At 65.8% G+C, this 115,343-nt stretch carries 95 protein-coding genes and 8 tRNA genes (1 of these 103 cut by a window edge); 34 read left to right on the forward strand and 69 right to left on the reverse strand.

The genetic code is table 11. From position 1 onward, the window contains the following. Nucleotides 1-1,243: the 5' portion of a phosphoenolpyruvate synthase gene (gene ppsA, locus C7402_RS16785; RefSeq protein WP_112172792.1), read on the reverse strand. It extends 1,157 nt beyond the left edge of the window; the window shows 1,243 of its 2,400 coding nt (coding positions 1-1,243); it begins with the start codon at nt 1,241-1,243; its stop codon lies beyond the left edge, outside the window. A gap of 398 nt (nt 1,244-1,641) precedes the next feature. Between ppsA and ppsR the strand changes: the two genes are divergently transcribed. Continuing rightward, the gene (gene ppsR / locus C7402_RS16790; RefSeq protein WP_112172793.1) at nt 1,642-2,457 is read left to right on the forward strand and encodes a posphoenolpyruvate synthetase regulatory kinase/phosphorylase PpsR; all 816 of its coding nucleotides are present in this window, start codon (nt 1,642-1,644) and stop codon (nt 2,455-2,457) included. An 88-nt stretch (nt 2,458-2,545) separates the two neighbouring features. On the opposite strand, the gene C7402_RS16795 is transcribed toward ppsR, so the two are convergent. From C7402_RS16795 to rpsB, 16 genes are all read right to left on the reverse strand, one after another. After that, entirely contained in the window at nt 2,546-3,331 is a 786-nt protein-coding gene (locus tag C7402_RS16795; protein WP_112172794.1) for a TrmH family RNA methyltransferase, read from the reverse strand. Between the two features lie 114 nt (nt 3,332-3,445). Continuing rightward, nucleotides 3,446-4,183: a ribonuclease HII gene (gene rnhB / locus C7402_RS16800; protein ID WP_112172931.1), complete on the reverse strand. Its 738-nt coding sequence runs from the start codon at nt 4,181-4,183 to the stop codon at nt 3,446-3,448. Nucleotides 4,184-4,218: 35 nt separating this feature from the next. After that, the gene (gene lpxB / locus C7402_RS16805) at nt 4,219-5,388 is read right to left on the reverse strand and encodes a lipid-A-disaccharide synthase (RefSeq protein ID WP_116611373.1); all 1,170 of its coding nucleotides are present in this window, start codon (nt 5,386-5,388) and stop codon (nt 4,219-4,221) included. Between the two features lie 3 nt (nt 5,389-5,391). Next, nucleotides 5,392-6,180, reverse strand: a complete 789-nt coding sequence (gene lpxA, locus C7402_RS16810) for an acyl-ACP--UDP-N-acetylglucosamine O-acyltransferase (RefSeq protein ID WP_112172796.1) — start codon at nt 6,178-6,180, stop codon at nt 5,392-5,394. An 81-nt stretch (nt 6,181-6,261) separates the two neighbouring features. Further along, complete coding sequence (fabZ, locus tag C7402_RS16815) at nt 6,262-6,726, reverse strand: 3-hydroxyacyl-ACP dehydratase FabZ (RefSeq protein WP_112172932.1); 465 nt, start codon at nt 6,724-6,726, stop codon at nt 6,262-6,264. Between the two features lie 338 nt (nt 6,727-7,064). After that, nucleotides 7,065-8,141, reverse strand: a complete 1,077-nt coding sequence (gene lpxD, locus C7402_RS16820; protein ID WP_116611374.1) for a UDP-3-O-(3-hydroxymyristoyl)glucosamine N-acyltransferase — start codon at nt 8,139-8,141, stop codon at nt 7,065-7,067. 18 nt (nt 8,142-8,159) lie between these two features. Beyond that, entirely contained in the window at nt 8,160-8,705 is a 546-nt protein-coding gene (locus C7402_RS16825) for an OmpH/Skp family outer membrane protein (RefSeq protein WP_181565612.1), read from the reverse strand. Between the two features lie 61 nt (nt 8,706-8,766). Beyond that, the gene (gene bamA / locus C7402_RS16830) at nt 8,767-11,073 is read right to left on the reverse strand and encodes an outer membrane protein assembly factor BamA (protein ID WP_112172799.1); all 2,307 of its coding nucleotides are present in this window, start codon (nt 11,071-11,073) and stop codon (nt 8,767-8,769) included. A gap of 68 nt (nt 11,074-11,141) precedes the next feature. Continuing rightward, a complete protein-coding gene (rseP, locus tag C7402_RS16835; protein ID WP_116611375.1) occupies nt 11,142-12,530 on the reverse strand; it encodes an RIP metalloprotease RseP in 1,389 nt (462 codons plus the stop codon). Nucleotides 12,531-12,642: 112 nt separating this feature from the next. Continuing rightward, on the reverse strand, nt 12,643-13,833 hold the full coding sequence (locus C7402_RS16840; RefSeq protein ID WP_116611376.1) for a 1-deoxy-D-xylulose-5-phosphate reductoisomerase: 1,191 nt from the start codon (nt 13,831-13,833) through the stop codon (nt 12,643-12,645). A 25-nt stretch (nt 13,834-13,858) separates the two neighbouring features. Beyond that, nucleotides 13,859-14,668 carry a phosphatidate cytidylyltransferase gene (locus tag C7402_RS16845; protein WP_116611377.1) on the reverse strand — a complete coding sequence of 270 codons (810 nt, stop codon included), beginning with the start codon at nt 14,666-14,668 and terminating at the stop codon, nt 13,859-13,861. After that, nucleotides 14,662-15,438, reverse strand: coding sequence for an isoprenyl transferase (locus C7402_RS16850; protein ID WP_112172803.1), 777 nt, complete (start codon nt 15,436-15,438; stop codon nt 14,662-14,664). Before C7402_RS16850 ends, C7402_RS16845 begins: the two co-directional genes overlap by 7 nt. Before the next feature lie 72 nt (nt 15,439-15,510). Then, complete coding sequence (gene frr, locus C7402_RS16855; RefSeq protein ID WP_112172804.1) at nt 15,511-16,071, reverse strand: ribosome recycling factor; 561 nt, start codon at nt 16,069-16,071, stop codon at nt 15,511-15,513. Between the two features lie 92 nt (nt 16,072-16,163). Then, nucleotides 16,164-16,880: a UMP kinase gene (gene pyrH, locus C7402_RS16860; RefSeq protein WP_112172805.1), complete on the reverse strand. Its 717-nt coding sequence runs from the start codon at nt 16,878-16,880 to the stop codon at nt 16,164-16,166. A gap of 251 nt (nt 16,881-17,131) precedes the next feature. Further along, nucleotides 17,132-18,013, reverse strand: coding sequence for a translation elongation factor Ts (gene tsf / locus C7402_RS16865; RefSeq protein WP_112172806.1), 882 nt, complete (start codon nt 18,011-18,013; stop codon nt 17,132-17,134). Between the two features lie 211 nt (nt 18,014-18,224). After that, nucleotides 18,225-18,980 (reverse strand): 30S ribosomal protein S2, encoded by a 756-nt coding sequence (rpsB, locus tag C7402_RS16870; protein ID WP_112172807.1) that lies wholly within the window; start codon nt 18,978-18,980, stop codon nt 18,225-18,227. Between the two features lie 440 nt (nt 18,981-19,420). Here rpsB and map point away from each other — a divergent pair, with 440 nt between their 5' ends. The 4 genes from map (at nt 19,421) to C7402_RS48420 (ending at nt 25,196) form a co-directional block, all read left to right on the forward strand. Continuing rightward, nucleotides 19,421-20,242: a type I methionyl aminopeptidase gene (gene map, locus C7402_RS16875; RefSeq protein WP_116611378.1), complete on the forward strand. Its 822-nt coding sequence runs from the start codon at nt 19,421-19,423 to the stop codon at nt 20,240-20,242. A gap of 240 nt (nt 20,243-20,482) precedes the next feature. After that, a complete protein-coding gene (locus C7402_RS16880; RefSeq protein ID WP_112172809.1) occupies nt 20,483-23,062 on the forward strand; it encodes a [protein-PII] uridylyltransferase in 2,580 nt (859 codons plus the stop codon). Between the two features lie 263 nt (nt 23,063-23,325). Beyond that, nucleotides 23,326-24,300 (forward strand): hypothetical protein, encoded by a 975-nt coding sequence (locus C7402_RS48415; protein ID WP_341869247.1) that lies wholly within the window; start codon nt 23,326-23,328, stop codon nt 24,298-24,300. Then, on the forward strand, nt 24,297-25,196 hold the full coding sequence (locus tag C7402_RS48420; RefSeq protein WP_341869248.1) for a pseudouridine synthase: 900 nt from the start codon (nt 24,297-24,299) through the stop codon (nt 25,194-25,196). The genes C7402_RS48415 and C7402_RS48420 overlap by 4 nt, the downstream gene beginning before the upstream one ends. 71 nt (nt 25,197-25,267) lie before the next feature. Here the strand turns inward: C7402_RS48420 and def are convergent, their stop codons facing one another. The 5 genes from def to C7402_RS16910 all read right to left on the reverse strand — a co-directional run bounded on the left by def (nt 25,268) and on the right by C7402_RS16910 (nt 34,460). Next, complete coding sequence (gene def, locus C7402_RS16890; RefSeq protein WP_112172811.1) at nt 25,268-25,801, reverse strand: peptide deformylase; 534 nt, start codon at nt 25,799-25,801, stop codon at nt 25,268-25,270. Then, the gene (gene ligA / locus C7402_RS16895) at nt 25,798-27,858 is read right to left on the reverse strand and encodes an NAD-dependent DNA ligase LigA (protein ID WP_116611380.1); all 2,061 of its coding nucleotides are present in this window, start codon (nt 27,856-27,858) and stop codon (nt 25,798-25,800) included. The genes def and ligA overlap by 4 nt, the downstream gene beginning before the upstream one ends. Nucleotides 27,859-28,187: 329 nt before the next feature. Next, nucleotides 28,188-29,501 carry a cell division protein ZipA C-terminal FtsZ-binding domain-containing protein gene (locus C7402_RS16900; RefSeq protein WP_116611381.1) on the reverse strand — a complete coding sequence of 438 codons (1,314 nt, stop codon included), beginning with the start codon at nt 29,499-29,501 and terminating at the stop codon, nt 28,188-28,190. Nucleotides 29,502-29,644: 143 nt separating this feature from the next. Then, nucleotides 29,645-33,163 (reverse strand): chromosome segregation protein SMC, encoded by a 3,519-nt coding sequence (gene smc, locus C7402_RS16905; protein WP_116611447.1) that lies wholly within the window; start codon nt 33,161-33,163, stop codon nt 29,645-29,647. A 169-nt stretch (nt 33,164-33,332) separates the two neighbouring features. After that, nucleotides 33,333-34,460, reverse strand: coding sequence for a DMT family transporter (locus C7402_RS16910; protein ID WP_116611382.1), 1,128 nt, complete (start codon nt 34,458-34,460; stop codon nt 33,333-33,335). 316 nt (nt 34,461-34,776) lie between these two features. Here C7402_RS16910 and dapC point away from each other — a divergent pair, with 316 nt between their 5' ends. The 6 genes from dapC to cls all read left to right on the forward strand — a co-directional run bounded on the left by dapC (nt 34,777) and on the right by cls (nt 41,106). Further along, nucleotides 34,777-36,000, forward strand: coding sequence for a succinyldiaminopimelate transaminase (gene dapC / locus C7402_RS16915; RefSeq protein ID WP_116611448.1), 1,224 nt, complete (start codon nt 34,777-34,779; stop codon nt 35,998-36,000). An 81-nt stretch (nt 36,001-36,081) separates the two neighbouring features. Further along, on the forward strand, nt 36,082-36,909 hold the full coding sequence (gene dapD / locus C7402_RS16920; protein ID WP_112172816.1) for a 2,3,4,5-tetrahydropyridine-2,6-dicarboxylate N-succinyltransferase: 828 nt from the start codon (nt 36,082-36,084) through the stop codon (nt 36,907-36,909). After that, nucleotides 36,909-37,274: an ArsC family reductase gene (locus C7402_RS16925; RefSeq protein ID WP_116611383.1), complete on the forward strand. Its 366-nt coding sequence runs from the start codon at nt 36,909-36,911 to the stop codon at nt 37,272-37,274. The genes dapD and C7402_RS16925 overlap by 1 nt, the downstream gene beginning before the upstream one ends. Nucleotides 37,275-37,399: 125 nt before the next feature. Continuing rightward, nucleotides 37,400-38,539: a succinyl-diaminopimelate desuccinylase gene (gene dapE / locus C7402_RS16930; RefSeq protein ID WP_116611384.1), complete on the forward strand. Its 1,140-nt coding sequence runs from the start codon at nt 37,400-37,402 to the stop codon at nt 38,537-38,539. 33 nt (nt 38,540-38,572) lie between these two features. Continuing rightward, nucleotides 38,573-39,469 carry a 50S ribosomal protein L3 N(5)-glutamine methyltransferase gene (prmB, locus tag C7402_RS16935; protein WP_112172819.1) on the forward strand — a complete coding sequence of 299 codons (897 nt, stop codon included), beginning with the start codon at nt 38,573-38,575 and terminating at the stop codon, nt 39,467-39,469. Between the two features lie 194 nt (nt 39,470-39,663). Beyond that, nucleotides 39,664-41,106, forward strand: coding sequence for a cardiolipin synthase (gene cls / locus C7402_RS16940; protein ID WP_112172820.1), 1,443 nt, complete (start codon nt 39,664-39,666; stop codon nt 41,104-41,106). A gap of 22 nt (nt 41,107-41,128) precedes the next feature. On the opposite strand, the gene C7402_RS16945 is transcribed toward cls, so the two are convergent. After that, nucleotides 41,129-41,611 carry a glutathione peroxidase gene (locus tag C7402_RS16945; protein ID WP_112172821.1) on the reverse strand — a complete coding sequence of 161 codons (483 nt, stop codon included), beginning with the start codon at nt 41,609-41,611 and terminating at the stop codon, nt 41,129-41,131. Nucleotides 41,612-41,759: 148 nt separating this feature from the next. On the opposite strand from C7402_RS16945, the gene C7402_RS16950 reads away from it, so the two are divergent. Next, a complete protein-coding gene (locus tag C7402_RS16950) occupies nt 41,760-43,709 on the forward strand; it encodes an ATP-binding cassette domain-containing protein (RefSeq protein WP_116611385.1) in 1,950 nt (649 codons plus the stop codon). A 73-nt stretch (nt 43,710-43,782) separates the two neighbouring features. Then, on the forward strand, nt 43,783-45,051 hold the full coding sequence (locus tag C7402_RS16955; protein WP_372460434.1) for a CoA transferase: 1,269 nt from the start codon (nt 43,783-43,785) through the stop codon (nt 45,049-45,051). A gap of 64 nt (nt 45,052-45,115) precedes the next feature. Here the strand turns inward: C7402_RS16955 and C7402_RS16960 are convergent, their stop codons facing one another. The 3 genes from C7402_RS16960 to alr form a co-directional block, all read right to left on the reverse strand. Beyond that, on the reverse strand, nt 45,116-45,379 hold the full coding sequence (locus C7402_RS16960; RefSeq protein WP_181565608.1) for a DUF2866 domain-containing protein: 264 nt from the start codon (nt 45,377-45,379) through the stop codon (nt 45,116-45,118). A 144-nt stretch (nt 45,380-45,523) separates the two neighbouring features. Continuing rightward, on the reverse strand, nt 45,524-46,900 hold the full coding sequence (gene radA / locus C7402_RS16965) for a DNA repair protein RadA (RefSeq protein ID WP_116611386.1): 1,377 nt from the start codon (nt 46,898-46,900) through the stop codon (nt 45,524-45,526). A gap of 16 nt (nt 46,901-46,916) precedes the next feature. Continuing rightward, entirely contained in the window at nt 46,917-47,987 is a 1,071-nt protein-coding gene (gene alr, locus C7402_RS16970) for an alanine racemase (RefSeq protein WP_116611387.1), read from the reverse strand. Between the two features lie 220 nt (nt 47,988-48,207). Between alr and lplT (C7402_RS16975) the strand changes: the two genes are divergently transcribed. Next, a complete protein-coding gene (lplT, locus tag C7402_RS16975) occupies nt 48,208-49,518 on the forward strand; it encodes a lysophospholipid transporter LplT (RefSeq protein WP_112172827.1) in 1,311 nt (436 codons plus the stop codon). 142 nt (nt 49,519-49,660) lie between these two features. Then, complete coding sequence (thiD, locus tag C7402_RS16980; protein ID WP_116611388.1) at nt 49,661-50,467, forward strand: bifunctional hydroxymethylpyrimidine kinase/phosphomethylpyrimidine kinase; 807 nt, start codon at nt 49,661-49,663, stop codon at nt 50,465-50,467. Nucleotides 50,468-50,519: 52 nt separating this feature from the next. Here thiD and C7402_RS16985 read toward each other — a convergent pair whose 3' ends face one another. The 4 genes from C7402_RS16985 to tsaB are packed head-to-tail and all read right to left on the reverse strand — an operon-like array spanning nt 50,520 to nt 53,908. Continuing rightward, nucleotides 50,520-51,596 (reverse strand): DUF1853 family protein, encoded by a 1,077-nt coding sequence (locus C7402_RS16985; RefSeq protein WP_116611449.1) that lies wholly within the window; start codon nt 51,594-51,596, stop codon nt 50,520-50,522. Next, complete coding sequence (locus C7402_RS16990) at nt 51,596-52,606, reverse strand: uracil-DNA glycosylase (protein ID WP_116611389.1); 1,011 nt, start codon at nt 52,604-52,606, stop codon at nt 51,596-51,598. Before C7402_RS16990 ends, C7402_RS16985 begins: the two co-directional genes overlap by 1 nt. Beyond that, entirely contained in the window at nt 52,593-53,087 is a 495-nt protein-coding gene (rimI, locus tag C7402_RS16995) for a ribosomal protein S18-alanine N-acetyltransferase (RefSeq protein ID WP_116611390.1), read from the reverse strand. The genes C7402_RS16990 and rimI overlap by 14 nt, the downstream gene beginning before the upstream one ends. Continuing rightward, nucleotides 53,084-53,908, reverse strand: coding sequence for a tRNA (adenosine(37)-N6)-threonylcarbamoyltransferase complex dimerization subunit type 1 TsaB (gene tsaB / locus C7402_RS17000; protein WP_116611391.1), 825 nt, complete (start codon nt 53,906-53,908; stop codon nt 53,084-53,086). The genes rimI and tsaB overlap by 4 nt, the downstream gene beginning before the upstream one ends. Nucleotides 53,909-54,097: 189 nt before the next feature. On the opposite strand from tsaB, the gene C7402_RS17005 reads away from it, so the two are divergent. From C7402_RS17005 to aceA, 3 genes are all read left to right on the forward strand, one after another. Then, on the forward strand, nt 54,098-54,367 hold the full coding sequence (locus tag C7402_RS17005; RefSeq protein WP_112172832.1) for an acyl-CoA-binding protein: 270 nt from the start codon (nt 54,098-54,100) through the stop codon (nt 54,365-54,367). A gap of 435 nt (nt 54,368-54,802) precedes the next feature. Next, nucleotides 54,803-56,515, forward strand: coding sequence for a DEAD/DEAH box helicase (locus C7402_RS17010; protein WP_116611392.1), 1,713 nt, complete (start codon nt 54,803-54,805; stop codon nt 56,513-56,515). Nucleotides 56,516-56,936: 421 nt separating this feature from the next. Next, entirely contained in the window at nt 56,937-58,244 is a 1,308-nt protein-coding gene (gene aceA / locus C7402_RS17015; protein WP_116611393.1) for an isocitrate lyase, read from the forward strand. A 299-nt stretch (nt 58,245-58,543) separates the two neighbouring features. Here the strand turns inward: aceA and C7402_RS17020 are convergent, their stop codons facing one another. Next, on the reverse strand, nt 58,544-58,978 hold the full coding sequence (locus C7402_RS17020) for a universal stress protein (protein WP_112172835.1): 435 nt from the start codon (nt 58,976-58,978) through the stop codon (nt 58,544-58,546). A gap of 153 nt (nt 58,979-59,131) precedes the next feature. Then, on the reverse strand, nt 59,132-60,034 hold the full coding sequence (locus C7402_RS17025; RefSeq protein ID WP_112172836.1) for a LysR family transcriptional regulator: 903 nt from the start codon (nt 60,032-60,034) through the stop codon (nt 59,132-59,134). A 165-nt stretch (nt 60,035-60,199) separates the two neighbouring features. Between C7402_RS17025 and C7402_RS17030 the strand changes: the two genes are divergently transcribed. Further along, nucleotides 60,200-60,979: a haloacid dehalogenase type II gene (locus C7402_RS17030; RefSeq protein ID WP_116611394.1), complete on the forward strand. Its 780-nt coding sequence runs from the start codon at nt 60,200-60,202 to the stop codon at nt 60,977-60,979. A 69-nt stretch (nt 60,980-61,048) separates the two neighbouring features. Beyond that, entirely contained in the window at nt 61,049-62,641 is a 1,593-nt protein-coding gene (gene aceB, locus C7402_RS17035) for a malate synthase A (RefSeq protein ID WP_112172838.1), read from the forward strand. A 98-nt stretch (nt 62,642-62,739) separates the two neighbouring features. On the opposite strand, the gene C7402_RS17040 is transcribed toward aceB, so the two are convergent. Continuing rightward, nucleotides 62,740-63,147 carry a gamma-glutamylcyclotransferase family protein gene (locus tag C7402_RS17040; protein ID WP_116611395.1) on the reverse strand — a complete coding sequence of 136 codons (408 nt, stop codon included), beginning with the start codon at nt 63,145-63,147 and terminating at the stop codon, nt 62,740-62,742. A 167-nt stretch (nt 63,148-63,314) separates the two neighbouring features. Between C7402_RS17040 and C7402_RS17045 the strand changes: the two genes are divergently transcribed. Continuing rightward, nucleotides 63,315-64,178, forward strand: coding sequence for an AraC family transcriptional regulator (locus tag C7402_RS17045; protein WP_116611396.1), 864 nt, complete (start codon nt 63,315-63,317; stop codon nt 64,176-64,178). A gap of 2 nt (nt 64,179-64,180) precedes the next feature. On the opposite strand, the gene C7402_RS17050 is transcribed toward C7402_RS17045, so the two are convergent. The 9 genes from C7402_RS17050 to gltX all read right to left on the reverse strand — a co-directional run bounded on the left by C7402_RS17050 (nt 64,181) and on the right by gltX (nt 67,444). After that, nucleotides 64,181-64,645: a GNAT family N-acetyltransferase gene (locus tag C7402_RS17050; RefSeq protein WP_112172935.1), complete on the reverse strand. Its 465-nt coding sequence runs from the start codon at nt 64,643-64,645 to the stop codon at nt 64,181-64,183. A 189-nt stretch (nt 64,646-64,834) separates the two neighbouring features. Then, nucleotides 64,835-64,911, reverse strand: a tRNA-Asp gene (locus C7402_RS17055). 82 nt (nt 64,912-64,993) lie between these two features. Continuing rightward, nucleotides 64,994-65,069: transfer RNA gene (locus C7402_RS17060), tRNA-Glu, on the reverse strand. A gap of 58 nt (nt 65,070-65,127) precedes the next feature. Next, a tRNA-Asp gene (locus C7402_RS17065) sits at nt 65,128-65,204 on the reverse strand. 79 nt (nt 65,205-65,283) lie between these two features. After that, nucleotides 65,284-65,359: transfer RNA gene (locus C7402_RS17070), tRNA-Glu, on the reverse strand. Between the two features lie 71 nt (nt 65,360-65,430). Then, nucleotides 65,431-65,507: transfer RNA gene (locus C7402_RS17075), tRNA-Asp, on the reverse strand. 75 nt (nt 65,508-65,582) lie between these two features. Continuing rightward, nucleotides 65,583-65,658: transfer RNA gene (locus C7402_RS17080), tRNA-Glu, on the reverse strand. Between the two features lie 65 nt (nt 65,659-65,723). Next, nucleotides 65,724-65,799 (reverse strand) — tRNA-Ala (locus C7402_RS17085). A gap of 223 nt (nt 65,800-66,022) precedes the next feature. Next, a complete protein-coding gene (gltX, locus tag C7402_RS17090; protein ID WP_116611397.1) occupies nt 66,023-67,444 on the reverse strand; it encodes a glutamate--tRNA ligase in 1,422 nt (473 codons plus the stop codon). Between the two features lie 516 nt (nt 67,445-67,960). Here gltX and C7402_RS17095 point away from each other — a divergent pair. Then, entirely contained in the window at nt 67,961-68,905 is a 945-nt protein-coding gene (locus tag C7402_RS17095) for a patatin-like phospholipase family protein (protein ID WP_116611398.1), read from the forward strand. 119 nt (nt 68,906-69,024) lie between these two features. On the opposite strand, the gene C7402_RS17100 is transcribed toward C7402_RS17095, so the two are convergent. From C7402_RS17100 to C7402_RS17120, 5 genes are all read right to left on the reverse strand, one after another. Continuing rightward, a complete protein-coding gene (locus C7402_RS17100; RefSeq protein WP_112172842.1) occupies nt 69,025-69,738 on the reverse strand; it encodes a C40 family peptidase in 714 nt (237 codons plus the stop codon). 160 nt (nt 69,739-69,898) lie between these two features. Continuing rightward, nucleotides 69,899-71,509 carry an ABC transporter ATP-binding protein gene (locus C7402_RS17105; RefSeq protein ID WP_116611399.1) on the reverse strand — a complete coding sequence of 537 codons (1,611 nt, stop codon included), beginning with the start codon at nt 71,507-71,509 and terminating at the stop codon, nt 69,899-69,901. 5 nt (nt 71,510-71,514) lie between these two features. Further along, on the reverse strand, nt 71,515-72,588 hold the full coding sequence (locus C7402_RS17110) for an ABC transporter permease (RefSeq protein WP_372460562.1): 1,074 nt from the start codon (nt 72,586-72,588) through the stop codon (nt 71,515-71,517). 34 nt (nt 72,589-72,622) lie between these two features. Next, the gene (locus C7402_RS17115; protein ID WP_112172845.1) at nt 72,623-73,660 is read right to left on the reverse strand and encodes a microcin C ABC transporter permease YejB; all 1,038 of its coding nucleotides are present in this window, start codon (nt 73,658-73,660) and stop codon (nt 72,623-72,625) included. A gap of 27 nt (nt 73,661-73,687) precedes the next feature. Further along, nucleotides 73,688-75,634: an extracellular solute-binding protein gene (locus C7402_RS17120; RefSeq protein WP_116611400.1), complete on the reverse strand. Its 1,947-nt coding sequence runs from the start codon at nt 75,632-75,634 to the stop codon at nt 73,688-73,690. Nucleotides 75,635-75,743: 109 nt separating this feature from the next. On the opposite strand from C7402_RS17120, the gene fabI reads away from it, so the two are divergent. Further along, nucleotides 75,744-76,532, forward strand: a complete 789-nt coding sequence (gene fabI, locus C7402_RS17125) for an enoyl-ACP reductase FabI (protein WP_112172847.1) — start codon at nt 75,744-75,746, stop codon at nt 76,530-76,532. A 136-nt stretch (nt 76,533-76,668) separates the two neighbouring features. Here fabI and C7402_RS17130 read toward each other — a convergent pair whose 3' ends face one another. The 7 genes from C7402_RS17130 to cysS all read right to left on the reverse strand — a co-directional run bounded on the left by C7402_RS17130 (nt 76,669) and on the right by cysS (nt 84,616). Continuing rightward, nucleotides 76,669-77,025 carry a hypothetical protein gene (locus C7402_RS17130; RefSeq protein WP_112172848.1) on the reverse strand — a complete coding sequence of 119 codons (357 nt, stop codon included), beginning with the start codon at nt 77,023-77,025 and terminating at the stop codon, nt 76,669-76,671. A gap of 571 nt (nt 77,026-77,596) precedes the next feature. Next, nucleotides 77,597-77,690 (reverse strand) — tRNA-Ser (locus C7402_RS17135). A 203-nt stretch (nt 77,691-77,893) separates the two neighbouring features. After that, nucleotides 77,894-79,144, reverse strand: a complete 1,251-nt coding sequence (locus tag C7402_RS17140) for an aspartate kinase (RefSeq protein WP_112172849.1) — start codon at nt 79,142-79,144, stop codon at nt 77,894-77,896. A gap of 456 nt (nt 79,145-79,600) precedes the next feature. After that, the gene (gene tilS / locus C7402_RS17145) at nt 79,601-81,037 is read right to left on the reverse strand and encodes a tRNA lysidine(34) synthetase TilS (protein ID WP_116611401.1); all 1,437 of its coding nucleotides are present in this window, start codon (nt 81,035-81,037) and stop codon (nt 79,601-79,603) included. A gap of 41 nt (nt 81,038-81,078) precedes the next feature. Beyond that, on the reverse strand, nt 81,079-82,050 hold the full coding sequence (locus tag C7402_RS17150) for an acetyl-CoA carboxylase carboxyltransferase subunit alpha (protein WP_112172851.1): 972 nt from the start codon (nt 82,048-82,050) through the stop codon (nt 81,079-81,081). Between the two features lie 185 nt (nt 82,051-82,235). Further along, nucleotides 82,236-83,171 carry a DNA-3-methyladenine glycosylase family protein gene (locus C7402_RS17155; protein WP_116611402.1) on the reverse strand — a complete coding sequence of 312 codons (936 nt, stop codon included), beginning with the start codon at nt 83,169-83,171 and terminating at the stop codon, nt 82,236-82,238. A gap of 47 nt (nt 83,172-83,218) precedes the next feature. Further along, complete coding sequence (gene cysS, locus C7402_RS17160) at nt 83,219-84,616, reverse strand: cysteine--tRNA ligase (protein ID WP_112172853.1); 1,398 nt, start codon at nt 84,614-84,616, stop codon at nt 83,219-83,221. A 278-nt stretch (nt 84,617-84,894) separates the two neighbouring features. On the opposite strand from cysS, the gene C7402_RS17165 reads away from it, so the two are divergent. The 4 genes from C7402_RS17165 (at nt 84,895) to C7402_RS17180 (ending at nt 87,779) form a co-directional block, all read left to right on the forward strand. After that, complete coding sequence (locus C7402_RS17165; protein ID WP_112172854.1) at nt 84,895-85,608, forward strand: tetratricopeptide repeat protein; 714 nt, start codon at nt 84,895-84,897, stop codon at nt 85,606-85,608. Nucleotides 85,609-85,669: 61 nt separating this feature from the next. Next, a complete protein-coding gene (locus C7402_RS17170) occupies nt 85,670-86,254 on the forward strand; it encodes a peptidylprolyl isomerase (RefSeq protein WP_116611403.1) in 585 nt (194 codons plus the stop codon). A gap of 199 nt (nt 86,255-86,453) precedes the next feature. Continuing rightward, nucleotides 86,454-86,948 carry a peptidylprolyl isomerase gene (locus tag C7402_RS17175; protein WP_116611404.1) on the forward strand — a complete coding sequence of 165 codons (495 nt, stop codon included), beginning with the start codon at nt 86,454-86,456 and terminating at the stop codon, nt 86,946-86,948. 33 nt (nt 86,949-86,981) lie between these two features. Then, nucleotides 86,982-87,779 (forward strand): UDP-2,3-diacylglucosamine diphosphatase, encoded by a 798-nt coding sequence (locus C7402_RS17180; RefSeq protein ID WP_112172857.1) that lies wholly within the window; start codon nt 86,982-86,984, stop codon nt 87,777-87,779. A gap of 73 nt (nt 87,780-87,852) precedes the next feature. On the opposite strand, the gene cysE is transcribed toward C7402_RS17180, so the two are convergent. Together cysE and C7402_RS17190 are read right to left on the reverse strand one after the other, a co-directional pair. Next, nucleotides 87,853-88,674 carry a serine O-acetyltransferase gene (gene cysE / locus C7402_RS17185; RefSeq protein ID WP_116611405.1) on the reverse strand — a complete coding sequence of 274 codons (822 nt, stop codon included), beginning with the start codon at nt 88,672-88,674 and terminating at the stop codon, nt 87,853-87,855. Nucleotides 88,675-88,894: 220 nt separating this feature from the next. Further along, a complete protein-coding gene (locus C7402_RS17190; RefSeq protein ID WP_372460561.1) occupies nt 88,895-89,755 on the reverse strand; it encodes an RNA methyltransferase in 861 nt (286 codons plus the stop codon). Nucleotides 89,756-90,187: 432 nt separating this feature from the next. Here C7402_RS17190 and C7402_RS17195 point away from each other — a divergent pair, with 432 nt between their 5' ends. From C7402_RS17195 to C7402_RS17210, 4 genes are all read left to right on the forward strand, one after another. Next, nucleotides 90,188-90,988 (forward strand): inositol monophosphatase family protein, encoded by an 801-nt coding sequence (locus C7402_RS17195; protein ID WP_112172860.1) that lies wholly within the window; start codon nt 90,188-90,190, stop codon nt 90,986-90,988. A 155-nt stretch (nt 90,989-91,143) separates the two neighbouring features. Beyond that, nucleotides 91,144-92,442, forward strand: a complete 1,299-nt coding sequence (gene lplT / locus C7402_RS17200) for a lysophospholipid transporter LplT (RefSeq protein WP_116611406.1) — start codon at nt 91,144-91,146, stop codon at nt 92,440-92,442. A 98-nt stretch (nt 92,443-92,540) separates the two neighbouring features. Continuing rightward, nucleotides 92,541-95,237, forward strand: a complete 2,697-nt coding sequence (mutS, locus tag C7402_RS17205) for a DNA mismatch repair protein MutS (RefSeq protein WP_116611407.1) — start codon at nt 92,541-92,543, stop codon at nt 95,235-95,237. Nucleotides 95,238-95,313: 76 nt separating this feature from the next. Next, entirely contained in the window at nt 95,314-96,660 is a 1,347-nt protein-coding gene (locus C7402_RS17210; RefSeq protein ID WP_208948949.1) for a hypothetical protein, read from the forward strand. A gap of 10 nt (nt 96,661-96,670) precedes the next feature. On the opposite strand, the gene C7402_RS17215 is transcribed toward C7402_RS17210, so the two are convergent. Beyond that, nucleotides 96,671-97,216 (reverse strand): FKBP-type peptidyl-prolyl cis-trans isomerase, encoded by a 546-nt coding sequence (locus tag C7402_RS17215; protein ID WP_116611408.1) that lies wholly within the window; start codon nt 97,214-97,216, stop codon nt 96,671-96,673. Between the two features lie 32 nt (nt 97,217-97,248). On the opposite strand from C7402_RS17215, the gene C7402_RS17220 reads away from it, so the two are divergent. Continuing rightward, on the forward strand, nt 97,249-98,481 hold the full coding sequence (locus C7402_RS17220) for a cupin domain-containing protein (protein ID WP_112172864.1): 1,233 nt from the start codon (nt 97,249-97,251) through the stop codon (nt 98,479-98,481). A 231-nt stretch (nt 98,482-98,712) separates the two neighbouring features. Next, on the forward strand, nt 98,713-98,988 hold the full coding sequence (locus C7402_RS48320; protein WP_112172866.1) for a hypothetical protein: 276 nt from the start codon (nt 98,713-98,715) through the stop codon (nt 98,986-98,988). A gap of 180 nt (nt 98,989-99,168) precedes the next feature. On the opposite strand, the gene yoaA is transcribed toward C7402_RS48320, so the two are convergent. The 3 genes from yoaA to C7402_RS46970 all read right to left on the reverse strand — a co-directional run bounded on the left by yoaA (nt 99,169) and on the right by C7402_RS46970 (nt 102,880). After that, complete coding sequence (yoaA, locus tag C7402_RS17235) at nt 99,169-101,457, reverse strand: DNA repair helicase YoaA (protein ID WP_116611409.1); 2,289 nt, start codon at nt 101,455-101,457, stop codon at nt 99,169-99,171. A 76-nt stretch (nt 101,458-101,533) separates the two neighbouring features. Beyond that, entirely contained in the window at nt 101,534-101,767 is a 234-nt protein-coding gene (locus tag C7402_RS17240) for a DUF465 domain-containing protein (RefSeq protein WP_112172868.1), read from the reverse strand. Nucleotides 101,768-101,854: 87 nt separating this feature from the next. Continuing rightward, nucleotides 101,855-102,880 (reverse strand): hypothetical protein, encoded by a 1,026-nt coding sequence (locus C7402_RS46970; RefSeq protein ID WP_372460491.1) that lies wholly within the window; start codon nt 102,878-102,880, stop codon nt 101,855-101,857. 220 nt (nt 102,881-103,100) lie between these two features. Between C7402_RS46970 and C7402_RS17250 the strand changes: the two genes are divergently transcribed. Further along, nucleotides 103,101-105,455, forward strand: coding sequence for a Tex family protein (locus tag C7402_RS17250; protein WP_112172870.1), 2,355 nt, complete (start codon nt 103,101-103,103; stop codon nt 105,453-105,455). A 104-nt stretch (nt 105,456-105,559) separates the two neighbouring features. Here C7402_RS17250 and C7402_RS17255 read toward each other — a convergent pair whose 3' ends face one another. The 9 genes from C7402_RS17255 to hfq all read right to left on the reverse strand — a co-directional run bounded on the left by C7402_RS17255 (nt 105,560) and on the right by hfq (nt 115,314). Continuing rightward, nucleotides 105,560-107,446 (reverse strand): potassium transporter Kup, encoded by a 1,887-nt coding sequence (locus tag C7402_RS17255; protein ID WP_112172871.1) that lies wholly within the window; start codon nt 107,444-107,446, stop codon nt 105,560-105,562. A 290-nt stretch (nt 107,447-107,736) separates the two neighbouring features. Continuing rightward, nucleotides 107,737-108,306, reverse strand: coding sequence for a phosphoribosyltransferase (locus C7402_RS17260; protein WP_112172872.1), 570 nt, complete (start codon nt 108,304-108,306; stop codon nt 107,737-107,739). 23 nt (nt 108,307-108,329) lie between these two features. Next, entirely contained in the window at nt 108,330-109,676 is a 1,347-nt protein-coding gene (locus C7402_RS17265; RefSeq protein WP_112172873.1) for an adenylosuccinate synthase, read from the reverse strand. Nucleotides 109,677-109,856: 180 nt separating this feature from the next. Continuing rightward, complete coding sequence (locus tag C7402_RS17270) at nt 109,857-111,008, reverse strand: ATP phosphoribosyltransferase regulatory subunit (RefSeq protein WP_116611410.1); 1,152 nt, start codon at nt 111,006-111,008, stop codon at nt 109,857-109,859. Nucleotides 111,009-111,106: 98 nt separating this feature from the next. Beyond that, on the reverse strand, nt 111,107-111,298 hold the full coding sequence (locus tag C7402_RS17275; protein ID WP_028210024.1) for a DUF2065 domain-containing protein: 192 nt from the start codon (nt 111,296-111,298) through the stop codon (nt 111,107-111,109). Between the two features lie 48 nt (nt 111,299-111,346). Next, nucleotides 111,347-112,261: a protease modulator HflC gene (gene hflC, locus C7402_RS17280; protein ID WP_112172875.1), complete on the reverse strand. Its 915-nt coding sequence runs from the start codon at nt 112,259-112,261 to the stop codon at nt 111,347-111,349. A 13-nt stretch (nt 112,262-112,274) separates the two neighbouring features. Further along, nucleotides 112,275-113,720, reverse strand: a complete 1,446-nt coding sequence (gene hflK, locus C7402_RS17285; RefSeq protein ID WP_116611411.1) for an FtsH protease activity modulator HflK — start codon at nt 113,718-113,720, stop codon at nt 112,275-112,277. Nucleotides 113,721-113,833: 113 nt separating this feature from the next. Beyond that, complete coding sequence (hflX, locus tag C7402_RS17290) at nt 113,834-115,003, reverse strand: GTPase HflX (RefSeq protein WP_425273788.1); 1,170 nt, start codon at nt 115,001-115,003, stop codon at nt 113,834-113,836. A gap of 74 nt (nt 115,004-115,077) precedes the next feature. Then, the gene (hfq, locus tag C7402_RS17295; RefSeq protein ID WP_027814901.1) at nt 115,078-115,314 is read right to left on the reverse strand and encodes an RNA chaperone Hfq; all 237 of its coding nucleotides are present in this window, start codon (nt 115,312-115,314) and stop codon (nt 115,078-115,080) included. Nucleotides 115,315-115,343: the final 29 nt, after the last annotated feature.

The following is a 115,343-nucleotide window of genomic DNA, read 5'->3' on the forward strand; positions in this document are numbered from 1 at the left end:
TGGCGGCTGCGCGCTTCATCACCGGCTCCCAGTTCGGGTCGGTCATGTCGGCGACCAGCACGTCACCCGGCTGCACGCGTTCCATTTCGGACGGATCGTGAATCACCTTCACGCGGCCCGCGCCGATCTTCTGGCCGATGGCACGGCCCGTTGCGAGAACCTGCGACTGGCCCTTGAGCTTGAAGCGCTGCTCGACCTTGCCCACGGCCTGGCTCTTCACGGTTTCCGGGCGTGCCTGGAGAATGAAGATCTTGCCGTCGAGGCCGTCCTTGCCCCACTCGATGTCCATCGGACGCTGGTAGTGCTTCTCGATGATGACAGCGTACTTGGCCAGCTCGATCACGTCTTCGTCGGTGATCGAGAAGCGGTTGCGCTGTTCGTGCGAGACGTCGACCGTCTTCACGCGGCCCGGCTCGCCCGGTTGCGTGAATTCCATCTTGATGAGCTTCGAGCCGATCGAGCGACGGATGATCGGTGCCTTGCCTTGCTCGAGCGTAGTCTTGAAGACGTAGAACTCGTCCGGATTCACGGCGCCCTGCACGACCGTTTCGCCCAGGCCATAGCTCGACGTGATGAACACGGCGTCCTTGAAGCCCGATTCGGTATCCAGCGTGAACATCACGCCTGCGGCGCCGCGGTCCGAACGGACCATGCGCTGCACGCCAGCCGACAGTGCGACTTCAGCGTGGGTGAAGCCCTTGTGGACGCGATAGGAGATAGCGCGGTCGTTGTAGAGCGACGCGAACACGTGCTTGAGGCGGTCGAGCACGTCTTCGATGCCCACCACGTTCAGGTAGCTTTCCTGCTGACCGGCGAACGATGCGTCGGGCAGGTCTTCCGCCGTTGCCGACGAACGCACGGCGAACGACAGTTCAGACGGCGAGCTGCTCTTCAGCGTCTCGAAGCCCGTGCGGATGTCCGCCTCGAGCTTCGCCTGAAGCGGCGCGTCGATGATCCATTGACGGATTTCCTTGCCGGCTTCGGCCAGCGCCTTGACGTCGTCGACGTCGAGCGTTTCCAGGCGAGCGGCGATCCGTTCGGTCAGGTTGTTGTGTTTCAGGAAGTCGCGGAAGGCGAGCGCGGTCGTGGCGAAGCCCGTGGGCACACGCACGCCAGCCTCAGCCAACTGGCTGATCATTTCGCCGAGCGAGGCGTTCTTGCCGCCCACGATCTCGACATCGGTCATCCGCAACTGCTCAAAAGGCACTACATACGCCTGATCCTTGGCAACGGTGTTAGTCATACAAGCCCCTAAGTGTGAAAAAAATTCACGATTGCGCAAGTGGGCTCGAACGCGAGTCACCCATTGGAGGCGATTTCGCGTCTTGCGCAACCTGTTGGAGAAACAATCGCTCACACACCAAGCGAATTTCCATTCAATGGAAAAACACGAAGATGCGCGCGATTACACGGAGTTAGACGGAATCGCTGCAAGTTGACACCAGAATGCGCTGCGATGAGCGGCTGTTTGGCGTGGTTGCACTGCAATTGCTTATCCAACAGGTTGCCGCTATTCTACCGTGCCGACTCCCGAATTTGTGCCAGTCGGCGAGAATTGCCCCTCGGTCCCGCCGGACGGGGCTTTCCGGGCGCCCAGCCTGTCCCCGAGCGGCCCTGCGCTCACGTACCCAGCCTCAACCGATGCCGCCTACCGTATTCATCGTCTCCGACGGTACCGGGATCACTGCCGAAACCTTCGCGCATTCGATCCTGTCGCAGTTCGACCAGAAGTTCCGCCTCGTGCGCCTGCCCTTTGTCGATTCGACCGACAAGGCCTATTCGACCGCCGAGAAGATCAACGAAGCCGCCGTGCAGGAAGGCCGCCGCCCGATCGTCTTTACGACGCTCGTGGACAGCAATTCGAACGAGATCGTCAAGCGCTCGAACGCGCTCGTGCTCGACATGTTCCAGACCTTCGTGGAGCCGCTGGAGCAGGAGCTGGAGCTCAAGTCGAGCCACGCGATGGGCCGCGGCCACCAGAACGCCGACACCGACGAGTACAAAAACCGTATCGAGGCGATCAACTTCTCGCTCGCGCACGACGACGGCCAGTCCGACCGTAATCTCGCCGACGCCGACGTGATCCTCGTGGGCGTGTCGCGCAGCGGCAAAACGCCGACGAGCCTCTACCTTGCCATGCAGTACGGCGTGAAGGCAGCAAACTACCCGCTCATTCCCGACGATTTCGAGCGCGGCAAGTTGCCGAATTCGTTGCTGCCGCACCGGGCGAAGATTTTCGGCCTTTCGATCGATCCGCAGCGCCTCACCGAAATCCGCAACGAGCGTCGGCCGGGCAGCAAATACGCGGCGCTGGAGAACTGCCGCTACGAAGTGAACGAAGCCGAAGCGATGATGCGCCGCGAAGGCATCAAGTGGCTCTCGTCCACACACAAGTCGATCGAGGAAATCGCCACGACGATCCTCCAGGAAATCCGCATCGACAAGCCGGCGTACTGACGTCAACCCGAAGCCGTTTGCCCGCACGTGAAACAAAAAAGCCCGCTTGGTAAAGCGGGCTTTTTCTTTTCGAGGCTTCAAGCCGGCGTCAACGCGCGTGCCGTTGCTGCCGGCATTGCTCGAACACGCACACGGCCGCCGCCGCCGCGACGTTGAGCGACTCCATGCCGCCCGGCTGCGGGATCGTCACGCGCAGCGCCGCCGCGTCTCGCCACACCTGCGAGACACCCGCGCCTTCGTTGCCGAACACCCAGGCCACCTGCCCCGCCAGATCCGCCTCGTCGATCGCCTGCGCGCCGTGCGAATCGGTGATGACGACGGGCACGCCGAGCATGTCGACCAGCACTTGCGGTTCCACGTTCTCGAACACCTGCAACAGGAAATGCGCGCCCATGGCCGAGCGCAGCACCTTCGACGACCACACATAAGCCGTTCCCGGCGTGCAGAACACCTTGTCGATGCCGGCCGCCGCCGCGCTGCGCAGGATCGAGCCGACATTGCCCGCGTCCTGCAAGCCGTCGAGCACGAGACAGGTCGATTCGACGCGCTCGGGCAGCCTCGCCTCGGGCATGTCGACGAGCAGCAGCAGCCCCACGCCGTGCACGACGTTCGACAACTGGCCGAACAGCGCATCGGGCAGCGTGATGATGCGGCGTTCGTCCACGCGGGAGACGATAGCCTGCGCTTCTTCGTGCGCAAGCGCGCCTTCGGTCACCACGCAGAATTCGGGTTGCGATCCGCCGTCGAGCCAGGCACTCGCGAGGTGGAACCCTTCGAGGAGAGCCTGATGGCTGCGCCGCTGTTGATGCGTCGAACCGGCCAACGCCTTCAGGCGCTTGTAGAGCGGATTGTCGCGCGAGGTAATGGCTTTCACGGGCGGCCCTGGCGTATTCAGAAAAGATCAATGAAAAGGAAAACGGCGCCGCCCGCAGCATGCGTAGCGGCGCCGGTTCACCTGAGTCCCGCTGCGCGTGCTCCGCGCGGCGGTTCAAGGTAGTGGCGCGAAGGCGTCGCCTGCTTCGAGGCTGGCGGCGTCGCTCGCCACCGCTGCCGCGCCGGGCACGACGATGCCGTGCAGTGCAAACGCTTCGCGCACGGGCGCGAACGAGCGCCGGTGATGCTCGCACGGACCATGCACGCGCAACGCTTCGAGATGCTGCGGCGTGCCGTAGCCGGCATGGGCGTCGAAACCGTAGTGAGGATGGCGTTCGTGCAGGTCGACCAGCATGCGGTCGCGCGTGACCTTCGCGATGATCGAGGCCGCCGAAATGCTCGGCACGAGCGCATCGCCGCCAATCACGGCCTCGCTGCGCACCGGCATCACCGGGCAGCGGTTGCCATCGATTTTCGCGAGCGTCGGCGTGATGCTCAAGCCTTCGACGGCGCGCCGCATCGCCAGCATCGTCGCATGCAGGATGTTGAGCGTGTCGATTTCCTCGACCGTGGCCAACGCGGCGCACCACGCAAGCGAGCGCTCCACGATCTGCTCGTAGAGCGCTTCGCGCGCCTGTGCCGTCAGCACCTTCGAATCATCGAGTCCGCGAATCGGCCGCGCGGGATCGAGAATCACGGCGGCTGCGACAACGGGCCCGGCAAGCGGCCCGCGGCCGGCTTCGTCCACCCCGCAGATCACGTCGTCGGGCGACTCGAACAGCAGCCCGGCCTGACGCGCCGCCTTGCGCCGCGCGGCGAGCTTGAGCGCCGCCTGCGACGGCGGCTTCTTCACGGCCGGCGCCTTCGCCCGCTTGATCGCGCCCTCGCTCACGCCCTTCTCCTGCGGCTTTCCACGATGCCCGCGACGACTTCGGCCGCGCGCGCCGAGGTGTTCTGACGCAGGGTCAGATGCATCTGCGTGAACACCTCTGTCAGCGTGCGCCGGTTTGCCTCATCGTTCAACTGCGTGAGCGTGGCGTCGGCGAGCGCCTCGGGCGTCGCGAAATGCTGAAGGATTTCGGGCACGACGAAGCGGCCCGCGAGAATGTTCGGCAACCCCACGTACGGCAGATAGCCCTGGCGGCGCATGATCTGGCCCGTGAGCCAGGGCACCTTGTACGAGATGACCATCGGCTTCTTGAGCAACGCCGCTTCGAGCGTGACCGTGCCGCTCTTCACGAGAATGGCGTCGGCGGCCGTCATCGCGAGCTGCGACTGGCCGTCGATGATCGTGAGCGCGAGACCCTGGTGCTGATTCGCCAGCTCCTGCAACTGCGCGTGGATGGCGGGCGTCGCCGCCGGCATCACGAAGCGCAGCGCCGGCTCGCGCCGCTGCATGATCTGCATCGCGTCGAAAAACGTCGGCCCGATCAGGTTGATTTCCGAGCGGCGGCTGCCCGGCAGCACCGCGATCACGGGACCGCTTTCCGGCATGCCGAGCGTGCGGCGCGCGCCCGGCATGTCGGGTTCGAGCGGGATCTCGTCGGCGAGCGGATGGCCCACGTAGGACGCCGCCACGCCCGCCTTCTCCAGAATCGCCGTTTCGAACGGGAACACGCACATCATGTGATCCACGGCTTTCTGGATCTTCTTGATGCGCCCGCCCCGCCACGCCCAGATCGAGGGGCAGACGAAGTGGATGGTCGGAATGCCCGCGTCGCGCAAAGGGTGTTCGAGACCGAAGTTGAAGTCGGGCGCGTCCACGCCGATGAACGCGTCGGGCGGATCGGCCAGCAACTGGTGCTTGAGTTCGCTGCGAATGCGCAGGATCTCGGGGATGTGCCTGAGCGCCTCGACGTAGCCGCGCACCGAAAGTTTTTCCATCGGCCAGTGCGCGTCGAAGCCGGTGGCCATCATGCGCGGACCGCCGATCCCATAGTACTGCGTAGTATCGGGCAAGCGGGCTGTGAGACCGGCAAGCAGCGAGGCCGCGAGCAGATCGCCGGACGGCTCTCCGGCGACCATCGCGAGGCGCAGAGGACGCGTTTGCAGCGCCATCGGTTAGCGGATGATGCCGCGTTGCGACTGCTCGACGAAATCGAGCAGCGCCTTCACGTGCACGTCGCCGTCGCCGCCCGCCTGCGCGAGGTCGGCGAGCTGCACCTTCGCCTCTTCGAGCGAAAGCCCGTTCTTGTACAGCGTGCGATACGCCGCGCGCAGCGCCGAAATCGCGTCGGGGCTGAAGCCGCGGCGGCGCAGGCCTTCCACGTTGATGCCGTGGGGCACCGCCTTGTTGCCCGCGGCTACCACGAACGGCGGCACATCCTGCACGAGCGCCGAGGCGCCGCCCACCATCGAGTGCGCGCCGATGCGCACGAACTGGTGGACGCCGGTCATGCCGCCGACGATCGCGTAGTCGTCAACGATCACGTGGCCCGCGAGTTGCGCGTTGCTCGACATGATGACGTTGTTGCCGAGAGAGCAGTCATGCCCCACGTGCACGTAGGCCATGATCCAGTTGTCGTCGCCGATGGTCGTGACGCCGGTGTCCTGCACCGTGCCCGTATGCAGCGTCGTGAATTCGCGGATGGTGTTGCGGTCGCCGATCACGAGCCGCGTGGGCTCGCCCTTGTACTTCATGTCCTGCGGACGGCCGCCGATCGACGCGTAGTGGCCGATCGTATTGTCTTCGCCGATCGTCGTGTGGCCTTCCAGCACGCTATGCGAACCGACCTTCGTGCGTGCGCCGATGGTGACGTTCGCGCCAATGACCGCGTACGGCCCGATCTCGACCGATTCGTCGATCTGCGCACCTGGCTCGACGACCGCAGTGGGATGGATCCTGCTCATTCGTCCTCGCTCTCCGATTCTGTTACCGTGCCGCGGCGCCCGCGCAAAGCCGGGGCGCGCAGCGGCATGCGGCGGCGCGTCTTATTGCGCCGCGTCCATTTTCTTGACGGTGCACATGAGTTCCGCCTCGCAGGCCACGGAACCTTCCACTTCGGCCACCGCTTTGAACTTCCAGATGCCGCGCATGTAGCGCTCGAAAGTCACGTTGAGGATGAGCTGGTCGCCCGGCTCGACCACGCGCTTGAAACGCGCGCCGTCGATGCCGACGAAGTAGTACAGCGTATTCTCGAAGTCCTGCTCCTCTTCCGAGAACGTGAGCAGTGCGGCGGTTTGCGCCAGCGCTTCGAGGATCATCACGCCGGGCATGACCGGACGCTGCGGGAAGTGGCCCGTGAAAAAGGGCTCGTTGACCGTCACGTTCTTCAACGCCTTGATGCTCTTGTGCGGCTCCAGCTCGAGCACCCGGTCCACCATCAGGAACGGGTAGCGGTGCGGCAGCAGCGTGAGAATCTTGTGGATGTCGAAGTTGAGTTTTTCGATGTTCATGGTGGTTCTGCTCACGCAGGAATTGCGCGTGTGACTTTCGATTTCAATATTCGAGGCGCCCGGCGTGCCGGATCGGCCAACCCCAATCGGCCAAACCGGCTGCTCCAAACTGGCGCGCGCTGACGCGAAGTATGCGCCACGCCCGGACTCCCGTGCATGAGGATTGCCCCAGGCGGGTAGCCCCAGGCGGGTCACCCACGCCGGTTGCCCTTGCCGGTCGCCCCTGTACGCAAAGCGGCGCGCAAAAACCGGCGCCACGCACAGGCACCCGCTTTTGCGCGCCGGTCCGGCGGCGTGCCGCTTGCGCGAGACGCCGCCCTTACCCCTTTACTGCATGCTTATTCGCCGCCCTGCGGCTTTTGCGCGGCTGCGGCTTCGAGCGCCCTGATCCGGTCGCGCAGCTTGTCGATGTTGCGCAGAAGCGCGGCGCTCTTGTTCCAGTCGGCGTGATCGACCGCCGGGAAGGCGCTCGTGTAGATGCCCGCCTTCGGCAGCGACTTCGAGACGCCCGACTTCGCCGTGACGATCACATAGTCGCCAAGTGTGACGTGCCCCGCAATGCCAACCGCGCCGCCGATCATGCAATGACGCCCGATCGTCGTGCTGCCGGCAATGCCTGCGCAGCCCGCGATGACGGTGTACGCACCGATCTTGCAGTTGTGGCCGATCTGAACGAGGTTATCGATCTTCACGCACGTTTCGATGATCGTGTCGGCCATCGCGCCACGGTCGATCGTGGTGTTCGCACCGATTTCGACGTCCGGCCCGATGCTCACGCCGCCAACCTGCGGAATCTTGACCCAGCTGCCCGTGCGCGCGTCGCCCTCGCCCGTGAAATCGGGGGCAAAGCCGAAGCCGTCGGAGCCGATCACGGCGCCCGCATGCACGATGGCGCGCGCGCCGAGCTTGCAGCCATGGTAGACGCTCACGCCCGGATACAGGTGCGAGCCCTCGCCCACCTCGGTGCCGCGGCCGATGAAAACATTCGCGTCGAGCCGTACGTTCTCGCCGATCACGGCGCCCGCTTCGACCGTGACGTTCGGGCCGATCACGGCGCTCGCCGCCACCTTCGCGTTCGCGTCGACGTAGGCGCTGGCATGCACGCCCGGCTGCACCTTCGGCGCGGCGAGGTCGATGAACGCCTGCGCGACACGCGCAAAGTAAGCATACGGATTCGGTGTGACGATGAAGTTGCGGCCCTCGCGCGACGCCAGCTTCTCGAGGTCGGGCGGACTGATGAGCACCGCGCCCGCGCGGGTCGTTTCGACCTGCGCGAGATACTTCGGATTGGCGAGGAACGCGAGCTGTTGCGGACCAGCCTGATCGAGGGGCGCGAGCGACCCGACGCGTTGCGTCGCATCGCCCACCACCTCGCCGCCGAACCGCCCGACGATGTCCTCAAGCGTAAATGCCATACGCGTGCTGCTCCTGCCTTAGTTGCTGTTGCTGCCGGTGGCGCCGGACGCGAGCGCCTTCAGCACCTGGTCCGTGATGTCGATGCGCGGACTCACGTACACCGCTTCCTGCACGATCAGGTCGTAATGCTGCTGCTCGGCGATCTGCTTGATCACCTTGTTCGCGCGGTCGAGTACCGCCGCGAGTTCCTCGTTGCGGCGCTGGTTCAGGTCTTCGCGGAATTCGCGCTGCTTGCGCTGGAAGTCGCTGTCGAGCGCCGAAAGGTCGCGTTGCTTTTGCGCGCGGTCAACCGGCGCGAGCGACGCGCCGTTCTTGTCGAGCGAGTCGGACATCGCCTTCAGGCGCTGCGCCATGTCCTGCAAATCCTTGTCGCGCTTGGCGAATTCGGCTTCGAGCTTGGTCTGCGCGGCCTTCGCGGGGGCGGATTCGCGCAGGATGCGATCGGAGTTCACTGCCGCGATCTTCGCTTCCTGGGCGTGGGCCGCGCCCGTGCCGAAAGCGAGAAGCGCCAGCGATACGGTCATCGCTCCGATCGTCCGTCTGGAAAACATTCCCGTTAGCAAAGTCATCCTCTCGTTTCTTGGGGTTCCGGCGCCGCGCTTCGCGGCACCGGATGGATACACGTCAGAATGCCGTCCCGATCTGGAACTGGAACTTCTGGTACTGGTCGCCTTCGTGCTTGACGATCGGGAAGCCCAGGCTCAGCTTGAGCGGACCGATCGGCGAAATCCACGCGAGGCCGAAACCGTAGCTGTAACGCAGGCCGTTCGACCCGATACTTGCGCCCTCGTCGCCCCAGACGTTACCACCATCGACGAAGGTGAAGACGCGCAATGTCCGGTCGTAGCCCGTACCCGGCAGCGGGAACGTCAGTTCGATGTTGCCGACGAGCATCTTCGAGCCGCCGATCGGATCGTTCGTCGACTTGTCGCGCGGACCCAGCGAGCTCGGCTCGTAGCCACGCACCGAGCCGATACCGCCCGCATAGTAGTTCTTGAAGATCGGGTACGGCTTGCCGCCCAGACCGTTACCGTAACCACCCTGGAAGTTCATGCCCAGCACGAAGCCACGCGCGAACGAATAGTAGTACTGCGCCTGAATGTCGGCCTTGTAGTACTGCGTACCGCCGATCGGCGTGCCGTACTCGGCGTTCGCCTGCGTGAAGTAACCGCGGCTCGGAATGAGCGCACTGTCACGCGCGTCGCGCGACCAGCCCACCGTCAACGGGACATTGTTCGACACGCGGCCGAACGCATTCACGTAGTCGATGTAGCTCTGCGGCGTGTTCGAATCGATGTCGAGCGTGTCCTGCTCGAAGCCCGCGCCGAAATACACCGTGTCGACTTCCGAGAACGGGATGCCGAACTTGAGGTCGGCGCCCATCGTGATGATGCGGAAGCTCGAATCGGTCGAGTAGTACAGCGGCTGATACGTACGGTAGTAGGCGTCGGTAATGCGCTTGATGCCGTCCACCGTGAAGTACGGGTCCACCTGCGTAACAGCCAGCGTGCGGTACGTCTTCGCGGTATTCACGTTCACCGAGAGCGACGTGCCCGAACCGAACACGTTGTCCTGCGACACGCCTGCCGAGAGCACCACCTTGTCCGTGGACGAGAAGCCCGCGCCCAGGGTGATCGCGCCCGTCGGCTTTTCGGCGACCTTCACGTTCACGTCGACCTGGTCGGCCGTGCCTTCCACGGGCACCGTGGTCACGTCGACGTCGGTGAAGTAGCCCAGACGGTTGATACGGTCCTTCGAAAGCGCGAGGCGGTTCGAATCGAACCACGAGCTTTCGAGCTGGCGCATTTCGCGACGCACGACTTCGTCGCGCGTACGCGTGTTGCCCACCACGTTGATGCGGCGCACGTACACGCGGCGGCTCGGGTCCACCTGCAACGTGAGGTCGACCGTGTGATTGGCCTGGTCGATCTGCGGCAGCGCGTTCACGGTCGCGAACGCGTAACCGTATTCGCCGAGCTTGTCGACGATCGCCTTGGTCGTGGACTGCAACTTCTCCGCCGAGAACCGGTCGCCCGGCTTGATCGTGACCAGCTTCTTGAGCTCCGCCTCGCGATCGAGCAGATTCCCGGCCAGCTTGATGCTCGACACCTTGTAGGGCTCACCTTCGTGAATACCGATGGTGAGGTACATGTCCTTCTTGTCGGGCGAGATCGAGACCTGCGTCGAGTCGATGTTGAACTCGAGGTAGCCGTGGTTCAGGTAGTACGAGCGCACGTTCTCGAGGTCGCCCGTGAGCTTTTCCTTCGAGTAGAGGTCGTTCTTCGTGTACCAGGAGAACCAGTTCGGCGTGGAGAGCTGCATCTCGCCGAGCAGCGTGCTCGTGCTGTACGTCTTGTTGCCGATAAAGTTGATCTGGCGGATCTTCGCGCTCGGACCTTCGACCACGGAGAACAGCAGACCCACGCGATTGCGGTCGATCGGCGTAACCGTGGTGGTGACCTCGGCGGCGTAGAAACCGCGCGTGAGGTACTGGCGCTTGAGCTCCTGCTCCGCCTTGTCGACGAGCGCCTTGTCGTAGTAGCGGCCTTGCGAGAGACCGACCGCGCGCAGCGCCTTCGTCAGGTTGTCCTTGTCGAACTCGTGAATGCCCGAGAAGTCGATCGTGCCGATGGCCGGGCGCTCCTGCACCTGCACCACCACCACGCCGCCTTCGGAAGCGATTCTCACGTCGTTGAAAAAGCCCGTCGCGTACAACGCGCGGATGGCCTCGGACGCCTTTTCATCGGTGAAGGTGTCGCCCTGCTTGATCGGCAGGTAGGCGAACACCGTGCCCGGCTCGACGCGTTGCAGCCCTTCGATGCGGATGTCCTGAACCACGAAAGGCGTCGTTGCTGCGTGGGCAACCACTCCATGCGCGGCAATCGCCGCAGCCGCAACCGTTTTTGGAACCAAGCGATGAGGTCTAAACAACGTGCTTCCCCAATTGTGTATAGCTGCATCAGGTCGGGCGGCCCGCCCACGGACGCCGCCAGACATCTTTAAAAATGGATTAACCGAGCCAGATCGTTGAACAACGCGATCGCCGACAGTGCGACGATGCAGGCAAGTCCCGCGCGCTGCAACACGAGCTGCCAGCGGTCCGAGACGGCTTTGCCCGTTACGGCTTCAACCGCATAATATAACAGATGCCCCCCGTCCAATACCGGAATTGGGAGCAGATTCAATACACCGAGGCTGATGCTCACCAGCGCGAGGAACGAGAGGAATGCGGATGGGCCGAGTCTTGCACTCTTGCCCGCATAGTCAGCAATCGTCACCGGACCCGACAGATTCTTGAGTGATGCCTCGCCCGTCACCATGCGGCCGAACATCCGCAGCGAATACACCGCGATGTCCCACGTGCGATTCGCACCGAGGCGCACGCTCTCCAGCGGCCCATAGCGCACGTCCACCGAAGGCGCCTGCGCCGAGAGCGCCGCGCCAATACGTCCCACCTCTTCACCGGTTTCCGTGTCGCGCTGCGGCGTGGGCGTGACCGTCAGCGTGAGCGTTTGCTGCGAGCGCGTGGCCGCGTTGTCGCGCGCGATCGTGAGCCGCACGGGCTTGCCCGCGCGCGCCTTCACGTACGAGATGAAGGTCATCGCGCTGTCCACGGGGCGACCGTCGATGGCGCGCAACTGGTCGCCCGCCTGCAAGCCCGCATGCTGCGCCGCACTACCGGCTTCCACGGCCGCGACCTTGAGCGTGCTGCCGCCCGCCTCCAGGCCGAGCTTCGACATGAAGTCGCCGTCGAGGTCCTTGCTCGTGAGCTGCGAGAGATCGAGCGGGAAATCGTAGGTCCCGGCGCCATCGCGCGCGGAAAGCACGACACGGCCCTGATCGAATGCGGACGCAAGCAGTTTCCAGCGCAGGTCCGACCACGAACGCACGGTCTCGGTTTCGCTGCCGTTTGGATCGCTCACCGAAAGAATCGTCTCGCCGCCCTGGAAGCCCGCCTGGGCCGCTGCCGACTGTGCCGGGGGCGCCGCGACAATGGCCGACTGCTCCGTCACGCCGCTCGCATACACGACCGAAAAAAGCACGACGGCCAGCAGGAAATTGGCGATGGGACCGGCCGCGACGATCGCAATGCGCTTGCCGACCGACTGCCGGTTGAACGCGTGCGGCAAATCGCTGGCGGGAATCGTGTCGGGCGACTCGCGCTCGTCGAGCATCTTCACGTAGCCGCCGAGCGGCAGCGCGGAGATCGTCCACTCGGTGCCGGTCTTCTTGCTGATCCATTGCACGAGCGGCTTGCCAAACCCGATGGAAAACCGCAGGACCTTCACGCCGCACAGGCGCGCCACACTGTAATGGCCGTATTCATGCACGACGACCAGCACGCCGATCGCCACGATGAAAGCGACAAGTTCGGTAAGCAGGTTCATGAGCGCCTCCCAGGCTGGAAGCAGCGCACCGGTGCGGGAACGGTCCCGAGGTCAGGCTCGCGGGCCTGAAGGACCACGAAGGGGCCCTTCAGCGAGCCCCCTGGCGACCTGATCAGGCCGGCACCGGCAAGCTGTCGATGATGGTGTGCGCCGCGCGGCGAGCGGCCGCGTCGGCTTCGAGCACGACTTCGAGGCTCGACGCGCTGTGGTTTTGCAGCGCGTTGAGTACGGCGTCGACCGTCTGGGCGATCGCCATGAAGCCGATGCGTCGGTTCAAAAAAGCATCCACTGCGACTTCGTTCGCCGCGTTGAGCGCCGCGCTCGCCACGCCGCCTTCGGCCAGCGCCTTCATGGCAAGCGCGAGACACGGGAAGCGCGCGTAATCGGGCTTCTCGAACGTAAGCGTCGCGACCTGCGCGAGATCGAGCTGCGCGACACCCGAGTCGACGCGCTCCGGAAACGCGAGCGCATGCGCGATCGGCGTGCGCATGTCGGGATTACCCAGTTGCGCGAGCACCGAACCGTCGGCGTACGAGACCATCGAATGGATCACGCTCTGCGGATGGATCAATACGTCGATGCGATCGCCCGGCAGATCGAACAGGTAATGCGCCTCGATCACCTCGAGGCCCTTGTTCATCATCGTGGCCGAGTCGACCGAGATCTTGCGGCCCATCGACCAGTTCGGGTGCTTGCAGGCCTCGTCGGGCGTCACGTTCACGAGCGTCGAGGGCTCGCGCGTGCGGAACGGGCCGCCCGAGGCGGTCAGGATGATCTTCGTCACGCCGCCGTGCTGCACGCCTTCGTGGCCGCCGTTCGGCAGGCACTGGAACACCGCGTTGTGCTCGCTGTCGAGCGGCAGCAGCACCGCGCCGCTGTCGCGCACCGTGCCCATGAAGATGTCGCCCGACATCACGAGCGCTTCCTTGTTGGCGAGCAGGATCTGCTTGCCGGCCTTGGCCGCCGCGAGCGTGGGCGCAAGCCCTGCCGCGCCGACGATGGCCGCGACGACCGTGTCGCAGGCGTCGCTCTTCGAGACTTCGACGAGCGCCTGCGGACCGTAGGTCACGACGGTCTTCGAACCGGCCTCGCGCAGCTTGCGCTCGACCTGGGCGGCGGTGTCGGGGTCGCCGACCACAGCCACCTCGGGCGCAAAGCGCAGGCATTGTTCGACGAGTTTCTCGCCGTTGCGGTGGGCAGTGAGCGCGTAGACCGAGAAGCGTTGCGGATGACGCGCGACTACGTCGAGCGTGCTGTCTCCGATCGAGCCCGTGGAACCGAGCAATGTGAGTCTTTTTTGCATATTCAAATCTCTAGCCGGTCACCGCTTAGCCGAGCAGCAGCATGGCGAGCGGCAACACGGGCAGCAGCGCGTCGATGCGGTCGAGGACCCCGCCGTGGCCCGGCAGAAGGCCGCTCGAATCCTTCACGCCGGCCTGGCGCTTCAACATCGACTCGAACAGATCGCCGATCACGCTGAACGCGACCAGCACGGTAAGAACGAAAAGCGCACGGCCAAGCCCGATCTGGGCCGCGAGCGCGGAATACAGCGTGGGTTCGAAGGCGTGCAGCGCGATCGCCGCGCCCGATACCACCATCACAGCGGCCCACCCGCCCACGGCGCCCTCCCAGGTCTTGCCGGGGCTGATGGCAGGCGCGAGCTTATGCTTTCCGAATGCCTTACCCGCAAAGTATGCGCCGATATCGGCCAGCCAGACGACTAGCAGGAGCGACAAGACGAAGGCCACGCCCGCCGTGCGCGCTGCGACGAGCGCATGCCAGCACGCGGCGAAAACCACGAGCCCGGCGGCGAGCAGGAAGGCGCGCCACGCGCCGGCGGCGAGCACCGGCTTGCGCAGCAGCACGTAAGGCCCGGCGATGACCCAGAACACGCCCGCGGCCTGAAAGAGCGGCCGCGGCGCCGGCAGACGCATGCTGAGCGCCACGACGGCCGCCGCGATCACGGCGTAGACGATCGAGCCGGTGGCGCCCGCCTTCAGCAGACGCGCCCATTCCCACGCGGCAAACACGACCACGAGGCCGATCAGCGCGCCGAACGCCGCCACGGGCGCGAACAGCGTGACCGGCAGGAAAACGGCCAGCAGGACGAGCGCCGTGATGACGCGGGTCTTTAGCATGAAAGGGAGTCGGCGTTCTGGGAAACGACCTGCGCGCTCGTGCGGCCGAAACGGCGCTCGCGCTCGGCATACGACGCAATGGCGCGGTTGAGCGCCTCGGAGTCGAAATCCGGCCAGAACGTGTCAGTGAAATAGAACTCGGCGTACGCGAGTTGCCAGAGCAGGAAGTTGCTCACGCGTTGCTCGCCGCCCGTGCGGATGAAGAGATCGGGCTCGGGTGCATAGGCCATGGCCAGGTGCTGCGCGAGCGTGTCTTCGGTGACGGGCACCGGCTGCCCGGTCGCCGCGGCTTCCTCGACCAGCTTGCGGGTGGCCTGGAGAATGTCCCAGCGGCCGCCGTAGTTCGCAGCGATCGTGAGCGTGAGACGGGTATTGCGCGCGGTTTTGGTTTCCGCGCGCCGAATCAGGTCCTGGATGCGCTCATTGAACATCGACAGGTCGCCGACCACGCGCAGGCGGATGCCGTTTGCGTGCAGTCGCGCCACTTCGCGCTCGAGCGCAGTGACGAAAAGACGCATGAGAAACGACACTTCGTCGGTCGGACGACGCCAGTTCTCGGAGCTGAATGCGAACAGCGTGACGTATTCGACGCCACGCTCCACGCACTTTTCGACGACCGAACGCACGGCGTCGACGCCGCGCGTATGGCCCGCAACGCGCGGCAAGCGGCGCTGCGTTGCCCAACGGCCATTGCCGTCCATGATGATCGCGATGTGGCGCGGTACGGCCGCCACGTCGGGCACGCGAACGGTTGAGCTGGTATAGGTCATGGCCGTCGGACTGTAACTTCTATGGAATGGGAAAGCCGCGAAAATCCTGGCGGAACTGAAAGCCCGAGGGCTTCAGACCGTCATGATCTCGGCTTCCTTCGTCTGCACGAGCTTGTCGATCTCGGCCACGAAGCGGTCCGTCAGCTTCTGGACGTCGTCACTGCCGCGGCGCTCGTCGTCTTCGGAGATTTCCTTGTCCTTCACGAGCTTCTTGAGCTGCTCGTTGGCGTCGCGACGCAGGTTGCGCACGGCGACCTTCGCCGTTTCGCCTTCGTTCTTGACGACCTTCGTGAGCTCCTTGCGGCGCTCTTCGGTGAGCGCGGGCATCGGCACGCGGATCAGGTCGCCGTGGGTGGCCGGGTTCAGGCCGAGATCCGACTCGCGGATCGCCTTTTCGATCACCGGCACCATCTTCTTTTCCCAAGCCTGCACGCCGATCGTGCGGGCGTCGACGAGCGTGAGGTTCGCGACCTGCGAGATGGGCACGGGCGAACCGTAGTAGTCGACCTGGATGTGATCGAGCAGACCGGTATGGGCGCGGCCCGTGCGGATTTTCGCCAGATCGCTCTTGAACGCGTCGATCGAGCGCTGCATTTTCTGCTCGGCGCCCTTCTTGATGTCAGCCACAGCCATTTTGATACCTCCGAACCTTCATAACGGAACAGGCCCGCCGGCGCGCTGGTGGGCGGCGCGGCCCATGTTCGAATCTCTCGTGAAACGAGAGTTTACACGTGGACGAGCGTGCCTTCGTCGTCGCCCTGAACGATGCGCTTGAGGGCGCCGGGCTTGTTGATCGAAAAAACGCGGATCGGCAGCTTCTGGTCGCGGCACAGTGCGAACGCCGTGGCGTCCATCACCTGCAAATTGCGGCCGATTGCCTCATCGAAGCTGATCGTCGAATAACGCGTGGCCGTCGGGTCCTTCTTCGGGTCGGCCGAGTAGACGCCGTCGACCTTGGTGGCCTTCAGCACGACTTCGGCGCCGACTTCCGAGCCGCGCAGCGCAGCAGCGGTGTCGGTGGTGAAGAACGGGTTGCCCGTGCCGGCGGCGAAAATCACGACCTTGCCCTCTTCGAGCTGGCGGATCGCGCGGGGGCGGATATACGGCTCGACAACCTGGTCCATGCGCAGCGCCGACTGCACGCGCGCTTCGATGCCCGCATGACGCATGGCGTCCTGCAACGCGAGCGCGTTCATCATCGTGGCCAGCATACCCATGTAGTCGGCGGTTGCGCGGTCCATGCCGGCCGCGCCGCCCGCGACGCCGCGGAAAATGTTGCCGCCGCCGATCACGACGGCGAGCTGGGTGCCCAGACGCACGACCTCGGCCACGTCCGCCACCATACGTTCGATCGTGGCGCGATTGATGCCAAAGGCATCATCGCCCATCAGGGCTTCGCCGGAAAGTTTGAGCAGGACACGTTTATAGGCGGGTGTGGGCATGGAGGTATCCAGGATCGCGCGCAAAGGGCAATAACTTCAAACTGTAGGGGTGAAATACGGCTTCGGGCAAGCGCCGCCAGAAATAGCGAAGATTTCCAACGCCGCGCGCGGCGGGGGACTGCCATGCGCGGTGTCGCTACGCTGCCCACCGTGGCGGATTGCTCCGCCACGATTTACAACTGATGCAAACTGCGGTACTGCAACAACTGCGGTTGCCGCCTGCCGCGCACGGCGCGACAGGCTTGCCGACTTTATTGCTGCTTTGCAGCAGCGACTTGCGCGGCCACTTCGGCGGCGAAGTCGTCCTGCTTCTTCTCGATGCCTTCGCCCACCACGAAGAGCGCGAACTTCTGCACCGTCGTGCCAGCGGCCTTGAGCATCTGCTCGATCGTCTGCTTGTCGTTCTTAACGAACGGCTGGTTCAGCAGCGAGACTTCCTTCAGGTACTTCTGGACCGAACCTTCGACCATCTTCGCGACGATCTCAGCCGGCTTGCCCGATTCGGCAGCCTTCTGCTCGGCGATGCTGCGCTCCTTGGCGATCAGGTCGGCCGGCACGTCGTCCGACGACAGCGAGACCGGCTTCATCGCGGCGATGTGCATCGCGACGTCCTTGCCCACTTGCTCGTCAGCGCCCGTGTACTCGACCAGCACGCCGATGCGCGTGCCGTGGAGGTACGCAGCCAGCTTGTTGGCGGTTTCGAAACGCGCGAAACGGCGGATCGAGAGGTTTTCGCCGATCTTGCCGACCAGCGCGAGACGCACTGCGTCGACCGTCGAGCCGTCCAGCGGCAGTGCCGAGAGGGCAGCGACGTCAGCCGGGTTTTGCGTAGCGACCAGCTCGGCGATCTTCTTCGAGAAGTCGATGAAGTCGTCGTTCTTCGAAACGAAGTCGGTTTCGCAGTTCAGTTCGACGATCGAGCCAGCGCCAGCGCCGATGAACGAAGCGATCACGCCTTCAGCCGTCACGCGCGAAGCGGCCTTGCTGGCCTTGTTGCCCAGCTTCACGCGCAGCAGCTCTTCAGCGCGCGCCAGGTCGCCGTCGGCTTCCGTCAGCGCCTTCTTGCATTCCATCATCGGCGCGTCGGTCTTCGCGCGCAGTTCTGCCACCATGCTTGCGGTAATTGCCGCCATCATTCGCTCCTTGAGTCTGTCTGGTACACGCCGCCCGCCTTTCGACGCGGCCGGCACAAATTCGTTTCCGTTTCCGCCTGCCAAGAAACGCTTTTTTACAGCTGCTTCTACAGGGCTACGGTGCCGCGCATATGACGCGGCGACGAAAGTCGCGGCTTAAAAAAAAGGGGCCTATGGAAAGCCCCCTTTTCTTGCCGGACACGGGGGCAGCTTACGCCTCCGGGTTGACCTCGACGAACTCGTCGTCGCCGTCGTTGCCGCGCACGGCTGCAACCACTTCGTTCACCGAGTTTGCACGGCCTTCGAGGATCGCGTCAGCCACGCCTTGCGTGTACAGCGCGACAGCCTTGCTGGCGTCGTCGTTACCCGGGATCACGTAATCGATGCCTTCCGGCGAGTGGTTCGTATCGACCACGGCGATCACGGGGATGCCCAGCTTGTTCGCTTCCGTCACGGCAATCTTGTGGTAGCCGACGTCGACCACGAAGATCGCGTCCGGAATGCCGCCCATGTCCTTCACGCCGCCGATCGACTTTTGCAGCTTGGCGATTTCGCGTTCGAACAGGAGCGCTTCCTTCTTGCTCATCTTCTCGAGCTCGCCCGCTTCCACGGCTGCTTCCATGTCCTTCAGGCGCTTGATCGAAACCTTCAGCGTCTTGAAGTTGGTCAGCATACCGCCGAGCCAGCGTGCGTTCACGAACGGCATGCCAGCGCGGTTTGCCTCTTCGGCGATCGTGTCGCGCGATTGACGCTTCGTGCCGACGAACAGGATCGTGCCGCGGTTCGCTGCCAGTTGACGCACGTACTTCAGTGCGTCGTTGTACATCGGCAGCGTCTTTTCGAGGTTGATGATGTGAATCTTGTTGCGATGGCCGAAAATGAAGGGGGCCATCTTCGGGTTCCAGAAGCGCGTTTGGTGACCGAAGTGGACACCGGCTTCCAGCATCTGGCGCATGGTAACTGCCATGTTTCAATTCTCCGCAAGGGTTTGGGTCTGAAGCCGGCTGCCGTATCGGTGCGCCCTCCTGCTTTCTGGAGATCGACGCGCCCGACACCCTGGGTGCGCCGGCTTGCGAGTGTGCTACCTGAAGAAGATGCTTCCGAATGTTCTTCGCGCGCCCGCCAGGGACTCAAGCCTTTCGGCCCTTTTCAGCTCTGGCAAAGCGCTCCGCGGCAACGGCGGATCCAGCCGCGCCCCGCAAATCCCGAACACGAATTCGAAAGATATGAGAAGCGACTTAGCCGAAGAGTATAGCACGCAAACTGCCCCTTACTCAAGACAGCTATTACCCGCGGAATACGGCCCCGGGGGAGTGTGCCGGGCCCCGCCCCACCTTTTCAAAAGCCAGCGACCACTGGCATTAGGTGCGATAATTCAATATTCGACTGCATTTTCGGGCGCACACCATGGCCATTTCGATCAAGAACGAACACGACATCGCGCAAATGCGCGTCGCCTGCCGACTGGCGAGCGAGGTGCTCGATTACATCACGCCGTTCGTCACCGCGGGTGTGACGACGGGCGAGCTCGACCGCCGGTGTCACGAATACATGACCAATGTGCAGGGCACGGTGCCCGCGCCGCTGAACTATCAGCCGCCCGGCTACCCGCCCTACCCGAAGGCGATCTGCACCTCGGTGAACGACGTGATCTGTCACGGTATTCCGGGCGACAAGGCGCTGAAGAACGGCGACGCGCTCAATATCGACATCACGGTCATCAAGGAAGGCTATTTCGGCGACACGAGCCGCATGTTCATCGTGGGCGAGGGTTCGATCCTCGCGAAGCGCCTCGTGCAGACCACTTATGAATGCATGTGGCTCGGCATCGACCAGGTGCGCCCGGGCGGGCATCTGGGCGACATCGGCCACGCCATCCAGCGTTACGCCGAAAGCCAGGGCTACAGCGTGGTGCGCGAATACTGCGGTCACGGCATCGGCACGGTATTCCACGAAGACCCGCAAGTGCTGCACTACGGCCGCCCCGGCACCGGCATCGAACTCGTGCCCGGCATGATCTTCACCGTCGAGCCGATGATCAACGCGGGGCGCCGCGACATCCGCACGATGCCGGACCAGTGGACCGTCAAGACGAAGGACCGCAGCCTCTCGGCGCAGTGGGAGCACACGGTGCTCGTGACCGAGACGGGTTATGAGGTTCTGACGGTCTCGGCGGGCACGCCCGCCAAGCCGGCCATCGTCACGCAGATGGCGGGCACGGCGGCCTGAACGCCGCACAGGCCGCACATGCAGCACACGCAGCAAGAGCCGGAACGCGCAGCCTCGCGCGAATCGCGATCCGGCGCACAATGAAGGCGCGCCTGTTGAGCGCCCCATGCCGGACGCCGGAACGCGCAACGCGGACGATGCGCTCCGCGCGCACACGCCGCGAGGCGCCCGCACCATGATAAAGCAGCAGGCGAACCTGCACGGCCGCCCGCCCAACCACGCCAGACACGACCAGAGCCCATGAGCGTTCCCGCTGTCGCCGTTCCCGATACGACGTCGTTGAAGTCCGACTACAAGGCCGCCAAGGCCGAGCTGCTCGAGCGCTTCAAGTGCGCGACCAACGTCGACTCGCTGATGCGCGCCCTCGCCCGCACCACCGACGACACCTTGCGCCACGCCTGGAACCTCTGCGAGCTGCCGGCAACGCTCGCCCTGGTGGCCGTGGGCGGTTTCGGACGTGGCGAGCTCGCGCCCTGGTCGGACGTCGACATTCTCGTGCTGCTGCCGGACGACGAGCCGCTCGCGCCGCTCGAGGAGCGCATCGAACGGTTCATCGGCCTCGCCTGGGATCTCGGGCTCGACATCGGCAGCAGCGTGCGCAGCGTCTCGCAGTGCCTCGAAGAAGCCGCCAATGACGTCACCGTGCGCACGTCGCTGCTCGAGGCGCGCCGCATTACGGGCAGCCCGACGCTGTTCGGCGATTTCGCCCAGCGCTATCGCGACGCGATGGACCCGCGCGCTTTCTTCCAGGCGAAAGTGCTCGAAATGCGCCAGCGCCACGCGCGCTTCCAGGACACGCCCTATGCGCTCGAACCGAACGTCAAGGAAAGTCCCGGCGGCCTGCGCGACCTGCAACTGATACTCTGGATTACCGAGGCGGCCGCCTTCGGCAGCAGCTGGAAGGAACTCGACCAGCGCGGCCTCATCACCGGGCGCGAAGCGCGCGAGTTGCGCCGCAACGAGACGTTCCTCAAAGCGCTGCGGGCGCGCCTGCATGTGATCGCGGGCCGCCGCCAGGACATTCTCGTGTTCGACCTGCAAACCGCCGTGGCCGAGAGCTTCGGCTACAAGGCGAGCGGCGCGCGGCGCGCGAGCGAACAGCTCATGCGCCGCTACTACTGGGCCGCGAAGGCAGTCACGCAGCTTGCCACGATCCTGATCCAGAACATCGAGGCGCAGCTCTTTCCGAGCACGAGCGGCATCACGCGCACGCTGTCCGATCACTTCGTCGAAAAGCAGGGGATGCTGGAGATCGTCAGCGACGACGTGTTCGAACGCGAACCGCACGCGATTCTCGAAGCCTTCCTGCTCTACGAGCAGGTGCCCGGCGTGAAGGGCCTCTCGGCGCGCACCCTGCGCGCGCTCTACAACGCGCGCGAGACCATGGACCAGCATTGGCGCCGCGACCCGGAAAACCGCCGGCTCTTCATGGAGATCCTCAGGCAGCCGGCCGGCATCACGCACGCCATGCGGCTCATGAACCAGACGAGCGTGCTCGGGCGTTATCTGCTCAATTTCCGCCGCATCGTCGGGCAGATGCAGCACGACCTGTATCACGTCTACACGGTCGATCAGCACATCCTCATGGTGCTGCGCAATATCCGCCGCTTTGCCGTGGCCGAGCATGCGCACGAATATCCTTTCTGTAGCCAGCTCATCGCCAACCTCGAGCGCCCGTGGGTGCTCTACGTCGCGGCGCTGTTCCACGACATCGCCAAGGGCCGCGGCGGCGACCACTCGCAGCTCGGCATGGCCGACGCGCGGCGCTTTTGCCGCGAGCACGACATCACGGGCGACGACGCCGACCTGATCGTCTGGCTCGTGCAGCAGCACCTGACGATGAGCCAGGTCGCGCAGAAGCAGGACATCACGGACCCCGAGGTCGTGAAGCGCTTCGCCGACCTGGTCGGCACCGAGCGCCGCCTGTCCGCGCTCTACCTGCTGACCGTCGCCGACATTCGCGGCACGAGCCCGAAGGTGTGGAACAACTGGAAGGGCAAGCTGCTCGAAGACCTCTACCGTTCGACGCTCGCCGTGCTCGGCGGCGCCAAGCCCGACGCGCACTCGGAGCTCAAGACGCGCCAGGAACTGGCGCTCGCGCTGCTGCGCCTCGAAACCGTGCCGGAGAACGCGCATCGCGCGCTGTGGGACAAGCTCGACGTGGGCTACTTCCTGCGCCACGACGCCGCCGACATCGCCTGGCAAACGCGCGTGCTCTACCGCCACGTGGAAGCGCCGGCGGCCGTGGTTCGGGCCCGCCCGTCGCCGATCGGCGAAGCGTTGCAGGTGCTCGTCTACGCGAAGGACCGCCCCGACCTGTTCGCGACGATGTGCGCCTATTTCGACCGCAGCGGCCTGTCCGTGCTCGACGCGCGCGTGAGCACGACGCGCCATGGCTACGCGCTCGATAACTTCATCGTCGCCCACACCGAGGGCGACGTGCATTACCGCGATATCGCGAACCTCGTCGAACAGGAACTCGCGGAGCGGCTGAACGCCACCGGCAACGTGCTGCCCGAGCCGTCCAAGGGGCGCCTCTCGCGCCTTTCGCGTACCTTCCCGGTGACGCCGCGCGTCGACCTGCGGGCCGACGAGCGCGGTCAGTACTACATCCTGTCCGTGTCGGCGAACGACCGGCCGGGCCTACTCTATTCCATCGCACGCGTGCTCGCCGAACACCATGTCGGCGTCCACGCGGCGCGGATCAATACGCTCGGCGAGCGCGTCGAAGACGTGTTTCTGCTCGACGGCTCGGGACTCTCCGACAACCGTCTGCAAATTCGCGTCGAGACCGAATTGCTGCGCGCGATAGCAGTGTGAACGACTTGAAATACCCAGATCCATGCGAGCCAAACTGACAGCCAAACATCCGCGCCCGACCGCCCCGGAACGCGCGCCCGTCCGCCGCGGCAGTACGACCGCGCGTAAGCCGGCGCGCCCGGCGGAAACGCGGCCGGCGGAGGCTGCGAAACCCGCTGGGGCGACGAAGCCCGCGCGGCCCTCAACCGGCCGCGCCACAACGCGCCCCGGTGACGCGCGCCAGGGTGAGCGTCCGGCGCGCCCGGCCATGTCGCGCGATCGCGATGCGTCGAGCCGCCCCGCGCGGCCGCCCCGCGAAGGCGGTTTCGGCGACGAACGACGCCCGGCGCGGCGCACCGGCGACGAGCCGCGCGGCTTTGGACGCGGCCGGGATGAAGGGGGCGAGCGACGTTTCGCACCCCGTGCCGGTGGCGACGATCGTCGTCCGCCGCGTGGTCGTGACGAAGGGGGTGAGCGACGCTTCGCACCCCGCGACGGTGGCGACGATCGCCGTCCGCCGCGTGGCCGCGACGAAGGGGGTGAGCGACGCTTCGCACCCCGCGACGGTGGCGATGACCGCCGCCCGCCGCGTGGTCGCGACGAAGGTGGCGAGCGCCGTTTCGCACCCCGTGCCGGTGGCGATGACCGCCGCCCGCCGCGTGGTCGTGACGAAGGTGGCGAGCGCCGTTTCGCACCCCGTGCCGGTGGCGACGATCGCCGTCCGCCGCGCAGCCGCGACGAAGGTGGCGAGCGACGTTTCACGCCCCGTGCCGGTGGCGACGACCGCCGTCCGCCGCGTGGTCGTGACGAAGGTGGCGAGCGACGCTTCGCACCCCGCGACGGTGGCGATGACCGTCGTCCGCCGCGTGGTCGTGACGAAGGTGGTGAGCGACGTTTCGCACCCCGTGCCGGTGGCGACGACCGGCGCCCGCCGCGTGGCCGCGACGAAGGTGGCGAGCGACGCTTCGCACCCCGCGACGGTGGCGACGACCGCCGTCCGCCGCGCAGCCGCGACGAAGGTGGCGAGCGACGTTTCACGCCCCGTGCCGGTGGCGACGACCGCCGTCCGCCGCGTGGCCGCGAGGAAAGCGGCGAACGACGCTTCGCACCGCGCCGCACCGAAGGCGATGACCGCCGTCCGCCGCGCAGCCGTGAGGAAGGTGGCGAGCGACGCTTTGCGCCCCGCGCCGAAGGCGACGACCGCCGCCCGCCGCGCAGCCGCGACGAGGGCACAGAACGCCGTTTCGCGCGCCCGGTGAAAGCCGCCTGGAGCGATGACCGCGAAGGCGGGGCGCGCAAGACCGCCCGCCCCGTCAAGTCCACCGACAAACCGCCGCGCCGCCTTGCCGACGACGAAGCCGCACCGCGCCGCACGGCGCGCGAGGAAGTCGAAGGCGACAACGCGCTGCGCCTGTCCAAGCGCATGTCCGAGCTCGGCCTGTGCTCGCGCCGCGAAGCCGACGAATGGATCGAAAAGGGCTGGGTGTATGTGGACGGCGAAGTCGTCGACACGCTCGGCGCCAAAGTCACACCGGAGCAACGCGTCGAAGTCGACCCGGCCGCGCTCGCCGCGCAGGCTCGCCAGGTCACGATCCTGCTGCACAAACCGGTGGGCTACGTCTCGGGTCAGGCCGAGGACGGCTATGAGCCCGCCGTCGTGCTCGTCACGGCCGAGAACCACTGGGAAAGCGACCACTCCGGCATCCGTTTCTCGGCTAAGCACCTGCGCACCCTCGCCCCGGCGGGCCGTCTCGACATCGACTCGACCGGCCTGCTCGTCCTGACCCAGGACGGCCGCGTGGCGAAGCAGTTGATCGGCGAGAGCTCGGATATCGACAAGGAATACCTCGTACGCGTCACCTACAACGATATCGAGACCGAAATCGACCAGCATTTCCCGCCCGAGCTGCTTGCCAGGCTGTGCCACGGCCTGTCGCTCGACGACGTGCCGCTCAAGCCGGCCCAGGTGAGCTGGCAGAACGGCGAGCAGTTGCGCTTCGTGCTGCGTGAAGGCAAGAAGCGCCAGATCCGCCGCATGTGCGAACTGGTCGGCCTCAAGGTCGTGGGCCTCAAGCGCGTGCGCATGGGCCAGGTGATGCTCGGCGCGCTGCCGCAAGGCCAATGGCGCTATCTCGCCGCCGACGAGGCGTTTTGACGCCGGAAGCGTCGCGCTGAACAAAAAAGGGAGCCGCATGGCTCCCTTTTTTTCAGGTTCGCTGAATCCCCTCAGTCGTCGCGATTCGGATCGAGTTCGGGAAACAGTACGTCGGTGAAGCCGAACTTCGAAAAGTCGGTAATGCGCATGGGATACAGCTTGCCGATCAGATGATCGCACTCATGCTGCACGACCCGCGCGTGAAAGCCCTCGGCCACGCGCTCGATCGGCGTGCCGTACTGGTCGAAACCGTTGTAGCGGATCATCGAGAAGCGGCTCACTGCCCCACGCATGCCCGGCACCGAAAGGCAGCCTTCCCAGCCCTCTTCCATGTCGTGCGAAAGCGGGTGAATAACCGGGTTGATAAGCACCGTTTGCGGCACGGCCGGCGCCTCGGGATAGCGCTCGTTTTGCTCGAAACCGAAAATCACCACCTGCAAATCGACGCCGATCTGCGGTGCGGCGAGGCCCGCGCCATTCGCCGCATGCATGGTGTCGAACATGTCGGCGATGAGCGCGTGCAACTCCGGCGTATCGAAGTGATCGACCGGCTTGGCGATGCTGAGCAGGCGCGGATCGCCCATTCTGAGAATTTCGCGAATCATGTCGTTTGCCCCTCCAGGAGCTTGCGCATTCCTTCTTCGTCGAGCACCGGTACGCCAAGTTCCTCTGCTTTCGCGAGCTTGCTGCCCGCGTCGGCGCCCGCCACCACGTAATCGGTCTTCTTCGACACCGAGCCGGCCACCTTCGCACCGGCCGCTTCCAGCATTTCCTTCGCCTCTTCGCGCGCGAGCGTGGGCAGCGTGCCGGTCAGCACCACCGTCTTGCCGGCCAGCACGCCCACCGGCGCCTTCGGCGCGGGCGGACCTTCCGTCCATGTTACTTTGCCTGGCGCGCGCAGTTGCTCGATCACCGTGCGGTTATGTTCTTCCGCAAAGAACTCGTGGATAGCGAGCGCGACGATCGGCCCGACGTCGTTCACTTCGAGCAATTCATCGACCGAAGCGCTCATGATCGGATCGAGCGAGCCGAAATGCTTGGCGAGATCCTTCGCCGTCGATTCGCCCACATGCCGGATGCCGAGCGCATAGATGAAGCGCGCGAGCGTCGTGGACTTGGCTTTGTCGAGCGAATCGAGCAGGTTCTGCGCCGACTTGTCCGCCATGCGGTCGAGCGCCGCGAGCGTGCCGAAGCCGAGGTTGAACAGGTCGGCCGGCGTGCGCACGAGGTTCTGTTCGACCAGTTGGTCGATGATCTTTTCGCCCAGCCCGTCGATGTCGAGTGCCCGGCGCTGTGCGAAGTGCCAGAGCGCCTGTTTGCGCTGGGCCGGACAGAACAGGCCGCCGGTACAGCGCGCAATCGCCTCGTCGGGCAGGCGCTCGATGCGCGAGCCGCACACGGGGCATTCGGTCGGCATCACGAACTCGAGGGCGTCGGCAGGACGGCGGTCCATGATGGCGCTCACCACTTCGGGGATCACGTCGCCCGCGCGCCGCACGATCACGGTGTCGCCGATGCGGATGTCCTTGCGGCGCACTTCGTCTTCGTTGTGCAGCGTGGCGTTGGTCACCGTGGCGCCGCCGACGAACACGGGCTCCAGACGCGCGACCGGCGTAATGGCGCCGGTGCGCCCCACCTGCACGTCGATCGCGAGCAGCTTCGTGAGCGCTTCCTGGGCCGGGAACTTGTGCGCGAGCGCGAAGCGCGGCGCGCGCGAGACAAAGCCCAGCGCGTCCTGCTCCTCGCGCCGGTTCACCTTGTAGACCACGCCGTCGATGTCGTACGGCAGGCCGTCGCGCTTCTCGCCCACCGCGCGGAAGAATTCAAGCAGGCCTTGCGCGCCCTTCACGACCGCCCGCTCGGCGTTGACCGGCAATCCCATTTCCGCGTACCAGTCGAGCAGCTCGGCATGGGTGGCCGGCATCGGCTCGCCTTCGAGCACGCCGATGCCGTAGGCGAAGAACGACAACGGCCGCTGCGCTGTGATCTTCGGATCGAGCTGACGCAGGCTGCCCGCCGCCGCATTGCGCGGGTTCGCGAATTCCTTGTGGCCGGCGTCGCGCTGGCGCTGGTTCATGCGCTCGAAGTCGCGGCGGAACATCAGCACCTCGCCGCGCACGTCGAGCAACTTCGGCACGCGCCTGCCCTTCAGACGCAGCGGCAGCGAGCGGATGGTGCGCACGTTTTCCGTGACGTTCTCGCCGGTCGTGCCGTCGCCGCGTGTGGAGGCCTGGACGAACGCGCCGTCGACATAGCGCAGCGAAATGGCGAGCCCGTCGAACTTCAGCTCGGCGGCATATTCGACTTCGGCGCCCTCCGTTTTGCCGAGGGCGTCGGACACGCGCTTGTCGAACGCGACGATGTCCTCGTCGGCGAAGCCGTTGTTGAGCGAGAGCATCGGCACTTCGTGCACCACGGGCTCGAAGCCCCCGGCGACCTCGCCGCCCACGCGCTGGGTAGGCGAATCGGGCGTGATGAGATCGGGATGCCCGGCCTCGATCTGCTGAAGCTCGCCGAACAGCTTGTCGTATTCCGCGTCGGGCAGCTCCGGCTGATCGAGCACGTAGTAGGCGTGATTCGCGCGCTCGAGTTCGGCGCGCAACCACGCCGCGCGCTGCGCAGCGGTGGCATCTTCGGGAGGACGGGCGGGAGTACGGACCATGCCTTGGGCAACTCGCTGTTGGAAGTGATTTCGGACGTCAGATTATCTCAGGAAGCGGCGCGTGTCGCATCGGCCGAACGGCCATCTTCGTGCGCCGCCGTACGGCCTGCACGAAGCTCCTGGCCGGACGGCCAACGTTGGGCAAATGCCGTTGACGGCGCTTTCCCGCGATGCGAACGTGAACGCACTGCAACACATGTGCCGACCACCCCGCAAGCGCCCCCATGAACGACCGTCACGACCTTGCCGCACGGCCGCTCGCGCACACAAAAAAGGCGCGGCGCCTTCACGGCGCCACGCCTTGTCTGCGAGTGGAAGGCTCAGCTTCCTTACTGGCTGAACAGCCGCCGCGTGGCCGGCGAGCCGGCTGGAATGCCGGCTTGCTCCAGCTTCGCGTAGAGCGTCATGAGCTGCTTGTCGATGGCTTGCAGCACCGACTCGGGCAGTTGCCTGCGCTGGTCGTCGACCACGCGCCCGCCAATGCGCTCGGCGAGCGACTTCGCGTAATCGCACATGAGGCGGAACGGCAGGATGTCCTCGTCGGCCACGGGCACGTCGAGAATCAGCGTGATCAACTCGCCGCCCTTGTAGGTCAGGTCATCGCGCAGGAAGTTGGTGTCGCCGAATTGCAGCATGAACACCGGGCTCTGCTTCGCGTCGAGCTTCACGAAACGCGTGCCGTCGCGCGAAAGCAGCAAGCCATCTTGCGCGGCCACGGCCTGCACGTAGTTCGCCGACCACGGCGCGCCGTCCGACATCACGTTGATCGAAAGCTGCGCGTCGCACTGCGCCGCGAAACCGTCGAGCTCACGCGCCATCGCGACCGTTTCCATCATGTCCGGGAATTCGGGCGCGGCGTCGAGCGCGTCGGCGAACTGCTGCACGCCGGTGACGAACTCCGAGAACTCGAGTTCATTGAGCGGGCCGTTGCGGTTGGCGAGCTGTGCCGCCGCGCGCAGTTCCTCATAGCGCACGCCGTTTTGCAGCAGCTCCCAGCCGTCGCCGCCCTCGGGCTTGCCTTCGATGTGAACCGGCTTGCTGCCCGCGCGTCGCAGGCGCTGCGCGAGCGGAATCACGCGTTCGCCCGCCACCGACGCACCGAGCCGGATCGGCACGATGCAGTCGATGCGACGGTCGACCACGGCAGGCGGCGCCGAAGAGATCGTCGTGGCCGCCGGCATGACCGGCTCGATGCGCTCGCCTTCGTCGGCCTTGTCCGCCTTGGCGGCGTGGTCGGCCTTTTCAGTCTTTTCCGTGGCCGGCTCCGCGGCGCTCGCGCCGTCAGCCGGTGCGGCCTGCGTGCCCTCGCCCGCCTCGTCCTCGGGAAAGCCGTTGGGTGTCGTGGTTTCCGCCTGGATATCGGCGGGCGTGTCGAGCGGCGCCGCAGTCGCGAAACCCGGCTCCATGCGCTCGGCCTCCGCAGCGCCCGCGAGCGACGGCTCACGCCGCGACGGAGCATGCGCCGGCTCGATAAAGGGGCTTGCCTCCTGTAGCTCGTCGCGTTGCGGCGCTTCGGCCACTTCCTCGGGCATCGGTCGCGGCATGCGACGGCGCACCCTCGCGCCCTGCCATGCGTTGTACACCACCACGCCCCCGACTACCACAGCGCCCGCGCCGATCAACCCGAGAGTCAACTCGTCCATGCATGCTCCATCAGCAATTCTTATTCGACGGCGCGCGCATCGCGCACGCCGTTTTCGTGGCGCTTGCGATGCGCGCGGCGGCTGCCTGTTCGATGGCGCCGCCGGTCGCGCTTCGCGCGCCGTCCGTTAGTCCGTAAAAACGATTAGACCGTATTCTGGGCGAAACCCGCCGCGGTTTCCATGTCGACCGCAACGATACGCGAGACGCCCTGCTCCTGCATCGTCACGCCAATGAGCTGTTGCGCCATTTCCATGGCGATCTTGTTGTGCGAAATGAACAGGAACTGGGTTTTGTCCGACATCGCGCGCACGAGGTTCGCGAAGCGCTCGGTGTTGGCGTCGTCGAGCGGCGCATCCACTTCGTCGAGCAGACAGAACGGCGCCGGGTTGAGCTGGAACATCGCGAACACGAGAGCCGTGGCCGTGAGCGCCTTCTCGCCGCCGGAAAGCAGGTGAATCGTCGAGTTCTTCTTGCCGGGCGGCTGCGCCATCACCTGCACGCCCGCGTCGAGAATCTCGTCGCCGGTCATGATGAGCTTCGCCTGCCCCCCGCCGAAAAGGCGCGGGAACAGCTCGCCGAAATGGCGGTTCACTTCGTCGAAGGTGCCCTGCAAGAGTGTGCGCGTTTCCTGGTCGATCTTGCGGATCGCGTCTTCGAGCGTTTCGATCGCGCTCGTGAGGTCGGCCGACTGCGCGTCGAGGAAGGTCTTGCGCTCCTTCGCCGCGGCCAGCTCGTCGAGCGCCGCCATGTTCACGGGGCCCAGCGCCGCGATGGCGTTGTTGATGCGCGTGACTTCGCCTTGCAGGTACGACGGCTTCATGTCCGCCGTGAGCTTCTCCTGCAACGCCGCTTCGTCCACGCCCGCTGCCTGCAATTGCTCGACGAACTGCTCGCCGTTCAGGCGCGCGGCCTGCTCCTTCAGCTGAAGCTCGGTGATGCGGTCGCGCAGCGGCTGCAACGCGCGCTCGGCGGCGAGACGCGTTTCGTCGGCCGTGCGCAGCTTCGCGCTCAGGTCGTCGAGTTCGGCGCGCGCGGCGCGCAGCGTGTCTTCCTTCTGCGCGCGAATTTCCAGCGCGTCCTGCAAGCCCGTGTGCGCGGTTTGCTCGTTGATCGTTTCCAGCTCGGCGCGCGCGTCTTCGAGGGAAACGGCCACGCGCTCGCTCTGATCGTGCGCGACCTGGATGTTGCGCCTCAATTCCTCGATGCGGTTCGCCATGTTGCGCGCCGCAAAGCGCGCGTCGCCGGCGGCGCGTTCGAGGTCGCGCGCCTGGTTGCGCGCCGCGCCGAGTTCCTCGTCGAGCGCTTCGAAGGCGAGCTGGTTGTCCTCGAAACGCGCCTGCAATTCGGCTAGCTCGATGTCGTGGCGCTCGAAGTTCGCTTCCGATTCGGCCCGCAGCGCACGCTGCTCCTCGATCTGCGCGCGAATTTCTTCGAGCTCTTCGCGAATCTGCGTGCTGCGCGCCGTGTAGCGCTCGTGCGCCTGGGTCAGCTTCAGCACGTCCATTTGCAGTGCGTGCACGCGCTGGGTCGCGCGTTCCGCCTGCTGGCGCACTTCGGTGAGCACCTGGGCGGCCTGCGTGTGCGCCGCTTCCGCACGCACGACGGCCGTGCGCGCGTCGTCGGCGAGCAGCGCCTGGGCGCGCACCTGGCGCTCGAGATTCTCGATCTCCTGCTGGCGCGCGAGCATGCCCGCCTGTTCCGTGTCGGCCGCGTAGAGCTGCACGCCCACGCGCGTGACCGTGTGGCCGGCCTTCACCACGAAGGTGCCGCCGCCTGGCAACTGCGCGCGCTGCGCGAGCGCCTCGGCAAGATCGTTGGCGACGTAGGTCGAACCGAGCCATTCGGTAAGCACTGCGCGCAGGCCCGCGTCGTCGATGCGCACCAGCGAAAGCAGCGGCGTGAGCCCCGCGGGCGCCGCAGGCGGCTGGCCCGCAACGGGAGGCGAATAGAACGCGAGTTTCGCGGGCGGCGCGTCGCTGGCGAACGCCTTCACCCAGTCGAGATTCGAGACTTCGAGCGCCGCGAGACGCTCGCGCAGCACCGATTCGAGCGCCGTTTCCCAGCCCGCTTCGACGTGCAGCTTCTTCCACAGACGCGGCAGCGCACCCAGTTCGTGGCGTTCGAGCCACGGCTGGATCTTGCCCTCGGTCTGCACGTTCTCCTGCAACTGCTTGAGCGCCGACAGGCGCGCTTCGAACTGGTGGATCTGCGCGTTTTCGGCCTGCACGCGCTCATGCGCGGCGCGGCGTTCGGCGTCGAGGCGCGGCACCGTTTCCTGGGCGTCATCAAGGCGCGCCTGCGCGTCGTGGAGCACCTCTTCCTGCTCGGCGAGCTGCATGCGCAGTTCTTCGAGCTGGGCTTCGTCAGGGGCGTCGAGGCCGCCTTCCTCCGACTTCAGGCGCTCGTGGCGCTGCTGAAGCTGCTGGAGCATCTGGTCGGCGTTGCGCTGGTGCGCGGCTTCGAGCTTGATGGCCTGCTCGGTGCGCGCAATGCCCGCGCGCTCGTCGTTCAACTGCGCCTGGGCGTCGCGCCAGCGGTTTTCGAGCGCGGGCAGCGCTTCCTGCTTCGCGGCCGCGTCTTCTTCCGCAAGCGCCGCTTTTTCCTCGGCGATCGCCAGTTGCTCTTCGGCGTCTTCGATGTCGTCCTGCGCCTTCTGCGCCTGCGCCTGCCACTGCTCGCGCTGCGCGGTGAGCGCGGCGATCTGCGCCTGCACGCGATTGCGCGACTCGACAATAAACTTGATCTCGGCTTCGAGACGGCTCACCTCGGCGTTCGCTTCGTAGAGCGAACCCTGCGCGCCCTGCATGGCGTCGCTTGCCGAGTAGTGGGCCACGCGCAGCGTTTCGAGCTGCGCTTCCACTTCACGCAGTTGCGCGGTGTGGCGCTCCAGGTCGATCTGCGCCTGCTCGATCGCGCGCTGCTGGCGCTGCTGCTCGCCCGACGCCTCGTTCTTGCGCAGAAGCCAAAGCAGCCGCTGCTTCTCCTCGCCCTCGGACTGCAACTCGCGGAACTTCGTGGCGACGATGGCCTGGCCTTCGAGCTTTTCGAGGTTGGTCGACAACTCGCGCACGATGTCTTCAACACGCGTGAGATTTTCACGCGTATCGTGCAGGCGGTTCTCCGTCTCGCGGCGACGTTCCTTGTACTTCGAAACGCCCGCGGCCTCTTCGAGGAACACGCGCAACTCTTCGGGCTTCGCCTCGATGATGCGCGCGATCATGCCCTGCCCGATGATCGCGTAGGCGCGCGGGCCAAGGCCCGTGCCGAGGAAGATGTCCTGGATGTCGCGGCGACGCGCCGGCAGGTTGTTGATGTAGTAGCTCGAGGTGCCGTCGCGCGTGAGCACGCGCTTCACGGCGATCTCGGCATACTGGCCCCACTGGCCGGCGGCGCGGCCGTCCGCGTTGTCGAACACCAGTTCGACGCTCGCGCGGCTGCCCGGCTTGCGCGCGGTGGAACCGTTGAAGATGACGTCCTGCATCGACTCGCCGCGCAACTCGGACGCGCGCGATTCGCCGAGCACCCAGCGCACCGCGTCGATGATGTTGGACTTCCCGCAGCCATTCGGTCCCACCACGCCAACGAGTTGGCCCGGAACCTGGAAATGCGTGGGATCGACGAAGGATTTGAAGCCAGCGAGTTTAATCGAGGTCAGACGCACGGCGATATCGCTGTTTGAATAGTGGTGAACGGGACCGCCCGTGCCGCACGCCGCGCGCCGCCGCAAATCCGGTTTCGATCGCACGGCGGCGGTACGCGCACTGGGCAGCCGCCACGGCTCGCCGCACGAACGCGCATGAGCGCGAGCGGTCGGCGGGAATCAGGGGCAATCATACCATCGCACGCGCGCCATTCCGCGCGCGGGAAGGCAGCGGGCCGGAGTCGCCGCCTGCATTGCCACCGCCGTTGGCACCCCCGTTGCCGCCGCCGTTGCCGCTGTCACCGCCCCCATCGTTTCCCGGGCCGTCGCTGTCGGCATCGTCCGAGTCATCGGTGCGGCTGGCGTCGGCGTGAGTCATGACGCTGGCGTCGGCACTCACATGGGCAGCGCCTTTGCGCGTGTCCTGCGCGCGGTGCGCCCAGCTCGACAGCAGCGAAGCGAGCACGATGCACACGCCGCCCGCCCATTCGCGCGGGCCGGGCGTCTCGCCCGCGAAGAGCCACGACGTGAGCGCCGTCACGACGATCTCGAACAGCATGATGATCGACGCGCGATTCGCCGGCACGCGGGCGAGGCCGTACTGCACGAGCATGTTGTTGGACCCGAGCACGACGCCGAGCGCCAGCACGAGCAGCACGACGCGCGCGAGATGCTCGCCCGCCGGCACGGCCGACATCGGCTCGAAGCACGAGGTCAGCACGCCGAACAGCGCCGCGCCGGCGAAGATCACGGCCGTGCGCATCTCCGGCTTCATGTGCGGAAGCACGCGGCTCGTCTTCACGACCAGCACGTTGCTCATCGCGAAACCCATGCCGCCCGCGAGACCGGCCCATTCCGCCGCATTGGCGGGCAGCGGTACGCCGAGCTTCGGCGACCACAGCATGAGCACGGCGCCCAGCAGCGAGAGCGCCGCGAGTGCGCTGCCCGCCGGGTTCAGGCGTTCATGGAGGATGAAGTGCGCGAAGATCGCCGTCCATGCAGGGGTCAGATAAAAGAGCAGCAACACGCGCATCACTTCGCCGTGAATCGCGCCCCACACGAAGCCGACGTTGGTCACGCCCGCGGCGAGCCCGAGCATCGGCAGCACCCAGTGCCAGCGCACGGTCGCGAGCGAGCGCCAGCGCAGCACCAGCACGAAGAGGCAACCGGCCGCGCTCGTCGCGGCGCTCGCGGCCGTGCCGGTCAGCCCGAATGCCGCCAGCATGCGCAGCGGATACCAGACGAATCCCCATACGGATGCGCCGACCATGATGGCGAGCGTCGGCCAGGCGGCGCGCAGGCCCGTGCTCTGGCTCATGGCTCGCGCGTCCCCAGGTTCCGCCGCCCGCTCGCCGCGGCTGCGCCGTTATTCGGCAATTTCATGCTTTTCCCTTTGTCCTTGTTGCCCGGCGAGCCCGGGAGACGCCAGCGCCCGCACCGGCCCGCGCCCGCAGCAGCAGCGGTGCCACGCTATAATCGACCCCTTGCAGCCGCATGACCGCGCCACCGTGCTGTTTCGTTTCGTTTTGTTTCGTTTCGCACAGCCCGGCGCAGCGCGCCACCGGCACCGCACCGGGTGCGCCGAACCCGCGCGCCACGCCTTCCGTCTTTCGCCCACGCCCGTCCAGCCCCAAGTGAATCCGCTACTCGACACCCTTCAGTCCTATCCCTTCGAAAAGCTGCGCGTACTCTTCAAGGACGTCACGCCGAACGCCGGCCTGCGCCACATCAGCTTCGGGATCGGCGAGCCGAAACACCCCACGCCGGCGGTGATCCGCGACGCCATCGTGGCGTCGCTCGACGGCCTCTCGTCGTACCCGGCCACGGCGGGCAGCCCGGCGCTGCGCGAGTCGATCGCGAACTGGGTGAAGGCGCGCTACGGACTGCCGGCCATCGACGCGAACACGGAAGTCCTGCCCGTCTCGGGCTCGCGCGAGGCGCTGTTCGCGCTCGCGCAGGCCGTGATCGACCCGACTGCGGGCGTGAAAGACCCGGCAAAGCGGGCGATCGTACTCTGCCCGAACCCTTTCTACCAGATCTATGAAGGCGCCGCGCTGCTGGGCGGCGGCGAGCCGTACTTCGTGAACAGCGATCCGGCCCGCAACTTCGCCTGCGACTATTCGCAGGTTCCCGAGGAAGTCTGGGCGCGCACGCAACTGCTGTACGTGTGCTCGCCGGGCAATCCCACGGGCGCCGTGATCACGCTCGACGACTGGCGCGAGCTGTTCGCGCTTTCCGACCGCTACGGCTTCGTGATCGCCTCGGACGAGTGCTACTCGGAAATCTATTTCGACGAAGCGAATCCGCCGCTGGGCGGCCTCGAGGCGGCGCACAAGCTGGGTCGCGGCTTCGAGCGCCTCGTCATGCTGTCGAGCCTTTCCAAGCGCTCGAACGCGCCGGGCATGCGCTCGGGCTTCGTCGCCGGGGACGCCGCCATCCTCAAGCAGTTCCTGCTGTACCGCACCTATCACGGCGCGGCCTTGTCGCCGGTGTGGCAATCCGCCAGCATCGCGGCCTGGGGCGACGAGGCGCACGTGCGCGAGAACCGCGCAAAATACGTGCAGAAGTTCTCGACGGTCACGCCCATGCTCGCCGACGTGCTCGACGTGAAACTGCCCGATGCGGCGTTCTACCTCTGGGCCAACGTCGCGCGCACCGGCATGACGGACACCGCGTTCGCCCAGCGCCTCTACGCCGACTATAATGTGACGGTTCTGCCCGGCTCGTTCCTCGCGCGCGAGGCGCATGGCACGAATCCCGGCAAAGACTTCGTCCGCATGGCGCTCGTCGCCGACGTCGAGGAGTGCATCGAGGGCGCGCAGCGCATCGTCGAGTTCTGCCGCTCGCTCAAACCGTAAAGCCTTTGCGAGCGCGCCGGGGTCCCGCACCCCGCTGCGCGCAACACCGCTTTCCATCATCAATCTCACGAAATCACCACCATGTCGCAACAACTTCAGCAGATCATCGACACCGCCTGGGAAAACCGCGCCGACTTTTCGCCCAAGTCGGCCCCGAACGACGTGCGTGAAGCCGTCGCCCACGTCATCGCCGAGCTGGACCGTGGCGCACTGCGCTGCGCCGAGAAGAAGGACGGCGACTGGGTCGTCAACCAGTGGGTGAAAAAGGCCGTGCTGCTGTCGTTCCGCCTGGAAGACAACGCACCGATGCCCGCCGGCGGCTACAGCCAGTTCTACGACAAGGTGCCCTCGAAGTTCGCCAACTACACGGCCGAAGACTTCGCCGCGGGCGGTTTCCGCGTCGTGCCGCCCGCCATCGCGCGCCGCGGCTCGTTCATCGCGAAGAACGTCGTGCTGATGCCGTCGTACACGAACATCGGCGCCTACGTCGATGAAGGCACGATGGTCGACACGTGGGCCACCGTCGGTTCGTGCGCGCAGATCGGCAAGAACGTGCACCTCTCGGGCGGCGTGGGCATCGGCGGCGTGCTGGAGCCGCTCCAGGCGAACCCCGTCATCATCGAAGACAACTGCTTCATCGGCGCGCGCTCGGAAGTCGTGGAAGGCGTGATCGTCGAAGAAAACTCGGTCATCTCGATGGGCGTGTACCTCGGCCAGTCGACCAAGATTTACGACCGCGAAACCGGCGAAGTCTCGTACGGCCGCATTCCGGCGGGCTCGGTCGTGGTCGCGGGCAACCTGCCCTCGAAGGACGGCTCGCACAGCCTGTACTGCGCCGTGATCGTCAAGAAGGTCGACGCCAAGACGCGCGCCAAGGTCGGCCTGAACGAGCTGCTGCGAGGCGACTGATGGCGAAGTCCGCCAAGACCGTCGTCTACGGCATTCCGAACTGCGACAGCGTGAAGAAGGCCCGCGTGTGGCTGGAGGAGCACGGCGTCGAATTCGAGTTCCACGACTTCAAGAAAGCGGGCGTCTCGAACGCGCTGGTCCAGGACTGGCTGAAAGACGTCCCGCTCGATCAGCTCATCAACAAGCGCGGCACGACCTGGCGCGGCCTTTCGGACGTGCACAAGGCCGAAGCCGACACGACCGCCGGTGCAATCGCGCTGATGATCCACAAGCCGTCGATCATCAAGCGCCCCGTGGTCGTGGTGAACGGCCGCGTGAAGACGCTCGGTTTTTCCGCCGACCAGTATGCGGAGCTGTTCGTCTGAGCGCCGCATGAGACCGGTGCGCCCGATCCGCTCTACGGAAGGTCGTGCGCACACGGTCATAACACGTTGTTGCCGGCCCCTGCTCCCGCAGCGGCGCCGGCATTTTTATTGAAAGTGGTCCTTTTATGTCCGCCACCCTCGCCCTTACCGAAGCCCTGATCGCGCGCGCCTCCGTCACGCCCGACGACCAGCACTGCCAGCGCATCATGACCGAACGCCTTGGCGCGCTCGGCTTCGCGTGCGAAACGATCGAATCCAACGGCGTGACGAACCTCTGGGCCGTCAAGCGCGGCACGGCGGGCACGCAAGGCCCGCTGCTCGCCTTCGCGGGCCATACCGACGTCGTGCCGACCGGCCCCATCGAGCAATGGAGCTCGCCGCCGTTCCAGCCCTCGCACCGCGACGGCATTCTCTACGGCCGCGGCGCCGCCGACATGAAAACCTCGCTCGCGGCCTTCGTGGTGGCGAGCGAAGAGTTCGTGGCGGCGCATCCTCAGCATCGCGGCGCCATCGCGTTCCTCATCACGAGCGACGAGGAAGGCCCCGCCACCGACGGCACCGTGAAGGTCGTCGAGGCGCTCCAGGCGCGCGGCGAGAAGATGGACTACTGCATCGTGGGCGAGCCGACTTCGACGAATACGCTCGGCGACTGCGTGAAGAACGGCCGCCGCGGCTCGATGTCGGGCAAGCTCGTCGTGAAGGGCGTGCAGGGGCACATCGCCTATCCGCATCTCGCGAAGAACCCCGTGCACCTGCTGGCGCCCGCGCTCGCTGAACTCGTGGCCGAAAAGTGGGACGACGGCAACGACTACTTCCCGCCCACGACGTGGCAGGTGTCGAACATCCACAGCGGCACGGGCGCGAGCAACGTGATTCCGGGCCACGCCGACGTGATGTTCAACTTCCGCTTCTCGACCGCGAGCACGGTGGAAGGCCTGCAACAGCGCGTGCACGCGATCCTCGACAAGCACGGTCTGGAATACGACCTGCACTGGAGCGTGAGCGGCCTGCCCTTCCTCACCCCGCGCGGCGACCTCTCGAACGCGCTCGAAAAGGCGATTCACGACGAAACGGGCGTCACGACCGAGCTTTCGACCACGGGCGGCACCTCCGATGGCCGCTTCATCGCGCGCATGTGCGAACAGGTGGTGGAGTTCGGGCCGCCCAACGCCAGCATCCACAAGATCGATGAGCATATCGAAGTGAAATTCATCGATCCGCTCAAGAACGTCTACCGCCGCGTGCTCGAACAACTGATCGCCTGATCCATCCACCGCACACGCTCTGGAGTCCAGAACATGACCCATCCGCTCGCCACCACCTTCGGCTCCGTGCGCGATTTGCTGCGCTACGGCGTCTCGCGCTTTTCCGCCGCGCAACTCGCGTTCGGCCACGGCTCGAGCAATGCTTACGACGAAGCCGCGTACCTGATCCTGCACACGCTGCATCTGCCGCTCGACCTGCTCGACCCGTTCATGGACGCGCGCCTCACGACCGAGGAAGTCGACAAGGTGCTCGGCGTGATTGAGCGCCGCGCGAACGATCGCGTACCCGCCGCCTACATCACGCAGGAAGCGTGGATGCACGGCCTGCGCTTCTATGTGGACGAACGCGTGATCGTGCCGCGCTCGTTCATTGGCGAGCTGCTCGCAGACGGGCTGCAACCCTACGTGGAAGATCCCGAGCAAGTGACCGCCGTGCTGGAACTGTGCACCGGCTCGGCGAGCCTTGCGATCCTCGCGGCGCACGCGTTCCCGAACGCCGATATCGACGCCGTGGACCTTTCCGCGCCCGCGCTCGAAGTGGCGCGACGCAACGTCCACGATCACGACCTGGACGAGCGCATCGCCCTCTTCGAAGGCGATCTGTACGCGCCGCTGGCTGAGCGCCGCTATGACGTGATCATCACGAACCCGCCGTACGTGAACACCGATTCGATGCAGGCGCTGCCGCCCGAGTACCGTCACGAGCCGGAAATGGCGCTCGCAGGCGGCGCGGACGGCATGGACATCGTGCGCCGCATCATCAAGGACGCGCGCAACTGGCTCACCGACGACGGCGTGCTGGTGGTCGAGATCGGCAACGAGCGCGAGAACGTCGAAGCCGCGTTTGGCGGCCTCGATCTCGTCTGGCTCTCGACGAGCGCCGGCGACGATCAGGTGTTCCTGATCCAGGCCTGCGACTTGCCGGTCTGATGGTCTAATGGTCTGACGGACCTGCGCGAACGCGTCGCGGCGCCCGTGCGCCGCTTTTTGACGCGGGTCGCCGCGCGCAGGACTGGGACGATAGCCGTCGCGGCAGCGGGTTCGGTAAGATTGAGCCCTCCGGCCGTGCGCCTCCCGGTGCAGGCCGGCCCTGCGTCCGGCCCCAGGGAGCGTCCCACGCCGCTATGCGATTCGACTGGTCACACCTTGGCACGCTGCTCGCGATCATCCATCTGCTTGGGCTGATCGCGGCGTGCCACGCCATCCTCAATACGCGCACCTCACAGGGCGCGATTGCCTGGGCCGTCTCGCTCGCGGCGATGCCCTACCTCACACTCGTCCCGTATCTCTTTCTTGGCCGCAGCAAGTTCGCGGGCTATGCCGACGCGCGGCGCCTGCGCAACGAAACCTTGCGCTCGCGCGCCCATGCGCCCGAATGGGACAAGCTCGTCTCCGCAGGCGAATGGCCCGCCGACGAACTGGGCGTGCGCGTGATCCGCACGTTCGCGCGCCTGGGCGGCATGCCGCTCGTGCCCGGCAACTCGGTGCGCACGCTCGTGAACGGCGAGGCGACCTTCTCCGCCATTTTCGACGCGATCGAACGCGCCCGGCACTACGTGATCGTGCAGTTCTTCATCGTGCACGCCGACGCGCTCGGCGACATGCTCAAGGATGTGCTGCTCGACTGCGCGAAACGCGGCGTGCGCGTGTATTTCCTCTACGACAGCATCGGCTCGTTCGACCTGCCCGCCAGCTACGTGCACGAATTGCAGGACGGCGGCGTGGAGGTGCACCCGTTCTCCACGAAGCGCCACTTCGTCAACCGCTTCCAGCTCAATTTCCGCAACCACCGCAAGATCGTCGTGGTGGACGGCCACCACGCGTTCGTGGGCGGCCATAACGTGGGCATCGAATACCTGGGCGCGAATCCGCGCCTCTCGCCCTGGCGCGACACGCATATCGAGCTGCGCGGGCCGGTCGTCGCCAACGTGCAGTTCGCCTTTACCGAGGACTGGTACTGGGCCACCCAGCAGTTGCCCGGCTGCGAACCGCCCACGGTCGTGCCGCAGGAAGGCGACGACATGTACTGCCTCGTGATGCCCACCGGCCCGGCGGACCGCCAGGAGACCTGCTCGCTCTTTTTCGTGGAAGCAATCAACGCGGCGAAAAAGCGCGTGTGGATCACCACGCCCTACCTCGTGCCCGACGAAGCCGTGTTCTCGGCGCTGCGCCTCGCAGTGCTGCGCGGCGTGGACGTGCGCATCATGATTCCGAGCCGCCGCGATCATTACGTGGTGTTCGAGGCGTCCACGCTGTACGCCTTCGACGCCGTGCGCGCGGGCATCCGCATCTTCCGCTACAAGCCGGGCTTCCTGCACCAGAAGGTCGTGCTGATCGATGACGTGGCCGCGGCCATTGGCAGCGCGAATCTCGACAACCGGTCGTTCCGCCTGAACTTCGAGATCATGGTGCTGACCGTGCATCGGGGCTTCGCCGCCGAAGTCGAGGCGATGCTGCTGCGCGACTTCGAGGAGACTTTCGAGATCGATCGCAGCGAGTACCGCGACGCGCCCGCCTGGCGCAAGATCACGATGCATCTCGCGCGGCTCTTCGCGCCGATTCTCTAGCGCAATGCTCGCCCGGCGGCGCTCAAAGCCGCTTTTCGATGTCTGCCGCGATCGCCTCGGGTTTCGTGACCGGCGCATAGCGCTTCACCACGTTGCCGCTGCGGTCGACGAGAAACTTCGTGAAATTCCACTTGATGCCCTCGAGCCCGAGCAGCCCCGGCGCCTCGCCCGTGAGCCAGCGATACAGCGGGTGCGCGTTCGCTCCGTTGACGTCGATTTTCTCGAACATGGGAAACGTCACGCCGTAGTTCTTCTCGCAGAAACTGCCGATCTGCGCGGCGTCGCCGGGCTCCTGCTTGCCGAACTGGTTGCACGGAAAGCCGAGCACCGCGAGGCCGCGCGCGGCGTACTCGTCGTAGAGCTTTTGCAGGCCTGCGTACTGCGGCGTGAATCCGCACTCGCTCGCCGTATTGACGATCAAGAGCACCTTGCCCGTATAGCGGTCGAGACTGACCGGCTCGCCGCCGCCAAGCGGTTGCGCCGAAAACGAATAGATCGAAGTCATCTGGCTCTCCCCTGGAAAAGCGCCAGTCTACGTGAGAATGCATGCAATTCGCACTCGACCAAACGGCTAGCCGAACGGCTGATGCCGGCGACGCCGTGTACCCGGCTAAAATAGCGCTTTCTTTCGTTTCCTTCCTGCCGGCGCCGTCGTGATCCGCTTCAACCAATTCAGCCTTGCCCGCGGCACCAAGCCGCTTTTCGAGCAAACCTCGTTCACGCTGAACCCCGGCGAAAAGGCCGGTCTCGTCGGCGCAAACGGCGCGGGCAAATCGACCCTGTTCGCCGTGCTGCGCGGCGAACTGCACGCGGACGCCGGCGACTTCTCGCTGCCGCCGTCCTGGCGCATCGCGCACGTCGCGCAGGAAACCCCGGCGGTGGACCGCACCGCGCTCGACTACACGCTCGACGGCGACGCCGCGCTGCGCGAGATCGAGGCGCGCATCGCCGCGGCCTCGGCGGCACACGACGGCGCGGCCGAAGCCGAGGCGCACGGCGCCTTCGCCGACGCCGACGGCTACACCGCCCCGGCGCGGGCGGAAGCCCTGCTGCTCGGGCTCGGCTTCACGCTCGACCAAACGCGCCAGCCCGTGTCGAGCTTCTCGGGCGGCTGGCGCATGCGCCTGAACCTCGCGCAGGCGCTGATGTGCCGCTCCGACCTCCTGCTGCTCGACGAACCCACGAACCACCTGGATCTGGACGCGATCGTCTGGCTCGAAGACTGGCTGCACCGCTATCCCGGCACGCTCGTCGTGATCTCGCACGACCGCGAATTCCTCGACTCGGTCTGTAACGTCACGCTGCATCTGGAAAACCAGCAGGTCAAACGCTACGGCGGCAATTACTCGCAGTTCGAGATCCTGCGCGCGCAACAACTGGCGCTCCAGCAAAACGCCTATGAAAAGCAGCAGCGCACCGTCGCGCATCTGCAAAGCTTCATCGACCGCTTCAAGGCCAAGGCCACCAAGGCCCGCCAGGCGCAAAGCCGCGTGAAGGCGCTCGAAAAAATGGAACTGATCGCGCCCGCGCACGCCAGTTCGCCGTTCACGTTCGAATTTCGCGCGCCCGACTCCGCGCCCAACCCCATGCTCGTCATGGAAAACGTGCGCTGCGGCTATCGCGCCGAAGACGGCAGCGAAACGCCCATCGTCGAACGCGTGACGCTGTCGATCCAGAACGGCCAGCGCATCGGCCTGCTCGGCGCGAACGGCCAGGGCAAGTCCACGCTCATCAAGACGCTCGCGGGCACGCTCGCACCGCTCTCGGGCGACCTGCGCACGGGCAAGGGCCTGCAAATCGGCTATTTCGCGCAGCATCAGCTCGAAACGCTGCGACCCGACGACACCCCGCTCCAGCATCTCGCGCGTCTTGCACCCGACACGCGCGAGCAGGAACTGCGCGACTTCCTCGGCGGCTTCAACTTCCCGGGCGAGATGGCCACGGCGCCCATCGCGCCGTTCTCGGGCGGCGAGAAGGCGCGCCTCGCGCTCGCGCTCATCATCTGGCAAAAGCCCAACCTGCTGCTGCTCGACGAGCCGACCAACCACCTCGACCTCGAAACGCGCCACGCGCTCACCATGGCGCTCGCGCAGTTCGAAGGCACGCTGATTCTCGTGTCGCACGACCGGCATCTGCTGCGCGCCACGACCGATCAGTTCATGCTGGTGGCGAAGCACCGCCTCCAGCCGTTCGACGGCGACCTCGACGATTACCGCGACTGGCTGCTCCAGCACGCGGCCGAGCAACGCGCGGCGCTCAAAGAGGCGGCATCCGGCACGGCGAATGCGGCGAACGGCGCAGGCGCGGGCGACGGCGTCAACCGCAAGGAGCAACGCCGTCAGGAAGCCGAGCAGCGCCAGAAGGTGGCGCATCTGAAGAAGCCGTTGCAGGTGAAAATCGGCAAGATCGAAAAGGAAATGGACGCGCTCAACGCCGAAAAGGGTACGCTCGACACCTTCGTCGCCAACCCGGCGAGCTACGAGCCCGAGCAAAAGAGCCGCCTGACCGAGGCGATCCGCCGCCAGGCCGAAGTGCAGTCGCGCCTCGATGCGCTCGAAGCCGAATGGCTCGACGCGCACGAGGAACTCGAACAGATCGGCTAGCGCCGCGCACTTGCACCGACTTGCCCAGGCACAGTCGCCTTTTCCGCCACGTCCATTCGCCAGGGAGCCACGAGTGTCGTCACCCGCCGCCGCATTGCAGGGCCTTCGCGTACTCGATCTGACCCGCCTTCTGCCCGGGCCCGTGGCCACCTTGCGGCTCGCGGAAATGGGCGCCGACGTGCTGAAGATCGAGCCGCCCGGCGCCGGAGACGCGGCGCGCGTCATGATGCAAAGCGCCGTCGACGAGGTGGCCGCGCGGCCCGGCGCGTTTTACCGCCTCGTCAATCGCGGCAAGCGTGAAACGCGGCTCGATCTGAAGACCGAGAGCGGGCGCGCGGTACTGCTCGCCCTCGCGCGCGACGCCGACGTGCTCGTGGAGAGTTTTCGGCCCGGCGTGATGGACCGTCTCGGGGTCGGATACGAGGTGCTGCGCGCCGTGAATCCCAAGCTCGTGTATTGCGCGATCACCGGTTATGGCGCGACCGGCCCGTTTGCCGGTCATCCGGGTCACGACATCAACTATGTCGCCTACGCGGGCGTGCTCGACCAGCTCGCCACGCGCGACGGCGCGCCGGTGCTGCCCAACTTCCAGATCGCCGACCTGCTCGGCGGCGCGCTCTCGGCCGTCACGCAGATGCTCGCGGCGCTCTGGCATGTGGCGCGCGGCGGCGAAGGCCGTTTCGTCGATGTTTCCATGGCGCATGCGAGCTACGCGCATAACGTGGTCGCACAGGTCGCGCTCGCCAACGACGACGCCGCGGCGCTGCAACCCGGCGGCGGCCTGCTCAACGGCGGCGTGCCCTGCTACAACCTCTATCGCACTCAGGACGGCCGCTGGCTCGCCGTCGGCGCGCTGGAACTGAAATTCTGGCAAACGCTTTGCCAGGCCATCGGCCGCGACGACTGGGCCGAGCGGCACTGGAGCCTCGGTCAGGCGATCGGCGGCGCCGACGCCGCGGCGCTCACGCGCGAGCTGGCGGCCATCATTGCATCCGAGTCGCTGCAAACCTGGATCGACCGGCTGGAATCCATCGCCTGCTGCGTGTCGCCGGTCCTGACGCCTGGTGAAGCGTCACGCCACCCGCTCTTCAACGCCGAAGTGTTGCAGGCCATCATGGACGAAATGGCCGCGAAGAAGCAGGCCGAGGAGGCCGGGCTCGGCCAGCCGGCCGGGCAGCCGCATGGCGCGCCGTTCGGACAAGCGGGCTATCAGGGGCAAGCTGGACAACCTGGACAGAGCGGACAAAGCGCACAACCCGGTCAAACCGGCACAGCGGCCAATCCGGGCGCACCGGACACCCCGGGGGCGAAAAAACCCTTCACCTACGGACCGTGGGGCTGAGCGCCCGCGCGCAAACCGGCCGCGCAATGAAAAATGGGCGCTTCGTAGCGCCCATTTTTACCGGCTAGCGTCGCGGCAGCGTTTGCCGCGGAGCGCGTTCGTCGTCGTACAGCACATATTTGCGGCCTTCCACGTGGTGCGCGATGGTGCTGCGCACTTCGGCTGCCGTCACGTCTTCCGCCACGACGCGGCGCGAGATGCGCCCGTCGCCGTCGATCCACTCGACAATGCGGCAAGTGCTGCCCCAAGGTTGCATGAGCGGCTGCGAAACCCGGCAGCCGCGTACGACGATCGAACGATCGCCGACGGACGTATCAGTCTGTTTCAAGTCGCTATCCTTTTTGCTCTGGACACGTGTGGAACATCGGCCCCAAGGATAGGGAAATCGCGAATCGAAAAGGTTACAGCGGCGACCAGGGTTGTTACTAATCATTACGCGACAGTACAGGCGTTTTTGCCTGCGCCGCCGCGCTCAATCGAGTTCGCGCACCCGGTCGATCGCCTCCTCGATGCGCTCCACCGCAATCACCTGTAAACCTTCGATCGGCTGTTTCGGCGCATTGGCGCGGGGAATCAGCGCGCATGAAAAGCCGAGCTTCGCCGCTTCCTTCAAGCGATCCTGGCCGCGTGGCGAGGGTCGGATCTCGCCGGCCAGCCCCACTTCGCCAAAAACGATCAGACCCTTGGGCAACGCCTTGTTACGCATCGATGAATGGATGGAGAGCAGCACGGCCAGATCGGCGGCCGGTTCGGTGATCTTCACACCGCCCACGGCGTTGAGGAAAACATCCTGATCGAAGCACGCAATACCCGCGTGCCGATGCAGCACCGCGAGCAGCATGGCGAGCCGGTTCTGCTCGAGGCCGACGGCAAGGCGCCGCGGATTGGGCACATGCGCCGTGTCGACGAGCGCCTGCACCTCGACGAGCAGCGGCCGCGAGCCTTCCTGCGTCACGAGCACGCACGAACCGGGCACGCTTTGCTCGTGCTGCGAGAGAAAGAGCGCGGACGGATTCGCCACGCCGCGCAAGCCCTTCTCGGTCATCGCGAACACGCCCAGCTCGTTGACCGCGCCAAAGCGGTTCTTGAACGCGCGCACGAGACGGAACGACGAATGCGTGTCGCCCTCGAAGTACAGCACGGTGTCGACGATGTGCTCCAGCACGCGCGGGCCCGCGAGGTTGCCCTCTTTCGTCACGTGCCCGACCATGATGATCGCGGTACCCGACTGCTTCGCGATGCGCGTGAGCTGCGCCGCGCATTCGCGCACCTGGGCGACCGAGCCCGGCGCGGACGTCAGCGCTTCGGAATAGATCGTCTGGATGGAGTCGATCACGGCGACATCGGGCTTTTCCGTCTCGATCGTCGCCTGGATTTTTTCGAGCTGAATTTCGGCGAGCAGTTGGAGCTCGCTCGCCATCGAGCCCGGATCGAGCAGCGCCAACCGTTGCGCGCGCAACGCGATCTGCGCCGCCGATTCCTCGCCGCTCACATAAAGCGCGCGACGCTCCGCGGCGATCTGCGCGAGCGACTGCAACAGCAGCGTCGACTTGCCGATGCCCGGATCGCCGCCGATCAACACCACGCCGCCCGCCACGAGCCCGCCGCCCAGCACGCGGTCGAACTCGCCCACGCCGGTGGTGAAGCGCGGCACGTCGGACGCCTCGATATCGGCGAGACGGCGCACCGGCGCGCTCTTCGCGAGCGACTGGAAGCGGTGGCTGCCCGCCGTTTCCGCCACGCCTTCCACGAGTGTGTTCCACGCTCCGCACGCGGGGCACTGGCCTTGCCACTTGGGCGCTTGCCCGCCACATTCCGTGCACGTATACAGCGTCTTGACCTTCGCCATGCTCTTTGCCATGGCGTTATTCGGCGCGCACCGGCACGCGCGGCGCCACCGCGCACATCAGCTCGTAGCCGATCGTGCCGCAGGCTTTCGCGACGTCGTCGATCGGCAGGTTCGCACCCCACAGCTCCACGCGCGCGCCCACGCCCGCGCCGTGCACCGGCGTGAGGTCGACGGTGAGCATGTCCATGGAGACGCGGCCCACGACGCGTGTGAGCACGCCGTCGACGATCACCGGCGTGCCTTCGGGCGCGACGCGCGGGTAGCCGTCGGCGTAACCGCACGCCACCACGCCGATGCGCATGGGCTTGCGCGCCGTGAAGGTCGAGCCGTAGCCGACGGTTTGCCCTTCGGCCACGTTTTGCGTCGCGATGAGTTCCGAGGCGAGCGTCATGGCCGGTTGCAGGCCCACGCCGTCGAGCGCCGTGGCGACGCCCGAAGGCGAGGCGCCATACAGAATGATGCCGGGCCGCACCCAGTCGAAGTGCGTGGACGGATGCCAGAGCGTGGCGGCCGAATTGGCGAGACTGCGCGTGCCCGCAATGCCCTGCGCGCCGCGCTCGAACGCCGCCATCTGCTCGCCCACGCCGCGCGGCGTGTCGGCATCCGCGAAGTGGGTCATCAATGTGATCTGGCCGATGCCGGCATTCGCGCGCGCGCGCTCCCAGGCGGCGCGATACTTCTCAGGCGTGTAGCCGAGCCGGTTCATGCCGCTATTCATCTTGAGCTGGATATTGACCGGCTTCGAGAGCCGCGCCATTTCGAGCATGCGCATCTGCTCATCGCAATGGACGACGGTCGTGAGGCTATAGCGGTCGATCACGTCGATGTCGGTCGGCCGGAAAAAGCCTTCGAGCAGCAGGATCGGACCTGCCCAGCCGAGCTCGCGCAGCTTCGCCGCCTCCTCGAGGTCGAGAAGGCCGAAACCGTCCGTCGCGCGCAGGCCCGGAAACGCTCGCGCAAGCCCGTGCCCGTAGGCATTGGCCTTCACGACGGCCCAGATCTTCGACTGTGGCGCGTACTTGCGGACGACGGCGAGATTATTGGCGAGAGCGGCGGTATGAATCGTTGCTGAGAGGGGGCGCGGCATGGGAGATATTTTCACAAAGACGCTTTTGAATCAGGAGCTTACAGGGTGTTTTCAGCGCCCGGCAGGCCCGCCTGATGGGCGGTCAAGGATTGTGCTAGTCCGAATGCACCTATTTTCGTGATATAAAGCCCTGCGCACAACCCATTTCGAACGTAATAAGCCCGGATGCCTCCCACCCGTCCGGGGCGGACGGACCGCAGCGAGGAAAGCATCGCATCAGATGAAAAAAGGCTTTTACACCATCATGGCCGCGCAGTTTTTTTCGTCGTTGGCCGACAATGCGCTCCTGATCGCTGCAATTGCACTGCTGAAAGATCTCCACGCCCCGAACTGGATGACGCCGCTGCTCAAGCTGTTTTTCGTCCTTTCCTACGTCGTTCTTGCCGCCTTCGTCGGCGCCTTCGCAGATTCCCGCCCCAAGGGCCGCGTGATGTTCATCACGAACACGATCAAGGTCGTGGGCTGCGCCATGATGCTGGCGGGCACCCACCCTTTGCTCGCCTACGGCGTGGTGGGCTTCGGCGCGGCGGCCTATTCGCCTGCCAAATACGGCATTCTCACCGAACTGTTGCCGCCTGAGCGCCTCGTCGCCGCCAACGGCTGGATCGAGGGCACCACGGTCGGCTCGATCATCCTCGGCACCGTGCTGGGCGGCGCGCTGATCAGCCCCCACATCGCCTCGCATGTGATCAAGCACACGCCCGCCGCGATCAACACGCCGGCCGAAGCCGCGATGCTCGTCATCATGGTGATCTATGTGATCGCCGCACTCTTCAACCTGCGCATTCCCGACACCGGCGCACGCTACCCGCGCCAGCAGCACGGCGTCGTGCGCCTCATCACCGATTTCGCCGATTGTTTCAACACCCTCTGGCACGACAAGCTCGGCCAGATCTCGCTGGCGGTCACGACGCTCTTCTGGGGCGCGGGCGCGACGCTCCAGTTCATCGTGCTCAAATGGGCCGAAGTGTCGCTCGGAATGTCGCTCTCCGAAGGCGCGGTGCTCCAGGCCGTGGTGGCCGTGGGCGTGGCGGCCGGCGCGATGATCGCCGCCGCGCGCATCCCGCTCAAGAAGTCGCTTTCGGTGCTGCCCGTCGGCATCATCATGGGTATCGCCGTGATGCTGATGGCGTTCTACACGCGCCATCTCTTTCCGCCGCATTGGGGCCTGCATATCGGCCATCTGCGCATTCCGGGCTACCTGGTTTTCGCCTACATCTTCCTCATGATCGTGGGCGGTCTCTCGGGCTTCTTCGTGGTGCCGATGAACGCGCTGCTCCAGCATCGCGGCCACGTGCTGCTCTCGGCCGGCCACTCCATCGCCGTGCAGAACTTCAACGAGAACCTCTCGGTGCTCATCATGCTGTGCCTCTATGCCGTGCTCGTCTGGCTCGACGTGCCGGTGACCATCGTCATCGTGCTGTTCGGCACTTTCGTCTGCCTGATGATGTGGCTCGTGATGCGCCGCCACCAGGCGAATCAACGCTCGTTCGACTCGGTCGCGCTGATCGGCGAAAATCACAGGCATTGATCACCGGCGCGCGGGCGCGTGGATGCGAGCCGCTGCACGCGCTTGCATAGCCGCCCGCCGCGTTTGCCGAACCGACTCTTTCCTGCGCACGCGCGGCTGGGCCGTCCAAACCCGCCGCGCGCGACGCGCACCTGACGCTGCCATGAACTCACCGATTTTCAACGTCCTCACGATCGCCGGCTCCGACTCGGGCGGCGGCGCCGGCATTCAGGCCGACCTCAAGGCGCTCTCCGCACTCGGCGCCTACGGCGCGAGCGTCATCACGGCGCTCACCGCGCAGAATACGCGCGGCGTCACCGCGATCCACGCGCCCGACGCGGACTTCGTGACCGCCCAGCTCGACGCCGTGTTCGACGACATCCGCATTGACGCCGTGAAGATCGGCATGCTCGCGAACGCCTCGATCGTGCGCGCCGTGGCCGATGCGCTGCGCCGCCACCGCCCGCCGCGCGTCGTGCTCGACACCGTGATGATCTCGAAGAGCAACCACGCGCTGCTCGCACCCGAGGCCGTGGCCGCCCTACGCGACGAGTTGCTGCCGCTCGCGGGCATCGTCACGCCGAATCTGCCGGAAGCCGCCGCGCTGCTCGGCGTGGCGCCCGCCACCGACGAAGCGGCCATGGTCGAACAAGGCGAAGCGCTGCGCTCGCTCGGCGCGCAGGCCGTGCTGATGAAAGGCGGCCACCTCGGCAGCCAGGACAGTCCCGACTGGCTGATCGAAGCGGGCGGCACGCTGCGCCTGGGCGGCCCGCGCGTGCCGGTCACCAATACGCACGGCACGGGATGCACGCTTTCTTCCGCGATCGCGGCGCTCTGGCCGCAACGCGGGGCGCTCGCGCCGGCGGTCGGCGAGGCCAAGCAGTATCTGACTGCGGCGCTCGAAGCGAGCCAGCGCCTCGACGTCGGCCACGGCGTCGGGCCGGTGCATCATTTCTGGCGCTGGTGGTGAGCGAGATCGCGCTCGCTTGTTGACGGGCTTGTTGACGGGCTTGTTGACGGGCTTATCGCCGGTCTTGTTGACGCGCGTATTCGGCCGCGAGTTCGGGCCAGTCGTCAGGAACGATGAAGCCGCGCGAGCACTCGCGATAACCGCCCGCGCTGTCAGCCATGAAGGCGGCGACGAGCGCCGGGTCGTGCGGCCGGGTGAGCGCCGCGAGTAGCGTTTCGGGGTCCGCCGGAGCGGCGAGCGCCGTCAAGATGGCGTCGCCTCCCGGCTGCGCCGCGTCGCGCGGCAGCGTACGCGGAGCGAGCCACGCGAGCCTTGGCAGCGCACACCAGCCACTGGCCGCTTGCCGCTGCGCGAATGCCGGCCACTCCGAACGCGTCACCCACCAGCCGCGCCCGTGATCGGCGGCAAGCTCCGGGGCGTCTTGCACGGGTGACGGCATGACCTCTCCCGCGCGATAAAAGAGCCTGCCCTTCACGAGCATCTGCGCGGGCCACGGACCACCGAGACCGAGCGAAGCGAACTCTTCACGCTCGGTCAGGCGTAGTTGATGTTCTCGCAGATGGGCGAGCTTCAGATCGAAGCGATCGCGCAGATTCGGTCCCACGTAATCCGCAAGCGATGCGCCCGCGTCACCCGCCCCCACGTGCAGGTAGAACTTCACCGCCAGTTCCCAATGCAGGCGTTCACCCGAGCGCGACTGCACGAGAAAATCGCACTCGCCCAGCGTGCGCCCCGCGTGGCGCAGCGCCACATTCTGCGCAACGAGCCGCGCGGCAGGACCGTTCGCGAGAAACCAGCCAAGCAGGTTTTCGGCATAGCGCCCGAGTCGCGTGGTCGGCGCGGCGGCAAGCGCTTCGTGCAAACGCGCGGGATCGCGATCGAGCCGGACGAGCCAGTCGCGCGCGGCGTCCGGTCCCCCAGCATCGGCCCACAGCTGCGCGAGCGGGGCCAAGGGCGGTTGTGCGCGCAACAGATCGGCGCTGAAGAGCAGCCATGCGAGATCGCGCACGGCCCAATCGGTGAGGGTGTCGAGTGCGTCGCGGCTGGCGGGCTCGACAGCGCGGGCGGCGTCGAGCGGCCCGCCCTCGCCTGCGGCACCGGATGCGTCCGCCGGCCGCGCGGCGTTCATCAGTCGCCGCCGGACGCCGCGCGCCACGTATCGCGCGCAAGACAGAGATCGGCCCAGGCCTTCGCTTTGTCCTGGAGACTGCGCAGCAAATACGCGGGGTGGTAGGTGACGATGACGGGCACGCCTTCGTACTCATGCACGCGTCCGCGCAGCGACGCGATGCTGCCGTCGGTCTTGAGCAGGCTCTGCGCCGCGAAGCGGCCGAGCGCGACGATGATCTTCGGCTTCACGAGCGCCACCTGACGTTGCAGATACGGCTCGCAGCGCGCGACTTCATCGGGCTCGGGATTGCGGTTGCCGGGCGGCCGGCATTTGATGACGTTCGCGATGTAGACGTTCTCGCCGCGAGCGAGCGAGAGTGCGCGCAGCATGTTGTCGAGCAGCTTGCCCGCCTGGCCGACGAAGGGCTCGCCCTGGCGGTCCTCGTTTTCGCCGGGCGCCTCGCCGATCAGCATCCATTCCGCCTCGCGGTCGCCCACGCCGAACACGGTGTTCGTGCGCTTCTCGCACAGGCGGCAGCGCGTGCACGACGCAACGCGCCCGGCGAGCGCGTCCCAGTCGAGCGTCGCAACGTCGTCGCGCGCGGCGCTGTTCGACTGCGCGCCTGCAGCGTCGTGCGGCAACGCCGGCTCGGCGACACTGTCGAACCAGGCGAAATCGTCTTCGGTGAAGGGCGGCGGTTCGTCGGAAGAAAGCGGCGCCGCCTTCACGCCGGGCGCGGCTCGCGCGGCCGCTTCGGGCGCCGGCAATGGATCGGCCTGTTGCGCGACGGTTTCACGCGGCGCGGCAACCGGTGTCGCAGCCTGTGCGACCGGCGCTTCGACGCGCGAGCGCGTCGGTTCAGGCGCGGCCTCGCGCGCGATCGGCGGCGCAACGGCTATCGCTTCGCCAGCGGCTTCGGCAGCCACTTCGACTGACGCCGGTAGCGCCGCCACGGCAGTCTGTGCGCCCTTGCGCACCCAGCGCGGCGCGAGCCCTAACTCCTCCAGCGCGATCTCATCGAGCGGCATCCGCGCCCTCCCCTGCAAAAGAAAAACGCATCACGAGTGCGTCCTCGCGGCTGTGATGCCGCGCCGGATAGTAGTTCTTGCGACGGCCGATCGTGACGAACCCGAACTGCTCGTACAGGCGGATCGCGCGATGATTCGACGGCCGCACCTCGAGCAGCAGCCCTTCGAGCCCCTGCGTGTGCGCAATGCGCACCGCCTCGCGCAGCATCGCGAGGCCCGCGCCCACACCTTGCGCCGGAGGCGCCACGCACAGGTTCAGGAGATGCATCTCGTCCACCACCGGCATCAGCACGCAATAACCGATCAGCGTGCCCGTGACGTGGCGCATGCACAGGCCGTAGTAGCCGTTGCGCAGCGAGTCCTCGAAGTTGCCGCGCGACCACGGAAACTCGTAAGCCAACCGCTCGACGATCACGACCTCATCCAGATCGCTCTCGGTCATCGGCGACAGATAGCGCTCCGTCATGAGCACGCCGCTCATCGTGAGCCCTCGCCACCGGTCCCGCCTGGCTGTGCCCCGGCCTTCGCGGCCAGACGCTCGGCCGTGGTTTGAGCGACCTTGTTGCGCACGTATTCGGGCGCGGCCTGGTCGGCGCGTTGCGTGCGACCCGCGTGATACGCGCGCAGCGCCGCGTGGGCGAGCGGCAGCGCATGCGGCAGCGCCTCGCCGTCGACGGTGCGCGCGGCAGCGGCGGCGCTCAGCCGTGCGCCGAACGCGGCGGCCGCGTTGCCCGCCAGCGTGAAGGGCTCCTCGGGGGCGAGGATGCGCTCGGGCGCGTCGAGCGACGCGCCTTGCAGCGTGCGCCAGTCGCCGGCTTCGGCGTCCCAGGCGTAGTCGGCCCAGTAGGCTTCGTCCATGCGCGCGTCGAGCGCGGCCAGCACGCGTGTGGCGCCGGGGTCGCGCAGCCGCGCGCTTTCCGCGCACACGAGCAGCGTGCCCACCGGCACCACCGGAATATCGAGGCCGAACGCGAGCCCCTGAGCCACGCCCGTTGCGGTGCGCAGCCCCGTGAACGAGCCCGGCCCCGCACCAAACGCAATCGCGTCGCAGTCGGCGAGCGTCAGCCCGGCTTCTTCGAACAACTCGCCAATGGCCGGCAAGAGGCGCGTGCTGGACACCGCGCCAGTGGCCTCGTGGCGCACCCAAACGCTCACTTCGGAGCGCGACCCGGCGGTGGGCTCGAGGGCGGTTGTGCCACCGGCGGAGGGGGAAGCCTGCGCGGCGCCGGGGGCGACGCGAAGCAGCGCGACCGAGCAATATTCGGTCGAGGTATCGAGGGCAAGCAGCACGGTTTCATTCATGAGCGCTATTGTAATGCCCCGCCCCCCGCGCGGGCCCCCGCCGCTCGCCATGCGGCGCACACGCCATCGCGTGGAGGGGCGCGAGCGCCCATGCGTTCGCGCCCCGAGTGGAGGAATCGCTCCAGCCTTTCGCCGGGTTGCGCTGCTACCATCGGCGCAGACCTGAATCAACATGCGGAGAAAAAGACCATGAGCGATGTGAACGCCCTGTTCGCGCAAGCCCAGCAAGACGTGCAGCAACTCCCGGAGCGTCCCGGCAACCTGACGCTCCTGCGTCTGTACGCGCTCTTCAAGCAGGCAACCGAAGGCGACGTGCACGGCGACAAGCCCGGCTTCACCGATATCGTCGGCAAATACAAGTACGACGCGTGGGCCGCCCTGCAAGGCACGGCGCAGGATACGGCGAAGCAGCAGTATGTCGAGCTCGTCGAGTCGCTCAAGAGCGGCGCCACGAGCTGATCTCCACGCGGGTCCCGCAGTTTCCCCTTAGCCGCCCCCACGGGGCGGGCCGCGTGAGCGCACGCCGTCCCGCCCGCCTCCTCTTGCGCCGCCCGCCCCCTGCGGCATATTGTTCTGGCGCGACGCAACAAAACGAGATATAATCTGCGCTGCGTTGCTGCTCCGGTCGCCAGTTCGATCAGCGCAACGCCACGTAGCGTTAAGCTCCAATCCAGTTTAGAACCTGTCCCCCCCTGCCGTGGCCCTGTTTTCGGGCCGTCAAGAATCAGGCTGGCGACTGGCCAATCCCGGCCTTGGTCGCACCCAAAACAGCTTCTAACGAAAATCCGCGGATGTGTGCGGATTGCCCCCGTTTTTCGATTTGTTCGCAAAATCCGACGACTTGGGTATGCCGATTGGCGCCGACGTTCTATTTCCTGTGTACCAAGGATTTTCATGACTTCGAGCAATACCCAAAGCCCCCTCGACGCGATCGCCAACGACGCCCTCGGTCTCGACGCCGCTGCCAGCGCTGAAGCGCCTGTGCAAGAAGCCGCCGACACCCCCACGGGTCCGACGTTCGCATCGCTCGGTCTGTCGCCGGAGATCGTCTCCGCGCTGACCGCGGCGGGCTACAAGGCTCCGACGCCCGTGCAGGAACGCGCCATTCCTGCCGCGATCGCCGGCCGCGACCTGCTGGTCTCCAGCCCGACCGGTTCGGGCAAGACCGCAGCATTCATGCTGCCCGCCATCGAGCGCTTTGCCCAGATTCAAAAGGCCCAGGCCGCCCAGCCGCGCGAGCCGCGTCCGCAAGGCGCGAACAGCCAGCAAGGCGATCGCCGCCAGCGCCGCCCGCAACCCGTGGCGCGCCCCGGCCTCCTCGTCCTCACGCCCACGCGTGAGCTCGCCATGCAGGTGACGACGGCCGCTTCGACGTACGGCCAGCACCTGCGCCGTCTGCGCACCGTCAGCATTCTCGGCGGCGTGGCTTATGGCCAGCAACTGATGCTGCTCGCGAAGAACCCCGAGATCCTCGTGGCGACGCCGGGCCGTCTGCTCGATCACCTCGAGCGCGGCCGTATCGATCTGTCCGAACTCAAGATGCTCGTGCTCGACGAAGCCGACCGCATGCTCGACATGGGCTTCATCGACGACATCGACACGATCGTGGCCGCCACGCCCGAATCGCGTCAGACGATGCTGTTCTCGGCCACGCTCGACGGCAAGATCGCGTCGATCACGGGTCGCCTGCTGAAGGACCCGGAGCGTATCGAGATCGTGCGCAAGGTCGAAGCGAACTCGAACATCGCGCAAACCGTGCACTACGTGGACGACCGCGATCACAAGGACCGTCTGCTCGACCATCTGCTGCGCGCCGAGAGCCTCGACCAGGCCATCGTCTTCACGGCAACGAAGATGGACGCCGACCAGCTGGCCGGCAAGCTTGCCGACGCCGGCTTCGAAAGCGCCGCGCTGCACGGCGACCTGCCGCAAGGCGCGCGTAACCGCACGATCCGCGCCCTGCGCGAGCGTCGCGTGCGCGTGCTCGTCGCGACCGACGTCGCGGCGCGTGGCATCGACATCCCCGGCATCACGCACGTCTTCAACTACGACCTGCCGAAGTTCGCCGAAGACTACGTGCACCGTATCGGCCGTACCGGCCGTGCAGGCCGCTCGGGCGTGGCGGTGAGCCTCGTGCATCACGCCGAGCAAGGCGCGCTCAAGCGCATCGAGCGCTTCGTGCGCTCGCCGCTGCCCGTGAACGTCGTGGAAGGCTTCGAGCCGCGCAAGGCACCGCCGGCCAACCGAGGCTTCGGTGGCCGCGGCCGTCCTGGCGGTGGCAACGGCGGTGGCCGTCGCTTCGGCAATGGTGGCGGCAACGGCAAGCCGGGCGGCTACGGCGCACGCGGCGGCAATGGCGGCAACGGTGGCGATCGCAACGGCAACAGCTGGGGCAACAAGCCGGAAGGCTCGCGTGGCGGCTATGGCGCCCGTGAAGGCGGCTACGGTTCGCGTGAAGGCGGCTTCGGCGGCGGCTCGCGCAGCGGCGAAGGCAACCGCGGCGGCTACAGCCAGCAACGCGAAGGCTACGGCCGCTCGCGCGAAGGCGGTGGCGGTTACGGCGCGCGCCGCAACGACGGCCCGCGTGGCGCACGTCGCGACAGCTAAATAACCGACAACGGCGTGTGGCGCGGCCTTCGAGCCGCCCCGCCGCCGCAGCGAAATGCTCAAGGACCGGTGCCCAGGCACCGGTCTTTTTTTATTTCCACGCAAATTTCACGATATAAAAAATTTTTTTGCTTCGTAAAAAATCGTGCTGCGTGGCACAAAGCGCCTGATTGCAAGATGGAAAATCACTTTTCACATTGCAAAACTAACAGTGTAAATAATTGATTTTATTAAAATAAAAACATCGAAAAAAGCACCTTGCCTGCCTGTTGCCGGCCGATCGATTTGCCTAGACTCTTATATAAGAGTTAGCGAAACGAAACGCCCAAATCCAGTCCCGGCGCCTTCGTTTCTTGAGATTCAAGCGGTTCAGCCGTTCGGTATCAGCGATCCACTTATCCGGTAAACGAAGGAGCACGCCATGTCGACACGTCAACAGCAAGCCCAGCAACTCCAACAGCAATGGGAAACCGATCCGCGCTGGAAGGGCATCAAGCGCAACTACACCGCTGAAGACGTCGTGCGCCTGCGCGGTTCGATCCAGCCGGAGCACACGCTCGCGAAGCTCGGCGCCGAGAAGCTCTGGAAAGGCGTGAACACCGAGCCGTTCATCAACGCACTGGGCGCGCTCACGGGCAACCAGGCCATGCAGCAGGTGAAGGCCGGCCTCAAGGCGATCTATCTGTCCGGCTGGCAGGTCGCGGGCGACGCCAATCTCGCGGGCGAAATGTACCCCGACCAGTCGCTCTATCCGGCCAATTCGGTGCCGCAGGTCGTCAAGCGCATCAACAACACACTCACGCGCGCCGACCAGATCCAGTGGTCCGAAGGCAAGAATCCCGGCGACGAAGGCTACACCGACTTCTTCCAGCCGATCGTGGCCGACGCCGAGGCGGGCTTCGGCGGCGTGCTCAACGCGTTCGAACTGATGAAGGCGATGATCGAAGCGGGCGCGGCAGGCGTGCACTTCGAAGACCAGCTCGCTTCGGTGAAAAAGTGCGGCCACATGGGCGGCAAGGTGCTCGTGCCGACGCGCGAGAACATCGCCAAGCTCACGGCCGCGCGCCTGGCCGCCGACGTCTGCGGCGTGCCGACCGTGCTGCTCGCCCGCACCGACGCCGAAGCCGCCGACCTCGTGACCTCGGACATCGACGACAACGACAAGCCGTTCCTTACCGGCGAGCGCACGGTGGAAGGCTTCTTCCGCACGCGCAACGGTCTCGAACAGTCGATCGCGCGCGGCCTCGCCTACGCGCCGTACGCCGACATGATCTGGTGCGAGACAGGCAAGCCGGATCTCGAGTTCGCGAAGAAGTTCGCCGAAGCGATCCACAAGCAGTTCCCGGGCAAGCTGCTCTCGTACAACTGCTCGCCGTCGTTCAACTGGAAGAAGAACCTCGACGACGCGACCATCGCCCGGTTCCAGCGCGAGCTGGGCGCGATGGGCTACAAGTTCCAGTTCATCACGCTCGCGGGCTTCCACTCGCTGAACTACTCGATGTTCAACCTCGCGCACGGCTATGCGCGCCAGAACATGAGCGCGTTCGTCGAGCTCCAGCAGGCCGAGTTCGCCGCCGCCGAAAAGGGCTTCACCGCCGTGAAGCACCAGCGCGAAGTGGGCACGGGTTACTTCGACGCCGTGACGCAGACGGTCGAGCGCGACGCGTCGACGACCGCCCTGCACGGGTCGACCGAAGACGAACAGTTCTTCGACAAGAAGGTGGCGTAAGACCACCGGCAGCAACGGCAGGCGCAAGCCGCCGCGCACGAGACGGCAGCCGGCGCGCGTTACCTTGGCGGGGCGCGTCGGCCGCCCAACGGCGCGGCATGCGCGCGCCGCAAGGCGTTTCAGGGAGAAGCCGTAGAAGCGGAAGCGGCAGGTGGTAGCAAGCAGGGAGCAGCGACAACAAGAAAGACACAGGCCGCGCGCGCCGGACAGAATCCGGCTCGCGGCACGCCCAGCCAACGCACCGGGCGTGCAGGGCCATGTGCTTCGTCGCGTCTGCGGACCCGCCACCCGGCCCCAACCTAGCGGTACACGATCACCGGAATCTTCGTATGGGTGAGCACGCGCTGCGTTTCGCTGCCGATCAACAGGCTGCCGAGCCCGCGCCGCCCGTGCGAGGCCATGAATATGACGTCGCAGCCGCCCGCTTCGGCGGCTTCGATGATGCCGAGATACGGCGATGGATGCACGCTCGTGCGGCTCTCGCAGCTCACGCCCGCGTTGCGTGCCGCCGCCTCGATTTCCTGTAGATGCACGCGCGCCTCGCGCTCGCTGCGCGTCTGGAAGTCGCCGGGCGGCTCGATCACCACGTCGGCATAAGGCGAGTATGGGTACTGCGGCAGGCACGCGTAAGCCGTGACGCGCGCGCCGACCGTGCGGGCGAGGTCGATCGCGCCGTCGATCGCCTTCTTCGACAGCTCCGAGCCGTCGGTCGGAACAAGGATGTGCTTGAACATGGCGCCCTCCGTGGTCTGGCGGATGATGGGCAAGTCAGGCGGCGTCTCGCGCTGGCGTGCGCAAAGCCCCCCAGGTCGATTGTAGTGCGCGAAAAAACCGCGCAAGCCGTGCGTGCGGGTCATCCCGGATATCGGAAACACGCAGCGCGGCCCCTATCCCCAGTAACCGGGTTGACCGTAGGTATGCTTGAGATAGTCGAGAAAGAGGCGAACGCGCAGCGGCAGATGCCTACGCTGCGGAAACACGGCATGAATGCCGATGGGCGGCGCCGCGAATGCGTCGAGCACGCTCACGAGCCGGCCCGCAGCGATGTCCTCCCCGACTTCCCACCACGAGCGCCACGCAAGTCCGTGGCCTGCGAGACACCATTCGTGCAGCACCGCGCCGTCCGAGCATTCCATCGTGCCCCCCACGCGGATCGACATCACCTTGCCGTCCTGCTGGAATGCCCAGCCGCGCTGCTGGTTCGCGCTCGCGCCGAACGCGAGGCAGTTGTGGCGCGCGAGATCGGCGGGCGTGTCGGGTTGGCCGCGCCGCGAGAGATACGCGGGCGCGGCCACGCACACGCGGCGGTTCTCGCCAAGCTTGAGCGAAACCAGGGACGAATCGGGCAGTTCGCCCAGACGCACCGCGCAATCGAAACCTTCATTGACGAGATCGACGAGCCGGTCCGACAGATCGAGCGTGAGCGTCACATCCGGGTGCGCGACCGTGAAATCGGGCACGAGCGGTGCGACATGCCGCCTGCCGAAGCCGGCCGGCGCCGACACGCGCAAGTGCCCGCTCGCCTTCACGCCGCCCGCCGACACGCTCGCCTCGGCGTTCTGCATGTCGTGAATGATGCGCTGGCAGTCCTCGAGGAACGCGGAGCCTTCGAAGGTGAGCGTGATGCGCCGCGTGGTGCGCACGAGCAGCTTCACGCCAAGGCGTTCCTCCAGCGCGTCGATGCGCCGGCCGATGATGGCGGGCGCCACACCCTCGGCCTGGGCGGCGGCGGAAAGGCTGCCCTTGGCAGCCACGGTCACGAAGGTTTCGATCTGCTTGAAGCGGTCCATGGGTGGGCAATACCGGCACTGAGCAACAGAAATAGAGGGAAAGACAAATCAGGTCGCCAGATTAGGTGGGTAAAAGTAAAAGATCAAGTGATCAATCCCGCCTTTTTCAGTGATACGACTCATGAATACAATCGACCTCGACCTCTGAAGATGGAGTGCAAGGCTATGTCGGCCACAACGACACCACTCGCAACCGCAATCTCCTTTCCCAAGGCAGTGATTTTCGACGCGTACGGCACGCTGTTCGACGTGCACTCGGTCGTCGCTGCCGCCGAGCAGATGTTTCCAGGCCAGGGCGAAGCGCTCTCGCAGCTCTGGCGTCTGAAGCAGATCGAATACACGCAGCTGCGCACGCTCTCGGACCCCGCCGGCGCGCGCTACCGCCCGTTCTGGGACATCACGCTCGACGCGCTGCGCTACGCCGCGCGCCGCCTGAACCTGCCGCTCACGGGCGCGGGCGAAAAGCGTCTGATGGACGAATACGCGTGCCTGTCCGCGTTCCCCGACGTGCTGCCCGTGTTGCGCCGCCTGCGCGAGCCGCACGAAAACGGCACGCGCACGGGCCTCGCCATCCTCTCGAACGGCAATCCGCAGATGCTCGACATCGCCGTGAAAAGCGCCGGTATGAGCGGCCTGTTCGACCACGTGCTCTCCGTCGACGCCGTGCGCGCCTACAAGCCCGCCGCCGCCGCGTACGCGCTCGGCACGACCGCCTTCGACGCCGCGCCCGGCGAGATGGTGTTCGTCTCGTCGAACGGCTGGGACGCCGCGGGCGCGGGCTGGTTCGGCTACACCACGTTCTGGATCAATCGCCAGCGGCTGCCCGCCGAGGAACTCGGCGTCGCGCCGCACGGCACCGGCGGCGGCATGGCAGAACTCGCCGCCTTTATCGAAACCGCTGCGCCCGCCGGGCGAAGCCGCCCTCGCCCCAGCCCGGGCGCATGACGGCACGCCTCGCACGACGCAGCCATAACAACCACGCATTCACAATCTGACCGACCAAGGAGCAAGAAAATGGCGAACACGTTGCAACTGCCGCAAGGCATGCAGATCACGGCTGACATCCAGCCCGGCTTCGAAACGATCCTCACGCCCGAAGCGCTCGAACTCGTCGCAAAGCTGCACCGCGCATTCGAGCCGCGCCGCCAGGAACTGCTGAAGGCACGCGTCGAGCGCACCAAGCGCCTCGACGCCGGCGAGCGCCCCGACTTTCTTGCCGACACCCAATCCATCCGCGAAGGCGACTGGAAGATCGCGGCGCTGCCGAAGGACCTCGAATGCCGCCGCGTGGAGATCACGGGCCCGGTCGAGCGCAAGATGATCATCAACGCGCTGAACTCGGGCGCGGATTCGTACATGACCGACTTCGAGGACTCGAACTCGCCGAACTGGGAAAACCAGATCGTCGGCCAGCTCAACCTCAAGGACGCCGTGCGCCGCACGATTTCGCTCGAGCAGAACGGCAAGACCTACCAGCTCAACGACAAGACCGCGACGCTGATCGTGCGTCCGCGCGGCTGGCACCTCGACGAGAAGCACGTGACGGTGGACGGTCAGCGCGTTTCCGGCGGCATCTTCGACTTCGCGCTTTACCTCTTCCACAACGCGAAGGAACTGATTTCGCGCGGCAGCGGCCCGTACTTCTATCTGCCGAAGATGGAAAGCCACCTCGAAGCGCGCCTGTGGAACGACATCTTCGTCGCGGCGCAGGAAGGCGTGGGCATCCCGCGCGGCACGATCCGCGCGACGGTGCTGGTCGAGACGATCCTCGCCGCGTTCGAGATGGACGAAATCCTCTATGAACTGCGCGAGCATAGCTCGGGCCTGAACGCCGGCCGCTGGGACTACATCTTCTCGGCCATCAAGAAGTTCAAGAACGACAAGGACTTCTGCCTCGCCGACCGCTCGCAGATCACGATGACGGTGCCGTTCATGCGCGCCTATGCGCTCGAACTGCTCAAGACCTGCCACAAGCGCAACGCCCCGGCGATCGGCGGCATGAGCGCGCTCATCCCGATCAAGAACGACGCGGCCGCCAACGACAAGGCCATGGCCGGCGTGCGCTCGGACAAGGCGCGCGACGCAACCGACGGCTACGACGGCGGCTGGGTTGCGCACCCGGGCCTCGTGCCCATCGCGATGGAAGAGTTCGTGAAGGTGCTCGGCGACAAGCCGAACCAGATCGGCAAGCAGCGCCCCGACGTGAACGTCGCGGGCAAGGACCTGCTCGACTTCCGTCCGGAAGCGCCGATCACCGAAACGGGCCTGCGCAACAACATCAACGTGGGCATCCACTACCTGGGCTCGTGGCTCGCGGGCAATGGCTGCGTGCCGATCCACAACCTGATGGAAGACGCAGCCACCGCCGAAATCTCGCGCTCGCAGGTGTGGCAGTGGATCCGCACGCCCAAGGGCAAGCTCGATGACGGCCGCAAGGTCACGGCCGAATACGTGCGCGAGCTGATTCCGCAGGAGCTGGACAAGGTCAAGGCTTCGGTCGGCGGGGACACGAAGACCTACGAGCGCGCCGCGCAGATCTTCGAGCAGATGTCGACGGCGGATAACTTCGTCGAATTCCTGACGCTGCCGCTTTACGAAGAAATCTGATCGATCGGCAGAGCTAACGATCAGCCGATGAAAAAGGCCCGGCGGACGCAAGTCCGCCGGGCCTTGGTGCTTTCACGCACGGCGCACTCAGCGCAAACTCAGCGCGCCAGCCGGTGCGCGACCCAGTCGCCGCTTTCGATCTCGGGGCGTCCGGCGATGGCGCCAGGCGCGACCGGATAGTAAAGGCAGGCAATGCGTTCGCCCTGCACTTCGATGTTCACTTCCTTCGAAATGAACAAACCATCGACGCCCGGATAGACCTGTTCGATCTCGTCGAGCACGGGCAGCAGCGCATCGTCGATTTCATAGACGTCGCCCACCACCGTCGATTGCGCATCGGCGGCCTCGGTCACCATTCCCGGATAACTCCCGAAGTCGAACAGGCGGCCCGCTAGCCGCGTGAGACCGAGATGGCGCGGCCGCGCAATGGCGTGGCGATCCGCGGCGAGGTTGATGTCGTTGATCTCGCCCGCGCGCAGTGTGCCGTAGACGAACACGTATTTCATGGCGTTTTGCTCCTTCAAGGCGGCTCGCCGGACACGAGCTCGCTGCCGTTTCGGCGACATTATGCCCCGGCGCGCGCCGTGCGCGGCCCGATCCTCCGCACGCGAGCCGGATCGCCGCGAGGCGTCTACAATGAGTCCGCCAGCTCGCCCTTCCCCCGCATCAGGCCATGTCTCAGGACCCTCTCGCCCATTCACCCCGCGCCGAGCTGATCGATATTCCGCCCGAGTTCGCGCCCACGCCCACGCACCCCATTCGCGTGCGCTCGCGCCCCATGCCGGCCGGCATCTCCATCGCGCTGCACACGCATGCGTGGGCGCAGCTCGCCTATTCGTCGCGCGGCGTGCTGCGCATGGCGACGCCCGGTACGACGTGGATGGTGCCGCCCTCGCGCGCGATCTGGGTGCCGCCGTATGTGACGCACGAGGTCGTGATCGTCGAGGACGCCTTCCTGCGCACGCTCTACGTCGACGGTTCGGTGATTCCACCCGGACTGGACGCGTGCCGCGTGGTCGAGGTCTCGGGCCTGCTGCGCGAGACGATCGCGGCACTCGACGAACGGGGCATCACGCCGGCGCGCGAGCGCCTGCTCGGCACGCTGGCGCTCGACGAGATCACGCGCTCGGCCCCGCTGCCGCTCGCGGTGCCAATGCCCGAGGAAAAGCGCTTGCGCGCGCTGTGCGAGGCGCTGATCGCCGACCCGGCGGGACCGGGCTCGCTCGAATACTGGGCCGCTCACGTGGGTGCGAGCACCCGCACGATCGCGCGGCTCTTTCGCCAGGAACTGGGTGTGAGCTTCTCGCAGTGGCGCCAGCAAGCGATCCTCGCGCGCGCGATTCCACTACTCAACCAGGGGCGGCCGATGGCCATCGTGGCGCAGGAGCTCGGCTACCAGAGCCAGAGCGCGTTTTCGGCGATGTTTCGCCGCGCCTTCGGCGAGAGCCCGCGTGCCTTCATCGCCCGCGGCGCAGGCGAACGGGAAGAGGACGAACCCGAAGACTCCGTGGCCGCGACGCGCGACGCTACGCCATAAATTCAGACCAGCCGCGTCATATGGCGGATCGAGCCAAGGCGCGCAAGCCGCGGCCCCGCCACGCGGTAACCCATGCGCAGATAAAGACGCGCCGCCGGGTTATCGACGAACACGCGCAGTTGCAGCTCGCGCAGGCCGCGCTCGCGCGCCCACTGATGCGAGATGTCGAGCAGGAACGTCCCTGCGCCATTGCCTCGGTACCCTTGCGCGATCTGCACGTCGCGAATGTGCAGCGAGTCGCCCTCCTGCGTCACGCGCAGCACGCCGATCGCATCGCCATCGAGTTCGAGAATGAAGTTTTCGGATTCTCGATAGCTCGCCAGAAAGAGATCGCCGCGCCAGACGAGGTGATGCCGCAGGTAGTAGCCGCCCATGTTGTTGCGCGTGAGCGCCTCGGCGAATTCGAAATCGTCCATGGTGGCGTGGCGCAACTGGAAACGCGACGGAATGTCGTTCGGTGCGAACATGTCGGCAAGCAGGGAAACGTAGGTTTCGACAACGCTACGATAACGCGCAGCGCCCGGCAATCGCAGATTGTCCGTACGACGGGCAGAAATAGCGTGTAGGGAAAGGATCAGGAAAACATCAGGAACGCAGCGGGGAAAAGTCTGCGGAAAAAGAAAAAGCCCGTTGGACGTATCCAACGGGCTTTATTCTGGCGGAGCGGACGGGACTCGAACCCGCGACCCCCGGCGTGACAGGCCGGTATTCTAACCAACTGAACTACCGCTCCAGCTTGCTGCTCAACCTACGGGCGTCGGTCGATTCCCGTTGGCGGCGTCGCCGCATGACTTTCTTGGCGCCGCATTTTTATTTGGCGTCCCCTAGGGGATTCGAACCCCTGTACTCACCGTGAAAGGGTGATGTCCTAGGCCTCTAGACGAAGGGGACAACACAGGCTTTCGCCTTGAACTGCAATCCGTCCGATACGACTGAACGACTTTGAATCTGGCGGAGCGGACGGGACTCGAACCCGCGACCCCCGGCGTGACAGGCCGGTATTCTAACCAACTGAACTACCGCTCCAGCTTGCTGCTCAACCTGCGGGCGTCGGTTGATTCCCGCTGGCGGCGTCGCCACACTGCTTTGGCGCCGCATTTTAATTTGGCGTCCCCTAGGGGATTCGAACCCCTGTACTCACCGTGAAAGGGTGATGTCCTAGGCCTCTAGACGAAGGGGACAACACGGGCTTTCGCCTGTAATCGTCACTTTAACTAAAAAGCCCGCTCACAGTTTCTGAACGGGCTCGTTCTGGCGGAGCGGACGGGACTCGAACCCGCGACCCCCGGCGTGACAGGCCGGTATTCTAACCAACTGAACTACCGCTCCAACTCGACACAATCAGATGGATGTCGACTGACTTCCACCCGATGCTTCGCCAATCTCATTGACGCCGCTCATGTCTGGCGTCCCCTAGGGGATTCGAACCCCTGTACTCACCGTGAAAGGGTGATGTCCTAGGCCTCTAGACGAAGGGGACATGATCTTTTCAGATAATGCCGCTACCACACTTTACTGCCTGATCCTGCCAACTGCTTGTTCTGTTGGTGGAGGTAAGCGGGATCGAACCGCTGACCTCTTGCATGCCATGCAAGCGCTCTCCCAGCTGAGCTATACCCCCTTGCAGAACAGAAGCGAGATTATAAACATCAATTTCGCTTTCGTCAAGAGCTTTTGAATCGTTTTTTGTAGCGCTTCGAGGTTTTCTTGAAACTTCGTTGCCCGATTCTGCCGCTCTTTGCGTGAGATTTGCTGCTTCTCGCGCTCCGTATTCAACGGAGCCCGAATACTACAAGAACTCCCGCCCGGGCGCTAGGGCCCGAGCGAAAAATTCTTCAAATAATTTAGTTGGCGCCCGAAATGCCCTTCTCCAGGCGGCTCACCACGGCATCGCGGCCGAACAGCACGAGCACCGCATCCACCGACGGCGTATGCGTCGTCCCCGCCACCAGCAGACGGGCCGGCATCGCAAGCTGCGGCATCTTGAGCTTGTGCGTGGCAAGCGTGCCCTTGAGCGCGGCGGAGACGCCCTCCTTCGTCCACTCGGCGGCCTTGAGCGCCGCGGCGAGATCGGCAAGCGCCGGACGCACCGCGTCGGTCAGATGCTGCGCAAGCGCGTCCGCTTCCGGCTGCGGCTCGCGATAGAACATCATCGCGCTCTCGGCGATCTCCTTGATCGTGTTCGCACGATCCTTGAAGAGCGCCACCACGCCTTCGAGCGACGGGCCGTTCGCGAGCGCCGCCTCGTCCACGCCGAGCGCCGCGAAGAACGGCTTCGAGAGTTCGGCCAGGCGCGCGTGGTCCACTTCCTTCAGGTAGTGGTTGTTGAGCCAGTTGAGCTTGTTGTGGTCGTACTGCGCCGGCGACTTGCCGAGATGGTCGAGATCGAACCACTCGACGAACTGCTCGCGCGTAAACACTTCGGCGTCGCCGTGCGACCAGCCCAGACGCGCGAGATAGTTGAGCACGGCCTCCGGCAGATAGCCGGCATCGCGATAGCCCATCACGCTCATCGCGCCGTGACGCTTGCTCATCTTCTCGCCCTGCTCGTTGAGCACGGTGGGCAGGTGCGCGTAGACCGGCGGCTCGGCGCCGAGCGCGCGCAGGATGTTGATCTGGCGCGGCGTGTTGTTCACGTGGTCGTCGCCGCGAATCACGTGCGTGATCTTCATGTCGAGGTCGTCCACGACCACGCAGAAGTTGTAGGTCGGCGTGCCGTCCGGGCGTGCGATCACGAGGTCGTCGAGTTCTTCGTTCGAGATCTCGACGCGACCCTTCACGGCGTCCTCCCATGCCACCACGCCCGTAAGCGGATTACGGAAGCGCAGCACGGGCTGCACGCCTTCGGGCGGCGTGGGCAGCACCTTGCCCGGCTCCGGACGCCACGTGCCGTCGTAGCGCGGCTTCTCGCCGGCGGCGCGCTGGCGCTCGCGCAGCGCGTCGAGCTCTTCGGTCGACATGTAGCACGGGTACACGAGGCCGTTCTGCTCCATCTCCTTGAGCACTTCGCGATACCGGTCCATGCGCTGCATCTGGTAGAACGGGCCTTCGTCGAAATTCAGGCCGAGCCACGCCATGCCTTCGAGAATCGCATCGACCGACTCCGAGGTCGAACGCTCGAGGTCAGTGTCCTCGATCCGCAGCACGAAGACGCCCTCGTTGTGGCGCGCGAACGCCCAGGGGTAAAGCGCGGAGCGGATATTGCCGAGGTGGATGAAGCCGGTCGGGCTCGGCGCGAAACGGGTACGGACGGGAGTCGTGGTCATGGGCGATTACTCGAAGACGGTGCCGGCCGGCGGCGCGCGACGCTGGCGATGAAGGCAGCAACGGCGGCGGCGGACAGCCAGGGTTCGCGGCGCATTCGGCTCGCGCCTGAAGCGCGCGGGCGCCGGGGCGCGCAGCCGGGCGCGCGCGAACGGAAATCCGGGAAAATTAGAGACCGGATTATACCCGCCGCACGCGGCTTCGGCCCGAGGGAAAGTCCGGCGCGGGCGGCCGCTACCAGCACATGGCGTCCTGGCGTCTGTCCCATACCTTCGTCCATGCGTTCGCAGGAAGCGATGCGCGCCATCATGCGCCGACACATCGCGTTACATGCACGCTCGCAAAACCCGCCGCCCTTTGCCTTATGATGTCGGCGCGCCGCCACTTGCCAACAAGATGCGGCGCCGCGCGCGCAAACACAGTCACTCGGCCGCACGCGCGAGAGAGACCGGGGCACCGCGCCGCTCGTCGACCTGGTGTCGACCACTCGGCAGGCTCGGGCCACATGGAGAACCTTCTTGAAGCAGTCATCGCCCTCTCTGGGCCGCCGCCACTTTTCGCTCGCGGCCGCCTCCACCGTCCTTGCCGCCTGCACGACCGCGGGCACGCAGACGGCCAACGTCACGCCGCCCGTCACCACCGTGCCGCCACCGCCCGTCGCCAAGCCGCAGCGACCGCTGCGCGTGGGACTCGCGCTCGGCGGCGGCGCGGCGCGCGGCTTTGCGCACATCGGCGTGATCAAGGCGCTGGAAGCGCGCAACGTGCAGGTGGACTTTGTCGTCGGCACGAGCGCGGGCTCGGTCGTGGCTGCGCTGTACGCCTCGGGCATGAACGGTTTCGCGCTCAACAAGCTCGCGCTGACGATGGACGAAGCCTCGATCAGCGACTGGGCCATGCCGTTTCGCACGCGCGGCCTGCTGCAAGGCGTCGCGCTGCAAAACTACCTGAACACGACGCTGCGAGATCGCCCCATCGAGAAGATGGCGAGGCCGCTCGGCGTGGTCGCCACCGACCTGCGCACAGGCCAGCCCATCCTGTTCCAGCGCGGCAACACGGGCATCGCCGTGCGCGCGTCGTGCAGCATTCCGTCGATTTTCGAGCCGGTGAAGATCGCGGGCCACGAGTATGTGGACGGCGGCCTTGTGAGCCCCGTGCCGGCCGCGTTCGCGCGCAAGATGGGCGCCGACTTCGTGATCGCCGTGGACATCTCGGCGCGCCCGGAAACCGCCTCGACGCTGAGCCAGTTCGACGTGCTGATGCAGACCTTCACGATCATGGGCCAGACGATCAAGACCTATGAGCTCGACAAGTACGCCGACGTCGTGATCCGCCCGAACCTCAACGCCATGTCGAGCAGCGACTTCACGCAGCGCAACGCGGCGATCCTGGCGGGCGAGGAAGCGGCGGCGCGCATCATGCCGGAACTCGACCGCAAGCTGGCTGCCGCGCGCGTCGCGGCGTAGTCGCACGCGACGAACGTGGCGACTCAAGCGCAAAAAGCCTGCTTCTTTCGAAGCAGGCTTTTTTATTCGCTGGTACGGGCTAGCTGCGAAGGCTTACCGCACGCGCTACAAGCACGCGATCAATTGCCGCCGTTGCTGTCGAACTGGGCGCTCACACGCTGCTTGAGGCTTTGCTGCTGGTCCGGCGTGAACGAGGTCTCGACACGGCGAGCCCCCGTGAAACGCTTTTCCCAATAGCCGTCGTCAAGGTCGTCGACACGGATCGTGCTGCCCGTGGACGGCGAATGCACGAACTTGTTGTCGCCGATATAGATGCCGACGTGCGAGAACGTGCGGCGCATCGTGTTGAAGAACACGAGGTCGCCCGGCTTCAGGTTGCTCATGCTCACCTTCTCGCCCACGCGGCTCATTTCCTCGGCGCGGCGCGGCAGCGACATGCCGAGCGTGTCCTGGAACACGTAGCGCACGAAGCCGCTGCAATCGAGGCCGGAGTCCGGCGTGTTGCCGCCCCAGCGGTAACGCACGCCAATCATGTTGAGTGCGCCGACAACGACGTCACCGGCCTTTCCGGCCATGCCGGAAAGAAACGCCTTCGCGCCGCCTTCGGACGGAGCCGGAGCTGCTGCCGGCGCCGCCTGATTGGCGTTCTGAAGTGCGTTCTGGATCGCGGGAAGGGACTGCGAATTCGCCGTGTTGCTCGGCGAAAATGAGGCATTCTGGCTAAAGCTGCTGACTTCGTCGGCGAACGCGCCGGGAGCTGCTGCCATTAGGACGCCGATGAACATCCCGGCGACGACGCGCGTACAAGCCTGGGTCAGGTATCCGTGCTGCATGGGTCGGTAGAAATTGCCCGTAAATCAGGGAGTTAGTAGAAAAGTTTGGACGATACTAGCCAGTAAGTATTTGTGTGTCAAAACAAATAGAAAAATTCAATCGCGATGCGCACTTCATTGGTGAATTTCACCGAAATCCACACTAAAGTTCCGCCAAAGCTCAGCGATCGAACGCGGCTTTCAGTAATTTTCGAGTGTAAGGATGCGCGGGGCTATCGAAGATGTTCGAAATGTCTCCGGCCTCGACAATCGCCCCGTTTTGCATGACCGCCACCCGGTGCGCCATCGCCCCGATCACTTCGAGATCGTGACTGATGAACACATAGCCCAGGTTGTACTTGCGTTGCAAATCCGTCAACAATCGCAACACCTGCTGCTGGATCGACACGTCCAGCGCACTGGTCGGTTCGTCGAGCACGATCACGCGCGGCTCCAGCACCAGCGTGCGCGCGATGGCAATGCGCTGACGCTGCCCGCCCGAAAACTCGTGCGGGTATCGTTGCAGCACCGTGCGATCGAGGCCCACTTCGCGCAGCACGCCGACGATGCGCTTGCGCCGCTCCTCGGCCGAAAGATCGGGCCGATGCAGCACGAGCCCCTCCCCCACGATGCGCTCGATGGTCTGGCGCGGTGAAAGCGAACTGAACGGATCCTGAAAGACCACCTGCAAGTGCGAGCGCAACGACAGCTTCTCGCGCCCCTCATAGCTCGCGATCGGACGCCCCTGGAACTCGACGACGCCCCCGGCCGTGCGCTGCAACCCGAGCATCGCCATCGCAAGCGTCGTTTTTCCCGATCCGGACTCGCCGACAATGCCCAGCGTCTCGCCCTGGCGCACGGCGATGTTCGCGTCATTTACGGCGCGATAGCGCCCCTTGTGCCACCACCCGCGAAATCCCGGCAGCTTCGTTGCAAAGTCGACGATCACGTCCTTCGCCTGCAATAGCACCGGCGCGATCGGCAGCACCGGCAACACATTGCGCTCGGGCCGGCTCGCGATGAGCCTCTGTGTGTACGCATGCTGCGGCGCCTCGAAAATCTGCTCCACGCTGCCCGACTCAACGAGCTTGCCCTTCTCCATCACGGCCACGCGCTGCGCGAAGCGGCGCACGAGGTTCAGGTCGTGCGTGATGAGCAGCACCGACATGCCGCGCCGCGCCGCCTCCTCGCGCTGGAGTTCGAGCAGCAGGTCGACGATCTGACCGCGGATCGTCACGTCGAGCGCCGTGGTCGGCTCATCGGCGAGCAACAGGCGCGGCCGGCACGCGAGCGCCATCGCGATCATCACGCGCTGGCGCTGGCCGCCCGAAAGCTGGTGCGGATAGCTCCACACGCGCCGCCGCGCCTCGGTAATGCCGGTGCGTTCGAGCAGCCCCACCGCCTGCTCGTAGGCCTCCTTCTTCGAGACCCCGTCGTGCAGCACGATCGTCTCCGCAATCTGCTCGCCAATCGTGTACAGCGGATTGAGCGCCGACATCGGCTCCTGGAAGATCATCGCGATGTCGTTGCCGCGCAGGCCGCGCATCGCGCGCTCGCTTTTCGCGAGCAGATCGTCACCGTCGAGACGGATCGACCCCGCGATTTCGGCGTCGCGCAACAGGCGCAGGACCGCCAGCGCCGTGACGGTCTTGCCCGAGCCCGATTCGCCCACCAGCGCCACGCGCTCGCCGCGCCCGATCGCGAGCGTGACGTCGTCCACGGCGAGCGTCTCGCCGAAGCGCACGTTCAGGTGCTCGATCGAGAGCAGCGGCGCGGCGATCTCCTGAGGCATGGCGCTCACTGGTTGCCTCCGGCCTTCATGGCGTCGGAGATGCGCGTGTCGAGCGCGTTGCGCAGTGCGTCGCCGATGAAGGTGAGCAGCAGCAACGTGGCGACCAGCACGCCGAAGGTCGACAGCGCGATCCACCACGCGTCGAGATTGCGCTTGCCCTGCGCGAGCAGCTCGCCAAGGCTCGGCGTGGGTGCGGGCACGCCCAGCCCCAGAAAGTCGAGGCTCGTGAGCGCGAGAATCGCGCCGCTCATGCGAAACGGCAAGAACGTGATGACGGGCGTGAGGCTATTGGGCAGCACGTGATGCCAGATGATCTGCCAGTTCGACAGGCCCATCGCGCGCGCGGCGAGCACGTAATCCTGATTGCGGTTGCGCAGGAACTCGGCGCGCACGTAGTCGGACAGACCGATCCAGCCGAACAGCGAGAGCAGCACGATCAGCAGCACGAAGCCCGGCTCGAAGATCGCCGCGAAAATGATGAGTAGGTAAAGCTCGGGCAACGAACTCCAGATCTCGATGAGCCGCTGTCCGATGATGTCGACCTTGCCGCCGAAGTACCCTTGCACCGCGCCCGCCAGCACGCCGAGCAGCGTGCCGATGAACGTCAGCACGAGGGCGAACTCGACCGACACGCGAAAGCCGTAGAGCAAACGCGCGAACAGGTCGCGGCCGCTCTCGTCGGTGCCGAGCCAGTTTTGCCGCGACGGCGGCGCGGGGTTCGGCACCTTCGCGAAGTAATTGAGCGTGTCGTAGTAGTACGGGTTCGGCGGGTAGATCGCGAAGTTGCCGGGCGCGTCGAAGCGGTGGCGGATATACGGATCGAGATAGTCGGCGGGCGTGGGGAAGTCGCCGCCGAAGGCCGTCTCCGGATAGTCCTTGAACAACGGGAAATACAGATGCCCCTCGTAGCGCACGACGATCGGCTTGTCGTTGCACCAGAGCGGGCCGGCCAGGCTCGCCGCGAACGCGACGAGAAACACGATCAGGCTCCAGTAGCCAAGGCGCTGCTGCTTGAAGCGCAGCCACACGCGGCGCGCGGGCGTGGCGGATTTGAAGGCGCGCACGCTCTCGGTGCGCAGTTCGGGCTCGGCGCCGGTGCGGACTCGGTTCAACTCAGCGCTCCAGTTGTTCGAATTGGATGCGGGGATCGACCCACACGTAACAGAGATCGGAAATCAGCTTGGTTAGCAGTCCGATCAACGTGAAGAGATACAGCGTGCCGAGCACGACGGGATAGTCGCGCCGCACGACGGATTCATACGAAAGCAGCCCCAGGCCGTCGAGCGAAAAGAGCGTCTCGATCAGCAGGCTGCCCGTGAAGAACGCGCCGATGAAGGCGGCCGGGAACCCGACCACGAGCGGCAGCAAGGCGTTGCGAAACACGTGCTTCCAGAGCACCGTGCGCTCCGAGAGCCCTTTCGCGCGCGCAGTCAGCACGTACTGGCGGCGGATCTCTTCGAGGAAGGCGTTCTTCGTGAGCATCGTCGTGACGGCGAAGCTGCCCACCACCGAAGCCGTCACGGGCAGCGTGATGTGCCAGAGATAGTCGAGAATCTTGCCGCCGAGCGAGAGCGTGTCCCAGTTGTCGGAGGTGAGATTGCGCAGCGGGAACAACTGCACGAACGAGCCGCCGCCGAACAGCACGAGCAGGAGCACGCCCAGCACGAAGCCCGGAATCGCATAGCCGACCAGCACGACGAGGCTCGTCACGAGATCGAAGCGCGAGCCGTTGCGCACCGCCTTGGCGATGCCCAACGGCACCGATATCAGGTACGTGAGAAAGAAGGTCCAGAGGCCGATGCTGATCGACACCGGCAGCTTGGAGATGATGAGCGACCACACACTCTGGTGATGGAAATAGCTCTGCCCGAGATCGAAGCGCGCGAAACGCCCGAGCATCAGGAAATAGCGTTGCAGCGGCGGCTTGTCGAAGCCGTAGAGCTGCTTGAGCTGTTCGATCTGCTGCGCGTCCACGCCCGAATGCGCGCGCATGCCGAACGGCATGCCCTGCTCCGCGCCGCGCCGCAATTCGCGCACGGCCTGCTCGACAGGGCCACCCGGCACGAACTGGATCACGCCGAAAGTCAGCGTGAGCACGCCGAGCAGCGTCGGGATCATCAGCAGCAGGCGTTTGACGATGTAGCTCCACATGATTCGTTGCTTCCGTCGTGTCCGTTGTTAATGACCAGCCGCCGAGTGATCGGGGGGCGGCTCGGGCTGTGGCTGGGTTTGCGACTTCTGCCACCACGTCGAGATGATCCAGTCGTTCGCGCCATAGTACAGCGGCAGTTTCGCCGGATACGCCAGCGTGTTCTTGAACGCCACGCGATGGGTCGCGCTGTACCACTGCGGCACCACATAGTAGCCGTGCATCAGCACCCGGTCGAGCGCGTGCGTGGCGTCGAGCAGTTGCTGGAGCGTCTGCGCCTGCGTGAGCGCCTTGAGAATCGCATCGACGGCCGGCGACTTCAGGCCCAGCAGATTGCCCGAGCCCGGCTGGTCGGCGGCCTTGCTGCCGAAACGGTCGACCTGCTCCGCGCCCGGCACCTGCACGTCGGGGAACTTGATGGTCGTCATGTCGTAGTCGAAGGCGTCGAGCCGCTTCTGGTAGAGCGCGAAATCGACCGAGCGATAGTTCACCTGGATGCCGAGCCGCCTGAGCGCCTGCGTGTACTGCGCCATGATCGGCGCCCACTGCGCGGACGCGCTCGTATCGTCGAGCACCTCGAACGTAAACGGCTCGCCCTTCGCATTGCGCAGCGCGCCGTCCCGGTAGGTCCAGCCCGCCTCGGCCAGCAACGCTCGCGCCTTGAGCAGATTGGCGCGCAGCGAGCCCGGCGGCCTCGTGTCGGGCTGCACGGGCGGCGGGCCGAACACGGCGGGGTCGAGCGTCTCGCGCCAGGGCTCGAGCAGCGCGAGTTCGCCAGGCGACGGCAAGCCCTTCGCCTGCAATTGCGTGTTCGCGAACCAGCTGTCGATGCGCCGATACTGGCTATAGAACAGCATGCGGTTGAGCCACGGGAAGTCGAGCGCGAGGTCGAGCGCCTGGCGCACACGCACGTCCTGGAACACCGGCTTGCGCAGGTTCATCACGAAACCCTGCATGCCCGTGCCGTTGTGCTGCGGGAACTCCTTCTTGATGAGCTCGCCGCTGTCGAAGCGCTTGCCGACGTCGCGCCGCACCCAGTTGCGCGCGACGTATTCGACCAGCGCGTCATACTCGCCCGCCTTGAACGCTTCGAGGCGCGCGACGTCGTCCGAATAGAGCTTGTAGGTGATGCGCTCGAAGTTGTTGGTGCCCACGCGCACGGGCAACCCCTTGCCCCAGTAGTTCGGGTCGAGCTTGTAGGTGATCGTGCGGCCGTTCGAATAACGGTCGATCACGTAGGGACCACTGCCGATCGGCTGCTCGAACGCGATTTGATCGAAGGCGATGCGGCTGCCGTCGGGACGCAGGCCCCACTTGTGCGAAAACACGGGCATACCGCCCGCGATCAGCGGCAGCTCCCTGTTATTGCTGCGGAACTCGAAGCGGATCGTCGCGGGATCGACCACCACCGCGCGCGTGATCTCGCTGAAGTACGCCTGCATCGAAGGTGCGGCCTGGCGGCTCTTGAGCGTGTCGAGCGAGAACTTCACGTCCTCGGCCGTCACCGGGTCGCCATTCGAAAAACGCGCCTTCGGATTGATGTGGAATGTGACCGAAAGCGCGTCGGGCGCAATGCGGATATCGTCGGCGAGCAGGCCGTACGCGGAAGCCACTTCGTCCAGGCTGCCCGTCGTCAGGCTCTCGAACAGCATGCCGAGCCCGGGCGCCGCGTTGCCGCGCAGCGTGAACGGGTTGAACTTGTCGAAGCTCGTGAGGCGGTCGGGGTTGGCGAGCACGAGCGTGCCGCCCTTGGGCGCATCCGGATTCACATAGTCGAAGTGCGCGAAACCTTGCGGATATTTGGGCTCGCCGTATTGCGCAATGGCGTGGACCGCATACGCGGACGGCATGGCCAGCAATCCGAATGCAAGCGCCGCGCACGCGGCCGCCAGTCGCTTGCCGAGCGCGCGCCGCCCCGCAGGAACCGCCGCCCCAAGCGCGCTGCGCGCGGTCCTGCCTCGCGTTCCTGTCGTCATAGATCGGGATTTGTCCGGGGTGCCTTGTCAGTTGTGAGAGAATTCTACCCAAACCACGCGGCGCCGCCCCCACTGGCGCCCGGCGCACTGACCTGATTTAGGAGAATTCATGGGCTTCCTCGCTGGCAAACGCATCCTGTTGACCGGCCTGCTGTCGAACCGTTCGATCGCGTACGGCATCGCGCAGGCGTGCAAGCGCGAAGGCGCGGAACTGGCGTTCACGTACGTTGGCGACCGTTTCAAGGACCGCATCACGGAATTCGCGCAGGAATTCGGCAGCGACCTCGTGTTCCCCTGCGACGTGGCCGACGACGCGCAGATCGACGCGCTCTTCGCCGACCTCAAGCAGCGCTGGGACACGCTCGACGGCCTCGTCCACTCGATCGGCTTTGCGCCGCGCGAAGCGATCGCAGGCGACTTCCTCGACGGCATGACGCGCGAGAACTTCCGCATCGCGCACGACATCTCGGCGTACAGCTTCCCCGCGCTCGCCAAGGCCGCCAAGCCGATGCTTTCCGCAAACGCTTCGCTGCTGACGCTGACTTACCTCGGCGCCGAGCGCGCGATCCCGAACTACAACACGATGGGTGTTGCGAAGGCCGCGCTCGAAGCCAGCGTGCGTTATCTCGCAGTGGCGCTCGGCACGCAAGGCGTGCGCGTGAACGGCATTTCTGCCGGCCCGATCAAGACGCTCGCGGCGAGTGGCATCAAGGGCTTCGGCAAGATTCTCGACTTCGTCGAGCAGAACGCCCCGCTGCAACGCAACGTGACCATCGAACAGGTCGGCAATTCTGCTGCGTTCCTGCTCTCCGATCTGGCAGCCGGCGTGACCGCCGAGATCATGCACGTCGACTCGGGCTTCAACGCCGTGGTGGGCGGCATGGCCGGCCTCGAATAAGCCTGCTTACCCGCTTGCCGGGTTGCATGCGCCTCGTTGCGTGTGCAACGGCAACAAAACAAAAGCCGCCTTTTCAGGCGGCTTTTGTTTTGGCGCGACAGCTTGACGCGTCGCGCGCTGACGGCCGGGCGGAGGCTTAGTGCCAATGCCCCGGAGGACCGCCGTGATCCCGGTCATAGTGCCCACGGCCGGGGCCAGGGCCACCGTACCCACCGTGATGGCGATACCAGTCGTCACGGCCCCAGTAGCGGCGGCCGTCCCAGTAACGGTCGCCGTGCCAGCCGATCACGATCGCCGGCGGCACTGCATACACTGGAGCCGGTTGATAGACGACCGGCGGCGGCGGCGGCGGCGCATAGACCGGCTGCGGCGCGACATAAACCGGGGCCGGAATACCAATGTTGACACCAACGCTCACGCCAGCCATGGCAGCACTTGAAGCGCCAATAGCCACGCCCCCGAGCAGCATTGCAACAACACGTGGGAACTTCATGGACTCACCTTTCGGGTTTGATGTTTTCTTGAAACCAATATAACGCAGCACCTCTCGCCTGCGTATTTCAAACTTGTAAGAACTGATGCACAAAACTGCCCCACGTTCTTTGTCGTTACGTCTCGTTACATAGGTGCGAGCGCTTGCGGCGCAGCACCGCGAGCAACGGCGCTGCGGAGGATAGCATTGCCGGCGCGGGAGCGTACTGCCGTCAACAGGAATGTGAGCCGCTGCATGCATGCGCGCGCATGGTCGCGCGTCGGTTGGGAGGCGGGCATGGGCATCCGCAAGAATCGCCCGATTTCATTCGCACTCCATATCAGTCTTCGTACACCCTGCTCTCTCTCGGAGCATCGTACCCGAACCCGACGCTGGAATACGCGGAGGATTTGTCGTACTCCTACTGAAATCCGGCTGACGTGACTCGGCGCAAGGGCAGAACCATCGACGCGCCGCGATCCGACTGCGAACACGCAGGCGCCTGTCGTGCACGAGACTGCTTTTCGCGTAACGGGCACGGAAAAAGAAAAACCCCGCAAGCCGAGACTTGCGGGGTTTCCACCGCCATTACTGGCGGAGACGGAGGGATTCGAACCCTCGATCCAGGTTTTGGCCCAGATGCTCCCTTAGCAGGGGAGTGCCTTCGACCTCTCGGCCACGTCTCCCGAAAACTTCGTTCGCGCCAGGGAGGCAGCGCAACGAAGCCAAGATAATAGCGGGTAAGAGCGTTCCGGTCAATTCATAAGACGCTTTTTTTCGAAGTTTTTTCTGCAACCGCGCAGCGAACTTCGCGAACAGCATCTTGACCGGTGAAAACGCGTCACACCCGCGTCATGAAACAACAACAGCGCAACGACGCAAGCGCAAATTACGCGTGCTCGAGATCGAACACCTTGTGTAGCGCGCGCACGGCCAGCTCCATGTACTTCTCGTCGATCAGCACCGAGATCTTGATTTCCGACGTGGAGATCATCTGGATGTTGATGCCCTCTTCCGAGAGCGTGCGGAACATCTTGCTCGCCACGCCCACGTGCGAGCGCATGCCCACGCCGACCACCGAAACCTTCGAGACCTTCGCGTCGCCCAGCACCTGCTCCGCGCTCACGTGACCCTTCACCTGGTTCGTGAGGATGTCCATGGCGCGCTGGTAGTCGCCGCGACCCACCGTGAACGTGAAGTCGGTCTTGCCGGCCACGCTCTGGTTCTGGATGATCATGTCGACGTCGATGTTAGCGTCCGCCACCGGGCCGAGGATCTGATACGCGATGCCGGGCTTGTCGGGCACGCCCATCACGATGATGCGGGCCTCGTCGCGCTGGAACGCGATACCCGAGATGACTGCTTTTTCCATGGTCTCGTCTTCTTCAAAAGTAATCAGGGTGCCCGAGGACATTTCCTCGTCGAGGTTCATCAGCGGGTCGGTCAGGCTGGAGAGCACACGCGTCTTCACCTGATACTTGCCCGCGAATTCCACCGAGCGGATCTGTAGCACCTTCGAGCCGAGGCTGGCCATTTCCAGCATCTCTTCGAACGTAATGCGGTCGAGACGGCGCGCGTCGTCAACCACGCGCGGGTCCGTCGTGTAGACCCCGTCGACGTCCGTGTAGATGAGGCATTCGTCAGCCTTCAGCGCCGCAGCGACGGCCACCGCCGAGGTGTCCGAGCCGCCGCGGCCGAGCGTGGTGATATGGCCGTCCGGGTCGATGCCCTGGAAGCCCGTAATCACGACCACCTTGCCGGCGTCGAGATCGGCCAGCACGCGATCGCCGTCGATGTCGTTGATGCGCGCCTTGGTGAACGAGCTGTCGGTTTTGACCGGCACTTGCCAGCCGGTGTAGCTGATGGCGTCGACGCCGGCTTCCTGCAAGGCGATCGACAAAAGGCCGACGCTTACCTGCTCACCCGTCGACGCAATCATGTCGAGTTCGCGCGGGCTCGGCTGCGGCGAAATTTCTTTCGCGAGACCGAGCAGGCGATTGGTTTCGCCGGACATTGCCGAAGGCACGACGACCATCTTGTGGCCGGCCTTGTGCCATTTGGCGACGCGCTTGGCGACGTTCTTGATGCGCTCGACCGAGCCCATCGAGGTGCCGCCGTATTTGTGTACGATGAGTGCCATTGTCGTTCTGAACTGGAGATGTTACTGCGCTGGCGCGCTGAAGGACTGGGCCGCCCGGTCACTCAAGCCCATGGCGGCGGCTTCAGCGCGTGCAGCACGCGCGGGTTTTGCCTCAGGGGCGCGAAGGCCGCCGCATCGGTGTCGATGCACGCTTGTGACATGCCTGTGCCTTCTTCTTGCGCCCTGCCCGCATACCGCTACGACATCCCTGCAACCGTCGGATACCGCTCGAAGGAGAAATCGCGCCTTCACGGCACACGCCGCTTTTGACGGCGTCCGTGAACGCGAAAAAGCGGGCTGGACAAACGACTTACACTACCCGATTGACGTCGAAATTACAAGACAGAACACGCTTGCGGAGGCCGAAAAACGCTTGCGGGGCAAGGATTTGCGGGGGAACGATCGCTTCGGACGCGCCCGCGTCATTGAAGGATGCGTGTGCGCGCGGCGACGCGATCAGGCGATCACGAGATCCTCGCGCCATTCGATGCGACGCCACGCCGCGCGGGGATCGGTTGGCAAGGCGCCCAACGCCGACCGGTTCACGCCGATACGGGGCACGAACAGCAGCGTCTGCCCCACGAACAGTAGCGGCACGTCGCGCTCCCACGCGGGCACGCCATGCGTCTGGAACAGGTTCTTGAGCGTGCGGCTCACGTTAGCCGCCTCGTCGCGCAAGCGTTCGCCGCCGCTGCGTTCCCGCGCGACGAGCGGCGCGCGCGTGAGCACTTGCTCGGGCACGGCGTCGGGGTCATCGGCCGCGGCGGGCGCAAAAACATAGGTGCCGCGCCATGAAGGCAGACGCCAGATTTCTTCACCGCGCCACCGTGACGAGACGGCAGCGCGTGACGCGGTAACACTCGCATGCGCACGCTCCGCCCCTTCGCTCGCGCGTGCAGCCTCCCACGACACCCGACCGCGATAACAGCGCAGCCGGCGCCCCGCGTGATCGACGCGCAACGCGTGGCCGTTGCCCGTTTCGCGCGCGGTCTCGCGCAGTTGCCGCAGCGCATCGGTCAGACGCGCCGCCGACGCCGCCGGCATGCCAAGCGCGCGCATCCAGTAGCGCAGCAGATTGAGCGCGCGAGCGTCGTCGAGCGCGAGAAGCCCGGCCTGCGAAAGCGCACTGCCCTCCTCGCACTCGACCTCGCGTAAATCGATCCGCGCAAGATCGTCGAGCAAACGCTGCGACGCGGCGGCGTGCGCCGCCGTGCGCGCGAGCGCATCGCGATAACCGGGGAAATGGGCGGAAAGCGCCGGCATCACATCGTGACGCAAGGCGTTGCGCGCGTAGCGCGTGTCGTCGTTCGATTCGTCGTCGATCCAGTCCAGCCGATACGCTCGGGCGTAGCGTTCCAGTTGCGCGCGCAACAAAGCGAGCAGCGGGCGCATGCGCGGCACGCCGCTCGCGCCCGCGCGCACCGGCGCCATGGCCGCCATGCCCGCCAGCCCCGCGCCGCGCAATAGCTGGAGAAGCACCGTTTCCGCCTGATCGTCGGCGTGCTGCGCGAGCCAGAGCGCCTGCACGCCGTGCGCCGCACACATCGCGTCGAGCGCGCGGTAGCGCGCGTCGCGCGCGGCCGCCTCGACGCCGGCCGGATCGTCGCGCGCGACGTCGACGCGCCGCGCGTCGAACGTCACGCCGTGCGCGTGCGCGTGCGTCTCGCAATGCGCAAGCCAGGCGTCGGCGCTCGGGCTCAGGCCGTGATGCACGTGCAGCGCCACGAGGCGCGCCGCGCCCGCCGTGCGCACCGCGGCGTCGAGCAGCACGGACGAGTCGAGCCCGCCGCTATACGCAATGGCAATGCGCGCGTCGTGGGGCAGCGTGGAAAGCACAACGCCGAGCGCATCGATAACGATACGCCCGGCGTCGGATTCGGGATGGTCGGTCATCGCACGACCGCAGACGTGAACAAGCGATGACGTCGTGCGCGTTACGCGCCCGGCGTCGTTTCCTTGAACTTGCCGTAAGCCATCAGGCGCTCGAAGCGGCGCTCCTTGACGTCGGCGATGCTCATGCCCTGGAACTGGCGCAGCGAGTCGGCGAGCGCGCGGCGCAGCAGCGCGGCCATGCCCTTCGGGTCGCGATGCGCGCCGCCGAGCGGCTCGTTCACGATCTTGTCGATCAGGCCGAGCGCCTTGAGGCGGTGCGCCGTGAGGCCCAGCGCTTCGGCGGCTTCCGGCGCTTTCGCGGCGCTCTTCCACAGGATCGAGGCGCAGCCTTCCGGCGAGATCACCGAGTAAGTCGAGAATTGCAGCATCATGACCGTGTCGGCCACGGCCACGGCGAGCGCACCGCCCGAACCGCCTTCGCCGATGATCGTCGTGATGATCGGCGTCTTCAGCTCGGCCATCACATATAGATTGCGGCCGATCGCCTCCGACTGGCCGCGCTCTTCCGCGCCGATACCCGGATACGCACCCGGCGTGTCAACGAACGTGAAAATGGGCAGACCGAACTTCTCGGCAAGACGCATCAGGCGCTCGGCCTTGCGATAGCCCTCGGGGCGCGGCATGCCGAAGTTGCGCGCGGCGCGCTCCTTCGTGTCGCGGCCCTTCTGATGGCCGATCACCATGCAGGCCTGGCCGTTGAAGCGCGCGAGACCGCCGACCACGGAGAGGTCGTCCGCGAACGAGCGATCGCCATGGAGTTCGTGAAAATCGGTGAACAGCTCGTGCACGTAATCGAGCGTGTACGGACGCTGCGGATGACGCGCGATCTGCGAAACCTGCCACGGGCTCAGGTTCGCATAGAGGTCCTTCGTGAGCTGCTGGCTCTTCTTCGACAGCCGCTCGATTTCTTCCGAAATATCGACGGCCGAGTCGTCCTGAACGAAGCGCAGTTCTTCGATCTTCGCTTCCAGTTCAGCGATCGGCTGTTCGAAATCCAGAAACGTGGTCTTCATGTGTGGGAATCCTTCACTTTGCGGCAGCGCGTATTCTAACCGCGTCAGCCCGCGCCGAAATCGGCTCAGAACTATCGATTTCAGATATCGATAGGAATATTCTTGTTAATCCAGGCGTCATCCGATCGGGGCGCGGGCCGCGGCGCACGGCTGCGCGCGCCCGGCGCGCCGGTCCGGCCAGCGCCTTACGACGGTTCCAGGCTGCGCCACATATACCAGGTCGCGACAGTCCGCCACGGCTCCCAGTTGGCCGCCACTTCGCGCGCCTCGCTGCGCGTGACCGGTTCGCCGCTGAAATAGTTGACGCTGATCGCACGGATCAGGCCGAGATCGTCGAGCGGCAGCACATTGGGACGCGCGAGATTGAAGATCAGGAACATCTCGGCGGTCCAGCGGCCGATGCCGCGAATCGCCGTGAGTTCGGCGATCACGTCCTCGTCGTCCATCGACGTCCACTTGCCGACGTGCAGCGCCCCGGAAACGAAATGCTGCGCGAGATCGAGAATGTATTCCGTCTTGCGCTTCGAAAGTCCGCACGCGGCGAGCTTCTCGTGACCGAGTTTCAGAAATTGTTGCGGCACGAGCTTCGGGCACGCGGCTTCCACGCGTTGCCACAGCGCCTGCGCGGCCGCCGTCGAAATCTGCTGGCCGACCACCGAGCGCGCGAGCGTGACGAACGGATCGTCGCGGCTCAGCAGATGCACCGGGCCGAACTTCGGAATCAGCTTCTTGAGAATGCGGTCGCGCTTGACGAGGTCGGCGCAAGCCTTGTCCCAGTAGTCGGGACGCTGCACTTCGAATTCGAGATCGCCGAGCGCGTTCGCGGCCGGCTCCACCGCTTCGAGCGCCGCCGGGCCGTCGGCGAGCGCGGCGTCGATCGCCGCGCCGTCGAGCGCGTCATGCGAGACCGCCGAGCCATTGGTCTTCGCGCGCGCCGGCCGGGCGGCCGTCTTGCCTGCTGCTTTTACAGCGGATTGCGCACCCGCGCCGTTGAGCGCGCGCTTTGCACCCGATCCTGCCGCCGCGGCACTCGCCGCTTTGGTGTCGGCACCGCGCTTGCCCGCTGCGGCGCCCGTGAGCGACGCAGACCGCCTGGCCTGCGTCTTCGTGGCCGTTGCCATCCTGCCTCCTGCCTCGCGAATCGATCAGTGGAAACTGGACAGCCCGCTCACACGCGGCGCCACTCGGTCAATCCGCCCGGTTTGTCTTCGAGCGCGACACCGGCTTCGAGCAGTTCGGCCCGAATCCGGTCCGCCTCCGCATATTGCTTCGCCTGCTTGGCCGCCGTGCGCGCCGCGATCTTTGCGTCGATCGCCGCCACGTCGAGCGCGCCTGCCTCTTGCGCACCCGCGGCCTGTTGCAGGAACACTCGCGGCTCGCGCACGAGCAGCCCGATCACGCGTGCGAGGCGCTGCAACTGACGCGCGAGCACGGCGTCGCGCGTACGGTTCACTTCGCTCGCGAGCTCGAACAGCGCGGCAATCGCCACCGGCGTGTTGAAGTCGTCGTTCATCGCCGCGCGAAAACGTTGCGCGTACGGTTCGTTCCAGTCGAGCTCGCCCGCATCCGGCGTCACGTCCTTCAACGCCGTGTAAAGACGCGTGAGCGCGTTGCGTGCGTCGTCCAGATGCACGTCGCTGTAATTCAGCGGCGAGCGATAGTGCGCGCGCGCCATGAAAAAGCGCACCACTTCCGCATCGTACTTCGCCAGTACTTCGCGGATCGTGAAGAAGTTGCCGAGCGACTTCGACATCTTCTCGTTGTCGATATTCACGAAGCCGTTATGCATCCACGTATTGACGAACGTCTTGCCCGTTGCGCCTTCGCTCTGGGCAATCTCGTTCTCATGGTGCGGAAACTGCAAGTCCTGGCCGCCGCCGTGAATGTCGAAATGCTCGCCGAGCAGCGTGCAACCCATGGCCGAGCACTCGATGTGCCAGCCGGGGCGCCCACGCCCGTACTTCGACTCCCAGCTCGTGTCGGCCGGCTCTTGAGGTTTTGCCTGTTTCCACAGCACGAAGTCAAGCGGATCCTGCTTGGCATCGTTCGCGGCCACACGTTCGCCCGCGCGCAGATCCTCGATCGACTTGCCCGAGAGCGCGCCATAGTTCGCGAACTTGCGCACCGCGTAATTCACGTCGCCGTCCGCGCCTTGATAGGCATAGCCGTTGGCTTCCAGCTTGCCGATCATGTCGAGCATCTGCGGAATGTATTGCGTCGCGCGCGGTTCATGATCGGGACGCTCGATGCCGAGCGCGTCCGCATCTTCATGCAGCGCCGCGATAAAGCGGTCGGTGAGCTGCTTGATCGTCTCGCCGTTTTCCACCGCGCGACGAATGATCTTGTCGTCGATGTCGGTGATGTTGCGCACGTATGTCACCTTGTAGCCGAGCGCGCGCAGCCAGCGCTGCACGACGTCGAACACCACCATCACACGCGCATGGCCGACGTGACAATAGTCGTACACCGTCATCCCGCAGACGTACATGCGTACGACACCGGGTTCGAGGGGCACGAAATTTTGCTTGTCACGGGCGAGCGTGTTGTAGATGCGCAGTGATTCCATAGAGACAATGGATACGTGGGTCGAAGGAAATCCGCGGCAACGCCGACCGCAGCCGGCGGGTGTAGTACACCGCGATGCTCAGGCTGCTGTTTGTCGGCGCCTGGCCTGCAAACAGGTTGCAATCGAGGCGGAGACGACCACGAGTGGCGAAAGAAAGCCCGTCGATTCATGCGGCGCGCCCGAAATGCCCTCGATTCGAGCGAGGGACAAAGCGCGCGACGAAAACGCACAGACCTTTTGTTAGAATGGCTCGGAGTATAACACCGCGACCTCACCCTATGAAACCTTCCAGCGGCCGCGCGCCCCGTGCTGCGACCCTTGCCGCGTCGGCTCTCGCGAGCGTCGCGATCATGCTGTGCGGCGCGCGCGTAGCGCTTGCCGCGCCCCCGGCGACGGCCGACGGCACGCCCGGCGCCGACAGCGCGATCGTCCAGCACGACTGGGCGGCGGCCTTGACGCAGCTCGACGAGCGCATCAAGACGAACCCGCGCGACGTGCAGGCGAAGTTCAAGCGCGCGACCATTCTCGCGCGCCTGAACCGCGACGACGACGCAATCGAAGCGTTCACGGAGCTCACGCAGCTCTACCCCGAACTGCCCGAACCGTACAACAACCTCGCGGCGCTTTACGCAAAGCACGGCCGCTACGACGAGGCGCGTGTGGCGCTGGAAACCGCCGTGAAGGCGAACCCGTCGTACAGTCTCGCGTGGGAAAATCTCGGCGACCTGTACCTGCGCATGGCCGATGCGTCATACCGCCGCGCGCAAACGGTGGGCCACACAAACAGCAGAACGCAACAGCGCCTCGCCGATATCGCGAAGATCGTCGCGCCGCCGCCGGCGCCGAAAAAACCGCGCAGCGCCGCCGCGGCCGAGGCGGCTTCCGGCACGCAGCCTTCGAACCTCGTGCCCGCGCTCAGCAATCCCGCTTACCAGTTCGGCGGCCCGACCGGGTCGCTGGCGATGCCGCCGTTCGTGGCGCCGTCGAACTAAGCCGCGGCGCGCCGTGCGTCGCGCGCCGCGACACGTATTTCCCGCACTTCCGAGGATACTCATGAAATGGTTGATGTTGGCGCTGGGTAGCGCCGCCCTGATCGCGAACGCACCGGCTTTTGCGCAAAACGGCCAGCCGGCCGCCGCGCACCCGCAGGTGTTGCTCAAGACCAGTGAAGGCGACATTCGCGTCGAGCTCTATCCCGAGAAGGCGCCCAAGACCGTCGACAACTTCCTGCAATACGTGAAGGCCGGCCAGTACAACGGCACGATCTTCCACCGCGTGATTCGCGGCTTCATGATCCAGGGCGGCGGCTACACGCAAAGCTTCGTCGAAAAGCCCACGCGCGCACCCATCCCGCTTGAAAGCAAGAACGGCCTGAAGAACCTCACAGGCACGATCGCGATGGCGCGCACGAGCGACCCGAATTCGGCCACGGCGCAGTTCTTCATCAACACCGTGGACAACGCCGGCCTCGACTATCCGAACCCGGACGGCAACGGCTATGCCGTGTTCGGCAAGGTCACCCAGGGCATGGACATCGTGAAGAAGATCGAGGCGGCGCCCACCACCTCGCGCGGCCCGATGGGCGATGTGCCGCAAAAGGAAATCGTGATCCAGTCGGCCACCGTAGTGGGCAAATAATTGACGCGTCGTTGTCACGCAGTCTTCACGCAGTTTCCAGGTAGCCGGTAACACGGCAGGTCGTCATCGACTAACCGGGCGGCAACGCCGCCCTCACCCGTCGCACGTCGCGGCGGCGGCACACGCGACCGGCACCACGCCCCGCCTCGTGCCGATGCCGCGACGTTCACTCCCCCAGCCACAGGCAAAGGATTCCATCATGGTCGAACTGCACACGAACCACGGCGTCATCAAGCTCGAACTCAACGCCGAGAAGGCCCCGAAAACGGTCGCCAACTTCCTCAACTACGTGAAGAGCGGCCACTATGACGGCACGGTGTTCCACCGCGTCATCGACGGGTTCATGATCCAGGGCGGCGGCTTCGACGCCGCCATGAAGCAAAAGCCCACCGAAGCGACGATCGAAAACGAAGCGAACAACGGCCTGAAGAACGAGCGCGGCTCGATCGCCATGGCTCGCACGAACGACCCGCACTCGGCAAGCGCCCAGTTCTTCATCAACGTCGCCGACAACGACTTCCTGAACCACTCGTCGCCCACGCCGCAGGGCTGGGGCTACGCCGTGTTCGGCAAGGTCGTCGAAGGCCTCGAAGTGGTCGACAAGATCAAGAAGGTCAAGACCGGCTCGAAGGGCTTCCATCAGGACGTGCCGGTTGACGACGTCGTGATCGAGAAGGCTGTCGTCGTCGAATAAGTTTCACTCAACACTCAAGCGAATCCCTCTTCAATGTTGCAGGAAAAGGCATTACGACACGCAGCCGCGGGCGTGCCCGGCGAGGGCAAGCGCCCGCACGCGGCACGTCCGTTCCTGTTCATTTCCGATGTGCATCTGAATGATGGGATTCCGCACACGGTCGCCGCGTTCGAACGCTTCATCCGGGTCACGGCCGATCAGGCCGACTCGGTGTTCATTCTCGGCGACCTCTTCGAATACTGGATCGGCGACGACATGCTCGTCGATCCCTTCGTCGCGCGCATGGCCGCGCTGATGCATACGCTCTCCGAGCGCGGCATCGCGCTCTACATCATGCACGGCAACCGCGACTTCCTGATGGGCAAGCGCTTCATGAAAGCCGCGGGCGCGATCTGGCTGCCCGACCCCATCGCCATCACCGCGTTCGGCACACGCCTCGCCCTCGCCCACGGCGACGCGATGTGCACCGACGATCACGGCTACCAGCTCTTTCGCAAGATCGCGCGCAACCGGCTGCCGCAGTTGCTTTTTCTGGCGTGGCCGTTTCGCTGGCGCCGGGCGCTCGCCGAGCGGGCGCGCCGCGCGAGCGAGGCGCGCCGCAACGGTCCGCGCCTGCCGAAATACGACGTGACCGCGAAAGGCGTGGCGGCGCTCTTCAAGCGCGCGCGCACCGGCTCCATGGTGCACGGCCATACGCACCGGCCCGCGCGCCACCAGGAGCCTGGCGGCACGCGCTGGGTTCTGCCCGACTGGGATCTCGATCACGGCAAGCCGCGCGGCGGCTACCTGCGCGTGGATGCCGAAGGTTTCAGGATGATGCCGCTGGACTGAGCTCCGGCGCGCGGCTCACCGCCGCCCTTTCGCGCCGCGTGCTTCGATGCACGTGAAGGCGCGCAGGAGCACGTCAGACGCGTGCGGGCGCTTTCTCTTCGCGGCTCTGCGCCTCGCCTTGCGACCCGCCGCACTCCAGGCCCGCCGAGACACGACGCAGTTCGGCCAGCGCCGCATCGGCGCCATGCAACGCTTCGAGACGCGCACCGAGTTGCTCGAGCGCGACGACGATGGCGTCGACGCGTTGCGTTTGCGTGGCCGCGTGGTCGATCAGACCGTGAATGGCGAGCGAAACCGGATCGTCGGCGTTGGGCGAGATGCCATAGGCGCAGAAGCCTTCGCGAGCCGAGGACGCTTTGGCCTGGACCGGCGCGCTCTTCGCGGGCGCGACAATGCGAGCGGGGTTGCCCACCGCCGTCGCGCCCTCGGGCACGGGCTTCACGACCACGGCGTTCGAGCCGATCTTCGCCCCGGCTCCCACGGTGAAACCGCCGAGCACCTTCGCACCCGCACCCACGATCACACCCGCGCCAAGCGTGGGATGGCGCTTCGCGCCGCGCGTGAGCGAGGTGCCGCCGAGCGTCACGCCCTGGTAAATCGTGCAGTCGTCGCCGACCTCGGCGGTCTCGCCGATCACGACGCCCATGCCGTGATCGATGAACACGCGCCGGCCGATCGTCGCGCCCGGGTGGATCTCGATGCCGGTCAGAAAGCGCGCGAGTTGCGAGACATAACGCGCGAGCCAACGGCGCTTCGCGCGCCAGCACGCATGCGCGAAGCGATGCAGCACGAGCGCATGCAGACCCGGATAACAGGTCAGGACCTCCCACGCGCTGCGAGCGGCGGGATCGCGCTCGCGGATCGTGGCAATGTCTTCGCGAAGTCTCTTGAACATGGCAGTCACGCTTAAAACGTGTGAATCGAGGGGAATGGCGGTCGCGCGCCGTCAGACAGCGCGCGCGACCCGCGTCGCGGCCTTTGCAGCCACGCGCATTTGCTTATGAGCTTTTCGCCGGTTTTCAGGCGATTGTAGGCGTAAAGCCGCTTGTGGGCCGCAAGCCCCCGTCGGCGGCAAGGTTGGACGCGGCACTGGCACTGGCGCCGTCGCGCGCGCCTTAGCGGTTCTCGCCGCCTTTGCCCTTGAGCATGAGGATGTGCTTGGCGACTCCGCGCACGATATTGACCTCCTCGCGTTCGAGCCCCGAGCGCGCGAAGAGGCGGCGCAGGCGCGACATCAGCTTCTTCGGATTGGCCGGATCGAGAAAGTCGAGCGCGATCAGCGCATTTTCGAGGTGCACGTACATGCGTTCGATGTCGTCGCTCGTCGCGAGCGGCGACACGGCGCCGGGCTGGAGCGCGCCGCCAGCGCCACCTGCTGCCGGCAGCGCCGCGGCAGGCGCACTTTCGCCGAGGTACGCAAGACGCAGTTCGTAGGCGAGCACCTGCACCGCCTGGGCGAGATTGAGCGAGCTATAGGCCGGGTTCGCGGGGATATGCGCAAGCGCGCTGCAACGTTCCACGTCGTCGTTCGACAGACCCGTGCGCTCGTTGCCGAACACGAGCGCGATATCGCCGCCATGCGCTACCTGGCGGCAGGCGTCCTGCACCGCGATGCGCGGCGCGGCGGGCGGCGGCCCGTACTCGCGCGTGCGCGCCGTGAGCGCGAGCGACCACTGGACACCCGTGAGCGCGTCGGCCAGCGTCGGCACGATGTGGGCGGCCGCCAGTACGTCGTCGGCGCCGCTCGCCATCGCCACCGCCTCGGGGTCGCAGTGGACCTGCGGCACGCGCGGCGCGACCAGCACGAGGCGCGAAAAACCCATCGTCTTCAGCGCGCGCGCCGCCGCGCCGACGTTGCCGGGATGGCTCGGCTCGACGAGCACGAAGCGGGTGGACGTGAAGCCGCCGCGCAGCGGCTCGTGGGCTTCGCCGGCGGTGGCCGCCGGGGCGTGGGTAGCGGGTGAATCGGGGTGCACCAAGATCAGTCTCTAACGCGGGCGTAAGGAAAGTCTCTATGTTAGCGCGCCTCGCGCGCGCAGGCAGGACGGACAGAGCAGACGGAGCGAGCAGACCGGACAAAACGGACTAAACGGACAAACCGCACGCGCACAAACGGGAAAGCGGCGCGCCGCCAGCCAGAGCGGTCCGGTCTCGGGTAAAATGGTGGTTTCGCGCGCGTCGGGCGTGCCGTGCTGCTGTGTGTTTTCGGTTCGCGCGACGCCCGGCAGGCAACTGGCAACCAGCGCCGCCGCGCCCCGCTCTTATCCAATTCGTCTCCGTTGGCGGGACAGGAACCGCAAGGCCGTACCCAGGCCCGCGTCCTGTCCAATCGTTAGACGCTTCATCTTTTGCATCACCGGCGCGCCGCAAGCTGCGGCACGGGCGCCGGACAACAAGGATCCTGGCTCATGCATCCCATGCTCAACATCGCTGTCAAGGCCGCGCGCCGCGCCGGACAGATCATCAACCGCGCGTCGCTCGACCTCGACCTCGTGCAGGTCGCGAAGAAGCAGCATAACGATTTCGTCACGGAAGTCGACAAGGCGGCCGAAGCCGCCATCATCGAAACGCTCAAGACCGCGTACCCCGACCACGCCATCCTCGCCGAGGAATCGGGCCAGTCGGAGAACGAATCCGAGTACCAGTGGATCATCGATCCGCTCGACGGCACCACCAACTTCATTCACGGCTTCCAGTACTACTGCGTCTCGGTCGCGCTCGCGCACAAGGGCATCGTCACGCAGGCCGTGGTCTATGACCCCACGCGCAACGACCTCTTCACGGCGTCGCGCGGGCGCGGCGCGTTCCTGAACGACCGCCGCATCCGCGTGGGCCGCCGCGACCGTCTCGCCGACGGCCTGATCGGCACGGGCTTCCCGTTCCGCGAAAAGGACGGCCTCGACAGCTACTGCGAACTGTTCGCCGCAATGACCAACGCATGCGCGGGCCTGCGCCGCCCGGGCGCGGCCGCGCTCGACCTGGCGAATGTCGCCGCCGGCCGCATGGACGGCTTCTTCGAGCAAGGCCTCAATCCCTGGGACGTCGCCGCGGGCGGCCTGCTCGTGACGGAAGCCGGCGGCCTGATCGGCAACTACACGGGCGACTCGGACTTCCTGCACGTGGGCGAAGTCGTCGCGGGCAACCCGAAGATCTACGCGCAGATGGTGCCGATCCTCTCGAAGTACACGCGCGTGAACAAGGCGGCGTAAGCGCCCATGCGCGCCGCGGCGCACTCAACGCTGCGCCGGGGCGCGTACAGAACGCACGCGGGGTCAGGCTTCGGCTACGCATGTGCAACGAGCGGCTTCGGCCGCTTTTTTGTTTCGCCGGTCGCCCTGCTGCACGAGGCCCCCGCACGCATCCGATGAAAAAAGGCTTCTATACGATCATCGCCGCGCAATTCGTGTCGTCGCTCGCCGACAACGCGCTGCTCATCGCGGCGATTGCGCTGCTCACGGTGATCTCCTCGCCCGCCTGGGTCACGCCGCTGTTGCAGATCTTCTTCACGATCTCGTATGTGCTGCTCGCGCCGTTCGTCGGCGCGTTCGCCGACGCCTTGCAGAAGCGCCACGTGATGTTCGTCTCGAACGCCCTCAAGGCGTGCGGCTGCCTGCTGATGATCGCGGGCATGCATCCGATGATCGCCTACGGCGTGGTCGGCTTCGGCGCGGCGGCCTACTCGCCCGCAAAGTATGGAATCCTGACTGAATTGCTGCCGCCGGAAAAACTCGTGGCCGCCAACGCGTGGCTCGAATCGGCCACAGTGCTCTCCACCATCGTCGGCACGATGATGGGCGGCGCGCTCGTCTCGACTTACGCCGACCGGTTCGTCGCGCGCCACCCGCTGCCGATCATCCATTCCGCCGCCGACCTCGCGATGCTCGCCGTGATGATCACGTACGTGTTCGCCGCGATCATCAACATCGGCATTCCCGACACGGGCGCACGCTACGAGAACCGCCTCAGGGAGCCCGCTCGACTCATGGGCGATTTCACGCACAGTTTCAACGTGCTGTGGACCGACAAGCTCGCGCAGATCGCGCTCTGGGTCACGACCCTGATGTGGGGTGCGGCGGTCACGCTGCAACTGCTCGTGCTCAAATGGGCGGACGCCAACCTCGGCCTGTCGCTCTCCAAGGCCGCCGTGATGCAGGGCGTGACGGGGCTCGGCATCGCGCTCGGCGCGGGCGCGGCCGCCGCGTGGGTGTCGCTGCGCGCCTCGCTGCGCGTGCTGCCGGTGGGCATCCTGTGCGGCGCGGTGGCGGTGGGCATGGCGTTCTACAGCAAGGGGCTGTTCCCGGGCGGCGGCGGTGTGCGCTTCGGCGCGTTCATCATGCCCTTCTATCTGCTTTTCGCGTACCCGCTGATGGTGCTGCTCGGCGTGCTCGCAGGCTTTTTCATCGTGCCGATGAACGCCCTGCTCCAGCATCGGGGCGCGACGCTGCTCTCCGCCGGTCACTCGATCGCGGTGCAGAATTTCAACCAGAATCTCGCGGTGCTGCTCATGCTCGGCGCGTATGCGCTGCTGCTCACCGCGAAAATGCCAGTGCAATGGATCATCGTGGTGTTCGGCGTATTCGTCGCCTCGATGATCTGGCTCGCCATGCGGCGCAGTGCGGCAAACGCGCGCACCGTGGACCTGAAGGCACTGGTCGACGAATAACGGGTGCGCCTTTGGCGCAAGGTTGGCCGAACGGCTGACTGTACACGCAATCGGCGCGCGTTAAACTCACGCCCTGAACCCCAAGCAAGACACCGAGGATGGCTACACATACCGCCGGCGCGGCCGACACCGCGCAACACACTCCCATGATGCAGCAGTACCTGCGCATCAAGGCCGATCATCCGGGCACGCTCGTGTTCTACCGGATGGGCGACTTCTATGAGCTCTTCTTCGAAGACGCCGAGAAAGCCGCGCGCCTGCTCGACCTCACGCTCACGCAGCGCGGCGCGTCGGCGGGCAATCCGATCAAGATGGCGGGCGTGCCGCATCACGCGGTCGAGCAGTACCTCGCGAAGCTCGTGAAGCTCGGCGAATCGGTGGCGATCTGCGAGCAGATCGGCGACCCGGCCACCTCGAAGGGTCCGGTCGAGCGCAAGGTCGTGCGCGTCGTCACCCCCGGCACGCTGACAGACGCCGCGTTGCTCTCCGACAAGAACGACGTCTACCTGATGGCCGTGTGCCCCGGCCATAACCGGCGCGGCGTGACCGTCAATGTCGGTCTGGCGTGGCTCAATCTCGCGAGCGGCGCGCTGCGCCTCGCGGAAGTCGCGCCGGAACAGGCCGCGACAGCGTTCGAACGGATTCGTCCGGCGGAAATACTCGTTGCCGAAATGCCCGCCGAAACCGCCGCGTGGGCGCCGCCCGCAGGCAGCGGCGCGCTCACGCGCGTGCCCGCATGGCACTTCGATATCGGCTCGGGCAAGCAACGCCTGTGCGACCAGCTCGACGTGGCGAGCCTCGACGGCTTCGGCGCGCAAACGCTCACGAGCGCGTGCGGCGCGGCGGGCGCGCTGCTGCTCTACGCGGCGGCCACGCAGGGTCAGCAGTTGCGTCACGTGCGCAGCCTGAAGGTCGAAGCCGAATCGGAATACATCGGCCTCGATCCGGCCACGCGGCGCAACCTCGAACTCACGGAAACGCTGCGCGGCACCGAATCGCCCACGCTGTGCTCGCTGCTCGACACGTGCAGCACGGCCATGGGCAGCCGCCTGTTGCGCCACTGGCTGCATCATCCGCCGCGCGACGCGGCGATCGCGCAAACGCGCCAGCAAGGCATCGGCGCGCTGCTCGACGCGCCACCGCAGGCGAGCGTCGACACGTTGCGCGGCGCGCTGCGCCAGATCGCCGACGTCGAACGCATCACCGGGCGGCTCGCGCTGCTCTCCGCGCGCCCGCGCGATCTGTCCAGCCTGCGCGACACCTTCGCCGCGCTGCCCGCGCTGCGCGAGCAGGTCGCGGCCGCGAGCGGCGCGGCGCCTTCGCTCGTGCATATCGCCGAGGCGCTCGAACCGCCCGCCGAATGCGCGGCGCTCCTGCAACGCGCGGTCGCGCCCGAACCCGCCGCCATGGTGCGCGACGGCGGCGTGATCGCCCGCGGCTACGACGCGGATCTCGACGAGCTGCGCGACATCTCCGAGAACTGCGGCCAGTTCCTGCTCGACCTCGAAACGCGCGAGCGCACGCGCACCGGCATTGGCAATTTGCGCGTCGAGTACAACAAGGTCCACGGCTTCTATATCGAAGTCACGCGCGGGCAGACCGACAAGGTCCCCGACGACTATCGCCGCCGCCAGACGCTCAAGAACGCCGAGCGCTACATTACGCCGGAACTCAAGACGTTCGAGGACAAGGCGCTCTCGGCGCAGGAGCGCGCGCTCTCGCGTGAAAAAGCGCTCTACGACGCGCTGCTGCAAGCGCTGCTGCCGTTCATTCCCGACTGCCAGCGCGTAGCCTCGGCGCTCGCGGAACTCGACCTGCTCGCCGCGTTCGCCGAGCGCGCCCGCGCGCTCGACTGGAGTGCGCCCACGTTCTCGGAAGCGCCCGGCATCGACATCGAGCAAGGCCGCCACCCGGTGGTCGAAGCGCAGGTCGAGCAGTTCATCGCCAACGACTGTGCGCTCAACGCCGAGCGCAAGCTGCTGCTCATCACCGGCCCGAACATGGGCGGTAAGTCGACCTTCATGCGTCAGACCGCGCTCATCGCCCTGCTCGCCTATGTGGGCAGCTATGTGCCGGCCAAACGCGCGCGCTTCGGGCCGATCGATCGCATCTTCACGCGCATCGGCGCCGCCGACGACCTCGCGGGCGGCCGCTCGACCTTCATGGTGGAGATGACCGAAGCGGCGGCCATCCTCAACGACGCCACACCGCAAAGCCTCGTGCTGATGGACGAGATCGGGCGCGGCACGTCAACGTTCGACGGCCTCGCGCTCGCGTGGGCCATTGCGCGGCACCTGCTCGCGAGCAACGGTTGCCACACGCTCTTCGCCACGCACTACTTCGAGCTCACGCAACTGCCCGCCGAGTTCGCGCAAGCGGCGAACGTGCATCTGTCGGCGGTCGAGCATGGGCACGGCATCGTGTTCCTGCATGCGGTGCAGGAAGGCCCGGCTAACCAGAGCTACGGCCTTCAGGTCGCCCAGCTCGCGGGCGTGCCGACTGCGGTGATCCGCGCGGCGCGCAAGCATCTCGTTCACCTGGAGCAGCAGTCGGCGGGACAGCCCACACCGCAACTCGACCTGTTCGCCGCACCCGCCGCCTACGACGACGAACCACCCTACCTGGAAGACCGGGCGCAAGACGGCGCATCGCAAGGCGTGCAGGAAGACCCGGCCGCGTCGCTTGTCGCGCAGCGGTTGCGCGAACTCGACCCGAACGAGCTGCGCCCGCGCGACGCGCTCGATCTGTTGTTCGAACTGCATGAGCTGGCCACAGCGCCGGACGCGAAACGCTGAGCGTCGCCTGGCGACGCCACCGCGGCCGCCGCGAATGCGGGGCCGCGGCTGGTGCGCCGCGCGTTATCTGAAATTTATGCGCGGCGTGGCCTGCGCATGGGTGCTCGCGTCGTCGCTCGGCGCACCGCTTGCCGCGCACGCGCAGTCGCCGCGTTTTGCCTTCGCCGTCGTTTCGAACGTGCTCAGCTCGCCAGGCGAGGAAGCCGCGACGCAACGCCTCATCGACGCCATCGGCCGCGATCCGCAAATCGCTTTCACCGTGTACGACGGCAATCTCAAGGGTGCGCACGAAACCTGCGCGGACCACCTTTACGAACGCCGGCACGACCTTCTCGACGCATCGCGCCCGCCGCTCGTGTTCGTGCCTGGCGAGCGCGACTGGGTGACCTGCGGCGCGAATGGATCAGGCGCCTACGACGCGGTCGAGCGACTCGATTTCCTGCGCCAGAATTTTTTTGCGGACTCGAATTCGCTCGGCCAGAACCCCTTGACCCTCACGCGCGAGAGCGAGGTTTCACGCTTTCGGCCGTACCGCGAAAATGTGCGCTGGCAACTCGGCGACACCGTGTTCATCGGCCTGAACGTGCCGGACGGCAACAACCACTTTCTCAACGCCGGCGGGCGCAACGGCGAGTTCGAAGACCGCGTGATCGCCAACGGCTTCTGGCTGGAGCACGCGGCCGAATACGCGAAGCGCCGCAACGCGCGAGCGATCGTCGTCTTCATGCAGGGCAATGCGCTCCCGGAGCACTACGAGCGCCCCGAGCGCTTCGCCTGGCTGCGCTTTCGCCGCGCGCCGCGCGACGGCTATGTGGAGTTGCGCCGCAGCCTCGTGAAGCTCGCGCAGACGTTCCGCGGCCCGGTCATCATCGTGAACGCGGACGACACGAAGCTTGCGCACGGCTTCACGATCGATCAGCCGTTGCGCAATGAAAAAGGGGTAAGGATAGATAACGTCACGCGCATTGCGTTTTCGTTGCGCGATCCGCTTACGCAATGGCTTCAGGTGGACGCCGACAAGACGCGCGCTACGCCGCTGCGCGTAAGCGTGCGAGACGTCCCGAAACATTTGCCGCTGCTGCCTCCGCTGCTCACGCCAGGAGCCGGGCAAGCACCCGTCATGCCGGAAATGCCCGAGATCTCGTCGATGCCTGACGTGACCGAGATTCCCGGCATGCCGCAGTCGCCGGATGTCGCGCCCGGTGCGTCGGGTACCGCGTTGCCCGCCAGCAGCGTGCCGCAGGGCAACGCGGGCGACGGCATGCTGGTGCCCGCCTGGCCCGCACAGGGCGGTCAGACCGGATCGAATGGGGCCAATGGTGAGAGCGGCGTGAACGGCCAGAACGGCCTGAATGGAGAGCACCACGGCGTGCGCCAGGTGTTGCCGCCCGGCGCACCAGCGTCAGGCGGCGTCGCTCATTGATCCGCAGGGATCAGTGCAGCGTCGGCTTCGAAACGCCTTCGTCGCCGTCGTCTTCTTCGTCTTCGTCGACGATTTCGAGGCCGTCCGCGCCATGCGCGTGCTCATGCTCGATCTCGTCTTCGGTGGCCACGCGCACTTCCTTGACCGTCAGCGCGAAACGCAGCGCCATGCCCGCGAGCGGGTGATTGCCGTCGAGCACGACCTTGTCTTCCGCGACGTCGGTGACGGTGTAGATGAGCGTGTCGAGATCTTCGTCGCCTTCTTCAGGCGTGCCTTCGAACTGCATGCCGACTTCAAGCGGCTCGGGAAAGCGGTTGCGCGGCTCGATCTTCACGAGATCGGGATCGTATTCCCCGAAGGCGTCCTGCGGTTCGAGCTGGATCTGGGTCTCGAAGCCCGGCTCCTGCCCGTCCAGCACTTCCTCGATCTTGGGGAACGTGCCATCATAGCCGCCGTGCAGATAGACCATCGGCTCGTCGCTTTCCTCAATCAGATTGCCCTGCGCATCCGATAGCTTGTAAGCGACCGACACGACGGTGTCCTTTGCAATTTTCATTCGTTCCTCCAGATTACAGACCACATTATACGATGCCGAAGCGGTCCCCAGACCACCCGGTGGACGCGCGCAAGCGGCGCGCCTCCCTCCCCTTGGCATGTCCCGCGCCCGATGTTCCCACGCCGCTTCTGGGCGGCCTGACTCCGGCGCAGTTCATGCACAAATACTGGCAGAAAAAGCCGCTTTTGATCCGCCAGGCGATTCCCCAGATCGAGGCGCCGCTCTCGCGCGACGAGCTTTTCGCGCTGGCCGACAGCGACGACGTCGAGTCGCGCCTCATCACGCATTTCCGCCGCCGCTGGGCGCTCGAGCACGGTCCGTTCTCGCCCGACGAACTACCCACGCCGAAAACGCGCCAGTGGACGCTGCTCGTGCAAGGCGCCGATCTGCACGACGATCGCGCCCGCGCCCTGCTGGAGCGTTTTCGCTTCGCGCCGGACGCCCGTCTCGACGACCTCATGATTTCGTATGCGACGGACGGCGGCGGCGTCGGCCCGCATTTCGATTCATACGATGTCTTTTTGTTACAGGTTCACGGCAAGCGGCGCTGGCGCATCGGCGCCCAGCGCGACCTGTCGTTGCAGGACGGCCTGCCGCTCAAGATTCTTGCGAATTTCGAGCCGGAGGAAGAGTGGGTGCTAGAGCCCGGCGACATGCTCTACCTGCCGCCGCACATCGCCCACGACGGCGTGGCCGAAGGCGAATGCATGACCTGCTCGATCGGCTTTCGTTCGCCTTCCACGACCGAGCTGACGAGCCAGTTCCTGTACTGGCTCGCCGAGCGCCGCGCGGACGACGGCGCAGGCAAATCCTCGCTCTATCGCGACCCCGACCAGCCGGCCGTGTCGCGTCCGGCGCAACTGCCCCCGGCACTCGTAGAGCGCGTTGCCGGCGTGCTTGCTAAAGTGCGTTGGAGTGACGCAGACGTCTCCTCGTTCGTGGGCTCGTGGCTGTCCGAACCGAAAGCCAATGTCGTGTTCGACACCCCTGAAAAACCGCTCGACGAAGCCCGTTTCGTTGCGCGAGCCGCAAAAAGCGGGATAACACTCGACCGCAGGACAATCCTGCTTTACGATGCGCGCTCGTATTACCTGAACGGGGAACAATACTTGCTCAGAGAAGCGAGAAAGTGGCTACCGGAATTGGCCGATAATCGCTTGCTGGATGGGAAACGCTTTGTAACACTCTCACACGATTCGTGTGTGACAGCGTTGCTACACGAGTGGTATCGTGCGGGCTGGTTACGGCTCGGGGTGCTTGCCTAAGCGCTTCGGACTGTTATACCGTACTAATATAGTGCTTGTATGAGAAAGACAACGTATTGTCCCCGGATTTGTCGACGGTCGATACGAAAGTGCCTATAATTTCCGCCCAGGCCGTAGGGAAGATTCACGCTCTTGCAGTGCGTCTCCACCAGCGGCTCAGGTCGGTGTTGGGGCACATTACCGGTTTTATTTTGCGCTGTTGCTTACCTTTAACCATAAAAGGACGTGATCATGAAGAAATCCCTCCTCGTAGCATCCCTGCTGGCAGCCGTTGCACTCGCTGCGTGCAACAAGAGCAGCGACCAAGCTGCTGCGCCGGCTAGCGATGCTGCTGCCGCTTCGGCACCGGCTGCTGCCGCTTCGGACGCGGCAGCTGCTGCTTCGGGCGCTGCTGCTGCTGCGAGCGACGCTGCTGCTTCGGCTACCGCCGCTGCTTCGGACGCTGGCGCTGCTGCTTCGGACGCAGGCGCTTCGGCTCCGGCTGCTGCTTCGGGCGCAAGCCAGTAAGTTGCGTTCGCGCGAGGCTCGCACGGGACTTCGGTCCCCGCGGGCATCGATGCGGATCGTCGTACAGTCTGGCGCCAGCGCCATGCGTACGGCGGGCAAGCAAAAAAGCCACGAACTTTCGTTCGTGGCTTTTTTGTTTTGGAGCGCGCATGCCTGAGGCATACGCGCCGCGTTCACGCGCTAGTTGGCCGCGCCCGGCTCCAGTGCCTGCTCGCCTTCCCCTTCGAAGAAGGCCTTCACCACCTCGATCTCGCGCGTGCGCTTGAACGGCGGCAGGCTTTGCCAGATGCGCCGGCCGTACGGTTTGTCGACGAGGCGCGTGTCGCAGATCATTAGCACGCCGCGGTCGGTTTCGGCACGAATCAGCCGCCCTGCGCCCTGCTTGAGCGTAATCACCGCCTGCGGTAGCTGGTGCACCGCGAACGGGCTCAGACCTTTCTTTGCGAGCGCATCGAGTCGCGCCGCCAGCACGGGGTCATCAGGCGGCGCAAACGGCAGCTTGTCGATCACCACGAGCGAGAGCGCGTCGCCGCGCACGTCCACCCCTTCCCAGAAACTCTGGCTGCCCACGAGAATCGCGTTGCCATAGGCGCGAAAGCGCTCCAGCAGCTCCGTGCGGCTCGCGTCGCCCTGCACGAGCAGCGGCGTGTTCCAGCCGCGTGCTTCGATCGTGTCGCGCAGCTTCGCAGCGATGCGGTCGACGGCGCGCAACGTCGTGCACAGCATGAAGACGCCGCCACCCGACGCCTCGATGGCCGGCAGCGCGGCCTCGAACACCGCGTCGGTGAACTGCGGCGACGACGGCTGCGGCATATTGCGCGGCACGTACAGCAGCCCTTGCGTGGGATAGTCGAACGGGCTTGGCAGCGTCATCGAGCGGCGCGAACTGAGGCCCATCTGCGCCGCGTAATGCGTAAAATCGCCGCGCACCGAAAGCGTCGCCGAGGTGAAAATCCACGTGCGCGGCACGCCGGCGCGCTGCTTCGCGAAGATCGGCGCCACCGAAAGCGGTGTTTCGTGCAGTTGAACCGTGTGCGAGAACACTTCGACCCAGCGCACTTTCTCGTCGGCGTCTTCGGCCGCCTGAGCAGCGTCTGTCCCCTCTGCGCGTTCACTCGCATCAGGCTTGCGCGTTTCGCGCGACGGCGCGGCGTCATCGGCCACGGTCCAGCCCGCGAGGATGCCTTGCAGCTCGCGCGCACGCCGCAGGCAAGCGCCCAGCGACTCCGCACGCTCCGCTTGACCCGCGAGCGCCGTGGCGAGCGCGCCCAGCTCGGTTTGCAGTGCGTCGAGCGCGTCGAAAAGCGGATGATCGGCGGGCAACTGCGTGATCGAGAGCCGCAGCGAGTCTTCCTTGAACGCAAGCCGCACGTCGCGCGCGGCGCGCTCCAGCGCCGCGCCGAGTTTCACCCACTCCACGGCGTCGCGCGCATGGCTCAAGCCTTCGGCCACGCAGTCGCGCGCCAGTTCGAGGAACTGCGCTGTCGAGAGCGTTTCGCCGAAGAAGAGCGTCGCCGTTTCGGGCAACTGGTGCGCTTCGTCGAAGATGATGGTGTTCGCGCTCGGCAGCAGCTCGGCCATGCCCGTGTCGCGCAGCATGATGTCGGCGAAGAACAGATGGTGGTTCACCACCACGATATCGGCTTGCTGCGCTTCGCGGCGCGCCTGCATTACGAAGCAGTCCTTGTAATGCGGGCATTCCTGGCCGAGGCAGTTGTCGCGCGTCGACGTGACCATCGACCACACCGCCGCCGTCTCGGGCACGCTTGCGAGCTCCGCCTTGTCGCCCGATCGCGTGATCTTCGCGAAACGCACGATCTCCTGCAAATACGCCGTTTCCTGGCGCGAAGGCAGGCGGCCGTTGTCCGCCGTGCGTTGCAGGTAGTAGTGGCACAGGTAGTTCGAGCGGCCCTTGAGCATCGCCACGCTCACGGGCACCGCGAGCGCGTCGCGCACCGTGGGAATGTCGCGCGCGAAAAGCTGGTCCTGCAAATGCTTCGTGCCCGTGGAGACGACGACCTTGCCGCCCCACAGCATGGCCGGCACGAGATACGCATAGGTCTTGCCGGTGCCCGTGCCCGCCTCGACGATCAGCGTGTTGTCGCCTGCTTCGGCGGCGCCGCGCGCCGCTTCCTCGGCGCCCGTCTGGGCCGCAACCGGCGCGCCGCGTTCGAGCCGTCGCGCGGGGCGCGACTGTGCTTCGAACATCGCGGGTTCGGGCAAGGCCTGCGCGGCGGCTTCCATGGCCGCCGCTACCGCGCGCGCCATTTCGATCTGCGCGGCACGCGGGCGATAGCCGTCGATCTCGCGCGCGAGCAGGCCGTCGGCGGCGAACAATTCTTCGAGTTCGGACGCGCGGCGCGGGCTCAAGGCGCTCGCGGCGGGGGAAGATTCGGCGGCGCGCGCGCCGGCCTCCGGCGCGCCGCTTTCGCGCGCGGGCCGGGAACGGGAAACGGTCGGTGAATTCAAGGCAAGCGGTTCCTGCTCGGTCCGGAAGGGCGCGGCCTGCCAACTGCCGCGCCCCGGCGCCTGCCGGGACCCGGAATCAGGCGTGCCCGTCCGAAGTCTTCGTTGAATCGGGGTCCAGCTGCAATTGCAGCAGGATGATGTTGTCCTTGACCTTGAGCTTGCGCTTTTTCAGCTTCTGCAATTCGAGATCGTCGTAGTCCGGTGTATCGCACATTCGGTCGATCAGACGGTCCAGATCGCCGTGCTCGGATTCCAGTTGCAGAATGCGGTCACGAAGGACCTCGACCTTGACTTCACGATGCTCGCGCATGCTCGCCTCCTCGACATAAGCGGCGCGCGCTTGCGAAGGACGACGCGCCTGAGGTTGCAGTCCGGCTGAAAAAGCGTGCTACTCGTGCTACTGGTCCTGCTGCTGTTGCTGTTGCTGCTTGAGTTGTTGCTGCTGCTGTTCTTCCTGTTGCTGCTTTTGCTGCGCCTTCTCGGCCGCCTGTTTCTGACGCGCTTCCACATCGGCCTGATGCTTCGCCGCGTCTTGCTGCTTCTGCTCGAAGCGCTGGGCCTTGTCGGCGCGTTCCTGCGCCTTCTGCTCGCCCTGGCGCCGCGCATCATCCAGTTGCTTCTGGTAATTCGACTGCTTCTGGTCGTACGCCGCCTGGTTCGCGTCGCGCTGCGGCTGCTCGCCCTGGCGCTGCGCCTGGGCCAGCGCGTGCTGGCGCTGTTTTTCCTGGTACGCCTGCTCGTTCGCCGCGCGCTGCGGGGCTTCCGCTTCGCGCTGCGCCTGATTGACCGCGTGCTGCTGCTGCTTCTGCTCGTACGCCTGCGCGCTTGCCGCTTCATTGGCGGCGCGCTGCGGTGCGTTGGCCTCGTCCTGTGCGCGCTGCAACGCGGCTTGCTGGTCGCGCTGCTGCGCATGGGTGGCGCGCTTGTCGTCGTCGAGCGACAGTTGCTCGCGCCGAATGTCTGCCTGGACCACGCGCATCTGGTCGCGCGCCTTGCCGAGACAGTGATTCACGAAGAACGTGCTATAGCAGTCGTGCTGCGCGACTGCATAGCGGTAGTTATTCTCGGCGGTGCGGCGGTCCAGCACCTTTTGCCGTGCGTCGAAATCGCTCTGCGCCCCCGCTGCGCCGGATGTTCCGGCCACACCTGCATCGGACGCCGCAAGCGGCGTAGCGGTATTGGCCGGATTGCCGGACTGCGCAGCCGGCGACGCGGCGCGCGCGCCCTGCGCCTGCTCCGTCCCGGACGCCGGCAACGCTTGCGCGAGGGCCGGAACGCTTGCCCCCACGCTCAATGCGACGGCACAAATCGCCCCGAGGGCGGAGAACCGCCAGGTGGCGCCAACGGGCGCGCGATACCGGGCAAGGGGCAAATCGGGGGAGAAGCGGGAGGTCGTCAACGTCTTCTGTGGGCAGCGGAACATGGCTGAAATTCTAACACCCCCCGGGTTGAGCGCTCGGCCATTTATGGCAAAATGCCCCGCTCCACCGGCCGGCGGGCGCACCCGGCAAAGCGCCCCGTAGCGCGACGCCGAAGCACGGCGCCGAAGCGCAGCAAACAGGCTGCTGGCGCGCCAGCCCGCCCCGGCCACCGGAATGCAAACCCGGACCGCAAACCGATCCTCGCAGGAATAGCCAGAACCTATGACGGAAACCGTAGCACTCAAGATCGTCCAGCGTATCGCCACCGAACTGAACGTGCAGCCACGCCAGGTCGCAGCCGCCGTGCAGCTTCTCGACGAAGGCGCGACCGTTCCGTTCATCGCCCGTTACCGCAAGGAAGTCACGGACAACCTCGACGATACGCAACTGCGCACGCTCGAAGAGCGCCTGCTCTATCTGCGCGAACTCGAAGACCGCCGCGCCACGATCCTTGCGAGCATCGATGAGCAAGGCAAGCTCACCGCCGAGCTGCGCAGTGCCATCGAAGCCGCCGACAGCAAGCAGGTTCTCGAAGACCTCTATCTGCCCTACAAGCCCAAGCGCCGCACGCGCGCGCAAATCGCCCGCGAAGCCGGCCTCCAGCCGCTCGCCGACGCGTTGCTCGCGAACCCGCTGCTCGACCCGCAAACGGAAGCCGCCCAGTACGTGGATGCCGAAAAGGGCGTGGCCGACGTGAAGGCCGCGCTCGACGGCGCGCGCGACATCCTCTCCGAGCAGTTCGGTGAAACGGCCGAACTGCTGGGCAAGCTGCGCGACTGGCTGCACAACCAGGGCGTGGTGATGTCGAGCGTGGTCGAAGGCAAGGAAAACGAGGAAGGCGAGAAGTTCCGCGACTACTACGACTATTCCGAGACCATCAAGACGGTGCCGTCGCACCGCGCGCTCGCCCTTTTCCGCGGCCGTAACGCCGGTGTGCTGATGGTCAAGCTCGGCCTTGGCGGCGAACAGGATACGCAGGTCCCGCATCCGGGCGAAGGGATGATCGCGCGCCACTTCGGCATCGCGAACCAGAACCGCCCGGCCGACAAGTGGCTCTCCGACGTGTGCCGCTGGTGCTGGCGCGTGAAGGTACAGCCGCACATCGAAAACGAGCTGCTCACGAACCTGCGCGAACAGGCCGAAAACGAAGCCATTCGCGTGTTCGCGCGCAATCTCAAGGATCTGCTGCTCGCCGCGCCCGCGGGTCCGAAGGCCGTGATCGGGCTCGACCCCGGCCTGCGTACCGGCGTGAAGGTGGCCGTGGTCGATCGCACGGGCAAGCTGCTCGCAACCGACACGATCTACCCGCACGAGCCGCGCCGCGACTGGGACGGCTCGCTCGCGAAGCTCGCGCGCATCGCCGCGCAAACGCAGGCGGAACTCATCAGCATCGGCAACGGCACGGCCTCGCGTGAAACCGACAAGCTCGCGAGCGAGCTGATCTCGAAGCATCCGGAGCTGAAGCTGCAAAAGATCGTGGTATCCGAAGCCGGGGCGTCGGTGTATTCGGCATCCGAACTGGCGGCCAAGGAATTCCCGGAGCTGGATGTTTCGCTGCGCGGCGCCGTCTCCATCGCGCGCCGCCTGCAAGACCCGCTCGCGGAACTCGTGAAGATCGAGCCGAAGGCGATCGGCGTGGGCCAGTACCAGCACGACGTGAACCAGCGCGAACTCGCACGCTCGCTCGACGCCGTGGTCGAGGACTGCGTGAACGCCGTGGGTGTCGATGCGAACACGGCATCGGTCGCGCTGCTCGCCCGCGTGTCGGGCCTGAACTCCACGCTTGCGCGCAATATCGTCGATTACCGCGATGCGAATGGGCCGTTCCCCTCGCGCGAGCAGTTGAAGAAGGTGCCGCGCCTGGGCGACAAGACCTTCGAGCAGGCCGCGGGCTTCCTGCGCATCAACGGCGGCGACAATCCCCTCGACCGCTCCTCGGTGCACCCGGAAGCCTATCCGGTCGTCGAGCGCATGCTCGCGAAGATCAAGCGCACGATCGGCGATGTGCTCGGCAGCCGCGAAGCGCTTTCGGGCCTCTCGCCCACCGAATTCGTCGACGACCGCTTCGGTCTGCCGACGGTGCGCGACATCCTGAGCGAACTGGAAAAGCCGGGCCGTGATCCGCGCCCCGAGTTCAAGACGGCGACGTTCCGCGACGGCGTCGAGAAGGTGTCCGACCTCGTGCCGGGCATGCTGCTCGAAGGCGTCGTGACGAACGTGGCCGCGTTCGGCGCGTTCATCGACGTGGGCGTGCATCAGGACGGGCTCGTGCACGTCTCCGCCTTGTCGACGAAGTTCATCAAGGACCCGCACGAAGTCGTGAAGGCCGGCCAGGTCGTGAAGGTGAAGGTGCTCGACGTCGACGTGAAGCGTCAGCGCATCGCGCTCACGATGCGCCTGGACGACGACCCCATGAGCGCCGGCGGATCGCGCGGCGGCGGTGCCGGTCAATCGGGCAACCGCGACCGCGATAACCGCGGCGGCGGCAATCGTGACAATCGCGGCGGCCAGCGCTCACGCGACGCCGAACCGGCGGGCGCGATGGCGGCGGCATTCGCGAAGCTCAAGCAACGCTAACGCCCGCACGACACGGCGTGAGCGCCCACGGTTCACGTTGTGAGCGCAACAAAAAAGGCACCCTCGGGTGCCTTTTTTGTTGCCGCTCGAAACGAAGCGATCGATCAGATCTCGATCTTCGTCCCGAGTTCGACCACGCGGTTCGCAGGAATGCTGAAGAAGTCCGTGGGCTTCGCCGCGTTCTGATGCATCCACGCAAACACGCGCTCGCGGAAAATCGACATGCCGGGCAACTGCGTCGGCACGACGGTCTCGCGGGCAAGGAAGAACGAGGTATCCATCATCTCGAACGTCATGTTGTGGGTGCGCGAAATTTCTTCAAGCACGGCCTGCACATCGGGCGTTTCGTTGAAGCCGTAATCGGCCTTCACGAGATAGAGCCCGCCGCCCACGTCCTTCACCGTCACGCGATCGGCGTCCGCCACGTAGGGAATGTCGCGGATCACGAAGGTCAGGAAAATCGTGCGCTCGTGCAGCACCTTGTTGTGCTTGAGGTTGTGCAGCAAGCTCACCGGCACCAGTTCCTCGCTGCCCGTGAGGTAGATGGCCGTGCCCGACACGCGGTGCGGCGGGTGCGCGAGCAGCCCTTGCAGGAAGGGCATGAGCGGAATGCCGTCGGCGGCCGTACGCTCCTTCACGATCATGCGGCCCTTGAACCAGGTCATCAGCAGGAAGAACAGCAGCGCGCCAATGCCGAGCGGCAGCCAGCCGCCCTCTTCGACCTTCAGCAGATTCGCGCCGAAGAAGCCCAGATCGACGGCCAGCAGCACCGTGATGATGCCGGTGACGAGCGCCTTGTTCCACTTCCACACTTTCGTCATCACGACGGCGACGAGCACCGTGGTGATCACCATCGTCGCGGTCACGGCGATACCGTAGGCGGCGGCCAGATTGTCCGAACTCTTGAAGGCCACCACGATGCACAGGATGATGAAGAGCAGCATCCAGTTCACGACCGGCACGTAGATCTGGCCGATGGCGAGATCCGACGTGTGCAGGACCTTCATGCGCGGCACGTAGCCGAGCAGGATGGCCTGGCTCGTGAGCGAGTACGCGCCCGAAATCACGGCCTGCGAGGCAATCACGGTGGCGACCGTGGAGAGCACGACGAGCGGCAGCAAAGCCCAGTCGGGCGCGAGCAGGAAGAACGGGTTTTCGATCGCGCGATGGTCCTGCATCAGCAGCGCGCCCTGCCCGAAGTAGTTGAGCACGAGCGAGGGCATCACGAGCGTGTACCACGCGCAGCGAATGGGCTTCGCGCCAAAGTGGCCCATGTCGGCGTAGAGCGCTTCCGCGCCGGTCAGCACCAGCACGACCGAGCCGAGCACCACATAGGCTTGCAGCATGTGCGCGCCCATGAAGGAGATCGCGTAATACGGGCTGAGCGCGGCGATGACGCCCGGCGCCTGCACGATGCGCGAGACGCCCAGCACGGCGATGGTGATGAACCACAGCACCATGATCGGCCCGAACAGGCGGCCGACGAGCGCGGTGCCGTGCCGCTGGATCCAGAACAGCAGGACCAGGATCACCATGGTGAGCGGCAGCACGAGGTGCGAGAGCTTGGGCGCCGCGATCTCCAGACCTTCCACCGCCGACATGACGGAGATGGCCGGCGTGATGACGGCGTCGCCATAGAACATGCACGCGCCGAAGATGCCTAGCGCCGTGAGCAGCGCGGCCGATTTGCTCTTGCGGTTGAACGAGCGCATGGCGAGCGCCATGAGCGCGAGCACGCCGCCTTCGCCGTTGTTGTCGGCGCGCATCACGAAAAGGACGTACTTGATGCTCACGACGATCACGATCGCCCAGAACAGGAGCGAAATGACGCCGAGAATGGAGGTCTCGTTGAGCGGAATGCCGTGAGACGGGCTGAATGCCTCTTTCAGCGAGTACAGCGGACTCGTGCCGATGTCGCCGAACACCACGCCGATGGCCGCTACGGCAAGGGAAGGTAGCGGCTGTTTGGCCACGTGTGTGCTAGTTGTCATATACGCGGTAGTCCGTTTCGAGGCGGAAAAAACGAGCGCTATTCTAAACCGGGCTGCGGCGGAATCCGAGCCATCGTCGCGGCACTGCGACATACCTTGTCCCCGCGCAGTGTAGCACCGGCCCCAAACGCCGTCTGCCCGCCTGCCCGTCTGCTCGCTCGCTGGCGTTTCGCATGCGCGGCATGGGACGCGTCGCGGCGCTACGAGACAAAAAAAACGGAGCCATGAAGGCTCCGTTTCTGGTAGGCAGCGCCGCGCGGCCCCAAGGCCCCGTGGCACGCAGCCAGCCCTTACTTCTGCGCGTCCTGCGCCTGCTGCAAACCGCGCTTGATCCACGCACCGAGGTTGTGCGGGCGAACCGTATCCCACTCCTCGAACGGCTGGTGGATCCACGGATTGGTCGGCAGATGCTGGACGAAATAGTCCGGCGTCACCTTCGAGCAGCCCTTGTACCAGAGCACGGCCGAGCGCACGCCGGTCACAGCCGGGTAACGCTCCTTGAGGTGCTCCTGCACGCGTGCGAGCGTGACGCCCGAATCGACGAGATCGTCGACGAGCAGCACGTTGCCCTCCAGATGACCGCGCGTCATCGTGATGTACTGTGCGATGTCGAGATCGCCCTGCTCCGTGCCCGCGGCTTCGCGGTACGAGCTCGTCGCGAGAATCGCGAGCGGCAGGTCATAGATGCGCGAGAGCTGGTCGCCCACGCGCAAACCGCCGCGCGCGAGACACAGGATCTGATCGAATTTCCAGCGCGACTCGTGCACCTTCAGCGCAAGCAGTTCGATCAGCCGGTGATATTCATCCCAGCCGACCCACAGGTTTTTCTCGTCATTGCGCGGGTCCATCATTTGAATCATTTTTGCTTCTGCCTTCTTACGACTTAGACCTTGAACGGATGGCGCAGCAGGATCGTTTCGTCACGATCCGGGCCGGTCGAAACCATGTCGATCGGCACACCGGCGACTTCCTGCACGCGCGTGAGGTAAGCCTGCGCGCTCTTCGGCAGCGCGTCGAACTGCGTGATGCCGATGGTGCTTTCCTTCCAGCCCGCGAACGTTTCGTAGACCGGCTCACACGCGGCCACTTGCGAGGCGCCGCGCGGCAGGATGTCGAGATCCTTGCCGTCGACCTTGTAGCCCACGCACAGCTTCACTTCGTCGAGACCGTCGAGCACGTCGAGCTTCGTGATGCACAGACCCGTCACGCCGTTGATCTGGATCGAGCGGCGCAGCGCGGCGGCGTCGAGCCAGCCGGTGCGGCGCGGACGGCCCGTGACCGAACCGAATTCCTTGCCGACCTTCGCGAGCGTGAGGCCGACTTCTTCCTGGCGATCGGCGTTGTCGGCGTCGTACAGTTCGCTCGGGAACGGGCCCGAACCGACGCGCGTGCAGTACGCCTTGGTGATGCCCAGAACGTAGTTGAGCTTTTGCGGACCGACGCCCGCACCAGCGGAAGCCGCACCCGCGACGCAGTTGCTCGACGTGACGAACGGATAGGTGCCGTGGTCGATGTCGAGCAGCGTGCCTTGCGCGCCTTCGAACAGCAGGTTGCCGCCTTCGTTGTTCACGTCATAAAGACGACGCGAAACGTCCGTAACCATCGGCTTCAGACGATCGGCGTACGAGAGCATCGTGTCGAGCGTTTGCTGATAGTCCACGGCCGGCGCACCCAGATACTGGGTGAGCACGAAGTTGTGGTAATCGAGGTTCTCGCGCAGGCGAGCGGCGAAGTTTTCCGGCTCGAACAGGTCCTGCACGCGCAAGCCGCGACGCGCCACCTTGTCTTCGTAGGCCGGGCCGATGCCACGACCCGTCGTACCGATCTTCGCGGCGCCGCGCTTGGCTTCGCGCGCCTGGTCGATGGCGATGTGGTACGGCAGGATGAGGGTGGTCGCTTCGGAGATGTAGAGGCGCTTCTGGACGTCGATGCCCGCTTCTTCGAGCTCGCCGATTTCCTTGAAGAGCGCTTCGGGCGAAAGCACCACGCCGTTGCCGATGTAGCAGGCGACGCCGGCGCGCATGATGCCCGACGGGATCAGCCGGAGAATGGTCTTCTTGCCGCCGATGATGAGCGTATGGCCGGCGTTGTGACCGCCCTGGAAACGCACCACGCCTTGCGCGTGGTCCGTCAGCCAGTCGACGATCTTGCCCTTGCCCTCATCGCCCCATTGGGTGCCCACGACGACGACGTTGCGCCCCGGGGTTACATTCACTGCGCTGGCAGACATGGTGTTTCGTTAGCTGGTTAAAAACGTATTCTACCTGGGTTCGGCGGCAAGGCCGCCTTTTTTTCCCGCAATTCGCGGAAATTCCTTTTGCGCTCAACGGCATGCGCGAATTGGAGCGCCCTGCGGGACGCTTGCCCAGGCCCTTGGCGGGCGGCGCAAATGGCCGCCCGGGCGTGCTTCTCAGACGTGCTTTTCGACGACCCAGACACCGTCGCGCTCGACGAGCACGCGGTCACAGGCGAACTCGTCCATGTCGTGCTCGTGGCCCGGCAGCGCCTGGATCACGACCTCGCCCGCGTCGCGCAACGCGGCGATGGCGGCGCGCAGCGTCTCGTCATGGCGCCACGGCGCGAGAACCGCGCTGCTGCGCGCCTCGACGGGCGAAATGCGCGCCACTTCGCGCAGGTCGAGCGAAAAGCCCGTGGCCGCGCGGGCGCGTCCGTAGACCTCGCCCACCTTGTCGTAACGGCCGCCGCGCGCCACGGCGTTGGGCACGCCGTCCACATAGGCCGAGAACATCACGCCGCTGTGATACGCGTAGCCCGCCAGATCCGCGAGGTCGATCATCAGTTCGGCGCCTTCGATTTCGCCCACGAGGAACGCGAGGTCGTCGAGCGCACGGGCGATGCCCGGCAGCGCCGGCAGACGCTCGCGCGCTTCATCGATCACGCTCGCGTCGCCGTAGAGCGCAGGCAGCGCACGCAGCGCGTCGCGCGACACGGCTTCGAGGTTCTGCGTGAGTTCCGCGAGGCGCGGCACATCCTTGCCAGCCAGCGCTTCATACAAAGCGTCGCCGAGCGCCGCTGCGGCCGGATCGGCCTCGAAGATCGCCGCGAGCACGCCCGCGTGCGAGAGGTCGAGGCGCACCTTCGCGAGGCCCGCGAGGCGCAGCGCGTCGAGCATCAGCTGCTGGATTTCGAGATCGGCTTCGAGGCCCGCATGGCCGTAGATTTCAGCGCCGATCTGGATCTGCTCGCGCGTGGCGTGCAGGCCGCGCGGCAGCGTATGCAGCACGTTGCCCGCATAGCACAGGCGCGTTACGCCCTGGCGGTTGAGCAGGTGCGCGTCGATGCGCGCGACTTGCGGCGTGATGTCGGCGCGCAGACCGAGCGTGCGGCCCGAGAGCTGATCCACGAGCTTGAAGGTGCGCAGATTCAGGTCGCGCCCGCTGCCCACGAGCAGCGACTCCAGGTATTCGAGCATCGGCGGCATGACCATCTCGTAGCCATACGCGCGGAAGCGGTCCAGCAGACGGCGGCGCAGCTCTTCGATCTTGCGCGCCTCGGACGGCAGCACGTCTGCAATATTCTCGGGAAGTAACCAGGTCGACATCGGTTGAGTCCTACCACAATGAGGGCCGCGTGCGGCGAGACGCCACACGCAGCCGATAATTCGGAATCCGGCAAATACACGGCGACGGCCCGTGGCCGTCAGGTCGCCAGCATCAGCAGCACGAGGCCGAGCCCCATCACGATGAGCCCACCGATCCGGATGTGATGCGGCGGCCGCTCCGCGATTTTACGAAATGTGTCACGCCACGCCGTCGGAAAGACGAACGGGAACATGCCCTCGATAATCAGCATCAGCGCGATCGCGAGCAAGAGGGAGCCAGCTATGTCCATGCGAAGGAAAAGCGCCGCGCGGTGCGCGGCGCCTGTGTCTCGTTTTGTCTAGTGTTTGCGCGGCGCGGCGGAAGGCTGTGACGTATCGCCACCGCCCGTGCCGCCGTTCGGGCCACGCATGAAGCGGAAGAACTCGCTCGACGAATCGACGACGATCACGTCGCCGGGCCGGAAGCTCTCACGGTATGCGAGCATGCTCTGGTAGAACCGGTAGAAGTCCGGGTCGCGCCCGAACGCCTCGGCGGCGATGGCCGCGGCCTTACCGTCGCCTTCACCCTTGATCGCCTGCGCCTGGGCGTAGGCATCGGCCACCACGCCCTGCTGCTTGCGTTCCGCGTCGTCCTTGATCTGCTGCGCCTCGGCCGCGCCCTTCTCGCGCGTTTCGGCCGCGGCCTGCTCGCGTGCGGCGCTCATGCGCTTGAAGACCGTTTCGGCCAGCTCCGGCGGGTAGTCGACGCGCGTGAGCTCGATCGAGATCACGTCGATGCCGAGCGCTGCCGCGGTCTGCCGCAACGCATCGCGCGCGCCGTTGGCGATGGCTTCCTGCTGCCCGAGCGCCTCCGTGAGCGTGACTTTCGAGAACGCGTCGCTGAGCGCGTCGCGCGAAAGCGCGGCAAGGCGGTCGGCGAGCGTCTGCGCGTCGCCCTTGGTGGCGGCGAACAGCTTGAGCGGATCGGAAATGCGGTAGCGCACGACCGGGTTCACGAGCAGCTCGGTTTTGTCCGAGGTCGTGTAGCGGTCAGCGTCCGGGGCGTCGAAGGCCTGAACACGCGTGTCGATCCACGTGACGGTCTGGAACGGCGGCGGCAGCTTCACATGAAGCCCCGGACCCGCGAGCGTGGCGTTGGCCCCGCCCGATGAAGAAACAATGGCGACGTGACGCGGATCGACCATGAAAACGGCCGACGAGGCAACCAGCACGACAACCACGACGGCGACGACGAGCGCAATGATCTTGTTCATATCGGCGCTCCCCTTATTGCACGTCGTCTTCGCGACCGCGCGAGCGAAACGCGTCGCGCGACCGGAAGGCGTCGCTCGCGGCGGCCGCCGCGTCGCTGGCCGTGGGCGCGGGAGCCGCGCCTTGCTGCTGTGCGCCTGGTTGCGCGCCTGGTTGCGCACCTTGCTGCTGTGGCTCACTCGTGGCCGCCGGCGCGGAAGCGGCGCCCGCGTCCGAGGCCGCGCCCGGCGCTGCCGCGGCGGCGCCCGGAGCCGCGACAACACCCGCTGCCGCCGCGGCGCGCAGGCGCGTCGCGTCGACGAGCTTGTCGAGCGGGAGATAAATCACGTTGTTGCCCGACTTGCTGTCGACGAACACCTTCGTCGCGTTCGAGTAGATGTGCTGCATGGTGTCCAGATACATGCGCTCGCGGATCACGGCAGGCGCCTTCGCGTATTGCTCGTAGACCTGCGTGAAGCGTTGTGCGTCGCCCTGCGCCTGCGAGACCACGCGCTCGCTATACGCCTTGGCGTCGTCGATGAGGCGCGTGGCGTCCGCCTGCGCGCGCGGCAGCAACTGGTCGGCGTAGGCCTGTGCGTCGCGCTTCGCGCGCTCGCGGTCCTGGCGCGCCTTGGCTTCGTCGTCGACCGCGGCCTGCACCTGGTCGGGCGCGGACACGCTCTGGATCGCCACGCCGGTCACGCCAAGACCCGTCTTGTACTCGTCGAGCGCATGCTGGATCGTGTCAGCCAGTTGCGCGCGAATCGGCTCGCGGTCCGCATAGAGCACGTCGGTCGTGCTGCGCGCACCCACCACCGTGCGCACCGCGGCCTGCGCGGCCTGGGTGACGGTGAGGTCGGGGTCGACGCTGCGGAAAAGGTAATCGGTAGGCTGCTTCACCTGGTACTGGACCGTGAAACGCACGTTGAGAATGTCACCGTCATGCGTGATGACCGCGGCGTCCTTCACGTTCGCGGGACGCACGAGGTTGCTGCGGCCGATCTCGACGGTGCGGATCTGGCCGACATTGACGATTTCGTGGGTCTGGAACGGATACGGCAAGCGCCAGTGCACGCCCTGGCCGACCGTGTGGCGATACTGGCCGAACTGCAACACGACACCGGCCTGGCCTTCCTGGACGACGAACACGCCGCTGCCCACGTAGATCGCGATGAGCACGCCGAGCACGATGCCCACGCCAATGCGCGCGCCATGACCGTTATCCGGGCGCGGCCCGAAGCCGCCCGGCCCCTTGCCCTTGCGGCCAAAGAAAGCGGACACGCGGCGGTTGAAGTCGCGCCACATTTCGTCGAGATCGGGCGGGCCGTCACCCTTGTCGCCCTTGTTGCCGTTATTGCCCGACGGGCGACGCGAGTCGTCGGGGCGCTGACCATTGCCCTCGCCTCGTCCCCAACGCGGGTCGTTCAGCGAGAAAATGGCGCGCGCGCGCTGCCAGCCAGTCCGCTTGTTGTAATCGTTCACCTGTGTTCGTTCACCAGAGTAGACAGCGGGTCAATTGCGTGCGGATTCGATCGGAACCACCGGGGAACCGCCGGGCCGGCCCTGCATGCAAGGCGGGCGACGGCAGGCGCGCTTCAGCGCTCGTGCCCGGCTTCCCAGCCTGATTCTTGCTGCGCCGCGCTCCAGTCGGCGCCCAGGGGCTGCGACGTTTCGGCAAGCGGCTCGGCAGTCGCAATTTCAGCGATGGCGGAGCGCAGCGCGTCAAGTCCGACACCCGTGCGTGCGCTCAAAAAGACGCGCGAAATATTACCATATTCATCTCGCTCGACCGTTCCGCCGCGGGCCGCCAGCTCTGGCACCGCGTCGATCTTGTTGAAGACGAGCACCTGGCGGATCGTGTCCGCGCCGATATCGCGCAGCACCTCGTTCACCTGATCGATCTGGTCGAGGCGCACGGCGCTCGACGCATCGACCACGTGCAGCAGCAGGTCGGCCTGAACCGTTTCCTGAAGCGTTGCGCGGAACGCGGCGACGAGCTGGTGAGGCAGTTCGCGGATGAACCCGACCGTATCGGAGAGCACGATCTGGCCCACTTCGTCGCCGAGCCAGACACGCCGCGAGGTCGTGTCGAGCGTCGCGAACAACTGGTCAGCGGCGTAGGCCTGGGCCTTCGTGAGCGCGTTGAAAAGCGTGGACTTGCCCGCGTTCGTATAGCCCACGAGCGAGACCGACATCGTACGGTTGCGTTCGCGCTGGCGCCGTTGCGTGCCGTGCTGGCGACGCAGCTTCGCGAGCTTGCCCTGAAGCATCTTGATGCGCTCGCCAATGAGCCGGCGGTCGGTTTCGAGCTGCGTTTCACCGGGACCGCGCAGACCGATACCCCCCTTCTGGCGCTCAAGGTGAGTCCAGGCGCGCACGAGGCGCGTGGCGAGATACTGAAGCTGTGCGAGCTCGACTTGCAGCTTGCCTTCGTGGCTGCGGGCGCGTTGCGCGAAGATGTCGAGAATGAGGCTCGTGCGGTCGATCACGCGGCGATTGAGCGCACGCTCCAGGTTACGTTGCTGGGCGGGCGACAGCGCGTGATTGAAAATGACGATTTCGACGTCGTTGGCCTCGCAGGCGAGACGCAGTTCATCGGCCTTGCCGCTGCCGATAAACATGGCGGCGTCGGGGCTCGAGCGTCGGCCGGTGAGCGTGACGGCGGGATGGGCGCCCGCGCTTTTGGCGAGCAGGCTGAGTTCTTCGAGACTGGCTTCGAAGTCGGTCTTGCCGAAGTCGATGCCGACAAGTGCGGCGTTGATCAAATTAGCGGATGTCAAAATGAAAGCGGCCGGACCGAAGCCGCCTGGAAGGCGCCCCGGGCCGGCCGCGTCATGGATCAGGACGCTTCCGAATCCGGGTGGAAATTCACCGGACGGGCCGGGACGACCGTGGAAATGGCGTGCTTGTAAACCATTTGCGTAACCGTATTACGGAGCAACACGACGTACTGGTCGAACGATTCGATGTTCCCTTGAAGCTTGATGCCGTTGACCAGATAGATCGAAACAGGCACGTGCTCCTTGCGCAGCGCGTTCAGAAACGGGTCTTGTAACAATTGCCCTTTGTTGCTCATAGCAAACTCCGTATTTTTTTGCAGGTTTA

The organism is Paraburkholderia unamae (genome assembly GCF_003096875.1).
GTDB classification, from domain to species: Bacteria; Pseudomonadota; Gammaproteobacteria; order Burkholderiales; family Burkholderiaceae; genus Paraburkholderia; species Paraburkholderia unamae.

Coding starts and splice junctions, on each gene's coding strand:
- C7402_RS17025 (WP_112172836.1), bottom strand. CDS start 60,034: ATGGACCGCTTCAAGCAGATCGAAACCTTCGTGACCGTGGCTGCCAAG.
- C7402_RS17210 (WP_208948949.1), top strand. CDS start 95,314: ATGCGCGGCGTGGCCTGCGCATGGGTGCTCGCGTCGTCGCTCGGCGCA.
- lpxB (WP_116611373.1), bottom strand. CDS start 5,388: ATGGCGCTGCAAACGCGTCCTCTGCGCCTCGCGATGGTCGCCGGAGAG.
- cysE (WP_116611405.1), bottom strand. CDS start 88,674: ATGTTCAAGAGACTTCGCGAAGACATTGCCACGATCCGCGAGCGCGAT.
- C7402_RS17175 (WP_116611404.1), top strand. CDS start 86,454: ATGGTCGAACTGCACACGAACCACGGCGTCATCAAGCTCGAACTCAAC.
- C7402_RS46970 (WP_372460491.1), bottom strand. CDS start 102,880: ATGTTCCGCTGCCCACAGAAGACGTTGACGACCTCCCGCTTCTCCCCC.
- C7402_RS17255 (WP_112172871.1), bottom strand. CDS start 107,446: ATGACAACTAGCACACACGTGGCCAAACAGCCGCTACCTTCCCTTGCC.
- rpsB (WP_112172807.1), bottom strand. CDS start 18,980: ATGGCAGTTACCATGCGCCAGATGCTGGAAGCCGGTGTCCACTTCGGT.
- dapD (WP_112172816.1), top strand. CDS start 36,082: ATGTCGCAACAACTTCAGCAGATCATCGACACCGCCTGGGAAAACCGC.
- rimI (WP_116611390.1), bottom strand. CDS start 53,087: ATGAGCGGCGTGCTCATGACGGAGCGCTATCTGTCGCCGATGACCGAG.
- C7402_RS17020 (WP_112172835.1), bottom strand. CDS start 58,978: ATGTTCAAGCACATCCTTGTTCCGACCGACGGCTCGGAGCTGTCGAAG.
- C7402_RS17130 (WP_112172848.1), bottom strand. CDS start 77,025: ATGAAGTTCCCACGTGTTGTTGCAATGCTGCTCGGGGGCGTGGCTATT.
- C7402_RS17260 (WP_112172872.1), bottom strand. CDS start 108,306: ATGATTCAAATGATGGACCCGCGCAATGACGAGAAAAACCTGTGGGTC.
- C7402_RS48320 (WP_112172866.1), top strand. CDS start 98,713: ATGAAGAAATCCCTCCTCGTAGCATCCCTGCTGGCAGCCGTTGCACTC.
- C7402_RS17100 (WP_112172842.1), bottom strand. CDS start 69,738: ATGCAGCACGGATACCTGACCCAGGCTTGTACGCGCGTCGTCGCCGGG.
- C7402_RS17215 (WP_116611408.1), bottom strand. CDS start 97,216: ATGAAAATTGCAAAGGACACCGTCGTGTCGGTCGCTTACAAGCTATCG.
- C7402_RS17105 (WP_116611399.1), bottom strand. CDS start 71,509: ATGCCTCAGGAGATCGCCGCGCCGCTGCTCTCGATCGAGCACCTGAAC.
- tsf (WP_112172806.1), bottom strand. CDS start 18,013: ATGGCGGCAATTACCGCAAGCATGGTGGCAGAACTGCGCGCGAAGACC.
- aceA (WP_116611393.1), top strand. CDS start 56,937: ATGTCGACACGTCAACAGCAAGCCCAGCAACTCCAACAGCAATGGGAA.
- C7402_RS17155 (WP_116611402.1), bottom strand. CDS start 83,171: ATGGCAACGGCCACGAAGACGCAGGCCAGGCGGTCTGCGTCGCTCACG.
- C7402_RS17195 (WP_112172860.1), top strand. CDS start 90,188: ATGCATCCCATGCTCAACATCGCTGTCAAGGCCGCGCGCCGCGCCGGA.
- C7402_RS16985 (WP_116611449.1), bottom strand. CDS start 51,596: ATGAACGCCGCGCGGCCGGCGGACGCATCCGGTGCCGCAGGCGAGGGC.
- rseP (WP_116611375.1), bottom strand. CDS start 12,530: ATGAACCTGCTTACCGAACTTGTCGCTTTCATCGTGGCGATCGGCGTG.
- C7402_RS16990 (WP_116611389.1), bottom strand. CDS start 52,606: ATGCCGCTCGATGAGATCGCGCTGGAGGAGTTAGGGCTCGCGCCGCGC.
- cls (WP_112172820.1), top strand. CDS start 39,664: ATGCGATTCGACTGGTCACACCTTGGCACGCTGCTCGCGATCATCCAT.
- C7402_RS17010 (WP_116611392.1), top strand. CDS start 54,803: ATGACTTCGAGCAATACCCAAAGCCCCCTCGACGCGATCGCCAACGAC.
- prmB (WP_112172819.1), top strand. CDS start 38,573: ATGACCCATCCGCTCGCCACCACCTTCGGCTCCGTGCGCGATTTGCTG.
- lpxA (WP_112172796.1), bottom strand. CDS start 6,180: ATGAGCAGGATCCATCCCACTGCGGTCGTCGAGCCAGGTGCGCAGATC.
- C7402_RS17120 (WP_116611400.1), bottom strand. CDS start 75,634: ATGACGACAGGAACGCGAGGCAGGACCGCGCGCAGCGCGCTTGGGGCG.
- ppsR (WP_112172793.1), top strand. CDS start 1,642: ATGCCGCCTACCGTATTCATCGTCTCCGACGGTACCGGGATCACTGCC.
- aceB (WP_112172838.1), top strand. CDS start 61,049: ATGGCGAACACGTTGCAACTGCCGCAAGGCATGCAGATCACGGCTGAC.
- C7402_RS16910 (WP_116611382.1), bottom strand. CDS start 34,460: ATGAGCCAGAGCACGGGCCTGCGCGCCGCCTGGCCGACGCTCGCCATC.
- mutS (WP_116611407.1), top strand. CDS start 92,541: ATGGCTACACATACCGCCGGCGCGGCCGACACCGCGCAACACACTCCC.
- radA (WP_116611386.1), bottom strand. CDS start 46,900: ATGGCGAAGGTCAAGACGCTGTATACGTGCACGGAATGTGGCGGGCAA.
- tilS (WP_116611401.1), bottom strand. CDS start 81,037: ATGACCGACCATCCCGAATCCGACGCCGGGCGTATCGTTATCGATGCG.
- lplT (WP_112172827.1), top strand. CDS start 48,208: ATGAAAAAAGGCTTTTACACCATCATGGCCGCGCAGTTTTTTTCGTCG.
- lplT (WP_116611406.1), top strand. CDS start 91,144: ATGAAAAAAGGCTTCTATACGATCATCGCCGCGCAATTCGTGTCGTCG.
- C7402_RS17140 (WP_112172849.1), bottom strand. CDS start 79,144: ATGGCACTCATCGTACACAAATACGGCGGCACCTCGATGGGCTCGGTC.
- C7402_RS16845 (WP_116611377.1), bottom strand. CDS start 14,668: ATGCTAAAGACCCGCGTCATCACGGCGCTCGTCCTGCTGGCCGTTTTC.
- C7402_RS17250 (WP_112172870.1), top strand. CDS start 103,101: ATGACGGAAACCGTAGCACTCAAGATCGTCCAGCGTATCGCCACCGAA.
- map (WP_116611378.1), top strand. CDS start 19,421: ATGGCCATTTCGATCAAGAACGAACACGACATCGCGCAAATGCGCGTC.
- C7402_RS16945 (WP_112172821.1), bottom strand. CDS start 41,611: ATGACTTCGATCTATTCGTTTTCGGCGCAACCGCTTGGCGGCGGCGAG.
- fabZ (WP_112172932.1), bottom strand. CDS start 6,726: ATGAACATCGAAAAACTCAACTTCGACATCCACAAGATTCTCACGCTG.
- C7402_RS17220 (WP_112172864.1), top strand. CDS start 97,249: ATGCCGAAGCGGTCCCCAGACCACCCGGTGGACGCGCGCAAGCGGCGC.
- C7402_RS17240 (WP_112172868.1), bottom strand. CDS start 101,767: ATGCGCGAGCATCGTGAAGTCAAGGTCGAGGTCCTTCGTGACCGCATT.
- C7402_RS17030 (WP_116611394.1), top strand. CDS start 60,200: ATGTCGGCCACAACGACACCACTCGCAACCGCAATCTCCTTTCCCAAG.
- ligA (WP_116611380.1), bottom strand. CDS start 27,858: ATGGTCCGTACTCCCGCCCGTCCTCCCGAAGATGCCACCGCTGCGCAG.
- fabI (WP_112172847.1), top strand. CDS start 75,744: ATGGGCTTCCTCGCTGGCAAACGCATCCTGTTGACCGGCCTGCTGTCG.
- C7402_RS16880 (WP_112172809.1), top strand. CDS start 20,483: ATGAGCGTTCCCGCTGTCGCCGTTCCCGATACGACGTCGTTGAAGTCC.
- pyrH (WP_112172805.1), bottom strand. CDS start 16,880: ATGCCCACACCCGCCTATAAACGTGTCCTGCTCAAACTTTCCGGCGAA.
- frr (WP_112172804.1), bottom strand. CDS start 16,071: ATGGCTGTGGCTGACATCAAGAAGGGCGCCGAGCAGAAAATGCAGCGC.
- C7402_RS17040 (WP_116611395.1), bottom strand. CDS start 63,147: ATGAAATACGTGTTCGTCTACGGCACACTGCGCGCGGGCGAGATCAAC.
- C7402_RS16900 (WP_116611381.1), bottom strand. CDS start 29,501: ATGGACGAGTTGACTCTCGGGTTGATCGGCGCGGGCGCTGTGGTAGTC.
- thiD (WP_116611388.1), top strand. CDS start 49,661: ATGAACTCACCGATTTTCAACGTCCTCACGATCGCCGGCTCCGACTCG.
- C7402_RS17150 (WP_112172851.1), bottom strand. CDS start 82,050: ATGAAGACCACGTTTCTGGATTTCGAACAGCCGATCGCTGAACTGGAA.
- dapE (WP_116611384.1), top strand. CDS start 37,400: ATGTCCGCCACCCTCGCCCTTACCGAAGCCCTGATCGCGCGCGCCTCC.
- C7402_RS16850 (WP_112172803.1), bottom strand. CDS start 15,438: ATGACCTATACCAGCTCAACCGTTCGCGTGCCCGACGTGGCGGCCGTA.
- C7402_RS17165 (WP_112172854.1), top strand. CDS start 84,895: ATGAAACCTTCCAGCGGCCGCGCGCCCCGTGCTGCGACCCTTGCCGCG.
- C7402_RS16840 (WP_116611376.1), bottom strand. CDS start 13,833: ATGCAAAAAAGACTCACATTGCTCGGTTCCACGGGCTCGATCGGAGAC.
- C7402_RS16925 (WP_116611383.1), top strand. CDS start 36,909: ATGGCGAAGTCCGCCAAGACCGTCGTCTACGGCATTCCGAACTGCGAC.
- C7402_RS17045 (WP_116611396.1), top strand. CDS start 63,315: ATGTCTCAGGACCCTCTCGCCCATTCACCCCGCGCCGAGCTGATCGAT.
- C7402_RS17275 (WP_028210024.1), bottom strand. CDS start 111,298: ATGGACATAGCTGGCTCCCTCTTGCTCGCGATCGCGCTGATGCTGATT.
- C7402_RS17265 (WP_112172873.1), bottom strand. CDS start 109,676: ATGTCTGCCAGCGCAGTGAATGTAACCCCGGGGCGCAACGTCGTCGTC.
- C7402_RS17005 (WP_112172832.1), top strand. CDS start 54,098: ATGAGCGATGTGAACGCCCTGTTCGCGCAAGCCCAGCAAGACGTGCAG.
- cysS (WP_112172853.1), bottom strand. CDS start 84,616: ATGGAATCACTGCGCATCTACAACACGCTCGCCCGTGACAAGCAAAAT.
- C7402_RS17115 (WP_112172845.1), bottom strand. CDS start 73,660: ATGTGGAGCTACATCGTCAAACGCCTGCTGCTGATGATCCCGACGCTG.
- C7402_RS17270 (WP_116611410.1), bottom strand. CDS start 111,008: ATGTCGACCTGGTTACTTCCCGAGAATATTGCAGACGTGCTGCCGTCC.
- C7402_RS17180 (WP_112172857.1), top strand. CDS start 86,982: ATGTTGCAGGAAAAGGCATTACGACACGCAGCCGCGGGCGTGCCCGGC.
- tsaB (WP_116611391.1), bottom strand. CDS start 53,908: ATGAATGAAACCGTGCTGCTTGCCCTCGATACCTCGACCGAATATTGC.
- def (WP_112172811.1), bottom strand. CDS start 25,801: ATGATTCGCGAAATTCTCAGAATGGGCGATCCGCGCCTGCTCAGCATC.
- C7402_RS48415 (WP_341869247.1), top strand. CDS start 23,326: ATGCGTCGAGCCGCCCCGCGCGGCCGCCCCGCGAAGGCGGTTTCGGCG.
- lpxD (WP_116611374.1), bottom strand. CDS start 8,141: ATGGCATTTACGCTTGAGGACATCGTCGGGCGGTTCGGCGGCGAGGTG.
- gltX (WP_116611397.1), bottom strand. CDS start 67,444: ATGACCACGACTCCCGTCCGTACCCGTTTCGCGCCGAGCCCGACCGGC.
- hfq (WP_027814901.1), bottom strand. CDS start 115,314: ATGAGCAACAAAGGGCAATTGTTACAAGACCCGTTTCTGAACGCGCTG.
- C7402_RS17050 (WP_112172935.1), bottom strand. CDS start 64,645: ATGTTCGCACCGAACGACATTCCGTCGCGTTTCCAGTTGCGCCACGCC.
- alr (WP_116611387.1), bottom strand. CDS start 47,987: ATGCCGCGCCCCCTCTCAGCAACGATTCATACCGCCGCTCTCGCCAAT.
- hflC (WP_112172875.1), bottom strand. CDS start 112,261: ATGAACAAGATCATTGCGCTCGTCGTCGCCGTCGTGGTTGTCGTGCTG.
- C7402_RS17170 (WP_116611403.1), top strand. CDS start 85,670: ATGAAATGGTTGATGTTGGCGCTGGGTAGCGCCGCCCTGATCGCGAAC.